At 71.1% G+C, this 102,670-nt stretch carries 90 protein-coding genes, 2 tRNA genes, 2 pseudogenes and 1 riboswitch; of the genes and pseudogenes, 57 read left to right on the forward strand and 37 right to left on the reverse strand.

Going from position 1 to position 102,670, the window contains the following annotated elements:
* Both ACWD35_RS33690 and ACWD35_RS33695 read right to left on the reverse strand, forming a co-directional pair.
* On the reverse strand, positions 1 to 472 hold a 472-nt coding region (locus tag ACWD35_RS33690), incomplete at its 3' end, for a hypothetical protein (protein ID WP_451355144.1).
* 246 nt (positions 473 to 718) lie between these two features.
* Positions 719 to 2,467, reverse strand: coding sequence for a dolichyl-phosphate-mannose--protein mannosyltransferase (locus tag ACWD35_RS33695; RefSeq protein ID WP_451355145.1), 1,749 nt, complete (start codon positions 2,465 to 2,467; stop codon positions 719 to 721).
* Between the two features lie 115 nt (positions 2,468 to 2,582).
* On the opposite strand from ACWD35_RS33695, the gene rsmI reads away from it, so the two are divergent.
* From rsmI to ACWD35_RS33760, 13 genes and pseudogenes are all read left to right on the forward strand, one after another.
* The gene (gene rsmI, locus ACWD35_RS33700; RefSeq protein WP_451355146.1) at positions 2,583 to 3,431 is read left to right on the forward strand and encodes a 16S rRNA (cytidine(1402)-2'-O)-methyltransferase; all 849 of its coding nucleotides are present in this window, start codon (positions 2,583 to 2,585) and stop codon (positions 3,429 to 3,431) included.
* A 234-nt stretch (positions 3,432 to 3,665) separates the two neighbouring features.
* Complete coding sequence (locus ACWD35_RS33705) at positions 3,666 to 4,073, forward strand: hypothetical protein (RefSeq protein ID WP_451355147.1); 408 nt, start codon at positions 3,666 to 3,668, stop codon at positions 4,071 to 4,073.
* A 47-nt stretch (positions 4,074 to 4,120) separates the two neighbouring features.
* Positions 4,121 to 5,017 (forward strand): TatD family hydrolase, encoded by an 897-nt coding sequence (locus ACWD35_RS33710; RefSeq protein ID WP_451355148.1) that lies wholly within the window; start codon positions 4,121 to 4,123, stop codon positions 5,015 to 5,017.
* 120 nt (positions 5,018 to 5,137) lie between these two features.
* Positions 5,138 to 6,466 (forward strand): ubiquitin-like domain-containing protein, encoded by a 1,329-nt coding sequence (locus ACWD35_RS33715; RefSeq protein ID WP_451355149.1) that lies wholly within the window; start codon positions 5,138 to 5,140, stop codon positions 6,464 to 6,466.
* 64 nt (positions 6,467 to 6,530) lie between these two features.
* The gene (rsmA, locus tag ACWD35_RS33720) at positions 6,531 to 7,436 is read left to right on the forward strand and encodes a 16S rRNA (adenine(1518)-N(6)/adenine(1519)-N(6))-dimethyltransferase RsmA (protein WP_451355150.1); all 906 of its coding nucleotides are present in this window, start codon (positions 6,531 to 6,533) and stop codon (positions 7,434 to 7,436) included.
* Positions 7,433 to 8,362, forward strand: coding sequence for a 4-(cytidine 5'-diphospho)-2-C-methyl-D-erythritol kinase (locus tag ACWD35_RS33725; protein WP_451355151.1), 930 nt, complete (start codon positions 7,433 to 7,435; stop codon positions 8,360 to 8,362). Before rsmA ends, ACWD35_RS33725 begins: the two co-directional genes overlap by 4 nt.
* A gap of 52 nt (positions 8,363 to 8,414) precedes the next feature.
* Positions 8,415 to 9,728 carry a hypothetical protein gene (locus ACWD35_RS33730; RefSeq protein ID WP_451355152.1) on the forward strand — a complete coding sequence of 438 codons (1,314 nt, stop codon included), beginning with the start codon at positions 8,415 to 8,417 and terminating at the stop codon, positions 9,726 to 9,728.
* Positions 9,725 to 9,967 (forward strand): annotated as a pseudogene (locus tag ACWD35_RS33735) (4-(cytidine 5'-diphospho)-2-C-methyl-D-erythritol kinase); the annotation flags it as partial. The gene ACWD35_RS33730 and the pseudogene ACWD35_RS33735, both read left to right, overlap by 4 nt.
* Positions 9,968 to 10,076: 109 nt before the next feature.
* The gene (locus ACWD35_RS33740; protein ID WP_451355153.1) at positions 10,077 to 11,333 is read left to right on the forward strand and encodes a hypothetical protein; all 1,257 of its coding nucleotides are present in this window, start codon (positions 10,077 to 10,079) and stop codon (positions 11,331 to 11,333) included.
* A gap of 48 nt (positions 11,334 to 11,381) precedes the next feature.
* On the forward strand, positions 11,382 to 13,190 hold the full coding sequence (locus ACWD35_RS33745; protein WP_451355154.1) for an ABC-F family ATP-binding cassette domain-containing protein: 1,809 nt from the start codon (positions 11,382 to 11,384) through the stop codon (positions 13,188 to 13,190).
* A 245-nt stretch (positions 13,191 to 13,435) separates the two neighbouring features.
* Positions 13,436 to 15,202, forward strand: a complete 1,767-nt coding sequence (locus tag ACWD35_RS33750; RefSeq protein WP_451355155.1) for an outer membrane protein assembly factor BamB family protein — start codon at positions 13,436 to 13,438, stop codon at positions 15,200 to 15,202.
* A gap of 86 nt (positions 15,203 to 15,288) precedes the next feature.
* Complete coding sequence (locus tag ACWD35_RS33755; protein WP_451355156.1) at positions 15,289 to 17,088, forward strand: outer membrane protein assembly factor BamB family protein; 1,800 nt, start codon at positions 15,289 to 15,291, stop codon at positions 17,086 to 17,088.
* 164 nt (positions 17,089 to 17,252) lie between these two features.
* Positions 17,253 to 17,933, forward strand: a complete 681-nt coding sequence (locus ACWD35_RS33760) for a helix-turn-helix transcriptional regulator (RefSeq protein WP_451355157.1) — start codon at positions 17,253 to 17,255, stop codon at positions 17,931 to 17,933.
* Positions 17,934 to 17,960: 27 nt separating this feature from the next.
* Here ACWD35_RS33760 and ACWD35_RS33765 read toward each other — a convergent pair whose 3' ends face one another.
* Both ACWD35_RS33765 and ACWD35_RS33770 read right to left on the reverse strand, forming a co-directional pair.
* On the reverse strand, positions 17,961 to 18,278 hold the full coding sequence (locus ACWD35_RS33765; protein ID WP_451355158.1) for a hypothetical protein: 318 nt from the start codon (positions 18,276 to 18,278) through the stop codon (positions 17,961 to 17,963).
* Between the two features lie 21 nt (positions 18,279 to 18,299).
* Positions 18,300 to 19,991, reverse strand: a complete 1,692-nt coding sequence (locus ACWD35_RS33770; protein WP_451355159.1) for a sodium:solute symporter family protein — start codon at positions 19,989 to 19,991, stop codon at positions 18,300 to 18,302.
* Between the two features lie 110 nt (positions 19,992 to 20,101).
* Here ACWD35_RS33770 and galT point away from each other — a divergent pair, with 110 nt between their 5' ends.
* The 3 genes from galT to galK are packed head-to-tail and all read left to right on the forward strand — an operon-like array spanning position 20,102 to position 23,291.
* Positions 20,102 to 21,163 carry a galactose-1-phosphate uridylyltransferase gene (gene galT / locus ACWD35_RS33775; protein WP_451355160.1) on the forward strand — a complete coding sequence of 354 codons (1,062 nt, stop codon included), beginning with the start codon at positions 20,102 to 20,104 and terminating at the stop codon, positions 21,161 to 21,163.
* Entirely contained in the window at positions 21,160 to 22,137 is a 978-nt protein-coding gene (galE, locus tag ACWD35_RS33780; RefSeq protein WP_451355161.1) for a UDP-glucose 4-epimerase GalE, read from the forward strand. The genes galT and galE overlap by 4 nt, the downstream gene beginning before the upstream one ends.
* A complete protein-coding gene (gene galK / locus ACWD35_RS33785; protein ID WP_451355162.1) occupies positions 22,137 to 23,291 on the forward strand; it encodes a galactokinase in 1,155 nt (384 codons plus the stop codon). The genes galE and galK overlap by 1 nt, the downstream gene beginning before the upstream one ends.
* A gap of 194 nt (positions 23,292 to 23,485) precedes the next feature.
* On the opposite strand, the gene ACWD35_RS33790 is transcribed toward galK, so the two are convergent.
* The 3 genes from ACWD35_RS33790 to ACWD35_RS33800 all read right to left on the reverse strand — a co-directional run bounded on the left by ACWD35_RS33790 (position 23,486) and on the right by ACWD35_RS33800 (position 25,175).
* Positions 23,486 to 23,899 (reverse strand): DUF6640 family protein, encoded by a 414-nt coding sequence (locus ACWD35_RS33790; protein ID WP_451355163.1) that lies wholly within the window; start codon positions 23,897 to 23,899, stop codon positions 23,486 to 23,488.
* Positions 23,900 to 23,961: 62 nt separating this feature from the next.
* Positions 23,962 to 24,600, reverse strand: coding sequence for an FMN-dependent NADH-azoreductase (locus tag ACWD35_RS33795; protein ID WP_451355164.1), 639 nt, complete (start codon positions 24,598 to 24,600; stop codon positions 23,962 to 23,964).
* 86 nt (positions 24,601 to 24,686) lie between these two features.
* The gene (locus ACWD35_RS33800; RefSeq protein ID WP_451355165.1) at positions 24,687 to 25,175 is read right to left on the reverse strand and encodes a luciferase domain-containing protein; all 489 of its coding nucleotides are present in this window, start codon (positions 25,173 to 25,175) and stop codon (positions 24,687 to 24,689) included.
* Between the two features lie 141 nt (positions 25,176 to 25,316).
* Here ACWD35_RS33800 and ACWD35_RS33805 point away from each other — a divergent pair, with 141 nt between their 5' ends.
* Positions 25,317 to 25,700 (forward strand): winged helix-turn-helix transcriptional regulator, encoded by a 384-nt coding sequence (locus ACWD35_RS33805; protein ID WP_451355166.1) that lies wholly within the window; start codon positions 25,317 to 25,319, stop codon positions 25,698 to 25,700.
* Between the two features lie 256 nt (positions 25,701 to 25,956).
* Here ACWD35_RS33805 and ACWD35_RS33810 read toward each other — a convergent pair whose 3' ends face one another.
* On the reverse strand, positions 25,957 to 26,319 hold the full coding sequence (locus tag ACWD35_RS33810; RefSeq protein WP_451355167.1) for a VOC family protein: 363 nt from the start codon (positions 26,317 to 26,319) through the stop codon (positions 25,957 to 25,959).
* A 436-nt stretch (positions 26,320 to 26,755) separates the two neighbouring features.
* Between ACWD35_RS33810 and ACWD35_RS33815 the strand changes: the two genes are divergently transcribed.
* Together ACWD35_RS33815 and ACWD35_RS33820 are read left to right on the forward strand one after the other, a co-directional pair.
* The gene (locus ACWD35_RS33815) at positions 26,756 to 26,929 is read left to right on the forward strand and encodes a hypothetical protein (protein WP_451355168.1); all 174 of its coding nucleotides are present in this window, start codon (positions 26,756 to 26,758) and stop codon (positions 26,927 to 26,929) included.
* A gap of 5 nt (positions 26,930 to 26,934) precedes the next feature.
* Positions 26,935 to 28,107 carry a hypothetical protein gene (locus ACWD35_RS33820; RefSeq protein WP_451355169.1) on the forward strand — a complete coding sequence of 391 codons (1,173 nt, stop codon included), beginning with the start codon at positions 26,935 to 26,937 and terminating at the stop codon, positions 28,105 to 28,107.
* On the opposite strand, the gene ACWD35_RS33825 is transcribed toward ACWD35_RS33820, so the two are convergent.
* Positions 28,074 to 28,595: an NUDIX hydrolase gene (locus tag ACWD35_RS33825; protein WP_451355170.1), complete on the reverse strand. Its 522-nt coding sequence runs from the start codon at positions 28,593 to 28,595 to the stop codon at positions 28,074 to 28,076. The two genes, ACWD35_RS33820 and ACWD35_RS33825, sit on opposite strands and share 34 nt — an antisense overlap.
* A 217-nt stretch (positions 28,596 to 28,812) precedes the next feature.
* On the opposite strand from ACWD35_RS33825, the gene amcB reads away from it, so the two are divergent.
* The 4 genes from amcB (at position 28,813) to ACWD35_RS33845 (ending at position 31,718) form a co-directional block, all read left to right on the forward strand.
* Positions 28,813 to 29,973, forward strand: coding sequence for a cyclophane-forming radical SAM peptide maturase AmcB (gene amcB, locus ACWD35_RS33830; protein ID WP_451355171.1), 1,161 nt, complete (start codon positions 28,813 to 28,815; stop codon positions 29,971 to 29,973).
* Positions 29,970 to 30,158, forward strand: a complete 189-nt coding sequence (amcA, locus tag ACWD35_RS33835; RefSeq protein ID WP_451355172.1) for a multiple cyclophane-containing RiPP AmcA — start codon at positions 29,970 to 29,972, stop codon at positions 30,156 to 30,158. The genes amcB and amcA overlap by 4 nt, the downstream gene beginning before the upstream one ends.
* A 74-nt stretch (positions 30,159 to 30,232) precedes the next feature.
* The gene (locus ACWD35_RS33840) at positions 30,233 to 30,916 is read left to right on the forward strand and encodes a pentapeptide repeat-containing protein (protein ID WP_451355173.1); all 684 of its coding nucleotides are present in this window, start codon (positions 30,233 to 30,235) and stop codon (positions 30,914 to 30,916) included.
* Between the two features lie 28 nt (positions 30,917 to 30,944).
* A complete protein-coding gene (locus ACWD35_RS33845) occupies positions 30,945 to 31,718 on the forward strand; it encodes a hypothetical protein (RefSeq protein WP_451355174.1) in 774 nt (257 codons plus the stop codon).
* Between the two features lie 140 nt (positions 31,719 to 31,858).
* On the opposite strand, the gene ACWD35_RS33850 is transcribed toward ACWD35_RS33845, so the two are convergent.
* The 3 genes from ACWD35_RS33850 to ACWD35_RS33860 all read right to left on the reverse strand — a co-directional run bounded on the left by ACWD35_RS33850 (position 31,859) and on the right by ACWD35_RS33860 (position 33,273).
* Positions 31,859 to 32,083: a DUF397 domain-containing protein gene (locus tag ACWD35_RS33850; protein ID WP_451355175.1), complete on the reverse strand. Its 225-nt coding sequence runs from the start codon at positions 32,081 to 32,083 to the stop codon at positions 31,859 to 31,861.
* Positions 32,084 to 32,188: 105 nt separating this feature from the next.
* On the reverse strand, positions 32,189 to 32,416 hold the full coding sequence (locus ACWD35_RS33855; protein ID WP_451355176.1) for a DUF397 domain-containing protein: 228 nt from the start codon (positions 32,414 to 32,416) through the stop codon (positions 32,189 to 32,191).
* On the reverse strand, positions 32,413 to 33,273 hold the full coding sequence (locus tag ACWD35_RS33860; protein ID WP_451355177.1) for a helix-turn-helix domain-containing protein: 861 nt from the start codon (positions 33,271 to 33,273) through the stop codon (positions 32,413 to 32,415). Before ACWD35_RS33860 ends, ACWD35_RS33855 begins: the two co-directional genes overlap by 4 nt.
* 144 nt (positions 33,274 to 33,417) lie before the next feature.
* On the opposite strand from ACWD35_RS33860, the gene ACWD35_RS33865 reads away from it, so the two are divergent.
* Both ACWD35_RS33865 and ACWD35_RS33870 read left to right on the forward strand, forming a co-directional pair.
* On the forward strand, positions 33,418 to 33,846 hold the full coding sequence (locus tag ACWD35_RS33865; RefSeq protein WP_451355178.1) for a hypothetical protein: 429 nt from the start codon (positions 33,418 to 33,420) through the stop codon (positions 33,844 to 33,846).
* Positions 33,843 to 34,661, forward strand: coding sequence for an ATP-binding protein (locus ACWD35_RS33870; RefSeq protein WP_451355179.1), 819 nt, complete (start codon positions 33,843 to 33,845; stop codon positions 34,659 to 34,661). The genes ACWD35_RS33865 and ACWD35_RS33870 overlap by 4 nt, the downstream gene beginning before the upstream one ends.
* Positions 34,662 to 34,673: 12 nt before the next feature.
* On the opposite strand, the gene ACWD35_RS33875 is transcribed toward ACWD35_RS33870, so the two are convergent.
* On the reverse strand, positions 34,674 to 35,129 hold the full coding sequence (locus tag ACWD35_RS33875; protein ID WP_451355180.1) for a GNAT family N-acetyltransferase: 456 nt from the start codon (positions 35,127 to 35,129) through the stop codon (positions 34,674 to 34,676).
* A gap of 282 nt (positions 35,130 to 35,411) precedes the next feature.
* Here ACWD35_RS33875 and ACWD35_RS33880 point away from each other — a divergent pair, with 282 nt between their 5' ends.
* Positions 35,412 to 36,179, forward strand: a complete 768-nt coding sequence (locus ACWD35_RS33880) for a LuxR C-terminal-related transcriptional regulator (protein ID WP_451355181.1) — start codon at positions 35,412 to 35,414, stop codon at positions 36,177 to 36,179.
* On the opposite strand, the gene tamR is transcribed toward ACWD35_RS33880, so the two are convergent.
* Positions 36,138 to 36,635 (reverse strand): MarR family transcriptional regulator TamR, encoded by a 498-nt coding sequence (gene tamR / locus ACWD35_RS33885; protein WP_362680698.1) that lies wholly within the window; start codon positions 36,633 to 36,635, stop codon positions 36,138 to 36,140. The genes ACWD35_RS33880 and tamR overlap by 42 nt on opposite strands.
* Before the next feature lie 89 nt (positions 36,636 to 36,724).
* On the opposite strand from tamR, the gene ACWD35_RS33890 reads away from it, so the two are divergent.
* Entirely contained in the window at positions 36,725 to 37,537 is an 813-nt protein-coding gene (locus ACWD35_RS33890; RefSeq protein ID WP_451355182.1) for a trans-aconitate 2-methyltransferase, read from the forward strand.
* A 2-nt stretch (positions 37,538 to 37,539) separates the two neighbouring features.
* Complete coding sequence (locus tag ACWD35_RS33895; RefSeq protein ID WP_451355183.1) at positions 37,540 to 37,911, forward strand: glyoxalase; 372 nt, start codon at positions 37,540 to 37,542, stop codon at positions 37,909 to 37,911.
* Between the two features lie 21 nt (positions 37,912 to 37,932).
* On the opposite strand, the gene ACWD35_RS33900 is transcribed toward ACWD35_RS33895, so the two are convergent.
* Both ACWD35_RS33900 and ACWD35_RS33905 read right to left on the reverse strand, forming a co-directional pair.
* A complete protein-coding gene (locus tag ACWD35_RS33900) occupies positions 37,933 to 38,610 on the reverse strand; it encodes a TetR/AcrR family transcriptional regulator (protein ID WP_451355184.1) in 678 nt (225 codons plus the stop codon).
* The gene (locus ACWD35_RS33905; RefSeq protein ID WP_451355185.1) at positions 38,607 to 39,614 is read right to left on the reverse strand and encodes an acyl-CoA desaturase; all 1,008 of its coding nucleotides are present in this window, start codon (positions 39,612 to 39,614) and stop codon (positions 38,607 to 38,609) included. Before ACWD35_RS33905 ends, ACWD35_RS33900 begins: the two co-directional genes overlap by 4 nt.
* A 315-nt stretch (positions 39,615 to 39,929) precedes the next feature.
* On the opposite strand from ACWD35_RS33905, the gene ppc reads away from it, so the two are divergent.
* A complete protein-coding gene (ppc, locus tag ACWD35_RS33910; protein WP_451355186.1) occupies positions 39,930 to 42,674 on the forward strand; it encodes a phosphoenolpyruvate carboxylase in 2,745 nt (914 codons plus the stop codon).
* A 71-nt stretch (positions 42,675 to 42,745) separates the two neighbouring features.
* Here ppc and ACWD35_RS33915 read toward each other — a convergent pair whose 3' ends face one another.
* The 7 genes from ACWD35_RS33915 to ACWD35_RS33945 all read right to left on the reverse strand — a co-directional run bounded on the left by ACWD35_RS33915 (position 42,746) and on the right by ACWD35_RS33945 (position 48,485).
* Positions 42,746 to 43,252 carry a hypothetical protein gene (locus ACWD35_RS33915; RefSeq protein WP_451355187.1) on the reverse strand — a complete coding sequence of 169 codons (507 nt, stop codon included), beginning with the start codon at positions 43,250 to 43,252 and terminating at the stop codon, positions 42,746 to 42,748.
* A gap of 80 nt (positions 43,253 to 43,332) precedes the next feature.
* Positions 43,333 to 43,935, reverse strand: coding sequence for an aminoacyl-tRNA hydrolase (pth, locus tag ACWD35_RS33920; RefSeq protein WP_451355188.1), 603 nt, complete (start codon positions 43,933 to 43,935; stop codon positions 43,333 to 43,335).
* A gap of 90 nt (positions 43,936 to 44,025) precedes the next feature.
* The gene (locus ACWD35_RS33925) at positions 44,026 to 44,619 is read right to left on the reverse strand and encodes a 50S ribosomal protein L25/general stress protein Ctc (RefSeq protein ID WP_451355189.1); all 594 of its coding nucleotides are present in this window, start codon (positions 44,617 to 44,619) and stop codon (positions 44,026 to 44,028) included.
* A 209-nt stretch (positions 44,620 to 44,828) separates the two neighbouring features.
* Positions 44,829 to 45,809 (reverse strand): ribose-phosphate diphosphokinase, encoded by a 981-nt coding sequence (locus tag ACWD35_RS33930; RefSeq protein WP_451355190.1) that lies wholly within the window; start codon positions 45,807 to 45,809, stop codon positions 44,829 to 44,831.
* 153 nt (positions 45,810 to 45,962) lie between these two features.
* Complete coding sequence (glmU, locus tag ACWD35_RS33935) at positions 45,963 to 47,411, reverse strand: bifunctional UDP-N-acetylglucosamine diphosphorylase/glucosamine-1-phosphate N-acetyltransferase GlmU (protein WP_451355191.1); 1,449 nt, start codon at positions 47,409 to 47,411, stop codon at positions 45,963 to 45,965.
* Positions 47,412 to 47,535: 124 nt separating this feature from the next.
* Positions 47,536 to 47,606, reverse strand: a tRNA-Gln gene (locus ACWD35_RS33940).
* A gap of 6 nt (positions 47,607 to 47,612) precedes the next feature.
* On the reverse strand, positions 47,613 to 48,485 hold the full coding sequence (locus tag ACWD35_RS33945) for a terminase gpP N-terminus-related DNA-binding protein (RefSeq protein WP_451355192.1): 873 nt from the start codon (positions 48,483 to 48,485) through the stop codon (positions 47,613 to 47,615).
* A gap of 166 nt (positions 48,486 to 48,651) precedes the next feature.
* Between ACWD35_RS33945 and ACWD35_RS33950 the strand changes: the two genes are divergently transcribed.
* Entirely contained in the window at positions 48,652 to 49,962 is a 1,311-nt protein-coding gene (locus tag ACWD35_RS33950; protein ID WP_451355193.1) for a sensor histidine kinase, read from the forward strand.
* Positions 49,963 to 49,977: 15 nt separating this feature from the next.
* Here ACWD35_RS33950 and ACWD35_RS33955 read toward each other — a convergent pair whose 3' ends face one another.
* The gene (locus ACWD35_RS33955; RefSeq protein ID WP_451355194.1) at positions 49,978 to 50,475 is read right to left on the reverse strand and encodes an SUKH-3 domain-containing protein; all 498 of its coding nucleotides are present in this window, start codon (positions 50,473 to 50,475) and stop codon (positions 49,978 to 49,980) included.
* A gap of 55 nt (positions 50,476 to 50,530) precedes the next feature.
* Positions 50,531 to 51,046 (reverse strand): YwqJ-related putative deaminase, encoded by a 516-nt coding sequence (locus ACWD35_RS33960; RefSeq protein WP_451355195.1) that lies wholly within the window; start codon positions 51,044 to 51,046, stop codon positions 50,531 to 50,533.
* 262 nt (positions 51,047 to 51,308) lie between these two features.
* On the opposite strand from ACWD35_RS33960, the gene ACWD35_RS33965 reads away from it, so the two are divergent.
* The 3 genes from ACWD35_RS33965 (at position 51,309) to ACWD35_RS33975 (ending at position 56,493) form a co-directional block, all read left to right on the forward strand.
* Positions 51,309 to 52,289 (forward strand): SMI1/KNR4 family protein, encoded by a 981-nt coding sequence (locus ACWD35_RS33965; protein ID WP_451355196.1) that lies wholly within the window; start codon positions 51,309 to 51,311, stop codon positions 52,287 to 52,289.
* 10 nt (positions 52,290 to 52,299) lie between these two features.
* Positions 52,300 to 55,293, forward strand: a complete 2,994-nt coding sequence (locus ACWD35_RS33970; protein ID WP_451355197.1) for an SUKH-4 family immunity protein — start codon at positions 52,300 to 52,302, stop codon at positions 55,291 to 55,293.
* A gap of 345 nt (positions 55,294 to 55,638) precedes the next feature.
* The gene (locus ACWD35_RS33975) at positions 55,639 to 56,493 is read left to right on the forward strand and encodes a cellulose-binding protein (protein ID WP_451355229.1); all 855 of its coding nucleotides are present in this window, start codon (positions 55,639 to 55,641) and stop codon (positions 56,491 to 56,493) included.
* A gap of 47 nt (positions 56,494 to 56,540) precedes the next feature.
* Here ACWD35_RS33975 and ACWD35_RS33980 read toward each other — a convergent pair whose 3' ends face one another.
* From ACWD35_RS33980 to ACWD35_RS33990, 3 genes are all read right to left on the reverse strand, one after another.
* Positions 56,541 to 58,151 (reverse strand): sodium/solute symporter, encoded by a 1,611-nt coding sequence (locus ACWD35_RS33980; RefSeq protein ID WP_451355198.1) that lies wholly within the window; start codon positions 58,149 to 58,151, stop codon positions 56,541 to 56,543.
* A complete protein-coding gene (locus tag ACWD35_RS33985; protein ID WP_451355199.1) occupies positions 58,148 to 58,549 on the reverse strand; it encodes a DUF485 domain-containing protein in 402 nt (133 codons plus the stop codon). Before ACWD35_RS33985 ends, ACWD35_RS33980 begins: the two co-directional genes overlap by 4 nt.
* A 225-nt stretch (positions 58,550 to 58,774) precedes the next feature.
* The gene (locus tag ACWD35_RS33990; protein WP_451355200.1) at positions 58,775 to 60,271 is read right to left on the reverse strand and encodes an MFS transporter; all 1,497 of its coding nucleotides are present in this window, start codon (positions 60,269 to 60,271) and stop codon (positions 58,775 to 58,777) included.
* 430 nt (positions 60,272 to 60,701) lie between these two features.
* Between ACWD35_RS33990 and ACWD35_RS33995 the strand changes: the two genes are divergently transcribed.
* The 5 genes from ACWD35_RS33995 to ACWD35_RS34015 all read left to right on the forward strand — a co-directional run bounded on the left by ACWD35_RS33995 (position 60,702) and on the right by ACWD35_RS34015 (position 69,514).
* Positions 60,702 to 61,490: an ABC transporter ATP-binding protein gene (locus ACWD35_RS33995; RefSeq protein ID WP_451355201.1), complete on the forward strand. Its 789-nt coding sequence runs from the start codon at positions 60,702 to 60,704 to the stop codon at positions 61,488 to 61,490.
* Positions 61,487 to 64,069, forward strand: a complete 2,583-nt coding sequence (locus tag ACWD35_RS34000) for an ABC transporter permease (RefSeq protein WP_451355202.1) — start codon at positions 61,487 to 61,489, stop codon at positions 64,067 to 64,069. The genes ACWD35_RS33995 and ACWD35_RS34000 overlap by 4 nt, the downstream gene beginning before the upstream one ends.
* 240 nt (positions 64,070 to 64,309) lie before the next feature.
* Positions 64,310 to 67,861, forward strand: a complete 3,552-nt coding sequence (gene mfd, locus ACWD35_RS34005) for a transcription-repair coupling factor (RefSeq protein ID WP_451355203.1) — start codon at positions 64,310 to 64,312, stop codon at positions 67,859 to 67,861.
* A 137-nt stretch (positions 67,862 to 67,998) separates the two neighbouring features.
* Entirely contained in the window at positions 67,999 to 68,721 is a 723-nt protein-coding gene (locus tag ACWD35_RS34010) for an HNH endonuclease family protein (protein ID WP_451355204.1), read from the forward strand.
* A 49-nt stretch (positions 68,722 to 68,770) separates the two neighbouring features.
* On the forward strand, positions 68,771 to 69,514 hold the full coding sequence (locus tag ACWD35_RS34015; protein WP_451355205.1) for an N-acetyltransferase: 744 nt from the start codon (positions 68,771 to 68,773) through the stop codon (positions 69,512 to 69,514).
* 96 nt (positions 69,515 to 69,610) lie between these two features.
* On the opposite strand, the gene ACWD35_RS34020 is transcribed toward ACWD35_RS34015, so the two are convergent.
* Positions 69,611 to 70,303, reverse strand: a complete 693-nt coding sequence (locus ACWD35_RS34020) for a hypothetical protein (RefSeq protein WP_451355206.1) — start codon at positions 70,301 to 70,303, stop codon at positions 69,611 to 69,613.
* A 190-nt stretch (positions 70,304 to 70,493) separates the two neighbouring features.
* Here ACWD35_RS34020 and ACWD35_RS34025 point away from each other — a divergent pair, with 190 nt between their 5' ends.
* From ACWD35_RS34025 to ACWD35_RS34095, 15 genes and pseudogenes are all read left to right on the forward strand, one after another.
* On the forward strand, positions 70,494 to 72,713 hold the full coding sequence (locus ACWD35_RS34025) for an N-6 DNA methylase (RefSeq protein WP_451355207.1): 2,220 nt from the start codon (positions 70,494 to 70,496) through the stop codon (positions 72,711 to 72,713).
* A gap of 107 nt (positions 72,714 to 72,820) precedes the next feature.
* Positions 72,821 to 73,435, forward strand: a complete 615-nt coding sequence (locus tag ACWD35_RS34030; RefSeq protein WP_451355208.1) for a hypothetical protein — start codon at positions 72,821 to 72,823, stop codon at positions 73,433 to 73,435.
* A 38-nt stretch (positions 73,436 to 73,473) separates the two neighbouring features.
* Positions 73,474 to 74,967 (forward strand): protein kinase domain-containing protein, encoded by a 1,494-nt coding sequence (locus ACWD35_RS34035; RefSeq protein ID WP_451355230.1) that lies wholly within the window; start codon positions 73,474 to 73,476, stop codon positions 74,965 to 74,967.
* A 155-nt stretch (positions 74,968 to 75,122) separates the two neighbouring features.
* The gene (locus tag ACWD35_RS34040; protein WP_451355209.1) at positions 75,123 to 75,773 is read left to right on the forward strand and encodes a SurA N-terminal domain-containing protein; all 651 of its coding nucleotides are present in this window, start codon (positions 75,123 to 75,125) and stop codon (positions 75,771 to 75,773) included.
* Positions 75,774 to 75,894: 121 nt separating this feature from the next.
* A complete protein-coding gene (locus ACWD35_RS34045; protein ID WP_451355210.1) occupies positions 75,895 to 76,869 on the forward strand; it encodes a nucleoside triphosphate pyrophosphohydrolase in 975 nt (324 codons plus the stop codon).
* Between the two features lie 156 nt (positions 76,870 to 77,025).
* On the forward strand, positions 77,026 to 79,152 hold the full coding sequence (locus ACWD35_RS34050) for a tetratricopeptide repeat protein (RefSeq protein WP_451355211.1): 2,127 nt from the start codon (positions 77,026 to 77,028) through the stop codon (positions 79,150 to 79,152).
* Complete coding sequence (locus tag ACWD35_RS34055) at positions 79,149 to 80,432, forward strand: cytochrome P450 family protein (RefSeq protein ID WP_451355212.1); 1,284 nt, start codon at positions 79,149 to 79,151, stop codon at positions 80,430 to 80,432. Before ACWD35_RS34050 ends, ACWD35_RS34055 begins: the two co-directional genes overlap by 4 nt.
* Before the next feature lie 184 nt (positions 80,433 to 80,616).
* Positions 80,617 to 81,708: a transglycosylase family protein gene (locus ACWD35_RS34060; RefSeq protein ID WP_451355213.1), complete on the forward strand. Its 1,092-nt coding sequence runs from the start codon at positions 80,617 to 80,619 to the stop codon at positions 81,706 to 81,708.
* Positions 81,709 to 81,891: 183 nt separating this feature from the next.
* A riboswitch (cyclic di-AMP (ydaO/yuaA leader) is annotated at positions 81,892 to 82,060 on the forward strand.
* A 4-nt stretch (positions 82,061 to 82,064) separates the two neighbouring features.
* Positions 82,065 to 82,745 carry a transglycosylase family protein gene (locus ACWD35_RS34065; protein ID WP_451355214.1) on the forward strand — a complete coding sequence of 227 codons (681 nt, stop codon included), beginning with the start codon at positions 82,065 to 82,067 and terminating at the stop codon, positions 82,743 to 82,745.
* A gap of 296 nt (positions 82,746 to 83,041) precedes the next feature.
* A complete protein-coding gene (eno, locus tag ACWD35_RS34070; RefSeq protein WP_451355215.1) occupies positions 83,042 to 84,349 on the forward strand; it encodes a phosphopyruvate hydratase in 1,308 nt (435 codons plus the stop codon).
* Positions 84,350 to 84,454: 105 nt separating this feature from the next.
* A complete protein-coding gene (locus ACWD35_RS34075; protein ID WP_451355216.1) occupies positions 84,455 to 84,931 on the forward strand; it encodes an FtsB family cell division protein in 477 nt (158 codons plus the stop codon).
* Positions 84,932 to 84,959: 28 nt separating this feature from the next.
* Positions 84,960 to 85,364 (forward strand): annotated as a pseudogene (locus tag ACWD35_RS34080) (DUF501 domain-containing protein); the annotation flags it as partial.
* A gap of 201 nt (positions 85,365 to 85,565) precedes the next feature.
* Positions 85,566 to 86,522, forward strand: a complete 957-nt coding sequence (locus ACWD35_RS34085) for a Ppx/GppA phosphatase family protein (RefSeq protein WP_451355231.1) — start codon at positions 85,566 to 85,568, stop codon at positions 86,520 to 86,522.
* Between the two features lie 490 nt (positions 86,523 to 87,012).
* Positions 87,013 to 88,395, forward strand: coding sequence for an NAD(P)/FAD-dependent oxidoreductase (locus tag ACWD35_RS34090; RefSeq protein WP_451355217.1), 1,383 nt, complete (start codon positions 87,013 to 87,015; stop codon positions 88,393 to 88,395).
* 202 nt (positions 88,396 to 88,597) lie between these two features.
* Positions 88,598 to 89,887: a class I SAM-dependent methyltransferase gene (locus tag ACWD35_RS34095; protein WP_451355218.1), complete on the forward strand. Its 1,290-nt coding sequence runs from the start codon at positions 88,598 to 88,600 to the stop codon at positions 89,885 to 89,887.
* 75 nt (positions 89,888 to 89,962) lie between these two features.
* Here ACWD35_RS34095 and ACWD35_RS34100 read toward each other — a convergent pair whose 3' ends face one another.
* Positions 89,963 to 92,491 (reverse strand): ABC transporter permease, encoded by a 2,529-nt coding sequence (locus ACWD35_RS34100; protein ID WP_451355219.1) that lies wholly within the window; start codon positions 92,489 to 92,491, stop codon positions 89,963 to 89,965.
* The gene (locus ACWD35_RS34105; RefSeq protein WP_451355220.1) at positions 92,491 to 93,261 is read right to left on the reverse strand and encodes an ABC transporter ATP-binding protein; all 771 of its coding nucleotides are present in this window, start codon (positions 93,259 to 93,261) and stop codon (positions 92,491 to 92,493) included. The genes ACWD35_RS34100 and ACWD35_RS34105 overlap by 1 nt, the downstream gene beginning before the upstream one ends.
* 459 nt (positions 93,262 to 93,720) lie before the next feature.
* Between ACWD35_RS34105 and ACWD35_RS34110 the strand changes: the two genes are divergently transcribed.
* Positions 93,721 to 93,804, forward strand: a tRNA-Leu gene (locus ACWD35_RS34110).
* Positions 93,805 to 94,051: 247 nt separating this feature from the next.
* Positions 94,052 to 94,912 (forward strand): Bax inhibitor-1/YccA family protein, encoded by an 861-nt coding sequence (locus ACWD35_RS34115; RefSeq protein WP_451355221.1) that lies wholly within the window; start codon positions 94,052 to 94,054, stop codon positions 94,910 to 94,912.
* An 80-nt stretch (positions 94,913 to 94,992) separates the two neighbouring features.
* On the opposite strand, the gene ACWD35_RS34120 is transcribed toward ACWD35_RS34115, so the two are convergent.
* The gene (locus ACWD35_RS34120) at positions 94,993 to 95,223 is read right to left on the reverse strand and encodes a DUF4287 domain-containing protein (protein ID WP_451355222.1); all 231 of its coding nucleotides are present in this window, start codon (positions 95,221 to 95,223) and stop codon (positions 94,993 to 94,995) included.
* Between the two features lie 97 nt (positions 95,224 to 95,320).
* Between ACWD35_RS34120 and ACWD35_RS34125 the strand changes: the two genes are divergently transcribed.
* Positions 95,321 to 95,632: a hypothetical protein gene (locus ACWD35_RS34125; RefSeq protein WP_451355223.1), complete on the forward strand. Its 312-nt coding sequence runs from the start codon at positions 95,321 to 95,323 to the stop codon at positions 95,630 to 95,632.
* A 60-nt stretch (positions 95,633 to 95,692) separates the two neighbouring features.
* Here the strand turns inward: ACWD35_RS34125 and ACWD35_RS34130 are convergent, their stop codons facing one another.
* The 3 genes from ACWD35_RS34130 to ACWD35_RS34140 all read right to left on the reverse strand — a co-directional run bounded on the left by ACWD35_RS34130 (position 95,693) and on the right by ACWD35_RS34140 (position 99,177).
* Positions 95,693 to 96,493, reverse strand: a complete 801-nt coding sequence (locus ACWD35_RS34130; protein ID WP_451355232.1) for a LapA family protein — start codon at positions 96,491 to 96,493, stop codon at positions 95,693 to 95,695.
* Between the two features lie 310 nt (positions 96,494 to 96,803).
* On the reverse strand, positions 96,804 to 98,024 hold the full coding sequence (locus tag ACWD35_RS34135; RefSeq protein WP_451355224.1) for an acetyl-CoA C-acetyltransferase: 1,221 nt from the start codon (positions 98,022 to 98,024) through the stop codon (positions 96,804 to 96,806).
* 133 nt (positions 98,025 to 98,157) lie between these two features.
* Positions 98,158 to 99,177, reverse strand: coding sequence for an SGNH/GDSL hydrolase family protein (locus ACWD35_RS34140; RefSeq protein ID WP_451355225.1), 1,020 nt, complete (start codon positions 99,175 to 99,177; stop codon positions 98,158 to 98,160).
* Positions 99,178 to 99,337: 160 nt separating this feature from the next.
* On the opposite strand from ACWD35_RS34140, the gene ACWD35_RS34145 reads away from it, so the two are divergent.
* Complete coding sequence (locus tag ACWD35_RS34145) at positions 99,338 to 100,729, forward strand: cystathionine beta-synthase (protein ID WP_451355226.1); 1,392 nt, start codon at positions 99,338 to 99,340, stop codon at positions 100,727 to 100,729.
* A gap of 452 nt (positions 100,730 to 101,181) precedes the next feature.
* Here ACWD35_RS34145 and ACWD35_RS34150 read toward each other — a convergent pair whose 3' ends face one another.
* A complete protein-coding gene (locus tag ACWD35_RS34150) occupies positions 101,182 to 101,622 on the reverse strand; it encodes a hypothetical protein (RefSeq protein ID WP_451355227.1) in 441 nt (146 codons plus the stop codon).
* A gap of 10 nt (positions 101,623 to 101,632) precedes the next feature.
* The coding region (locus tag ACWD35_RS34155; RefSeq protein WP_451355228.1) for a SulP family inorganic anion transporter at positions 101,633 to 102,670 on the reverse strand (1,038 nt) is incomplete at its 5' end.

Consider the following 102,670-nt stretch of genomic DNA (forward strand, 5'->3'; position numbering starts at 1 on the left):
CGACGTCGGCTTCGGGGTTGGAGACCATGAGTCGGCTGCCGCTGAGGCCCTTGTCGTGCAGGCCCCACAGTCCCATTTCGCCTGAGGCGTGGGGGTCGTGTGTGCCGGTGACGGGCTGGCAGTCGGCCCAGGGGCCGCCTTGGTGGTCGATGCGGACGCCGCCGATGTACATGCGCTGGCACAGCAGTGCTGTGCCCGGTGCCGTGGTTCCGTCGGGGAGTTTGGGCAGGGTGTAGCCCTTGGGCAGCGTCCGGTGGAACTCCAGCGCCACCGACCAACGGTGCCCGTCCACTCGGCCCTTACCGATCACCTGCGTGACCACCTGCGGCACCTGCCGGTGAACGGAAGCAGACCGCTTGGCGACGACGGAGGCGGGTGCGGACGCCGGGTGGACGGCCGAGCCCGACGCCGCCTCGCTCGCGGAGGCACCGAACGAGACCCCTCCGAGCGCGGCGACCGCGACGGTCGCCATGACTGCCTTCCTGGCAAAACTGAGAGCCACGGAGCATTTCTCCTTCAAAGCAGCCGCCCGACGCCACGCCGGGCGGTCCTCGACGGCCGGCGCGCTGGGCCCGCGTGCCGACCTGCAGCGACCACCAGGAGCGGTGGCCGCGGCTTGGACGTCCGCCCGTAGGTACTCCCAAACACTCACGGCGGGTTGCACGCCGCGCGACATCGCTTCGCGGCACCACCGGTCGCCGGCCGCCAGGCCGCCCAGCTAGACCCAGGTGTCCAGCCACATCCGCGACCGCCAGGAGTCGATCGGGATGGCCGTGCCCGTGTACAGGGGCCAGAAGTAGATGAAGTTCCAGGCGATCAGCAGCACCAGCACGCCCGCCGTCGACGCGCCGATCACCCGGCGGGTCTCACCGGAGCCCGCAGGGCCGATGATCGCGCCGATCATCATTGCCACCGCCAGGCACAGGAACGGTACGAAGACGACGGCGTAGAACAGGAAGATCGTCCGCTCCTGGTACATGAACCAGGGCAGATAGCCCGCCGCGATCCCGCAGGCGATGGCGCCCGCCCGCCAGTCGCGGCGGAACGCCCAGCGCCACAGCACGTACAGGATCGCGAGGCAGGCCGCCCACCACAGCAGTGGTGTGCCGATCGCCAGCACCTCCCGGGCGCACTTCTCCCCTGCGTTCGCCGGGCAGCCGTCCGTGCCGGGGGCGGGGGACTCGTAGAAGTACGACACCGGGCGGCCCAGCACGATCCAGCTCCACGGGTTGGACTGGTAGGTGTGCGGGGACGTGAGCCCGACGTGGAACTTGTACACCTCGTGCTCGTAGTGCCAGAGGCTGCGCAGCCAGTCCGGCAGGAAGGTCCAGTTGCCGCCCTTGCCGTCGGTGGCGGCCCAGTTGCGGTAGTAGCCGCCGGTGCCGTCGGCCGGGGAGAGGATCCAGCCGGTCCAGGAGAGCAGGTAGACGCCGATCGCCACCGGGACTGTCGCCAGGAAGGTGATGCCGGTGTCGTACTTGAGGACCGCCAGGTAGGGGTGCCGGGCGCCGGCCACCTTGCGGGCGCCCACGTCCCACAACACGGCCATCAGGCAGAACGCGGCCAGGATGTACAGGCCGTTCCACTTCGTGCCGATGGCGAGGCCCAGCATCAGCCCGGCCGCCCAGCGCCAGGGGCGCCAGCCGAAGCGGAAGGTGTTGCCCACGTGCGCGTCCGGGCGGACCCGGCCGTCGGGGGCGACCGGAAGCGCGGCGGCCAGTTTCTCCCGGGACCGGTCCCGGTCGATGACGAGACAGCCGAACGCCGCCAGCACGAAGAACATCAGCACGCCGTCGAGCAGCGAGGTCCGGCTCATCACGAAGTGCAGCCCGTCCACCGCCATCAGCGCGCCCGCCAGGCAGCCGAGGAAGGTGGAGCGGAACATGCGGCGCCCGATCCGGCACAGCAGCAGGACGGAGAGCGTCCCGAGCAGCGCCGTCATGAAGCGCCAGCCGAACGGGTTGAACCCGAACATCAGTTCGCCAAGCCCGATCATGTACTTGCCGACCGGGGGGTGCACCACATACGCCGCGTCCGAGGGGATCGCGAGGTGCCCGTGCGTCTGCAGGACCAGGTCGTTGGCGTTCTTGTCCCAGTTGACCTCGTAGCCCCGGTGGACCAGCGCCCAGGCGTCCTTGGCGTAGTACGTCTCGTCGAATATCACCGCACGCGGGCTGCCCAGGTTGTAGAACCGCATCAGGCCCGCCATCAGCGTCACCAGCAGCGGCCCGCCCCAGCCCGACCAGCGCGTGAACCGGCCGCCCAGGGCCGGCGGCACGCCCAGCGCCTGCCACAGCCGCCGGCTCGGCTCGGCGTACGGCGGCACGAGGCGCTCGCGTACGTCGCCCGCGGGCGCCCCCTCGGCCGGTGCGTAGCCGAATCGGCGCAGCCGCTGCTGCCACGACGGCCGCTGGTCGTGCGGCGACTGGTCCTGCCGGAGGTCCGTGGAGGACGCGGTACTGGTCACCGCGCCATCGTAGGGAACCCTTCTGTGTGAGTCCCGTGCATGGGTCGTACGGGCCGGATGCGTGGCGTTCCGGCGCCGTTGCGAGCCTTTCCGCCGGTCCTGGGAGGATGGGGGCGTGACTGGAACCCTTGTCCTGGCAGGTACCCCCATCGGCGACATCGCGGACGCGCCGCCCCGGCTGGCGGAGGAGCTGGCGGGCGCCGACGTCGTCGCCGCCGAGGACACCCGGCGGCTGCGCCGGCTCACCCAGGCGCTCGGCGTGACGCCCAAGGGCCGCGTGGTGTCGTACTTCGAGGGCAACGAGGCCGCCCGCACCCCCGAGCTGGTCGAGGAGCTGCTCGGCGGCGCCCGCGTGCTGCTGGTGACCGACGCCGGGATGCCGTCGGTCTCCGACCCCGGGTACCGGCTGGTCGCCGCCGCCGTCGAGAAGGACATCCGGGTCACGGCCGTGCCCGGCCCGTCCGCCGTGCTCACCGCGCTCGCCCTGTCCGGGCTGCCCGTCGACCGGTTCTGCTTCGAGGGCTTCCTGCCGCGCAAGGCGGGCGAGCGGCTCTCCCGGCTGCGCGAGGTCGCGGGCGAGCGGCGCACGCTCGTCTACTTCGAGGCCCCGCACCGCCTGGACGACACCCTCGCCGCCATGGCCGAAGTCTTCGGCGCGGACCGGCGGGCCGCCGTCTGCCGCGAGCTGACCAAGACGTACGAGGAGGTACGGCGGGGCCCGCTCGGCGAACTGGCGAGCTGGGCCGCCGAGGGGGTGCGCGGCGAGATCACCGTGGTGGTCGAGGGCGCCGCGGAGGCCGGCCCGGAGGAACTGGACGCCGAGGAACTGGTCCGCCGGGTTCGCGTCCGCGAGGAGGCGGGTGAGCGGCGCAAGGAGGCGATCGCGGCGGTGGCTGTGGAGGCCGGGCTGCCGAAGAGGGTGGTTTTCGACGCCGTGGTCGCGGCGAAGCGCTCCGCCGGGTGAGGCGGCACACACCCCCTCTGAGCAGGGCGCTTCTCGACTGAGCGCGCGCCCCATGGGAGGGCAAAAGGCTGTCGCCGAAAGCAAAGCCAGGTAGGGCCGACCGGGGCCGTTTCGGCAAGGAAGGCTCAAAACGGCTCCAACACTCGACAGGACAGCTGCGTTCGCGCCGGTGAAGGCGTCCACTGGTCGAAGGGGAGCACCCGTCCCTTCGTCCAGCGGACAAGAGGAGCTGGCATGAGCGAGATCGCAGGACAGACCGGCCTCCGCGGTACGGCCACAGCCGTCGTTCACGAGTCGTACGCATTCGCCTGCATGCGCTGCGGGCACGGCTGGGAGCAGTCGTACGAGATAGAGCACCACACGGACGCCGACGGCCAGGAGTTCGTGGTGTACGTGGCCGACGGCCGCATCGTGCCGTCCCCGCTGAGCCGGCCCACGTGCCACAACTGCGACCACCACGTCGTGCGGATCATGCGCGCGGGGCAGGTCTCGTCGGTGCGCGACGCCGCCCGGCGGCAGCACCACCCCGTGGCCGAGGCAGGCCCGGCGCAGGCGCCCGATCAGGCGCCCGAGCAGGCCAAGGGGCACCACCACTGGCACCTGTCCGATCTCCTGCATCCCTTCCACCGCAAGGCGAGCTGAGCGGAGCACCGGCGTTTGCCGGGGTGCCCCTTTCGTAGGATCGGAGCATGCCTTCGAACGCCGGTCGCACCTCCAAGGACGACAAGAACGCGGCCCCGCCGCTCCCGGCACCCCTCGCGGTGCCCGTCGCCGACTCCCACACGCACCTCGACATGCAGTCCGGCACGGTCGAGGAGGGCCTCGCCAAGGCCGCGTCGGTGGGCGTGACGACGGTCGTCCAGGTCGGCTGCGACATCAAGGGCTCGCGGTGGGCGGCGGAGACCGCCGCCGCGTACGAGAACGTCCACGCGACGGTCGCCCTGCACCCCAACGAGGCCCCGCGCATCGTCCACGGCGACCCCGACGGCTGGTCCCGGCAGGGCGCCCGTGTGCCCGGCGGTGACGCCGCGCTGGACGAGGCCCTCGCCGAGATCGACCGGCTGGCCGCCCTGCCCCAGGTCAAGGGCGTCGGCGAGACCGGCCTCGACCACTTCCGCACCGGGCCCGAGGGCAAGGCGGCCCAGGAGCGGTCCTTCCGCGCGCACATCGAGATCGCCAAGCGGCACGACAAGGCCCTCGTCATCCACGACCGCGACGCCCACGCCGACGTCCTGCGCGTCCTGAAGGAGGAGGGCGCCCCCGCGCGCACCGTCTTCCACTGCTACTCCGGCGACGCCGAGATGGCCGAGATCTGCGCCCGCGAGGGCTACTTCATGTCCTTCGCCGGCAACGTCACCTTCAAGAACGCCCAGAACCTGCGCGACGCCCTCGCCGTCGCCCCGCTGGAGCTCGTCCTGGTGGAGACCGACGCGCCGTTCCTGACCCCGGCGCCCTACCGCGGACGGCCCAACGCGCCGTACCTCATCCCGGTCACGGTGCGCGCGATGGCCGCCGTGCGCGGCATCGACGAGGACGCGCTGGCGACGGCCCTGGGCGCCAACACCGCCCGCGCCTTCGGTTACTGAACACTGGCCGAACGTTCCGCGGACAACAGTGCGTAGTCGCGTCGCTTTGGAGAGTGACGGCGGCTCGGCTAGGTTCTGGGGGCCTATCCGGACCCCTCTGGCCTTCTGGAGCGTGTCGGCGTGAGCAAGTCGCAGTACGAGGCGTACGACGAGGCGTACGGCGAGGCGTACGACGAGGTGTACGGCCCCTACGGCCATGACGTCCCCGTACACCTGGCGGAGACGCTGCCCTCCGGCGTGTACCGGGACACCTACCGGCCCGCCTACGAGGCCGAGCCGGTGCTGCCGTTGCCGCGGCAGGCGGGAGCGGGCGGGCGGGCCACGCGCCGGCGCAGGGCGCGCTACGGCGAGCGCCCGGAGTCCGCCGTGCGCCGTCTGCTGCCGCAGGCCCTGGTCGTGGCCTTCCTGGCCGGCGGCACCACCGCGTTCGTCGCCAAGGACAAGGCGGTCGAGCTGAGCGTCGACGGCAGCACGCGCACGCTGCACACCTTCGCCGACGACGTCAGGGGACTGCTCGCCGAGGAGGGCGTGCACGTCGGGCCGCACGACGTGGTCGCACCCGTCCCCGGCAAGGCGCTCGCCAGCGGCGACGAGGTCGGCGTGCGCTACGGGCGCCCCCTGCGGCTCACGCTGGACGGCGAGCGGAGTGAGGTGTGGACGACGGCGCGCACGGTGGAAGGGGCGCTCGAAGAGCTGGGGGTGCGCGCGGAGGGTGCTTACCTGTCTGCCTTGGGCTCCCAGAGCATCGGACGCGCCGGGCTCGCGCTCGACGTGCGCACCGAGCGGGCCGTCACGATCATGGCGGACGGCCGCACCCGCACCATCCGCACCAACGCGGCCACCGTCGGGGAGGCGGTCGAGGACGCCGGGATCACCCTCCGCGGCCAGGACGCCACCTCCGTGCCGCCGGACAGCTTCCCGCGCGACGGGCAGACGGTGACCGTGCTGCGGGTGACCGGCGGCAGGGAGGTCCGCGAGGAGCAGATCCCGTTCGAGGTCGAGCGGACCGCGGACCCGTCCCTCTTCAAGGGCGCCGAGGTCGTCGCACAGTCCGGGCAGCCCGGTCTGCGCCGGGTCACGTATCTGCTGCGCACCGTCAACGGGGTGAAGCAGAAGCCGCGCCGGGAGCAGTCCGAGGTGGTGCGCTGGCCGCGCACGCAGCTGGTCAGGGTGGGTACCAAGCCGTTGCCGCCGTCCGTGCAGAGCGCCGACCACCTCAACTGGCAGGGCCTCGCCGCGTGCGAGTCCGGCGGCCGTCCCCACGCCGTCGACCCCTCGGGGACGTACGGCGGGCTCTACCAGTTCGACATCCAGACCTGGCACAGCCTCGGCGGCACCGGCCGCCCCCAGGACGCATCGGCGGAGGAACAGACGTTCCGGGCGAAGAAGCTGTACACCCGCCGGGGGGCCAGCCCTTGGCCGCACTGCGGGGCGAGGCTGCACGGGTAGCCGCGCAGCCGCAGCGCCGGGGCACCTGGCAATCCCGCCGACCACACCCCCGTACCCTTGTCCCGTGAGCAGCCCCACCCCCGACGCCCTCCTCGGCCCCGCCGACATCCGTGAGCTTGCGGCAGCGCTCGGTGTCCGGCCCACCAAGCAGCGCGGTCAGAACTTCGTGATCGACGCCAACACGGTCCGCCGTATCGTCCGCACCGCCGAGGTCCGCCCCGACGACGTGGTCGTCGAGGTCGGCCCGGGGCTCGGCTCCCTCACGCTCGCGCTGCTGGAGGTCGCCGACCGGGTCACCGCCGTCGAGATCGACGACGTCCTGGCCGGCGCGCTGCCCGCGACCATCGCCGCCCGCATGCCGGAGCGCGCCGACCGCTTCGCCCTCGTCCACTGCGACGCGATGCACGTCACCGAACTCCCCGGCCCCGAGCCGACGGCCCTGGTGGCGAACCTGCCGTACAACGTCGCCGTCCCCGTGCTGCTGCACATGCTCGACACGTTCCCGAGCATCGAGCGGACGCTGGTGATGGTGCAGTCCGAGGTCGCCGACCGGCTCGCCGCCACGCCCGGGAACAAGGTGTACGGCGTGCCGTCCGTGAAGGCCAACTGGTACGCCGAGGTGAAGCGGGCCGGGGCCATCGGGCGCAACGTCTTCTGGCCCGCGCCGAACGTCGACAGCGGGCTCGTCTCCCTGGTCCGGCGGACCGAGCCGATCAAGACGACGGCCTCCAAGGCGGAGGTCTTCGCCGTCATCGACGCCGCCTTCGCACAGCGCCGCAAGACCCTGCGGGCCGCCCTCGCCGGCTGGGCCGGTTCCGCCGCTGCCGCCGAGGCGGCGCTGGTCGCGGCCGGTGTCTCCCCGCAGGCGCGCGGCGAGGCGCTGACGGTCGAGGAGTTCGCGCGCATCGCCGAGGCCGCGTCATCGCGGGGAGCGACCCCCGCACCCCCGGAAGAGGAGTCCGGCAAGTGAGCGTCATCGTGCGCGTCCCGGCCAAGGTCAACGTCCAGCTCGCCGTCGGCGCCGCCCGCCCCGACGGCTTCCACGACCTGGCCAACGTCTTCCTCGCCGTCGGCCTGTACGACGAGGTCACCGTCACCCCGGCCGACGAGCTGCGCGTCACCTGCGAGGGCCCGGACGCCGCGCAGGTCCCCCTGGACCGCACCAACCTCGCCGCCCGCGCCGCCCTCGCGCTCGCCGGGCGCCGGGGCATCGAAGCGGCCGTGCACATCCACATCGCCAAGGACATCCCGGTCGCCGGCGGCATGGCCGGCGGCAGCGCGGACGGCGCCGGGGCGCTGCTCGCCTGCAACACCCTGTGGGGCGCCGGTGCCTCCCGCGCCGAACTCCTCGCCATCTGCGCCGAACTGGGCAGCGACGTGCCGTTCAGCCTGGTCGGGGGCGCGGCCCTCGGGGTCGGGCGCGGCGAGCGGCTGACCGCCCTGGAGGTCGGCGGCACCTTCCACTGGGTGTTCGCGATGGCCGAGCGCGGGCTGTCCACCCCGGCAGTCTTCCGCGAGTTCGACCGGCTCGCCGAGGGCCGCGAGATCCCCGAGCCCGTCGCCTCCCCGGACCTGCTGGAGGCGCTCGCCAAGGGCGACCCGGACGCGCTCGCCGCCGCCGTCTCCAACGACCTGGAGCCCGCCGCGCTCTCCCTGTTCCCGGAGCTGGCCGACACCCTGGCCACGGGCCGCGCCGCCGGCGCCCTCACCGCGCTCGTCTCCGGCTCCGGCCCCACCACAGCCTTCCTGGCCCGCGACCCCGAGTCGGCCGCCTCGATCGCCGAGGCCCTGCGCGCTTCCGGCACCTGCCGCACGGTACGCACGGCAGAGGCTCCCGCGCCGGGCGCCACGGTGCTGACCACAGCGCGCGAAACGGGCGTGAGCGCCGGCGTGTGACGACAGCGGGACGACAGCAGGGGGGGCTGTGAGCTGTGAAGGGGGGAACAGCATGACCGCAGACGCACTCGTCGCCGCCGTACGCCGGGGTGACGCGGACGCTGTACGGGACCTGCTCCGGGGCGGGGCCGACCCGGACACGCTCGTGCCCGGCGAGGACGTCCCCGTCCTGTGTCTCGCCGTGGCCGCATACGACCACAAGGTCGCCGAGGCCCTGACGGAGGCGGGAGCCGACGCCCTGCGCCCCCTGCCCGACGGCACCACCCCGCTGCTGCGGGCGATCGACGCCGGCGACCCGGACACCGTCGACGAGGTCCTGCCGCCCGCCGAACGCATGGCCGAGGACGCACGCCGCGAGGCGCTGGCGCGGGCGCGGCACTGGGCCGACACCGGTGTGGAGGCCGAGCTGCGCCGCAGGTCGGGGGCGCGGGGGCCGGTGCGGCGCGAAGTCGTCGAGAGCCGCTGGGGGGCCAGCCACAGCGTGCAGCTCGCCCTCGGCGGGCTGACGGCGCGCGACGCCCACCTCGGCATCCTGTGTGAGCTGGAGCGGTGGCACGGGGTGCGGGTGCCGTTCGAGGAGCTGCTCGAGCGGGCGCTCGCACGGCAGGACCCTGATCATGTGGTGTGGTTCGCCGCCGCCCACGTCCTCGGCGGGCGCCGGGAGAACGACGAGACCTGGCAGGCCGCCGTGACACTGAGCCGGCACCCCGAGGCGCTGCACCGGCTCTTCGCCGCCGACGTGCTGCTCTTCCTCGGCATCGGCTCCGGACTGGACGGACGCACGCCCTTCGACGCACTCGGCACCGGGGTCTTCCTCCCCTGGGCCCGCACGGAGCGCGACCCGCGCGTGCTGGCCGCCGTACTGAACGGGCTCGCCCACCAGGACGACGCCCCGGAGATCGAGGACGTGGGCCTGTCGCACCGCGCGCATCCGGATCCCCGGGTGCGCGCCCTGGTGCCGGACACCCTGGAACGGGGCGAGGGCGGACTGCTCGAACGGCCCGCCGGCCTCGCCGCCGTGCTCGGCCTCGCCCGCGACCCCGACCTGGCGGTCCGCCGGTCGGCGTGCATGTGGCTCGCGGAGTACCCGGGACGCGACCAGGAGATCAGGGACGCGCTGGCCGCCCTCGTCGACGAGGACGATCCGGCGACCCGCGTGTACGCCATGTACGGGCTGGCCAACAAGGACGACCCGCGCTGCGTGGAGGCGAGCCGCCGCATAGAGGCCGCCGACGGGGAGCCCTGGGGGGACGACTGGATGCTGGACGCCGCCCGGCGCTACGAGGACCGCAGGGCGAAGGCCGCCGGGGCTGCGTCATCGCGGGGAGCGACCCCCGCACCCCCGGAGGAGGAGTCCGGCAAGTGAGCGTCATCGTGCGCGTCCCGGCCAAGGTCAACGTCCAGCTCGCCGTCGGCGCCGCCCGCCCCGACGGCTTCCACGACCTGGCCAACGTCTTCCTCGCCGTCGGCCTGTACGACGAGGTCACCGTCACCCCGGCCGACGAGCTGCGCGTCACCTGTGAGGGCCCGGACGCCGGGCAGGTCCCCCTGGACCGCACCAACCTCGCCGCCCGCGCCGCCCTCGCGCTCGCCGGGTGCCACGGCGGCCGAGCACCCCGCCGCGCAGTAATTCGGCTGCCCCGGCCGGCGGGGTCCTTCTAGGCTCGCTCAGCCGGTTCCACGGGGAACGGCCGACGGCCGAAGGGGCGGACGCATGAGTACGGGGGACGGGGGACGGCTCGTCGCAGCCGTACGGAGCGGGGACGCCGAGCAGGTCCGGGAGCTGCTGGACGCAGGGGCCGATCCGGACACACTCGACGAGAGCACGGGTGTCCCGGTGCTGTGCCGGGCGATCGCCGCGTACGACCAGCCGGTCGCCGGGGCCCTGGTGGAGGCCGGGGCCGACGCGCTGCGCGGGCTGCCCGACGGCACCACCCCGTTGCTGCGGGCGGTGGAGAGCGGCTCGCTGTGGCTGATGTGGGCCGTGTTCCCCGAGGTGGTACGCCGTCCCGGCCCGGCCCGCGAGGAACTGCTGGACCGTGCCCGCCACTGGGCGCGGACCGACCCGGAGACCGAACTGCGGCGCCGGACCGGCCTGCCGGGGCCGGTCGAGCGCACCAGGCTGGACGACGAGGCCGGCTGCTGGTACGAGAAGCTCACGCTCGGCGGGCAGACGCTGTGCGACGGGCATCCGGCGATCCTCACGAGTCTGGAGGCGAAGCTCCGGCTGCGCACGCCCTTCGACGAGCTCCTCGCGCGCGCCCGGGCGTACCCGGACCGGGATCACCAGGCGTGGTCGGAGACGGTGCTGGCGCTGGCCAAGCGGCTGGACGACGAGACCTGGGCCGCGGCCGAGGACCTGAGCCGCGACCCCGACCCGCTGAACCGTCTCTTCGCCGCCGATGTGCTGCTGTCCTTGATCATCGGAGACCCGGTGGGAGGACGCCAGCCGTTCCCGGACCGGGCGAAGGAACTGGTCCCCTGGGCCGAACGGGAGCGGGACGTGGAGGTGCTCGAGGTCCTGCTCAACGCGCTGACGTGGACCGAGGACCCGCAGATCGAGGCGGTCGGCCTGCGGTACGCCGCGCATCCGGATCCCCGCATCCGTTCCCGGGTGCCGGAGCTGCTGGCCCCCGACGCGGGCGGGTACCGCCAGGAGAGCCTGGACGCCGTGCTCGGCCTGGCGCGCGACCCGGACGCGGACGTACGCGCCAGTACGTGCCACCTCCTCATGCACTACCGGGGCCCTGGGCCAAAGATCGCGGATGCGCTGCTGGAACTCGCGCGGGACGAGCGCCAGCGCACCAGGATCTACGCCGTCGCCGCCCTGGCCCACCGCGACGACCCGCGCTGCGTGGAGGCCAAGGCACACATCGGCCCCATCGAGGCGGACCTCGCCGAGGAGCATCTGCCGGTGCTCGCGGTCTGGTACTACCAGCGCCGCCAGGAGGAGCAGAGAAGCGAGGGCTGACCTCCGACTACCCTGGAAGGTCGATCCATCCCCCGGGGCAGGAGTGAAATGGCCGTCAACCTGGTCAATGTCGAGAACGTCAGCAAGGTGTACGGCACCCGTGCCCTGCTGGACGGCGTCTCGCTCGGCGTCTCCGAGGGTGACCGGATCGGAGTCGTCGGCCGCAACGGTGACGGCAAGACCACCCTCATCCGGATGCTCGCCAAGCTGGAGGAGGCCGACACCGGACGGGTCACCCACTCCGGCGGGCTGCGCCTCGGGGTGCTCACCCAGCACGACTCCCTGGACCCCGCCGCCACCGTCCGCCATGAGGTCATCGGCGACATGGCCGACCACGAGTGGGCCGGCAACGCCAAGGTCCGCGACGTGCTGACCGGGCTGTTCGGCGGGCTGGACCTGCCGGGCTTCCCCAAGGGGCTCGACACCGTCATCGGACCGCTGTCCGGTGGCGAGCGGCGCCGGATCGCGCTCGCCAAGCTGCTCATCGAGGAGCAGGACCTGCTCGTCCTCGACGAGCCCACCAACCACCTCGACGTCGAGGGCATCGCCTGGCTCGCCCAGCACCTGCAGAACCGGCGGTCCGCGCTCGTGTGCGTGACCCACGACCGCTGGTTCCTCGACCAGGTCTGCACCCGCATGTGGGACGTGCAGCGCGGTGACGTGTACGAGTACGAGGGCGGCTACTCCGACTACGTCTTCGCGCGCGCGGAGCGCGAGCGGATCGCCGCCACCGAAGAGGTCAAGCGGCAGAACCTCATCCGCAAGGAGCTGGCCTGGCTGCGCCGCGGCGCCCCCGCGCGTACGTCCAAGCCGCGCTTCCGCGTCGAGGCCGCCAACGAGCTGATCGCCGACGTGCCGCCGCCCCGGGACAGCAGTGAGCTGATGAAGTTCGCCTCCTCCCGGCTCGGCAAGACCGTCTTCGACCTCGAGAACGTCAGCGTGAACGCCGGGCCCAAGGAGCTGCTCAAGCACGTCACCTGGCAGCTCGGCCCCGGCGACCGCATCGGTCTCGTCGGTGTCAACGGTGCCGGTAAGACGTCGCTGCTGCGGGCCATGGCCGACGCGGCCCGCACCGAGGGCGAGGCGCAGCCCGCGGGCGGTCGTATCGCCGTCGGCAAGACCGTCAAGCTCGCCTACCTCTCCCAGGAAGTCGCCGAACTCAATCCCAACTGGCGGGTGCTGGAGGCCGTGCAGCAGGTGCGCGAGCGCGTCGACCTCGGCAAGGGCCGGGAGCTGACGGCGGGACAGCTGTGCGAGACGTTCGGCTTCAGCAAGGAGAAGCAGTGGACGCCGGTCGGGGACCTGTCCGGTGGTGAGCGTCGCCGGCTCCAGCTGCTGCGCCTCCTCATGGACGAGCCCAACGTCCTCTTCCTGGACGAGCCGACCAACGACCTCGACATCGAGACCCTCACCCAGCTGGAGGACGTCCTCGACGGCTGGCCCGGCTCGATGATCGTCATCTCCCACGACCGGTTCTTCGTCGAGCGCACCACCGACCGTGTCTTCGCCCTCCTCGGCGACAGCACCCTGCGCATGCTGCCGCGCGGCATCGACGAGTACCTGGAGCGGCGCCAGCGCATGGAGGAGGCGGTCGCCGCGCAGGCCGCCGCCGCGGCTCCCAAGCCGGCCACCGCGGAGAAGAGCGCCGCCGACCAGCGCGCCGCCAAGAAGGAACTCCAGAAGATCGAGCGCCAGTTGGACAAGGTCTCCGAGAAGGAGTCCAAGCTGCACGCCCAGATCGCCGAGAACGCCACCGACTTCGCGAAGGTGGCCGAACTGGACGCCCAGCTGCGGGATCTGGCCGGGGAGCGCGAGGAACTGGAGCTGCGCTGGCTGGAGCTGGCCGAGGACGCGTAAGAGGCAGAGGCCTTGCGCGCAGTAGTCGCAACAGGCTTGCGCGCGCCCCGTGAAGGGGGCGTGAAGGCGCGTAACGACGGCATCACGGGCCGGTCCTCCCTTGGGAACAGGGGCGGATCCGGCCCGTTTGCTGTCGGAGCCGGTGATAGAAATGGCCGTCTGAGAACTGTCTGAGAACGACTTCTGTATCTGTCACGAACCTCAGGGCGTGGCTGAAAAACGGGGAACGAGGGGGAAGAGCGCTGATGACTCAGCCGCCCAACCAGCCGCCGCAGGGCGGTTTCGGACCGCCACCGGACCAGCCGCCGCAGGGCGGCGGATTCGGGGCTCCGACCCCGCCGGCGCAGGGCGGTTTCGGCGCACCCCAAGGCGCCCCGGGAACGCCCCCGCAGCCCCAGCCCGGCTACGGCTACCCCCAGCAGCCCGGCCCGTACGGCGCCGCTCCCACCCCACCGGGCACCCCCGGCCCCTACGGCCAACCGCAGCAGCCGGGCCCGTACGCGGCCCAGCCCCAGCCCGGCTACGGCTACCCGCAGCAGCCGCAGTACCCGGGCGCGCCCGGCACTCCGCGGGGCGGCAAGCAGGGGCTCAAGGGCAAGCCGGTGGTGATCATCGCCGCCGCCGTGGCCGCGCTGCTCGTCGTCGGCGGCACCGTCTTCGCGGTCACGGGCGGCGGTGACGGCGGCGGCAAGAAGAAGCCGGTCGCCGAGAAGAGCGGCGACGACAAGCCCTCCGCGTCCCAGCCGGTCAACCCGGGCGACGGCAGCGGCGACGGTGGTTCGGACCCGGACAACCTCAACGAGGGCCGCAAGCCCGGCGAGGCCAAGGTCCTCTGGTACAAGGGCGCCCCCGACGCACCCGGTTCCGGCGCCCACGCGCCCAGGATGTGGATCACCGACAAGACCGTGGTGAAGGCGGCGTACAAGCAGGTCTTCGGGTTCGGCATAGCCAACGGCACTCCCGCCTGGAGCCCGATCACCTTCCCGCAGAAGATCTGCGCGGCCACCCCGCAGCCGTCGCCGGACGGCAAGGTCGTCGTGGCGTACATGAGCGGCGTCAGCGACAACGCCAAGTGCAACCAGCTCCAGCAGATCGACCTCGCCACGGGCGAGAAGGGCTGGAGCGGCGAGGTCGCCGACGGCGGGCTGTTCGACAGCGCGCTCGTCATCGAACTGACCATCAGTGGCAAGACGCTGATGGTGGCCCGCGAGGAGTCGGGCACGGCGTACGACGTCGACACCGGCAAGAAGCTGTTCGACAAGAAGAAGTACGGCAACGCCTGCTACCCGGCCGCGTACGCGGGTGACGCCAACCGGCTGATCCAGGTGGCCTCCTGCGGCGTCAGCACCGGCACCGAGCACGACGAGATCTCCGAACTCGACCCGGCCACCGGCAAGGTCGAGTGGACGCAGCCGTTCAAGAAGGGCTGGACGATCGCGCGCACCTACTCCGTCAGCCCGCTCGTGGTCTATGCGACCAACGAGGACGAGAAGGCCTGGAACATCTCCACCTTCACCAAGGCCGGCAAGTTCCGTTCGGAGGTGAAGGTCGACGAGAAGTTCGGGCCCAACTGCGGCCCGGGGATCCTCCAGCGCGACCTGCAGGGCTGCCAGGGCGCCGCGGTCGACGACGACACGCTCTACCTGCCCACGGACTCGGACAGCGGCGCCAACGAGATCGTCGCGATCAGCCTGTCCACCGGCAAGGCGAAGTGGCGGGTCAAGTCCCCGGCGGACGAGCCGATGACCGCGGTCAAGGTCGAGGACGGCAAGCTCATCGCCTATGTGCAGCCGTCGTACGACGCGGGCGGCCAGGTGCTGTCGATCCCGACCGGCGGCTCCTCGCACACGCCGGCCAAGCTGCTGCAGAACCCCTCGGGCACCGCCCAGATCGAGGACAGCTTCTACCTCGGCCGGGTCGACTGGGTCGGCGGGCGCTTCTTCATCTCCTCCACCGAGCTGAACGGCAACGACGATTCGAAGGAGAAGCTGATGATGGCCTTCGGCAACTGAGCCCGGCCGGTCCCGCTCTCCGTCTCCTCGTCCTCAGATTCCGCGCCGTCCTTCGGCCCTTAGAGCTTCACCGAGGTACCCCCGTCATGACTCAGCCGCCTCCGCCGCCGCCGAACCAGCCCCCCCAGCAGGGCGGTTTCGGCCCGCCGCAGGACCAGCCCCCGCAGCCCCAGCCCGGCTACGGCTACCCGCAGGCACCGCAGCCCCCGCAGGCCCCGCCCGCCCAGGCCCCCCAGCCTCCGCAGGCGCCGCAGCCCGGCTACGGCTACCCCGGCGTCCAGCAGAACCCGTACGCCCCGCAGCCCCCGGCCTACGGCCAGCCGCCCACCGTGCCGATGCAGCCGCAGGCCGGGTACGGCCAGCCCGCGCAGCCGGGCTACGGCTACCCGGGCCAGCCGCCCACCATGCCGATGCAGCCCCAGCCGGGGCAGTCCGGCGGCGGGCGGAACAACAGCACGCTGATGATCGTGGTCGCGGCGGTCGCCGCCATCGCGCTGATCGTCGTCGGCGGCATCTGGTACGCCTCCTCCTCCGGGGACGACGGCAAGAAGCACGACACCGCCGGCTCCAGCGGCGGCACCGGCGGCAAGGACGACAAGGGCGACTCCGGCGGCACGGGTGGCGGCAAGGAGAAGGTTCCGGCGAACACCGCCGCGAACGTCCTCTTCGAGGTCCCGATGCCCAAGACGAACGACACCGTCGTCACCTCGGGTTCGTGGCTGACCGACAAGGTGTACGCCAAGACCGGCGTCGCCGAGATCGACGGCTACGACCCCGCCAACGGCTCCAAGCAGTGGACGCTCAAGCTGCCCGGCCCGGTGTGCCAGGCCACCGGCCACGTCACCGACGACGACAGGACGGCGATCGTCTTCCAGCCGAAGATGCCCCCGAAGGACTCCTCCGCCGGGTGCAGCAAGATCGGTGCGGTCGACCTCGACACCGGCAAGCTGCTGTGGTCGAAGTCGATCAACAGCGGTGAAGATCCGATCGACTTCGACAATGTGACGGTCGCTCAGCACACCGTCGCGGTCGGCAGCAGCTACGGCGGTGCCGCCTTCGACATCGCCTCCGGCAAGCTGCTCTGGCAGCCCAAGTCGGACGACACCTGCAACGACGCCGGCTACGGCGGCGGTACGAAGCTGGTGGCGGTGCGCAAGTGCGGCGAGTACGACAACCGGCAGCTGCACATCCAGAACATCGACCCGCAGACCGGGAAGGTGATCGCCGAGTACAAGATGGCCCAGGGCATCGAGTACGCCTCCGTCATCTCCACCGACCCGCTGGTCGTGGCGGCCGACGTCGGCGACAGCGCGGGCGACGGCAGCGGCATCTCGGACTACTTCTCCATCGACGCCAAGACCGGCAAGCTGCTCGCCCGCATCTCCGCGCCCGGCGACACCTACGGCGGTCGCTGCGACGGCATCACCCGGGTCGAGGACTGCAAGCAGGTCGTCGCGGGCAACGGCAGGCTGTACGTGCCGACCGAGGAGCACGACGGCACCGGCGACTACAGCCAGACCAACGAGATCATCGCCTTCGACCTGAACACCGGCAAGCAGACCGGCCAGCGCGCCGAGGCCGGCGACGGCTACCTGCTCTCGCCGCTGCGCATGGACGGCCCCAACCTGATCGCCTACAAGCGCCCGCCGTACGACAAGGGCGGCCAGATCGTCAGCATCGACGGCGGCTCCTTCAAGGCGACCAAGCTGCTGGAGAACCCGGCCAAGGAAAGCGCGCGCGACGCCGAGACCAGCATGCTGCCGGACTACTCGGAGATCCTCTACGCGCAGGGCCGGCTGTACATGTCGCAGGTGTTCGCGGAGAAGGCGGACTCCTCGCTGCACAAGAAGGAGTACCTCGTGGCGGCGTTCGGCACGAACGGCTGACGCGGGCGCCCGCACGCCCTGCCGCGCGCCAATGCGCTGGTTACCGAGAAGTGCCCCGGATTTCATCGATCCGGGGCACTTCTCCTGCATAGGGGCAGCGCGACGTCGAACAAGCGTGTAGCTTCCGGGGGCATGAATGGCGGGGGTTGCTGGGGGGTTGCTCTATGGGAGTGCGGCTCATGGTCGTCGACGACCACCGCTTGCTCGCGGAGGCGCTGGCGTCGGCACTGAAGCTGCGCGGGCACCGGGTGCTCGCGGCGGCGGCACCGGCCGCGGGCGCGGCCGAGCTGGTCATCGCGCGGGCGCCGGAGGTGTGCCTGCTGGGTACGGCGACACCGGCCGAGCCGGGGGTCTTCGACCCGGTGGTGCGGATCAAACGGGAGCGCCCGCAGGTGGCGGTGCTGGTGCTGGGCCCGGTGCCGTCCCCGCGGGGCATCGCGGCGGCCTTCGCCGCGGGCGCGTCGGGGTACGTACGGCACGACGAGCGCATCGAGGGCGTCGAGCGGGCCATCATCAAGGCCAGGACAGGGGAGGCGGCGGTGGCCCCGCAGCTCCTCCAGGGCGCGTTCGGCGAACTGCTGAACCCCGCCGCCCAGCCGGACGACGAGGGCCAGCGCCTGCTCCAGATGCTGACCCCGCGTGAGGTGGAGGTCCTGGTCCGGGTCGCCGAGGGCGAGGACACCCGCCTGATCGCGGCCGGCATGGGCATCGCCCCCAGCACCGCCCGCACCCACGTCCAGCGGGTCCTGATGAAACTGGGCGTGGGCTCCCGCCTGGAGGCGGCGGCGCTGGCGGCCCGGACGGGCCTGCTGGACAGAGCGGGCCCGCTGACCGGCGGTAGCTAGGCCCGACAGGGCCGAGGGGGGATTCGCTCACCCGCGTTCGTCGGGTGCCGCCGGCGGCTTCTGCGTGGGCCGGAGCCACAGCCACGTCAGGAAGAACACGCCCAGGATCAGCATGCCGATGCCGGTCCACAGGTTGATGTTGACTCCCTGGGCCTTGTCGATCTCGGCCCGGGAGTCGGTGATGCCGGTGACCGTGACGATGACGCCGTACAGCACGAACAGGCCGCCGATGATGCGGCGCAGGTCGAAGATGCGGGCCGCCGTCGCGGACTTCCGCTCCAGCTCGGTGACCTCCCGCTGGACTTCCTCTTCGGAGGACGCGGAGAAGTCGAACTGCTCGGTCATGGTCTCTCCATTCTCCCGCGGTCAGAACGAGAACGGGATGTAGCAGGCGGCGGCCAGGATCACCGCGCCCCAGCCCAGTAGGACCGGCCGGCGGTACCAGGCCTCGTCGCCGGGAGCGGGCGGCTCGCTCATGCCCGGGGAGCGGGTGCCGTAGACCAGGCCCTGGAGCTGCTCGGCCGGCTTCGGCGCCGTGAACAGGGACACCACGACCATCACGACCGCGCCGGCGACGAAGCCCGCGATCGCGGAGACGAAGTTGGCGCCCTGGTCGGAGGGGATCGAGATGATGCCCCTCTTGTAGAGCACGAAGTAGTTGACCATCGCGCTCACGGTGCCGGCGAGCAGGCCCCAGAAGCCGGACTTCGCGGACGCCCGCTTCCAGAACATGCCGACGACGAACACCACGAACATCGGCACGTTGAAGAAGGAGAACAGCGTCTGGAGGTAGCTCATGATGTTCGAGAACGAGGACGCCAGGAACGCGGTGCCGACCGAGGCGCAGACGCCGACGACGGTGATCAGGCGGCCGAAGCGGACGTAGTACGCGTCCTCGCGGTGCAGCACGACGTACTTGGCCCAGATGTCGTTGGTGAACACCGTGTTGAAGGACGAGACGTTCGCCGCCATGCCGGCCATGAACGCGGCGAGCAGACCCGTCACCGCGATGCCGAGCACGCCGTTGGGCAGCAGCTCCTGCATCAGATAGGGGATGGCGTCGTTGTACTGGTAGCCCGAGGCGGGAGTGCCGAACTCCGGGACGAGCGCGGCGGCGACCAGGCCGGGGATCATCACCAGGAAGACGATGAAGATCTTCGGGTAGGCGGCGATCAGCGGGGTGCGCTGCCCGGCGGAGAGGTTCTTCGCGGACAGGGCGCGCTGCACCTCGGCGAAGTTGGTGGTCCAGTAGCCGAAGGACAGCACGAAGCCGAGGCCGAGGACGATGGTCAGCCAGTTGGCGCCCAGCGGGTTGACGCTGCCGATGCCGGTGCCGCCCCAGGCGGTGGTGAAGTTGTGGCCGTGGGTGGCGGTGAGCCTGTCGGTCAGCCCGCCCCAGCCGCCGGCCTTCTTCAGGCCGAGGACGGTGATCGGGATGAGGGCGGCCAGGATCACGAAGAACTGGAGCACCTCGTTGTAGATCGCCGAGGAGAGACCGCCGAGGGTGATGTACGCGAGCACGAAGGCGCCGGCGACCACGATGGCGACCCACTGCGGCCAGCCGAGCAGCGCCTCGACGACGATCGCGAGGGCGTAGAGGTTCACGCCGGCGATCAGGATGGCGGCGAACGCGAACAGGATCGAACTGAGCAGGTGGGCCCACCTGTCGAAGCGCAGCAGCAGGAACTCGGGGACCGAGCGGACCTTGCTGCCGTAGTAGAAGGGCATCATCACCAGGCCCAGGAAGACCATCGCGGGGATGGCGCCGATCCAGTACCAGTGCACGGTGTAGGCGCCGTACTGGGCGCTGTTGGCCGCCATGCCCAGGATCTCGGTGGCCGCCAGGTTCGCCGAGATGAAGGCGAGGCCGGTGATCCACGCGGGCAGCGAGCGCCCGGAGAGGAAGAAGTCGAGGCTGGTCTTCACCGAGCGGCGGGCCGCGAAGCCGATGCCGAGGACGACGACGAAGTAGATCCCGAGGATCGTGTAGTCCAGCCCGTTGGTGGGGAGCCGTAGCCCCGCTGCCAGGTCCATGTGTGGGTATGTGGGGGTTTGCATGGGCACTCGCTTGTTCTTCGTTTGATTGTGGTCGTCCGAGGTGTTGTCGAGTTGTGAGCTGTTATGTTTGATTGTGTTGAGTGATCGGTGGGGGATGTAGAGGAGTCCGCGTGAAGAAGACCTCGACCCGGCTGGCCGACGGTCGTGAGCTGATCTACTACGACCTGCGGGACGACGCCGTGCGGGACGCGGTCGACCGCCGCCCGCTGGAGCGGACCCACACCATGTCCGAGGTCCGCCACGACGTGCTGCTCGGCGACGCGGTCGCCGTCGCCTCGCACCGCCAGGGCCGCACCTACCACCCGCCGGCCGACGAATGCCCGCTGTGCCCGAGCCGGGGCGAGCGGCTCAGCGAGATCCCGGACTCCTCGTACGACGTCGTCGTCTTCGAGAACCGTTTCCCCTCCCTCGCGGGCGACTCCGGCCGCTGCGAGGTCGTCTGCTTCACCTCCGACCACGACGCGTCCTTCGCCGACCTCACCGAGGAGCAGGCGCGCCTGGTGCTGGAGGCGTGGACGGACCGTACGTCGGAGCTGTCGCATCTGCCCTCCGTCGAGCAGGTGTTCTGTTTCGAGAACCGCGGTGCCGAGATCGGCGTGACCCTCGGCCATCCGCACGGGCAGATCTACGGATACCCCTTCACCACACCCCGCACCGCCCTGATGCTCCGCTCGCTCGCCGCCCACAAGGAGGCGACCGGCGGGGAGAACCTGTTCGACGCGGTTCTGGAGCGGGAACTCGCCGGTGAACGGGTCGTCCTTGAGGGTGAACACTGGGCGGCCTTCGTGCCGCACGCGGCGCACTGGCCGTACGAGGTCCACCTGCACCCCAAGCGCCGGGTGCCCGACCTGCTCGCGCTCGACGAGGCGGCCCGCACAGAGTTCCCCCAGGTGTATCTGGAACTCTTGAGGCGCTTCGACCGGATCTTCGGCACCGGTGAGCCTCCGACGCCCTACATCGCGGCCTGGCACCAGGCCCCGTTCGGCGATCTGGAGGAGTTCGACGGCGTCTCGCGCGACGATTTCGCGCTTCACCTCGAGCTTTTCACCATCCGCCGCACTTCCGGCAAGCTGAAGTTCCTCGCGGGTTCCGAGTCCGGCATGAACGTGTTCATCAACGATGTGCCGCCGGAGCGCGCGGCCGAGCGACTGCGAGAGGTAGCGAGTTCATGAAGTACCTGGTGACGGGCGGGGCGGGGTACGTCGGCAGCGTGGTGGCCCAGCATCTGCTGGAGGCCGGCCACGAGGTCACGGTCCTCGACAACCTCTCCACCGGCTTCCGCGAGAGCGTGCCCGCGGGCGCGGCCTTCGTCGAGGGCGACATCCGCGACGCCGCCAAGTGGCTCGACTCCTCCTATGCCGGCGTGCTGCACTTCGCCGCCTCCTCGCAGGTCGGCGAGTCGGTGGTGAAGCCGGAGAAGTACTGGGACAACAACGTCGGCGGCAGCATGGCCCTGCTCGGCGCGATGCGCGAGGCGGGCGTGCGCCGGCTGGTCTTCTCCTCCACGGCCGCCACCTACGGCGAGCCGGAGCAGGTCCCGATCGTGGAGACCGCCCCGACCAAGCCCACCAACCCCTACGGCGCCTCCAAGCTCGCCGTCGACCACATGATCACCAGCGAGGCGCACGCCCACGGCCTGGCGGCGGTGTCCCTGCGCTACTTCAACGTGGCGGGGGCGTACGGCACGTCTTCCAATGTCATGGTCGGCGAGCGCCACGACCCCGAGTCGCACCTCATCCCGCTGGTCCTCCAGGTCGCCCAGGGCCGCCGCGACGCGATCTCGATCTTCGGCGACGACTACGCCACCCCCGACGGCACCTGCATCCGCGACTACATCCACGTCGCGGACCTGGCGGAGGCGCACCTGCTGGCGGTTCAGGCCGCGCAGCCGGGCGAGCACCTGATCTGCAACCTCGGCAACGGCAACGGCTTCTCGGTCCGCGAGGTCATCGAGACCGCCCGCTTGGTCACCGGGCACCCGATCCCCGAGGTGGTCGCCCCGCGCCGGGGCGGCGACCCGGCGGTGCTGGTGGCCGCCGCGGACAACGCCCGCGAGAAGCTGGGCTGGAACCCGTCCCGCGCGGACCTCGCCGGGATCGTCGCGGACGCCTGGGAGTTCGCACAGAGCATCGCAAGGGGGCAGTAGTGGAGGAACAGCAGGTCCGGGCGCGGTTCGCCGAGCTGTACGGAGCCGAGCCGGAGGGGGTGTGGGCGGCGCCGGGCCGGGTCAACCTGATTGGCGAACACACCGACTACAACGACGGCTTCGTCATGCCCTTCGCCCTCCCGCACCAGGCGACGGCGGCCGTCTCGCGCCGGGAGGACGGCGTACTGCGCCTGCACTCGGCGGAGGCCGAGGGCGGGATCGTGGAGCTGCGCCCGGACGCCCTGGCCCCGCAGAGCGACGCCGGCTGGACGGCGTACCCGGCGGGCGTGGTCTGGGCGCTGCGCGAGGCGGGCCACGCGGTGACGGGCGCGGACATCCACCTGTCCTCCACCGTCCCGACGGGCGCGGGCCTGTCCTCCTCGGCCGCCCTGGAGGTCGTGATCGCGCTCGCGCTGAACGACCTCCACGGCCTCGGCCTCCAGCGCTGGCAGCTGGCCCGCCTGTGCCAGCGCGCGGAGAACGTCTACGTGGGCGCGCCGACCGGGATCATGGACCAGACGGCCTCGGCCTGCTGCGAACAGGGCCACGCCCTGTTCCTCGACACCCGCGACCTGTCCCAGCGGCAGATCCCCTTCGACCTGGCCGCCGAGGGCTTGCGCCTGCTGGTCGTCGACACCCAGGTCAAGCACGCCCACAGCGGCGGCGAGTACGGCAAGCGCCGGGCGGGCTGTGAGAAGGGCGCGGCGCTGCTCGGCGTGGACGCCCTGCGCGACATCCCCTACGGCGACCTGGACGCGGCCCTGGCCCGCCTGGGCGACGAGGAGGAGGTACGCCGCCTGGTCCGGCACGTGGTCACCGAGGACGAGCGGGTCGAACGCACGGTTGCCCTGCTCCGCTCCGGCGAGACCCGCGCCATCGGCCCCGTCCTCACCGAGGGCCACGCCTCCCTGCGCGACGACTTCCGCATCTCCTGCCCGGAGCTGGACCTGGTCGTCGACACGGCCCTCGCGGGCGGCGCCCTGGGCGCCCGCATGACCGGCGGCGGCTTCGGCGGCTCGGCGATCGTCCTCGCGGAGGCGACAGACGTCGACACGCTCACCAAGGCGGTGGAGGAGGCCTTCGACGCGGCGGGCTTCACGGCACCGCGTGTGTTCGAGGCGGTGCCTTCGGCGGGGGCGCGGCGGGTCGGCTGACCTTGCGCAGGCCGTCAGCCCCGTACAGCTGTGCGGGGCTGACGGCCTTTCAAGGAGCGGGGGCCAGGTGAAGGACGAGTAGATCGCGGCCCACTTCGACGGCCGCGGAGGGGCCGCGCGGCTATGTCTACCTCGGCACCGCCACCGCGGCAGCCCTCGTGATCTGGCTTCGGACATGACCGCCCGGACAAGTCCTAAGCGATGTGGTGCTCCAGACGTCGGTGCTCAAGGAAGTACGCGAGTGCGTTGAGGGCCAGCATGGTTGTGGCGAGGGCGGGCTGGATGGGCGGAACCCAGTCGCCGTCGACGAGGGCGGTGCCGGGGTAGAGGATCGCCGACAGCTGGGTGATCCAGTACAGCGACTCGGCCACGACGATGACCTGGACAAGGGAGCGCGTCCAGGCGCCCCGGTGCGCCCACAGCAGGTACAGGCCGATCAGGCCGAGTGCGGCGCCCATGCTCATGGTCTGGGCGTTGTGGAACTTGGCGTGCGGCGGCCAGTTGGGGTTGTAGATGTGGGTCTTGTTCCAGTCCGCGATGTAGGCGCCGGTCATGGTGACCAGTGAGGTGAGGGTCAGCAGGACCTTCCCAGTGGTGATCTTGGGCATGGGGTTTCTCCTCGGGGGTGAGTGGTGTGCGCGGCGGGCGTGGTGGCGGGTCCCGGAACGGGTCAGGCGGCGATCTGACCGCGGAACTTCTCGGCCTGCCGGCGGGCCCGCTGGTGCGCGTCGGTCAGGGACGCCTCGTGGAGCGGGATCAGGTGGGTCAGCGCCGGGACGACTGGCGCCATGGTCAACTCGGGCGTGAGCGAGGTGACTTCGAGGCCGAGCATGTCGTGCAGGATCGTCTCCAGCGCGGGCACGACGAAGTCCTTGCCGTGGTTGGGGGTGCCGGGGCCGTAACCGCCGCCGCGTGCCGAGACCACCAGGGCCGGACGGCCGGACGCCGCGGGACCGTCGGGGAAGCCGAAGGTGCGGCCCTTGACTATGACCTGGTCAAGCCATGCCTTGAACGCCGAAGGCATCGTGAGGTTGTACATCGGCACGGTGAACAGGTAGGCGCTCGCGCCGAGGAACTCCTCGATGAGTTCGTCCTGGACAGCGGCGGCCGCGGCTTGTTCCGGAGTGTGCAGGGCGGGGTCGGTGCCCCAGGCCGCTATGCCCGCCGCGCCCAGGTGGGGTACGGGCGAGGCCGCCAGGTCCCGGTGGATGACCGGCGCGTCCCAGGTATTCCGGAAGGAGCCGGCGACCTGGGACGACACCGAATCGGCGCCGAGCGAGGAGGAGTCGATGTGGAGCAGGTAGGACATGGAGGAGCCCTTGCTGGTCGGTGTGGAGAACGAGAAATGGGCAGGGCGGAGCCGCAGGCGGGGCTGGTGCGGTGTGGGGAGAGCGGTCAGGCCGCGGCGGGCCCGGCGGTTGGTGCGTGGCCGGTGGCGTACCGGTAGGAAGCGGCGATGACCTTCTTGGCCACCTCCAGTTCGGCCTCGTCGCGCGGGGCGTAGAACATGACGACGTTGGCGCCACGGCTGTAGAGCGGGTGCTTCTCGCCCCATCCGGAGGCCAGGAACGCGGCGTGGTCGGCTGGGTCCAGGGCCAGGTGCAGGCTGCCGTCGGCGTGCAGGTGTACGAACTCCGCGTTTCCGCGCGGCAGGAACAGCCGGGCACCGCGGGCGGGGGCGGCATCGCTGAGGAACACCGCCCAGGTGCTGGGGACGGAGATCTCGCTGCGGCCTGAGACGGTGCCGGGGAGCGCGGTGGCCATCCATCGCCGCAGTGCCTCCTTGATCTGCGGCGGGCTGGGCTGGGTGAGCTGCAGGTGGGGGACCTCGGGCCCGGTCTCGGGTCGGTCACCCGCACGCTCGGGCAGCGCGGGGAACGTCATGGTGGTGCCTCTTTCGGTAGTGCGCTCGGCTCGCTCGCTGACACCACCAAGCTAGTATCCTCGGGATAGTGGTTTCCTCCAGGAAAGTACCCCCGGCCGCTGAGTACAGGGAGTGCGGGCGCGAGCGGAAGGAAAGGTGCCGTGACCGAGCCGACGCAGCAGGTGTGCCCGATCAACCCGGTGGTGGAGCTGGTGTTCAGCCGCTGGACCACCCCGATCCTGTGGGCCCTCGAACACCACGGACGCTCGCGCTTCAACGAACTGCAGCGGCTCCTGCCGGCGATCACGCCGAAAGTGCTCACCCAGCGCCTGCGCCAGCTGGAACGGGACGGCCTGATCACCCGCACCTACCATGCCGAGATCCCGCCGAGGGTCGAGTACGCCATCAGTGAGCTGGGCCGCACCCTCGTCCCCGTCTTCGACGCCATCGCCAGCTGGTCCGACGCCCACCTGCCCCAGGTCACCACTGCCCGCCGGGCCTACGACACGGCACGCGCGGAGGAAGAAGCCTGGGCGGAGGGCTGAGGAGGAGTAGTTGTCCTTACGCCAGCCACCGCGAGCCCACCAGTGGTTCTGCAGGACGTTGCGGGCGGTCTGCTCGGGGGTTCCGGAGGCCCAGGGCTGTGGGAAGTACACGGCGCCGGGTGGGACAACGCCGTCGGCCGCCACCTGCGCCAGCTCGTCGAGCTGGTCGTCGTCGGGGACGCGCAGGACCAGGTCGGGGGTGGTGAGCTTGAGCTGGGTGAGCGGCCAGTGGCGCATGGGTGCCCTCCGCGAGGTTTCAGAATCCGTCGATGCCGATCACGTTGCCGAACGGGTCGGTGAGCTGTGCGATCTTGCGGCCGGTGCCGTCGCCGACGTCGAGAGGGCCGCGGTGGTGGGCGCACCCGGCGTCCAGGAGGCGCTGTCGTACGGTGTCGACGTCGTCGACGCACCAGTACGGCACGGGGCTGCCGCCGCGCCGGTTGCGCTTCTCGTCCAGGGGGTGGAAGCCGAACTCGACGCCTGCGACGTCGAGCCAGGCGTAGACGGCGTCGCCGTCGATGTCCAGGTGCACCTCGGTCTCAAGGACGCTGCCCCACCAGCGGGCGGACTTCTCCGGGTCTTCGGTGAAGATCATGATGGCGCGGATGCCGTTGAACACTGGTGCCTCCGTCGGTCACTGGTCGACGCCGTGAAGGGAAGTTAGACCGGTCGAGTTGGCGAACGCGGTCAGCGCACGCACGAGGCCGGCGTCACTCCATTGGGCGCCGAGATCGTTGGTGTGACGACGGTATGCCTGGCGGACCCGGCGCGGGGCCACTCCAGGTTGAGCCTGGACGGAAGAGCTGTCAGGTGCCAGACCCCTTCGGCGTGGTGATCGACTTGGACGGCCCGTAGCAGCCTGGCCGTGAACACGCTTTGGTGGAAGCCGAGTTGGGTACGGTCCGGCCGGGCTATCCGTTTCGGGACGCGGAGGCGACAGCATGAAGAGGGCTCGGGCCGGGCTTGCAGCGTTCGAGGGCAGAGTGGGCGAAGCGGCCCGGACCCTGCTGCACAACCAGGGATACGACGGTGGGTGGGGCCTCACCCTCACCTCGGTGTCGTCGATCGTCAACACCAGTGAAGTCCTTCCGATCCTGCGGGCCGCAGGCATCGCGGGACAGCCGGTGCGCCTGGCGCTCGACTTCCTGGCAGCGCCATTCCGGAGCACTGTCGGCCCCGCCACAAGGGCGGCCGGGGTGAGCACACCCGGTTCATCGCCTTCGGCCTGACCGGGTTGCTGTCCCACCCGCGCTTCTTCCACCACGAGGGTGTCGCGGGGGCCGCGGCCTGGTGCGTCAACTGGCTCGAGGACCACCACGTCGACCACGGCTGGTCCGAGGTGCTCGGGCTCGACGACACCTCGCTGCACCAGACCGCCCTCGCCGTGCACGGGCTCGCCCAGCTCAGGGACACCCTGCACGAACTCGGCCCGGGCCTCGTCCTTCCTGGCGGGGTGGACACCACAAGCCTGCTGGAGCGAGTCGAGCCGCTGATCGACCACGGTGTCCGCGGCCTGCTCTATCACCGTCGGCCCAGCGGCGCCTGGGGGTGGCGCACCTACGTGGATACCGACCCGAGCCCGAGCAAGACCGCGCTGTGCCTGCTGGCGCTCTCCACGGTCGCCTGCGGGACCGGCCCCGGTGGCGATCCCGCGTACCGGGACGTGCCCCGGGATACCGGAGGCGTCCACGGCCCGGTGCAGAGGAAGCGGCTGTCCGAGGTGGTCGTCGAGGCCGGGCAGTGGCTGCTCCGCAACCACCACCGCTGGGAGACCTTCGTCGAGGACGACAAGGACGTGCAGGGCACCGCGTGGGAGCACATGGCGTACGCGCTGTGCACGCAGGCGTCCATTCGGGCCGGGGCCAACCCGCGCGATTCCCGGCTGACCAAGGCATGGCGGCTGATGAACGAGCTGTGGGACCCCGGGGCCGGGATGTGGAACGAGCCCGGGGCCTCGGGTAAACGCGCCACCATCCGCGCGGCGTACTACACCGTCTCGGCCTACCAGGAGGCACTCGATCGGCTCGCCTGGATCGGCCTCGGCGAGGAAGCCGGGGCCGGCGATGGCGCCATCGCGGTGGAGATCCGCATCACGGGCGCCGAGCTTGCCGACGGGCACTCGGTCCTGCTGACCACGCCAGACAGCGACGGCCCGGTGGTGTGTGCGCTGTCGGAGCGGCTGTTCGACCTGGCGAAGGTCGTGCACGACGGCCCCGATGTGGGCTTGTCGACCGAGGAAATCGCCCAGGCCCTGTTCGTCGCGCCGTCGTCGGTGCCCAAGTACGTCCAGCGCCTGAACCAGGCGGTGTCCGCCGCCCTCGGCGGCGCCCCGGCGCGGCTGCTGCATGCCTTGACCGTGAACGGGGCCAGCGGTTACGCCTGGGCGCGCTCGGAGGCGACCGGATAGTTCAGCAGAGCGAAGCGCGCCAGGGAGCGGACCTGTTCGAAGGTCGGCAGCTTCTCCAAGTCCTCCAGGCCGAACCACCCGGCCCCGTGCACTTCCTCTAGCTGCGCCTCCACGGGCTGCTCGCTGGTGCCCTCCTGGCGGCGCACGTAGTAGAACTGGACCAGAGCCGGGGTAGCGAACCCTTCCCGTTCGATGTCCACGTAGAACGGCACCGGCTCCGGGGTGGCATTGTCGTCGGCCGGGTGGATGGCTGGCTGGCTGGAGATCGCCTCCACCAGCAGGCCAGTCTCTTCCTTGAACTCCCTCTCGGCCGTGCCGGCGAACGATTCGCCGGGCTCGATGTGGCCGCCGGGCGGGACCCACTTGTCGAAGCGGTTGTGGTGCACGAGCAGGACCTTGCCGCGCTCGACGAGGTAACCCGAGCAGATGTACACCAGGCCGATGTCGCGGGCGGACTGGCCGTCGTGGATCAGAATCAAGCGAGGCACGCTCGCCACGATAGCCCACCACCTCTCTCACGAACTCGCCAGCTGGGCATCGGACTTGACCCATATGTCATCGGGCGCCGGATGACACGTCATCGGCGATGACATCGCAATGTCATCGCGTGCACGTCATGACTGGCCCGAGGGTGGACGCGTGCCTGCCCCTGCCGGATCGGCCGCGGTGGGCGATGCCCCTGTCTTGATGAGGGAGAGGACCGCGATGCGCACCCGCACCTCCGGCTGGCATGCCCGCTACGACCAGTGGTTCACGTCCCCGCAGACCGTGGTTGTCCAGCCCACGCGCTTCTGCAATCTCGACTGCCGCTACTGCTACCTGCCGTTTCGGAAGCTCAAGGACCAGATGCCTCTGGAGGTCGCCGATGCCCTGGCGACGTCGGTCGCCCAGCTCACGGATGGCGGCGGCTCGCCGATCGGGATCGTCTGGCACGGCGGGGAGCCCCTGGCCGTCGGCCCGCAGAAGTTCACCACGCTGCTCGCCCCGTTCGAGGCTCTGCGCCGGGCGGGCCGTGTCCACCACTACGTGCAGACCAACGCGACGCTGATCACCGACACCTGGTGCGAGCTGCTGACCGCGTACGACATACGGGTGGGCGTGAGCATCGACGGCCCCGCCGCAATGAACACCGACCGTGTCGACCCGCGAGGCAAGCCCGCCTTCGACCGGATCCTGCGCGGCATCCAGCGCCTGCGCGCGCACGGCATCTCGTTCTCCGTGATCTCGGTCGTCGGCACCGAGTCCATATCCAGGCCCGAGGAGCTGCTGGAGTTCCTGGCGGAGCTGGGCTGCCACTCTGCGGGTTTCAACATCGAGGAGGTCGAGGGCGTCAACACCGACCGGCAGGCGCCCGCACCGGAGCAGGCCGAGGAATTCTGGAGCCGCACTCTCACCTGGTCCGGAGCCCGCGGCGACCGCGTGAAGGTCCGGGAGCTGGAACGCCTCGCCGAGTACCTGCACCTGATCCGCACCGGGCAGCGCGACGAATGGAACGAGCGGCGCCACGACCCGATCCCCACCGTCTCTGTCACGGGCGACGTGGTGCTGCTCTCCCCGGAGCTTGCCGACACCACCGACCCCGCCTACGACGATTTCCGCGCCGGAAACGTCCTCGACCAGCCCCTGGCCGAAATCCTCAACCGCGCACACCGGCTCCGCTATGTCCGCGACTTCCTCACCGGCCTGGAGAACTGCCGGGCCGGGTGCGCGTTCTTCGACTTCTGCCGCGGAGCCCAGGCCGCCAACCGCTACTTCGAGAACGGCAGCCTGCAGTCCACCGAGACCAACTACTGCCGGGTTTCCCGGCAGGCCCTGGTCACGGCCCTGTCCACCCTCGCAACAACGGAGAAGGGACGAGCAGCATGACACTCCTGGACCAATTGGCCACATCCGACGCGCCCGTCGTGGTGGACTTGATCTCCACCCACGGCGCCCCGGCCCCCGTGATCACGGAGGCGGCGTGGGACAACAAGCCCACGTGGGACAACTGGAAGAAGAGCCCCGCGCCTTTCGACAACCGCCCCACCTGGGACAACTGGAAGAAGAAGTGACCCACGCCGGCGGCGCTCCCGCCACGGGCGCGCCGCCGGCCCCGCACAGGCCCACCTCGTCGGAAGGCATCTCGATGGGAACCCGCACGATCCGCCGCACGAGCGTCACCCTGCCCTCGCTGGACGAGCCCGGCCTGTACCTGTCCAGCGTGACCTCGCTCGAAGGCGGTCGCGGCCAGGTCGCGGAGTTCCACTACGGCGACGCGGACCTGCGCGCCTTGGATCTGGCTGACACGCACCTGATCGACGGACGCGTCACCGGACTGAGGACCCAGCGCACCCGGCTGGATAAGCTCCGCGTTGATTCGGTGGAGTTCACCGGATGCGACCTGTCCTCCCTGCACTGGTCGGACAGCAAGGTCACCCGCGCCGTCTTCCGCGACTGCAAGCTGATGGGCGCCATGCTGGAGGACGTCACCCTCGACGACGTCCTGTTCGAGAACTGCAAGCTCGACTACAGCACCCTCATCCGCGTCCGCGCCACCGGACCGGTGATCTTCTCCCAGTGCTCCCTGCGCGAGGCCACGTTCGACGGAGACGACCTGAGCGCGGCGGCGTTCGACGAGTGCGATCTGCGGCTGGCCGAATTCGACGGCGGCAAATACCGCGGCCTGGACCTGCGCGGCAACGACCTCTCCCAGCTCCGCGGCCTTGCCTCACTCAGGCAAGTGATCATCGACCGCGCACAGACGCTGCAACTGGCCGAGGCCCTCGCCGCCGAGTTGGACGTCACCTACGGCGAGGACCTGCCCGAGTAGAGGCCTCCATGACGAAAAGGGGACACCCATGGGCATACGGCTGGCGTTCACCGCACTCGATGAACTGATCGGCCGCTGCGAGATCACTACGGTCCGGCTGACCAACAGGGAGGCGGGGTACGACGACGGTGCCGTTGTCCCCCACGGCCCCTGGCAGCCGCTCACCACCGAGGACACCGAGCACCTTCAGGCTGACGACAGCACGCCGGAAAGCATCCGCATCGAGCTGGTGCGCCGACCGCTGCCGTCTTTCGCCGCGGACGACCAGGCGGGCCGCCTTGCCGCCGCCGCGCACCTGGACCCGCTGCCCGGCCGTTGGCCGTCCCAGCTCCTGGGTTGCACCGCCAGCCCAGGCGGCTCGCTCACCACCACCACGGACTCCACCACCGGACGCCGCATCGGTCTGCACGTCGACAACTTCGACCGGCTGCCGTGCGCACAGCGCCACGAGGGGCGCCGACGCCTCTGCCTCAACCTCGGGCCCGGCCCGCGCTACCTGCTGCTCGCCGACCGCGACGTCCAGCAGATCTGCCGGGACCTTGGCGCGGACGTGCAGCACCACTACCCGCATACCGACGACGTGCGCCGGTATGTGGCCGCTGGCCATCTGCTGAGCTGTCTGCGCATCCGCTTCGAACCGGGCGAGGGTTACATCGCGCCGACCGAACTCCTGCCACACGATGGCTCCACCGCCGGCGTCGGGCACCCGTCGGTCGCGGCCTTCTGGTTGGGGCGCCACCATCCCGGCGCCCGCGACTGGGAGGGTCCTCGACCGCCCGGCGATCCGGCAGATCGTCCGTGATTGTTCGGTACGGCATCCGCAGGTGAGTGGCGTGCGTGAGTCGGCCGCGACTGCGGGAGTCCATGGGGTGAGTGCGCCACCCTGAGGAACCTTCGGAATCCCGTACGGCGACCTGGTCGTCGTTCCTGCTCAGGCCGCGGTTACGGCAGCAGAAGGTTGCGTTGCCCCTGCTGGATGCCTCCGGTGAAGGCGCGGTAGTCATCCTCGGATATGACGAGCACCTTGGCCTCGGGGCCACCGACATCATTGGAGTCGCGCAGTGCGACAACACCGTCAACGAAAGCGATCTCCAGGCAGTTGTCGCCACCGTTGCTCAGGTCGCTCTTGCCCCATACGGCAGCGGAGAGGTCGACCTTCTTGTTCATGTGTAACGGTCCTTGACGAGATCGTGGATACAGGTCTGGTGGGAAGTGCAGCAGGTGGAACGGGCCGTCACATGCCGGCCGGAAGGCTCCGACGCCGGACCGGTATCACCGCGTTTCGCGTATGGTCACGCGCGCTTTCAAGTCATTGACGAAGGCGGCAAAGGCACTGGTCGGCACGGTCACTATGCCCTGAAGCGGGGCCTTCGAGTCGCGTAGCGAGGTGACCAAGCCGCAGGGGCCCACCTCGACGCAGTCGCTTCCGGCTCCACCACTGTACGAGGACTTGAACCACCGGACGTCGTCGCTGTCGGCTTCCCGAGCCAATCCCATCATCGCTCCCTGCGTACCGCGGTGAACTCTTTGGCGATCTCCGCGAGCAGGCTGCTCGTGTCCGAGGGACTGAGCGCCTGTGAACGCAGATACTCGAAGACCACCCTATGCCGCTCCAACTCGGCTGACTTCTCCAGGTACAGAGCACCGCTGAGATTGCTGAGATGGACCACGTCGAGCGATGGCTCGGGGCCGCGGATGATGATGAAGCTGGTGCTTTCGGCGGCGTGTGCCCCGGCGCTGAAGGGCAGGATCTGCACGGTGATGTGTGGCGTGCCGGAGGCTTTGCGCAGGTGTTCCAGCTGTTCGGCCATGACCTCGGGCGATCCGACGCGGCGCCGGACGACGGCTTCGTCCAGGATGGCCCAGATATGAGGCGGGGTCTCCCTCTTGAGTACCTCCTGCCGCTTCATCCGGACGTCCACCATCCGCTCGATCAACTTGGCCTCGGCGCGGATTTCGGCTGCCTGGATCACGGCAGTCGCGTATTCGCGGGTCTGCAGCAACCCAGGTACGTAGGTGTTGGCCCAGTGGCACTCTTCGACTGCTTCGTCCTCAAGCGTCAGCAGCGGTGTGATCCAGCCGGGGATCGCGTCGTGGTAACTCTTCCACCACCCTTGAAGTTTGGCGTTCTTGGCCAATGAAACGAGTGTGGCGCGTTCCTCGTCAGTGGTGCCGTATGCGCGACACAGGGCATCCACCACCAGCCACTTCACCGGTCCGTGATTGGACTCGTAGCGGTTCACCGTTGCCCGGGACACCCCGGCAGCTTCGCCGGCCAGCTCAAGAGTGAGGCCTTTCAGAACCCTCAGCCGCTTGAGTTCGGCGCCGAGTTGGCGACGCCTGGTGGTTGGCCCCACGGCTGTCCTTTCTCTTTTGCGCCTGCGTCATCGTCGAGGCGCTCTGGTCGGGTTGGCAACAACGCTCACACACGTCTGTGCGGAAAGGTGTCACCCACACGGGGGAATTCTGAGAGATGCTCGTCGTGAGATTCTCATGGAGAGATGCTCGGTGTCACACTCCAAGTGGTGCAGAGCGAGGCGAAGCTCGCCGCTCCTGCTGGTCTGCCGCGCATGTTCAGCCACTTCAAGGGAGTCCTCATGCCACGACTGATCAAGCAACTTGCTTATTACGCAAGGGTGTTGCTCATTGCGCGGGCGGGGCGCCACCGCGCTGAGCCTCCACCGCTGCCGCGTTCGGCACGGCCGTTACGGCCCGCTCCGCGCCGTACCCCCGTCGCTCCAAGTGTCCGCCCCTGGTACGAGCCCATCGACGGCACCTCCACCCCCCTCGTCCGCCCCTACCTCACCGCGTACGAGCGCGAGGAGAAGGCCCGGATCCAGCGGCTGCGCCGGGACATCCTCTGGTGTGCCACGTACGGCGTCGACCTCGACACCCGCGACATCCACGCATGCCTGGGAGCGGCCTCATGAACGACATGAACGGTGAGGCGGACCGCGTACGGCTTCTGCCCTGGACCGGTGCACATGGCCAGCCCTCCCTCCTCCTCACGGACGGCGACGGCACCGCCTCCAAGCTCGCCGACCGGATTGAGAACGTGCAGCTCGGCCTCGCGGACCGGCTGCTGGGCCGTACTCGACAGGCACTCTCGGAGTGCAGCCCTGACGCGGGTGATATCGCTGGGCTGGCAGCCCAGTTGGTCGATGCACTCGCCGATACGTTGCTCATCGCGAAGTCCCGAGGCGCCCGCCTCGGTGGAACGGGGCGAACTCTCGCGGGTGACGTCCCCGCGGTGCCATTGCCCGTCGAGGTCGTCAACGGCGTAGTGGCCGACGGCCTTGCCGCGCCCCGGGCGTACGGCGTGCACTCCTTTCCCGGCGACGACCTCGCCTCCGCGCCCGCGGCCCGGCGCCATGTGCGTGACACGGCCCGATCGTGGGGCCTGCCTCCCGGAGTCACGGACGACCTGGAGACGATCGCCGGAGAGCTGGTCGCGAACGCCCTGGAGCACAGCGACAGCCTCACCATCACGGTCACCTGCGCCCTCACGGCCCGGTCGGTCACGATCAGCGTGACCGACGAGGGCAACGGGAGCGCGCCGGTGCCTCACGTCATGCCAGCCAGACTGTCAGGACCGGACCAGGAAGAGGGTCGTGGACTGCTGATCGCCGAAGCCCTGGCCACCCGGTGGGGAACCCGGTGGACCGGAGACAGCCTGACGGTCTGGGTCGAGGTCCTCATCGACGACGGCGCCCAGAAGGATAAGGGGCTCGCTCCGGAGCCGTAGGGGCGCGCGTGTTCAGGCCAGGCGCTTCGTCAGCGTGTACTCCGTGATCCCCGGCGGATAGTCGGGGATCACGCACACCACGTCGTAGCCCTGCTTCTTGTAGAACTCGGGGGCCTGGAACTCCCAGGTCTCCAGGCGGGCGCCCGTGCAGGCGCGGTCGGCGGCGGCGATGCGCTCGGCCTCCGCGAGGAGCCGCGAGCCCAGCCCCGTGCCGCGGTGGCGGGCGTCGACCCACAGGTAGGTGACGTGCAGCCAGGTCGTCCAGGTGTGGCCGACCAGGCCGCCGGCCAGGTCTCCCGACGCGTCCAGGGCCCAGACGTGGAGGGGGACTTCGCGTTCGCCCGGGCCGCCGCGCAGGGCGGCCAGGACCGGTGAGGCCGCCGTGTTGGTGTCCCGCAGCCGCGAGCGCAGCAGTTCTCGTCGTTCCTTGTCGACTTCCGCCTCAATACGAAACATGTGCCACACCATAAACGCGCCCGACCGCCAGTTCTGCAAATGTCCTTCCGCTCTGTGCTCCCATCCGTACTCTGAGGTACTACACCGGTGGGGGCCGGTGCTGATCAGGGGGCGAGACAGGCGGGTACGTCGCCCGCGGTGGGGGTAGCAGTCTCCGCAACGGCGGCGGCCGTGCGGTGGGTGCCCTTGTCCGTGGGTGTCGTGCTCGCGCGGGTCGTCGTTCTCCGGAGCCTTCCGGACATTTCCGGACCTGGATATCCCCTGCTCCGTGCGGAGTCTGGGGAAGGGGGTTTCGTGGTTCGTATCCGAGTCCTGGTCGTCGACGACCACCGCATCTTCGCCGAGTCGCTCGCCGCCGCCCTGGCCGCCGAGCCCGACGTCGACGTCTTCGCCGCCGGCAGCGGCCCGGCCGCGCTGCGCTGCCTGGAGCGGGCGGCGGGGGAGGGCCGCCGCTACGACGTCCTGCTCGTCGACGCCGACCTGGGCGGCAGCCTGCCCGGGGCCCGCCCGGCCGTGCCCGTGCATGAGGGCGACGAGGAGGGGCTGGTCGACGGGATCTCGCTGGTCGCGGGGGTCCGGGTGGCGCAGCCCGGGGTGCGGCTCGTGGTCCTCGCCGAGAAGGACGACCCCCGGCGCGCGGCGCTCGCGCTCCAGGCCGGTGCCTCCGGCTGGGTCGCCAAGGACTGCTCGCTGTCCCGGCTGCTGGCGGTGATCCGGGGCGTGCTGCGGGACGAGACCCATCTGCCGCCCGCCCTGCTCACCGGGGTCCTGAAGGAGCTGACGGCCGCGCGCAAGCACCGCACCGAGAGCGAGCTGCTGGTGGAGTCCCTCACCCCGCGCGAGCGGGAGGTGCTGCGCTGCATGGTCGCGGGGCTGGGCCGCAAGGCCGTCGCCGAACGGCTGTTCCTCTCCCCGCACACCGTCCGCACCCACATGCAGAACGTCCTCGGCAAGCTGGGTGTCCACTCGACGCTGGCCGCCGTGGCGCTGGCCCGGCGGGCCGGGGTGGGGCCGGCTGAGCTAGCCGGGGATGTTGTCGAACGGGGCGGTCAACTGGCGTAGCAGGCCCGCGAGTTCGGCCCGCTGGGTGCGGGACAGCTCGGCGAGGATCGCCCGCTCCTGCTCCAGCAGGCCGGCCAGCGCCTGGTCCGCGCGGTCCCGGCCCGTGTCGGTCAGCCGGACCAGCACACCCCGCCGGTCGCTCGGGTCGGGCAGCCGCTCCACCAGGCCCTTCTTCGCCAGCCGGTCGATCCGGTTGGTCATCGTGCCCGAGGTGACGAGGGTCTGCGTCAGCAGCTGCCCAGGGGAGAGCTGGTACGGCGTGCCCGCGCGCCGGAGCGCGGTCAGGACGTCGAACTCCCAGGGTTCCAGCTGGTGCTCGGAGAACGCGAGCCGGCGTGCGCGGTCCAGGTGCCGGGCCAGCCTGCTCACCCGGCTGAGCACTTCCAGCGGCTCCACGTCGAGGTCCGGACGCTCCCGGCGCCACGCTGCCACCAGCCGATCGACCTCGTCCTCCATGACGATCAGTGTAGTGGTTCTGTCGACATTAAGTCTCTTGATTTCAAGTTTCTTGACATCGAGATAAATTGGGGAGGACAGTAGCTGCCATGACCAAGCCGACCTGGGATCCCGACCAGTACCTCCGTCACGCCGGCCACCGCGCCCGCCCTTTCACGGACCTGCTCGCCCGTATCCCCGCGCTGCCGGAAGACCGCCCCCGCATCGCCGACCTGGGCTGCGGCCCCGGCAATGTCACCGTCATGCTCGCCGACCGCTGGCCCACCGCGCACATCACCGGGTACGACAACTCGGCCGAGATGCTCGACAAGGCACACGTGGACTTCGAGGGGCCGACGGCCGCCGGTGGCCGCCTCGACTTCGCCGCCGCCGACGTACGCACCTGGCGGCCCGAGGAGCCGTACGACCTGATCGCCAGCAACGCGACCTTGCAGTGGGTGTCCGGCCACGTGGACCGCTTCGCCGACTGGATCGCCGCCCTGAAGCCCGGCGGCACCTTCGCCTTCCAGGTCCCCGACAACATCGACGCCCCGCTGCACGCCCTGATGCGCGAACTGGCCGCCACCCCCCGCTGGAAGAGCCGCCTCGGCGGCATCCTGCGCCGCGAGGACTCCGTCCACGAGCCCGGCGTCTACCTGGACCGCCTCGCCCGCCTCGGCTGCGCCGTGGACGTGTGGCAGACGACGTACTTCCACGTCCTGCCCGGCGAGGACCCGGTCCTGGACTGGGTGAAGGGCACGGGCCTGCGCCCCGCCCTGACCGCGCTCGCCGACGACCCCGAGGCCCGCGACGCGTTCCTCACCGAATACCGGGACCTGCTGCGCGAGGCCTACCCGAGCGCCCCGTACGGCACGGTCCTGCCCTTCCGCCGGCTCTTCGCCGTGGCCGTGAAGGAGGCCTGACCATGCTCGTCACGCTCGACCACGTGCAGTTGGCGGCCCCGCCGGGCTCGGAGGACAGCCTGCGGGCCTACTACGTGAACGTCCTCGGCATGACCGAGATCCCGAAGCCCCCGGCACTGGCGGCCCGCGGCGGCTGCTGGTTCGAGGCGGGCTTCGTCCAGCTCCACCTGGGCATCGAGCCCGCCTTCCGTCCGGCGAAGAAGGCCCACCCGGGCCTGCGCGTGCAGGACATCGAGACGTTCGCGACCCGCATCGCCGCGAGCGGGGCCCCGGTGACCTGGGACGACAACCTCCCGGGCCACCGGCGCTTCTACTCGCAGGACCCGGTGGGGAACCGGCTGGAGTTCCTGGAGCCGGTGGCTACGGCTTCCTGAAAGCGTCCAGCCTGATCCCGGCTAGCTCTTCCGGTGCCCTATCAGCCGCGGCTTCGGCTCCAGGCCGTCCAGGCCGTGCCAGGCCAGGTTCACCAGGTGGGCCGCCACCTCCGCCTTCTTCGGGCGGCGGACGTCCAGCCACCACTGGCCGGTCAGGGCGACCATGCCGACCAGGGCCTGGGCGTACAGGGGAGCCAGCTTCGGGTCGAAGCCGCGGGACTTGAACTCGCGGCCCAGGATGTCCTCCACCTGGGTGGCGATGTCGGAGATCAGGGAGGCGAAGGAGCCCGTCGACTGGGGGATCGGGGAGTCGCGGACCAGGATGCGGAAGCCGTCCGTGCACTCCTCGATGTAGTCCAGGAGGGCGAAGGCGGCCTGTTCGCACAGTTCGCGGGGGTGGCCGGCCGTGAGCGAGCTGGTCACCATGTCCAGCAGGCGGCGCATCTCGCGGTCCACCACCACCGCGTACAGCCCCTCCTTGCCGCCGAAGTGCTCGTACACCACCGGCTTGGAGACCCCGGCCTTCGCCGCGATCTCCTCCACCGACGTGCCCTCGAAGCCCTTCGCCGCGAAGAGGGTACGACCGATCTCCAGCAACTGCTGGCGCCGCTCGGCACCGGTCATTCGGGTCCGGCGGGTCCGCCGCTGCTTGTCATTGCCTGGATTGCTGCTGGAATCGGTCGCCACGGCTTCAATCATGCCGCCTTGGCCGTCTCCGTCCGGCGCCCGGAGCCGCCCTCACCGGTGTTACGGCGCGAATCGATACGCGAGCGTGACGGCCAGCGCACGTCGTACGCCCAGCCGAGCTGCTCGAACCAGCGGATGAACCGCGCCGAGGAGTCCAGCTGGCCGCGCATCACACCGTGCCGCGCCGAGGTCGGGTCGGCATGGTGCAGGTTGTGCCAGGACTCGCCACAGGACAGGACCGCCAGCCACCACACGTTGCCCGAGCGGTCCCGCGACTTGAACGGCCGCTTGCCCACCGCGTGGCAGATCGAGTTGATCGACCACGTCACATGGTGCAGCAGCGCCACCCGCACGAGTGAACCCCAGAAGAACGCGGTGAACGCGCCCCACCAGGACATCGTCACCAGCCCGCCGATCAGCGGAGGCAGCGCGAGCGACACGACGGTCCACATCACGAACTGGCGGGAGACCGCCCGGATCGCCGGGTCCTTGACCAGGTCCGGCGCGTACTTGTCCTGCGGGGTCTGCTCCTCGTCGAACATCCAGCCGATGTGCGCCCACCACAGGCCCTTCATCAGCGCCGGAATCGTCTCGCCGTAACGCCACGGAGAGTGCGGGTCGCCCTCCGCGTCGGAGAACTTGTGGTGCCTGCGGTGATCGGCCACCCAGCGCACCAGCGGGCCCTCGACCGCCATCGAACCCATGATCGCGAGCGCGATTCTCAGGGGCCGCTTGGCCTTGAACGAGCCATGGGTGAAGTAGCGGTGGAAACCGATCGTGATGCCGTGGCACCCGAGGTAGTAGAAGAACACCAGCAGGCCCAGGTCGAGCCAGCTCACCCCCCAGCCCCAGGCCAGCGGCACGGCCGCCACCAGCGCCAGGAACGGCACGACGATGAACAGCAGCAGCGCCAGCTGCTCGACCGAGCGCTTCTTCTCGCCGCCCAGCGTGGCGGAGCCGAGGGAGCCGTCGGTGGCCTTCGGAACGTCGTCGATCACATCGGAACTGGAGGTCATGCGCGTCCCCTGGGGGGTCGAGGGCAAAGGCTGGCGGGGTGCCGGGGCTGCCGGGACCGGACGGGAGTAAAGCAGTACTTCCTTACGGTTCCGTAACCTACGGCGTCGTAAGTATGGCAGCGTGTCCTCCGGCGGCAAGAGCCCAACGGCCTGCGCGTCCGCAGGGACACCTATCCTTGGAATCGGTCGGACAGCGCGGTCCGCTCTGTTTCCTTCCCGGACGCTCCGGCCGGTATGCGGCGCCTCCGCGCCGCACAGCCGACGGCTTCCGGGTTCCCTCCCAGACGAGCTTCAACACTGCAAGGAGCCGCACCTGTGAGCAGTGCCGACGACCAGACCACCACGACCAGCAGCGAGCTGCGCGCCGACATCCGGCGACTGGGTGACCTCCTCGGCGAGACCCTCGTCCGGCAGGAGGGCCCCGAGCTCCTTGAGCTGGTCGAGAAGGTCCGCCGCCTCACCCGGGAGGACGGTGAGGCCGCCGCCGAGCTGCTGCGCGGCACCGAACTGCAGACCGCCGCCCAGCTGGTCCGCGCCTTCTCCACCTACTTCCACCTGGCCAACGTCACCGAGCAGGTGCACCGCGGCCGGGAGCTGCGCGCCAGGCGCGCCGCCGAGGGCGGCCTGCTCGCCCGCACCGCCGACCGCCTGAAGGACGCCGACCCCGAGCACCTGAAGCAGAGTGTCGAGCACCTCAACGTTCGCCCGGTGTTCACGGCACACCCCACCGAGGCCGCGCGCCGGTCGGTCCTCAACAAGCTCCGGCGCATCGCCGAGCTGCTGGACACCCCCGTCCTCGACTCCGACCGCCGCCGCCACGACGTCCGCCTCGCCGAGAACATCGACCTGGTGTGGCAGACCGACGAGCTGCGCGTGGTGCGCCCCGAGCCCGCCGACGAGGCCCGCAACGCCATCTACTACCTGGACGAACTGCACGCCGACGCCGTCGGCGACGTCCTGGAGGACCTCACCGCGGAACTGGAGCGCGTCGGCGTCAAGCTCCCCGAGGCCACCCGCCCCCTCACCTTCGGCACCTGGATCGGCGGCGACCGCGACGGCAACCCCAACGTCACCCCCCAGGTCACCTGGGACGTCCTCATCCTCCAGCACGAGCACGGCATCAACGACGCCCTGGAGACGATCGACGGGCTGCGCGGACTGCTCTCCAATTCCATCCGCTACTCCGGCGCCACCGAGGAACTCCTCACCTCGCTGAAGACCGACCTCGAACGGCTGCCCGAGATCAGCCCCCGCTACAAGCGCCTCAACGCCGAGGAGCCCTACCGGCTCAAGGCCACCTGCATCCGGCAGAAGCTGGAGAACACCAAGCAGCGCCTCGCCAAGGGCACCCCCCACGAGGACGGCCGCGACTACCTCGGCACCAGCGAGCTGCTGGCCGACCTGCGGATCATCCAGGCCTCCCTGCGCGAGCACCGCGGCGGCCTCGTCGCCGACGGCCGCATCAACCGCACCATCCGCACCCTGGCCGCCTTCGGCCTCCAGCTCGCCACCATGGACGTACGCGAGCACGCCGACGCCCACCACCACGCCCTCGGCCAGCTCTTCGACCGGCTCGGCGAGGAGTCCTGGTGCTACGCCGACATGCCCCGCGAGTACCGCGCCAAGCTCCTCGCCAAGGAGCTGCGCTCCAGGAGGCCGCTGGCCCCGACCCCGGCACCCGTGGACGCGGCCGGCGCGAAGACCCTCGGCGTCTTCCAGACGGTCAAGAAGGCGCTGGAGGTGTTCGGCCCCGAGGTCATCGAGTCGTACATCATCTCCATGTGCCAGGGCGCCGACGACGTCTTCGCCGCCGCCGTCCTCGCCCGCGAGGCCGGCCTCGTCGACCTGCACGCCGGCTGGGCCAAGATCGGCATCGTCCCGCTGCTGGAGACCACCGACGAACTCAAGGCCGCCGACACCATCCTGGAGGACATGCTCTCCGACCCCTCCTACCGGCGCCTGGTCGCGCTGCGCGGAGACGTCCAGGAGGTCATGCTCGGCTACTCCGACTCCTCCAAGTTCGGCGGCATCACCACCAGCCAGTGGGAGATCCACCGCGCCCAGCGCCGGCTGCGTGACGTCGCCCACCGCTACGGCGTCCGCCTGCGCCTGTTCCACGGCCGCGGCGGCACCGTCGGCCGCGGCGGCGGCCCCTCCCACGACGCCATCCTCGCCCAGCCCTGGGGCACCCTGGAGGGCGAGATCAAGGTCACCGAGCAGGGCGAGGTCATCTCCGACAAGTACCTCATCCCGTCCCTGGCCCGGGAGAACCTCGAACTGACGGTCGCGGCAACCCTGCAGGCCTCCGCCCTGCACACCGCGCCCCGCCAGTCCGACGAGGCCCTCGCCCGCTGGGACGCCGCCATGGACGTCGTCTCCGACGCCGCCCACGACGCGTACCGCAAGCTGGTCGAGGACCCCGACCTGCCCGCCTACTTCTTCGCCTCCACCCCCGTGGACCAGCTCGCCGACCTCCACCTCGGCTCCCGGCCCTCCCGCCGCCCCGACTCCGGCGCCGGCCTGGACGGCCTGCGCGCCATCCCGTGGGTGTTCGGCTGGACCCAGTCCCGGCAGATCGTCCCCGGCTGGTACGGCGTCGGCTCCGGCCTCAAGGCCCTGCGCGAGGCGGGCCTGCGGCAAGAAGGGGACACCGTCCTGGCCGAGATGCACGGACAGTGGCACTTCTTCCGCAACTTCATCTCCAACGTCGAGATGACGCTGGCCAAGACGGACCTCAGGATCGCCCAGCACTACGTCGACACCCTCGTCCCCGACGAGCTCAAGCACGTCTTCGACACCATCAAGGCCGAACACGAGCTGACCGTCCGCGAAGTGCTGCGGGTGACGGGCGAGACCGAACTCCTCGACGCCCAGCCGGCGCTCCGCCAGACCTTCACCGTCCGCGACGCCTACCTGGACCCGATCTCCTACCTTCAGGTCACCCTGCTCAAGCGCCAGCGCGACGAGGCGGCCACGGGCACCGAGCCCGACCCGCTGCTCTCCCGCGCCCTGCTCCTCACGGTCAACGGCGTGGCGGCGGGCCTGCGCAACACCGGCTGACGGCCACACACGAAGAAGGGTGCCCCCGGGGTCCGTACGACCCCGGGGGCACCCTCACGTTCTGATCGCCGTCACTGGAGCGCCAGGTACGCCGCCGTCAGCAGCGCCGCCCCCGAACCGCCCAGCACCCACGCCACCCGCGTCAGCCGCATCCCGCCCGCGACCACCACGGCGGCCAGCAGCAGCGCCCCGCCGAGCGGTATCCAGGCGTACAGGATCCCCGCGGGACCGGACCGCACCGCGTCCCCGGTACCGGGCTTCAGGACGACGTCGTACGTCTGCCCCTTGCGCACCGCGACGGACTTCGCGATCCGCACGTCCGTCCGGACGCTCGCGCCCGCGGACGCCGGCGTGAACGGGCCCGTACACGTGCCGCCGTCGCACCGGGTGACCTTGATCGTGCCGCGCTCACGCCCCTTCGTCAGCATCACGTGCTGTGCGGTTCCCCAGGAGCTCCACACCCCGCCGATCAGGATCAGTGCGGCGACCGCACCCATCGAGGCGATCCGCCCGAACCGCAACGCGGTTCCGGAGACCTGGCGGACGGTGGTGGCTGTGGCAGGCATGGCCGGGATCATTGGCCATATGCCTACGGCCGGTCAACTCCGGTGGGAGCCATGAAGGGACAAGTCGGGAGTTGTACGCCAGGGGTTCCGCGTCAGGAGTTGTACGCGCTCTGCGCCCGCTCCAGCCCCTCGGTCACCAGGCACTCCACCGAGTCCGCCGCCCGGTCCACGAAGTAGTCCAGCTCCTTGCGCTCCGCCGAGGCGAAGTCCTTCAGCACGAAGTCCGCGACCTGCATCCGCCCCGGCGGCCGGCCGATCCCGAACCGCACCCGGTGGTAGTCCGCGCCCATCGCCTTCGTCATCGACTTGAGGCCGTTGTGCCCGTTGTCGCCGCCGCCCAGCTTCAGGCGCAGCGTGCCGTAGTCGATGTCCAGCTCGTCGTGGACCGCGACGATGTTCGCCACCGGCACCTTGTAGAAGTCGCGCAGCGCGTTCACCGGGCCGCCCGACAGGTTCATGTACGACATCGGCTTGGCGAGGATCACCCGGCGGTTCGCCGGCCCGACCGGACCGATCCGCCCCTCCAGCACCTGCGCCTGGGCCTTGCCCGCCCGCTTGAACTTCCCCCCGATCCGCTCCGCGAGCAGGTCCACCACCATGAAGCCGACGTTGTGCCGGTTCATGGCGTACTCCGGCCCGGGATTACCGAGCCCGACGATGAGCCAGGGGGCGTTGGCGGGGGTGGTCACGTCCATGTCTCCTTGATACGCCCTCAGGCGTCCTTGATATGCGCCAGCCGCTGCCCCCGAAGGGAACAGCGGCTGACCGAACGATGACTACGAGGCTCAGGCCTCGGCGGTCTCGCCCTCGGCGGCCTCGCCCGCGACGGCTTCCTCGGCCTGCGCCTGCAGGACCTGGAGAACGACCGCGTCCTCGTCGACGGCCAGCGTGACACCGGCCGGCAGGGTGATGTCCTTGGCGAGGACGGAGGCACCGGCCTCCAGGCCCTCGACGGAGACGGTGAGCGCCTCGGGGATGTGGGTCGCCTCGGCCTCGACCGGCAGCGCGTTCAGGACGTGCTCCAGCAGGTTGCCACCCGCGGCCAGCTCACCCTCGGCGTGGACCGGAATCTCGACCGTGACCTTCTCGCCGCGCTTGACCAGCAGCAGGTCGACGTGCTCCAGGAAGCCCTTCACCGCGTCGCGCTGCACGGCCTTCGGGATCGCCAGCTCGTTGGTCTTGCCGTCGATGTCCAGGGAGATCAGGACGTTCGGCGTACGCAGCGCCATCAGCAGGTCGTGGCCCGGCAGGGTCAGGTGCAGCGGGTCCGAGCCGTGGCCGTACAGAACAACGGGAACCTTGTTCTCACGGCGGATGCGGCGGGCGGCACCCTTGCCGAACTCGTTGCGGGTCTCGGCGGCGAGCTTCACCTCGGACATGATGATCACTCCTCGTAGATCTTGGAACGGACGTGGTCACCCGGCCACGAACGGCCTGCTACGAAGAGCGCGTCGATAACGGACCGCCGTACCTCGTCGGAACAACGAGTACGGCCTCCCTCGCCGAGCAACTTCAGCAGTCTACTCGGAGGGGGAGGCCGCACTCAAAAGGATCTACGGCCGGCCCGCGCGCGGGAGCCGCAGAAACCTCACTGCTCGTCGAAGAGGCTGGTCACCGAGCCGTCCTCGAACACCTCACGCACCGCGCTCGCGATCATCGGAGCGATCGACAGCACCGTGATCTTGTCCAGATCCCGGCCCAGCTCCGACGGCGTCGGCAGCGTGTTCGTGAACACGAACTCGCTCACCCGGGAGTTCTTCAGCCGGTCCGCGGCCGGACCGGAGAGCACGCCGTGCGTGGCGGTCACGATGACGTCCTCGGCGCCGTGCGCGAACAGCGCGTCCGCAGCGGCGCAGATCGTGCCACCCGTGTCGATCATGTCGTCGACCAGCACACACACGCGACCCTTGACCTCACCCACGACCTCGTGGACGGTCACCTGGTTCGCCACGTCCTTGTCCCGGCGCTTGTGCACGATCGCCAGCGGCGCACCGAGCCGGTCACACCAACGGTCCGCCACCCGCACCCGGCCCGCGTCCGGCGACACGACCGTCAGCTTGTCGCGGTCGACCTTGTCACCCACGTAGTCCGCGAGGAGCGGAAGCGCGAACAGGTGGTCGACGGGACCGTCGAAGAAGCCCTGGATCTGGTCCGTGTGCAGGTCGACAGTGAGAATTCGGTCCGCACCCGCCGTCTTCATCAGGTCTGCGATCAGACGCGCCGAAATCGGTTCACGGCCACGGTGCTTCTTGTCCTGCCGCGCGTAACCGTAGAACGGCACGATGACCGTGATGGAGCGCGCCGACGCACGCTTCAGCGCGTCGATCATGATCAGCTGCTCCATGATCCACTGGTTGATCGGAGCCGTGTGGCTCTGGATCACGAAGCAGTCCGCACCACGCGCCGACTCCTGGTAGCGGACGTAGATCTCACCGTTGGCGAAGTCGAAGGCCTTCGTCGGGACGACCCCGACACCCAGCTGGTGGGCGACCTCCTCGGCAAGCTCGGGGTGGGCGCGGCCGGAGAAGAACATCAACTTCTTCTCGCCGGTCGTCTTGATCCCGGTCACAGCACTGTCTCCTCAGAGGTGTGTCAGCCAGCCGGCCGCTCGGCGACCTCTCGGCTGGGCGTGAAAGGCCGAATCAGCTGGTAGGGGTGCGGGGTGCACGCGTGCGGATGTGCACTTATCACGGTACGCCGTGTTTGGCGCACCTGTTTCCGGTCAGTCCTCGGCCTCGCCCTGCCGGGACGCCACCTCGGCCGCCTTCGCAGCCGCGCTCCCAGGACGCTTACGGGCCACCCAACCCTCGATATTCCGCTGCTGACCACGGGCCACGGCCAGCGAACCGGGCGGCACGTCCTTCGTGATCACGGACCCGGCGGCGGTGTAGGCACCGTCCCCGACCGTGACAGGAGCCACAAACATGTTGTCCGACCCCGTACGGCAGTGCGACCCCACGGTCGTGTGGTGCTTGTCCTGACCGTCGTAGTTCACGAACACGCTCGCGGCCCCGATGTTCGTGTACTCACCGATCGTCGCGTCACCGACGTACGACAGATGCGGAACCTTCGTGCCCTCGCCGATCGAGGCGTTCTTCGTCTCGACGTACGTACCGACCTTCGAGTTCAGGCCGAGCCGCGTACCCGGACGCAGATACGCGTACGGCCCCACGCTCGCCCGCGGCCCGACCAGCGCCCCGTCGGACACGGTGTTGTCCACCCGCGCCCCGGCACCGACCACGGTGTCCTTCAGCCGGCAGTTCGGCCCGACCTCCGCGCCCTCACCGAGGTGCGTCGAGCCCGTCAGCTGCGTGCCCGGGTGCACGATCGCGTCCTGCTCGAACGTCACGGTCACGTCCACCCAGGTGGTGGCCGGGTCGACGACGGTCACACCGCCGAGCATCGCGCGCGTCAGCAGCCGGTCGTTGAGGATCCGCCGGGCCTCGGCGAGCTGCACGCGGTTGTTGATCCCGGCGATCTCCCGGTGGTCACCGGCGACCGAGGCGCCGACCCGGTGCCCGGCCTCGCGCAGGATCCCGAGCACGTCCGTCAGGTACTCCTCGCCCTGGCTGTTGTCCGTCCGCACCTTCTTCAGGGCGTCCGCGAGCAGCTGCCCGTCGAAGGCGAAGACACCGCTGTTGATCTCCCGGATCGCCCGCTGGGCGTCCGTGGCGTCCTTGTGCTCCACGATCGCGGTGACGGCACCCGTCATGTCGTCGCGCACGATCCGGCCGTACCCGGTCGCGTCCGGGACCTCGGCGGTCAGCACGGTCACGGCGTTGCCGTCGGCCTGGTGGGTGGCGGCGAGCTGCGTCAGGGTGTCGCCGGTGAGCAGCGGGGTGTCCCCGCACACGACCACGACGGTCCCGGTGACGGCTCCGCCCAGCTCTTCCAGACCCATCCGCACGGCGTGCCCGGTCCCGTTCTGCTGCGCCTGCACGGCGGTGCGCACGGCGGGGTCGACCTCGCCCAGGTGCGCGGTGACCTGCTCGCGGGCGTGACCGACCACGACGACCAGGTTCTCGGGGTCCAACTCACGCGCGGCGGCGAGCACATGGCCCACCAGGGAACGGCCGCAGATCTGGTGCAGGACCTTCGGTGTGGCCGACTTCATACGGGTGCCCTCACCCGCTGCGAGAACGACGACGGCTGCCGGGCGAATGGCGCTCACGGGGTTGCCCTTCGGCTCTGGATGGGTGGGGGTGACAGCCGCAGGATACCGGGGCGTTTCGTGAAGGACATGAGAGCGGGCCCTGACGGTGCTGTCACCGGTCAGGACCCGAACTAAGGATGTGCTCCCGGGAGAGGATTCGAACCCCTATAAGTGGTACCAAAAACCACCGTCTTGCCCTTAGACGACCCGGGATTACCGCTATGTCCGATTTCGTAGATCGGATGCGGTGGCAGCCCCTACTATGCCGTACCAAGCACCTTCGATGCGACGGTACAAATCGGCTCCTTGTCGCACCTTGATGCCGAGGCACCCTCGATACATCTCTCCCGTGTTCTTGCGCACGGTCGTTGGGTTGTGCTTCTTCAGAACCGTCTTGCCCAGGTCTGACTTGTCGACGCCGATAAGGTCGGCCCAGTAGTGCTCGGCGGCCACGACGTCAGCGGAGTCGTGGATCATGACGCGGCAGTACAGTCGATCGCGCCCCACTTCGAGAAGATCCAGCCAGGTGAGGAAGACAGCGATCACTCCGGGATCGCTGTTGACGAACTCCACGCCCTCCCGGCGGGCGTGCGGCTTGTCCTTGGTGCCCTCGGCCCAGTAAAGAGCGACGCCCGTGAGGAAGAGTTCCCGATCCGACAAGGCGCCGACGGCTGCCGCTGCCGCCTGCTTTGTTGCCTCGCGCTCTTGGTCGCGAGAGGCGTACAACCGCGCGAGCCCGGCATTCATCCGCTCTCGTTGCTCCTCTGGCGTGCACTTCGGGGTCGGATGTGGAAGATCCCGCACCCACAGTGAGACTGAACTCTTCGAGCAGCCCAGCTCCGCTTGGATCTGGTTGTAAGTCCACCCCTGGAGCCGCAGCTCCCGTGCCCTCTCCCGCAGGTCGTCCTTGGCCCTCGGTCGCTTCGTCCACTCCGGCGGCGGTTCCCCCTTCACCAGCTGGTTGAGGATGTCGTTGTCGAAGATCTTCAGCTCGTCCCGGATCTGCCGAAGGCTGAGCCCCGCCCGCCGCAACGCGACCGCTCGCTCCCGTAACCCCTCGAAGTCCGTGCACTTGCCTTGTGGATGTGCCATGGGCATACCGTCCAGCCGGAATGGCTGCTTCCGGTATCGAACGGGCGTGGTTCAGCAGTTCGAGTGATAGTGGTGGTTTTCGCTGCTGTTCGATTACGGAGTGTGGTGTAGGCCAATAGCCAAAAGTCACCGGAAAAGCGCACCCCACCGCCCGTAGGCTGGACGCATGACCACGACGGGGGAAGACCACGCCAGGGCCAGGACGGGGCCGTGGTGGTGGGCGAGGTGGCGCAGTGCGGTGCTCGACGGGGGCCTCGCGCTGGTGTCGGCCGTGGAGTGCGGCGCCGAGGGGATTCCGTTCGCCCGGGATGCGGGTATCCCGGTGTCGGCGGGCATCGTGTTCGGGGTGCTCAGCGGTTCGGCCCTGCTGCTGCGGCGCAAGTGGCCGATCGCCGTCGTGCTGGTCGCCATCGCGATCACGCCGGCCCAGATGGGCTTCCTGATGGGCATCGTCGGCCTGTACACGCTGGCCGCGGCGGAGCTGCCGCGGCGGATCATCGGCTCGCTTGCGGGGATGTCGCTGCTGGCCACGCTGATCGTGACGTTCGTGCGGGTGCGGCAGGACATGGCGCGGGGGGATCTCACCCTCGGTAACTGGTTCGTGCCGTTCGCCTCGATCACGACGGCGATCGGCCTGACCGCGCCTCCGGTGCTGCTGGGCCTGTACGTGGGCGCTCGGCGGCGCCTGATGGAGAGCCTGCGGGAGCGTGCCGACAGTCTGGAGCGGGAGCTTCAGCTGCTCGCGGAGCGGGCGGAGGAGCGCGCCGAGTGGGCGCGTGGCGAGGAGCGGACGCGCATCGCGCGGGAGATGCACGACGTGGTCGCGCACCGGGTGAGCCTGATGGTGGTGCACGCCGCCGCGTTGCAGGCGGTCGCGCGCAAGGATCCGGAGAAGGCCGTGAAGAACGCGGCGCTCGTGGGGGAGATGGGCCGGCAGGCGCTCACCGAGCTGCGGGAGATGCTCGGGGTGCTGCGGGCGGGGGACGACGTGGAGCGGTCGTCGTCTTCGGTGCCGTTGGCGGCGGTGGGGGCGGCTGCCGCGGAGGCGGCGTCCCGGGCGGTCGACGAGGACGGTGCCGTGGACGGGCCGTGTCTGGAGGAGCTGGAGGAGCTGGTCGGGCAGTCGGCCGCGGCCGGGATGGTCGTGGACCTGTCGGTCGAGGGGGAGGTGCGGTCGTATGCGGCGCAGATCGAGCAGACGGCGTACCGGGTGGTGCAGGAGGCGTTGACGAACGTCCACAAGCACGCGTCGGGTGCGAAGACGCGTGTGCGGCTGGCGCACCGGGTGTCGGAGCTCGCGATGCAGGTGGAGAACGGGCCGCCTCCGGAGCCGGCGTCGGCGTCGGCGGGGCTGCCGTCGGGCGGCAACGGCCTGGTGGGGATGCGGGAGCGGGTTCTCGGGCTGGGCGGTGTGTTCGTGTCGGGGCCGACGGATGCCGGGGGGTTCCGGGTGTCGGCGGTGATTCCGGCGGCGTAGGGCTGTGTTTTGTCGTCAGCCTGCCGTCAGGCGTGCCGGGGCTATGCCCCCGACGAGGGTGGCCAGGGCCTGGCCGATGTCGGGGCCGACGTACCAGTCGCCGGTGTGGTCGAGGGCGTAGACCCGGCCCTCGGTGTCGATGGCGAGCAGGGCGCCGGTGTCGGTCTCCTGGCCGAGGGGGCACAGTTCGGTGCCGAGGGCGCGGCCGAGGTCGCCGAGGGTGCGGGCGAGGTGGAGGCCGTGCAGGGGGTCGAGGTCCAGGGGTGCGGGGGCGACCTGGCGGCCGGGGCCGGTGGGGGTGACGCGGAGGCCGCCGAACTCGGCCCAGGCCTCGACGGCGGCGGGGAAGACGGTGTGGGTGTGCCCGGCGGGTGAGGTGTGGGCGCGCAGTGCGTCGGCCCAGACCTCGGCCTGTTTTATGTCCCAGCGTCCGGGTTGCCAGCCGGCGGCGCGCAGGGCGCCGTCGACGAGTACGGGGAAGCGGGAGGGGGAGCTGGCGCGGTCGGGGTGCATCTGCCCTTCGTTCGGTCGTGTCGTGCGTGCGTTCTGAAACGCCGTGCCGGACGGTTCAGTCGTCGGTCGCGGTGGGGTCGACGATGCGGACACCGAAGTGGGCGCTGAGGGCCGTGCAGGCGCGGCAGGGGGTGGCGAAGCCGCCGTGCAGGGGGTCGCCTTCCTCGCGTATGTGGCGGGCGGTGAGCTTGGCCTGCTTGAGGGCTCTGCGGGCTTCGCCGTTGGTCATGGGTTTGCGTGCGGCGCGTTTGCTGCGGGCGTTGTCGGCGGCGGTGACGTGCCGGGATATGAGGATCGTCTCGGCGCAGCGGCCGGTGAAGCGGTCGCGCTGGGCGCTGGTGAGGGTGTCGAGGAAGTCCTGTACGAGGGGGTGCAGGGGCGGCGGCTGGTCGCCGCGGGCGGCGGTGCCGGTGAGGGTGGAGCCGCGTACGGAGAGGGCCGCGGCGACGGTGGGCAGGATGCCGTCGCGGCGGTGCAGGAGGGTCGGGGCGGGGGGTGCGCCGGTGCCGCTCCAGCCGATGCGAGGGTCGCCGGCCCGCACGTTCGTACCTCCCGTTTGCATCGCATTCATGATCGTTTTTACCTCCCCGGCATCCCCCCGAATGACACAGGGTGCCAAATACCGTGGCTGGTGCGGAAGCTGGGGCGGCGCGACACGCCAGGGTTCGAGCGGGTCGTCACGGTGGGGTGACGGCTGGTCACGGAAGCGGAGGGGTGGTGTTCATGTGGGGACGGTGGGCCGGTGACCGGGCTGCGCGTACCGCATAGGCTGTCGCCATCCGCGAACGACACCGCCGTTCAGGCCTAAGAGAACGCCGCAGGGGGCTACCGCCATGACGACAGGTCGGCTCGGGCAGCAAGCCGCGCCGCCGAACGCGGCCTACGCCGGGCAGGTTGTGCACTTCCCGGATCCGGTCCGGGCGGCACGTCACCCGAGAGGGGTACGTGTGGACGAGCGCGGTTACCCGGATTTCTCGCCCTACGCGCGCGTGGCGGTGGAGATCGCCGAGCCGCCGGAGGGCTTCGGCGTGGACGAGTTGCGGCTGACGGACTTTGTGTCAGCGAATGCCGCACTGGCGGCGACGCGGCACGAGTTGTGGGACACGGTCCCGGACGTGGCGACGCCGCACGGCTGGACGTGGCATCACGTGGCGGGCACGCGGCGGCTGGAGCTGATCCCGGTCGAGGTGAAGGCGTTGCTGCGGCACCACGGTGGTGTGGCGACCTCGCGGGTGGACCACGGCAAGCGGGGCACGCGGCCGTTGCAGGAGACGCGTCCGGCGCACTTCGGGCTGCCGAAGTCGGGTGTGGCGGTGACGGAGTCGCAGATCCAGGGTGTGGAGGAGGAGCTGGGGTACCGCATGCCGGGCGCCTACCGCTCCTTCCTGAAGGCCGCGGGCGGTTGCGCGCCGGTGGGCGCGGCGCTCGACGCCGGGCTGGGGCTGCTGCTGGACCAGCCGTTCTTCACCGTGCGCGACGAGGCGGCGGTCAACGACCTGGTGTACGTGAACAAGTGCCTGCGCGACCATCTGACGAAGGACTACCTCGGTGTCGCCTTCGTCCAGGGCGGTCTGCTCGCGGTGAAGGTGAAGGGCGAGCGGGTCGGTTCGGTGTGGTTCTGCGCGTACGACGATGCGCGGGACGTGGATCCGTCGTGGCCGCCGGCCGAGCGCGTGGAGCGTCTGCTGATGCCCTGCGGTGACGACTTCGACACGTTCCTCGCCCGACTGGCCGGTAATCCGCCGGAGTTGGAGACGGTGGCGAACCTGATGGTGGACGGCGGTTTCGCACGCGTCGTTCCGGTGGGGGAGTGAGCTTCGGGCCATGGTGACCTACGCGCAGGCGCAGGAGCGCGCCGAGGAGTGGATCAACGGTGACGTCCCGGCGTACCAGCACCGTGAGGTGCGGGTGCGGGAGTTCGAGCTGGGCTTCGTCGTGTGGGGCGAGGACCGTGCGGAGGGCCCGCGTTCGGACGCGGGCGGGCAGCGGCTCGTCCTCGCCCGGGACACCGGGGAGGCCACGCTGTGGCCGGCCCTGCCGGTGGGTGAGGTGATCCGCCGGTACGAGGAGGAGTACGGCCGCGCCGACGAGCCGCAGGACGCGGTTCCGGCCCCGCCCGCCGCCCGTGTCGATCTGAACCAGACGTCGTTCCTGCTGACTCCTCCGGAGTGGTTGCAGGAGGCGGCGGACAAGATGGGCATCCCGGACCGCCGCTCGGGCGACGGAGGGCGCGGGGCCGGTGCCGGGGCTGCGGCGAGCGCGGCGGGTGCGGGTGCGCGTGCTGCCGCTGCTGGTGCCGGGCCGGCGGAGACGCAGGCCGGGGTGCCGGCGGGGCCGCCCGCGCCGGGTGCTGCCGCCGGGTCCGGGAGCGGGGCGTCGTGGCCCGCGGCCGGGGCGGGCGCGCCGGTTCCGGCGGACACGCCTCCCGGGGCCACGCCCTGGTCCGGTACGGACACGAACGCGGACGCCGGTGAGGACCGTTCGGTGCCGTTGCCCGCGACGGTGTTCGCGCCGCCGCTGAGCGACGTGGACGAGCCCGCGCCGCGTCCGCCGGCCGCCGCGCCGGACGCGAAGACGGCGCTGATGTCGGGGGGCAGCCAGCTGCCGCCGACCGCGGTCGCGCCCGCGCTCGACGCCTCGAACGCGCCGGGAGCGCACGGCTTCCCGCCGCCCGGCGGTACGCCCGCGCCGCCTGCCGGTCCTGGTGTGCCGGGTGCCCCGCAGGGCAGCACACCTCCGCCTCCGCCTCCGGGTGCCTCGTCGTACGGCTACCCGGGTGCGCCCGGCGGCCTTGGCACGCCCGCGCCGCCTGCCGGTCCTGGTGTGCCGGGTGCTCCGCAGGGCAGCATGCCTCCGCCTCCGGGTGCCTCGTCGTACGGCTACCCGGGTGCGCCCGGCGGCCTTGGCACGCCCGCGCCGCCTGCCGGTCCTGGTGTGCCGGCCGCTCCGCAGGGCAGCATGCCTCCGCCGCCGCCTTCGGGTGCCTCGTCGTACGGCAATCCGCCGGCGCCGGGTGGTGCCCCGCACGTGCCGCAGCCGCCGGCCGGTCCGGGTGCCTCGGCGCGGCGGCTCGCGCCGAACGCCGGGGAGATCGCGGACGCCGCGACGAGCAAGGCCGCGCCGCCGCCGAAGAAGGCGCGCGGTGGCGCGGGCGCGCTGCCTCATCCGCCGGGCGCTCCCGGTGCGCCGGGCCCCCGCCCGGGGAGCCCGGCGACGCCTCCCCCGCCGGGTGCGCCCGCGGGCGGGTACGTGCCGACGCAGCTGCTGTCGGCGCTCGAGCCCGAGGGGCCGGGCGGTCCCGGTGCGCCCGCGGGTCCGGCCGGCGCGGACGCGCCGCAGCCTCCGGGTGCCCCCAACCCGTTCGCCGCGCCGGGTGCCCCGGGCGGCACGCCTCCGGGCGGTGTGCACCATGCGGCCACGATGCTGGCCGACCCGAGCCTGATGGGCGGCATGCCGCCCGCTCCCGGCGCGCCGCAGCCTCCGGGCGCTCCGGGCATGCCGAATCCGCCCGGCGCTCCGGCGGCTCCGGGCGCCCCGGGCATGCCTCCGGCCCCCGGCGCGCCCCAGCCGCCCGGCGCCCCGGGCGCCCCCGGCATGCCTCCCGCCCCCGGCGGGCGCGGGGCCGTGCACCACGCGGAGACCGTGCTGGCCGCGCCTCCCGTGGCCGGGCCGGGCGCACCTCCGCCGCCGCCCGCACCCGGCATGCCCGGCGCCCCGGGCGCCCCCGGTATGCCGCCGGTGCCGGGCGCTCCGCAGCCGATGCCGCCGGGTGCGATGCCGCCGCCGGGCGTGCCCGTGCCGGGGCAGCCGCAGGCGTACGGGTATCCGCAGCAGCCCGCCGGGCAGCCGACCGTCGGCCCCGGCTACCAGGCCGTGCTGCGCTACCGCGCCCACGACGGCTCCGAGCAGCAGCTGATCCGGCGTTCGGCGCCGGGCACGCCGCACCCGGAGTGGCAGATCTTCCACGAGCTGCGGGCGATGAACGTGCCGCCGGACCAGGTGCTGGAGCTGCACACGGAGCTGGAGTCGTGCCAGCTGCCGGGTGCGTACTGCGCGCGGATGATCCGGGAGCAGTGGCCGCAGGCGCGGATCACGAGCATCGCGCCGTACGGCACGGACCACGCGAGCCGGCAGCGGGGCATGCAGCAACTGCTCGCGCACCAGGGCGAGTTGCACCAGGTCGCGGACGGTCCCGCGCGCCTCGCGCCGGTGCGGGCGCCGCTGCCGCCGGTGCAGGCCGCGCCGCCGGCCCCGCCGGAGGCCGTCGCGCAGGAGCTGGCGGGGGCGTTCGGGCCGGGCGTGTTCCGGTTCGAGCAGCAGGCGGTGTCGCGTCAGGGTGTGCCGCCGATCGTGGCGCACACGCTGGTCGTGGCCGGACTCCCCATGGACCTGGGCCCGTTCTTCTGGGCGCAGGCGCAGCCGGGCCGCCCGGTGCCGACGCTGGCGGAGCTGGCCGCCGAGCGCGGGGTGCAGCCGGCCGCGGACGCGGGGTCGTACCTCGTCATGGGCAGCGACTTCGGCAAGGCCATCTGTGTGCAGTACGGCACCGCGAACATCGTGGCCGTGCCCGTGGAGGCGGGGCCCGGAGGGGCGCCCGTGCCGCCGCAGTTCGTGAACACCGGGCTGCCGGAGTTCGCCCGCTGCCTGGCGCTGCTGGGCCGGATGTGGCGGCTGCGGTTCGGGCTGAACCAGGAGCAGGCGGGCCGCTGGACCGTCGACTTCCAGGCCCAGCTGGCCGCCCTGGACCCGGCGGCGCTCGGCTCGCCGGAGACGTGGTGGTCGGTGCTGCTGGAGCAGATGTGGGACGGGCTCCTGTAGCCGTCCTCGAGCCCGTCTTGCCCTTCACGCGCGAGTGAAGGGCAAGACGGGCGGGCGGACTTCGAGCCGCACCGGGGCGATGAAGGGCGGCGGCTGTTCCTGGCCGGGAGCCCGCCTGTCGAACTGGAGTGCGTGTCGGCCGAACGGGTCGGCGCGGCCGTCCAGCCCTGCGCATCACGACGTGCGGAAGTTCGACGGTATTTGGCCCGTGACGTGACTTCGGAGTGTCGCGTTATGGGTACTTAAGCCCGATCCATCAAGATGTGCGCGAAATCAGCCTGTCGTGCATGTCCGCGGAGAGGGGTTCCCAGGGTGAGCAGCGCACCGGTGACGCCGTACGGCTTCATGACCGTCCGAGGGCGCGGCTACCGCCCCGATCAGGTCGACGCGTACACGGAGGCGCTGTCCCGGGACCGGGACGCCTCCTGGGAGCGCGCCGCACGGCTGACCGTGCTGGCCAAGGACATGGAGGCACAGGCCGCGCGGCTGCGCGAGACCGTCGCGCAGCTTGCGCCGCAGACGTACGAGTCGCTCGGGGAGCGCGCACGGCGCGTGTTCCAGCTCGCGCTCGAAGAGGCCGCGGACGTACGAGAGGGCGCGCGGCGCGAGACGCACCAGCAGCTCGCGCAGGCCGAGGCGCGCGCCGAGGGCGTACGCGACGCGGCGCAGGAAGCGGCGGACGCGCTCCTCGCGGAGGCCGAGGAACGCGCCCGCCAGCGGCTCCTCGCGGCGCGCGCCGAGGCCGACGACCTCCGCATCGGCGCCCGGCGCGAGGTGAAGGAGCGGCGCGGGGAGGCGCTCGCTGCGTTGCGCGAGGTACGGCAGCGCACCACCGGCATGCTCGCCGAGCAGGAGCGGGAGCAGGCCGAGCGCTGGGCCGCGGCCGAGCACGAGGAGGCCGAACACGTGGCCGCGCTGGACGCCGGCCACGCCGAGCGGCTGAGCCGGGCCGAGGCCGCGCTCTCCGCGGCGAAGCAGGCGTTCGGGGAGGCCGAGGAGTCCGCGCGCCGCTGCCAGGAGGAGGCACGCGCGCGTGCCGCCGAGATCGTCGCGGACGCGCGCGTGCGCGAGGAGCGCATCGCCCGCGAGACGGAACAGGTCCTGCGCGAGCACGGCGAGACCTGGGACGACGTACAGGCGCAGATGGACCACGTACGCAACAGCCTGACCTCGCTGACCGGCCGGGCGGCCCAGGAGTAGCGACCGCCCCCCGGCGGGCACCGCGGCTCCCCCGGGAGGCGGCTGCGTCAACTCCCCCTGCGCACCGCCCCCGCCAGGATCCAGCCCTCCACCGCCTCGTACTGGTGCCGTTGTTCCCCCGCCTCGCGGCGGCCCGAGGCGACCGTGCCGAGCCAGCCGAAGAAGAAGCCGGCCGGTATGGAGACGATGCCGGTCGTGGTGAACGGGAACCAGTTGAAGTCGGCGTGCGGGAAGGCCGATATGGGCGAGCCGGAGACGAGATTGGTGCCCGGCATGAGCAGCAGCACGGCCAGCGAGCCCCCGAGCAGCGTGGCCATCAGCCCGCTGCGCGTGTAGCGGCGCCAGAAGAGGCCGTAGACCAGGGCGGGCGCGAGCGCGGAGGCGCCCAGGCAGAAGGAGAGGGTGATCAGCGGCTGCAGGCTGTGGTGCTGCACCAGGGTGGCCAGCAGGACCGTGGGGATGCCGATGGCGAGCGCCGAGAGGCGGGCGAGGGCCATCTCCCGGCGGGCGGGCATCTCCTGCGCGCGGGCCGCGAACACGTCGTGGGCCAGCGAGTTGGCGCAGGCGAGGATCATCCCGGCCACCGAGGCGAGCAGGGTCAGGAAGATCGCGGTCGTGACCATGGTGAAGAGGAAGGTCTCCGCCGTGGACACGTCGCTGCCGAACGCCGCCCGCGTGCCCAGCAGATACGCGGTGTTGCCCTGCGGGTCGGCCACGGCGATCGCCGGAGTGCCGACCAGGGCCGTGGCGCCGAACCCCACCACCGTGATGACCAGAACGAACAGGGCGACGATCGACACCGCCCAGGACATCGAGCGGCGCACCTGGCGGGCGCTGGACGCGGTGTACATGCGCATGGTGACGTGCGGCAGACAGGCACCGCCGAGCACGATGGTCAGCTCCGAGGTGACCATGTCGAGGCGGGGGTAGGCGCCGCCGCTGAACTCCAGCCCGGAGCGCAGGAAGGCCGGCCCGGCACCGCTCTGATGGGCCGCCGCGGTGAACAGGGCGCCGGGGTCCCAGTCGAAGCGGCGCAGGATCAGTACGGCGACCACGGCGCCCGACCCGAGCAGGATCACGATCTTCAGGATCTGGATGAGGGCCGTGCCCTTCATGCCGCCGATCGCCGCGTAGCTGATCATCAGGGCGCCGAGTCCCACGACACAGCCGGTCTTCACCGACGCGTCGGAGAAGCCCAGGATGAACGCCATCAGCTGTCCGGTACCGGCCAATTGGACCAGCATCAGCGGCACCAGCGCGGCGAGGGTCACCGCGCAGGCCGCGATCCGTACGCCCCGGCCCGGCATCCGGCGGGCCAGCGCGTCGCCCATGGTGAAACGGCCCGCGTTGCGCAGGGGTTCGGCCAGCAGGAACATCAGCAGCATCAGCGACAGCGCCGTACTGAGGGCGAGGACGACACCGTCGTAGCCGCACAGGGCGATGACCCCGCTGGTGCCGAGGACGGTGGCCGCGGAGATGTAGTCACCGGCGATGGCGAGGCCGTTGCGCAGCGGGGACAGGGAGCCGTAGCCGGTGTAGAACTCGTCGAGGTCGTCGCGGTCCGGGCCGGTCATCACGCACAGCAGCAGGGTGAGGGCGGCGACGGCGGAGAACGCGACCAGGGACATGGCCTGCGCGGAGTTGCTGAAGCCGGTCATCGGTCCGCCCTTCGCCGCGCGTCCAGTTCGGCCTCCCTGCGGATGCGGTCCGCGAGCGGATCGAGGTGCCGGCGCGCGGTGTACTCGTACAGGGCGATCGCGAGCCAGGTGACCGGGAGTTGGACGAGGGCGAGCAGCAGGCCGGCGGGGATGCCGTCGGCGACCGTGCTCGTCATGACGTGCGGGGCGCACGCGGACAGGATCAGGAACAGCGTGAAGTAGCCGAGCGCGGTGAGCGTGGCGGTGCGCCGCTGCCAGCGGTAGGCGGTGCGCAGGACGCGCAGGTCGCTGTGGTGTCCGAGGGGTGCGCGCGGCGGCCGTGGGCGGGGCGGTTCGGGGGGTGGGGGCTGCCAGGGGTAGGTGAGGTGGGGTGGGGAGTGCGGCGGGTCGTAGGACATCCCGGGGCTCCTTGCGTGGCTCGGGTCCGTGGCGGCGGACCGCAGGGAGAGGGGGAGCGGGGTCACGCACGTTACTCGCGAGTTGCGGGTGGCGCGGAGTTTTCCACAGACTGGCCAGTCGGTATGCGCTTGCTACTCGAATACCGAGCCGAGCTGTTCGAATACCGGTCCGACCTGGGGTGTTACCCGCGTTAACCCAGAGGGCCCCGGATGCCACCACGCCCCTCACTCCTGCCGTACCGGAAACCGTCGCGGTGCCACCAGCAGCAGCACTACGAACGCCAGGGCCGCCGCGCACGCCGCGCCGAAGTACACCGCGTGCACCGCGTCCGCGATCGCCCGCCGGGTCGCCTCCGGGGCCGTACCGGTGTCCAGTCCGCGCGTGACGGAGTCCAGGTCGCTCGCCCCGCCCAGCCGGGCGGCCAGCACCGCGTTGGCGACGGCGCCGAAGAGCGACGCGCCGACCGTCTGCCCGGTCTGCCGGCAGAACAGCACCGACGCGGTCGTCGTGCCCCGCTCCGACCAGCCCACCGACGACTGCACCCCGATGATCAGCGGCAGCTGGAACAGCCCCAGCGCCCCGCCCAGCAGCAGCATCAGCAGCATCGGCTGCCACCACGCCCCGGGATACGGCAGGAACGGGAACGCGAACAGGATCAGCGTGCCCAGACCGATGCCGATCAGCGCGGTGTCGCGGAAGCCGATCCGCCGGTACACGTGCTGGCTGAGCGCCGCCGAGCTCGACCAGGTCAACGTCCAGACGCACAGCACCAGTCCGGCCGCCGCGGGCGCGAGTCCGAGCACCGACTGCGCGTACGTGGGCAGGAACACCGACGGCGCCACCATCAGCAGGCCCAGCGCGCCGAACGCCAGGTTGACGGCCGCGATCGTGCGCCGCCGCCACACCCACCCGGGCATGATCGGCTGCTCCGCCCGCCGCTCCACCCACACCACCACACCGGCCAGCGCGAGGCCCGCGGCGAACAGGGCGAGCGACGGCGCCGACAGCCACGGCCAGGCGACCCCGCCCTGCACCAGCGCGGTCAGCAGCACCCCGCCGCACGCGAACACCGCGAGCGCGCCCGCCCAGTCCACGCGCGCGCGGGCGGCCCTCTCCCGCTCCGGCTCGTGCAGATGACGGACGATCAGCCACAGCGCCGCCGCCCCGATCGGCAGGTTGACCAGGAAGATCCAGCGCCAGCCGGTGTACGCCACCAGCACCCCGCCGAGCCCGGGGCCGGCCACCGCCGACACCGCCCACACCGTGGACAGCCTGGCCTGGATCTTCGGGCGTTCCGCCAGCGGATACAGGTCGGCGGCCAGGGTCTGCACGGTGCCCTGCAACGCCCCGCCGCCCAGGCCCTGCACGATCCGGAACGCGATCAGCGCCGCCATGTTCCAGGCGGAGGCGCTCAGCAGCGAGCCGAGCAGGAACACGGACGCGCCCACCACCAGGACCGGCTTGCGGCCGAAGGTGTCGGACAGCTTGCCGTAGACGGGGAGGGTGACGGTGACGGCGAGGAGATAGCCGGAGAACAGCCAGGAGAAGTACGAGAACCCGCCGAGGTCGCCGACGATCTGCGGTACGGCGGTGGAGACGATGGTGGCGTCGAGCGCGGCCAGCGCCATCGCGAGCATCAGCGCGGCGACGACCGCGCCCCGCCGCCGGGTGTCCTGCCGTCGAGCGGCGCCGTCGCGTATCGCGGGTGTCGTACTCCCCACCGGACCCCTCCCTGTGTTTCATGCACCTAACTTCGCTACGACAGCTTCCCCTGCCCCCGGCCCTGAGGCAACGCGCTTGAGCCTGACGCGGCGTGAGGGTGGAGGCTTGCTGCGTCCCGGGGTGGAGCCCGACCCCGAGACGATCTCCACCCGGCGGTGGAGATCCCCTAGGGGTATCTCCCCAGCAAGGTGCGGGCAGGGTTCGTCCCGCCGGAGGACGAGAAGGGCCGGGCGCGTTCCTTAATCTGGCTTTACGCCGCTGGGGGGCGGCTGACCGAACCGGCGGGGGTGGGGTTTTCCCCCCTGTAAGACGGGGCTTCGCACCAGCGCGCGACTGCCCCTCCTCCCGCGAGACTCATCGACGTACCGCTGCACGACACCGACGCACTGCTTCACGACACCGCTCGCTGACCGACATAGGAGACTTACCGTGACATCGGCTGTGACCATTCCCAGGCACGGGGGCACTGGAGGGCCTACGGCCGTTGCCGCGCGGGCCCGGCAGGTCGTCAAGGCGTACGGGTCCGGTGAGACCCGCGTCGTCGCCCTGGACCACGTCGACGTGGACATCGCCCGCGGCCAGTTCACCGCGATCATGGGCCCCTCGGGGTCCGGCAAGTCCACGCTGATGCACTGCCTCGCCGGGCTCGACACGGTGAGCAGCGGTCAGATCTACCTGGACGAGACCGAGATCACCGGCCTGAAGGACAAGAAGCTCACCCAGCTGCGCCGGGACCGGATCGGGTTCATCTTCCAGGCGTTCAACCTGCTGCCGACGCTGAACGCGCTCGAGAACATCACGCTGCCCATGGACATAGCAGGCCGCAAGCCGGACAAGGCGTGGCTGGACCGGGTCGTGGAGACCGTCGGTCTCGCCGGGCGGCTCAAGCACCGGCCCACCCAGCTCTCCGGCGGCCAGCAGCAGCGCGTCGCCGTGGCCCGCGCGCTCGCCGCCCGCCCGGAGATCATCTTCGGGGACGAGCCGACCGGAAACCTCGACTCCCGCGCGGGAGCGGAGGTCCTGGGCTTCCTGCGCCGTTCGGTCGACGAACTCGGCCAGACCATCGTGATGGTCACCCACGACCCCGTCGCGGCCTCCTACGCGGACCGCGTGCTGTACCTCGCCGACGGCCGCATCGTGGACGAGATGCACAACCCGACGGCCGATCAGGTCCTCGACCGCATGAAGGACTTCGACGCCCGGGGGCGTACGTCATGACCGTCCTCAAAACCTCGATGCGCAACTTCTTCGCGCACAAGGGCCGTATGGCGCTGTCAGCGGTCGCGGTGCTGCTGTCGGTCGCGTTCGTCTGCGGCACGCTGGTGTTCACCGACACGATGAACACCACCTTCGACAAGCTGTTCCAGGCCACGGCCTCGGACGTGACGGTCACCGCGAAGAGCGCCTCCGACACCGGTGAGACGACCTCCTCCACCGGCAAGCCGCCCGTCATACCGGCCTCCGTGGTCGGCGAGGTCCGCAAGGCCCGGGGCGTGCAGAAGGCCGAGGGGACGGTCTTCTCCACCTCGGTGACCGTCATCGACGGTCACAAGGACAAGCTCTCGCCCAAGAGCGGCGGGCCGACCATCGTCGGCAGCTGGAACAGCAACGACGCCCGCACCATGAAGATCACCTCCGGCGCCGCGCCCAAGGGCCCGGACCAGGTGATGGTCGACAAGGACACCGCCGACAAGCACCACCTGAAGCTGGGCGACGACATCGGCATGATCTCGGTCGTCGGCACGCACCACGCGCGCGTGTCCGGCGTCGCCTCCTTCGCCGTCACCAACCCCGGCGCGGCCATCTTCTACCTGGACACGAAGACCGCCCAGCAGACCCTGGTCGGCAGGACCGGCGTGTTCACCAACGTCAACGTCACCGCCGCCAAGGGCGTCACCAACGCGGCGCTGAAGCAGAACGTGATCGCCGAACTCGGCCACGGCTACAAGGTGAAGACCGCCAAGGAGGTAGCCGACGCCAACCAGAAGAGCGTCGCGAGCATGCTGAACGTCATGAAGTACGCGATGCTCGGCTTCGCCGGAATCGCCTTCCTCGTCGGCATCTTCCTGATCATCAACACCTTCTCGATGCTGGTCGCCCAGCGCACCCGCGAGATCGGCCTGATGCGCGCCATCGGCTCCTCCCGCAAGCAGATCAACCGGTCCGTGCTGGTCGAGGCGCTGCTGCTGGGCGTGATCGGGTCCGCGCTCGGCGTCGGCGCGGGCGTCGGCATCGCCGTCGGCCTGATGAAGCTCATGGGCAACATGGGCATGCACCTGTCCACCGACGACCTGACCGTCGCCTGGACCACCCCGGTGGCGGGCCTGCTCCTCGGCGTGATCGTCACCGTCCTCGCCGCCTACCTGCCCGCGCGGCGCGCCGGCAAGGTCTCCCCGATGGCCGCCCTGCGCGAGTCGGGCGCCCCCATCGACGCCAAGGCCGGTGTCGTACGGGCCGTGATCGGCCTGCTCCTCACCGGCGCCGGCACCGCGAGCCTGTTCGTCGCCGCGAACGCCGACAAGGCCAAGGCCGGTTCGGGCTGGCTGGGCCTCGGCGTGGTCCTCACGCTGATCGGCTTCGTCGTCATCGGCCCGCTGCTCGCGGGCGGCCTGGTCCGCGTCCTCGGCGCGATCATGCTGCGGATGTTCGGCCCGGTCGGCCGGATGGCCGAGCGCAACGCGCTGCGCAACCCGCGCCGCACGGGCGCCACCGGCGCCGCCCTGATGATCGGCCTCGCCCTGGTGGCCTGCCTGTCGGTGGTCGGCTCCTCGATGGTGGCCTCCGCCACCGACCAGCTCGACAAGACCGTCGGCACGGACTTCATCATCAATGCCGACAACGACAAGACGATCGTCCCGCAGGCCGTCGAGATCATCAAGGACACCCCGGGCCTCGCCCGGGTCACCGAGTACAGGATCCTCGACGCCTCCCTGACCACCCCGGACGGCCGCACCTCCAAGGACGAGCACATCAAGGCGGCCGACCCCACCTACGCGCAGGACGTGCGCACCAAGACGGTCTCCGGCACCCTCGCCGACGCCTACAAGCCCGACTCGATGTCCGTGCCCGAGGGCTTCGCCAAGGATCACGGCATCAAGATCGGCTCCACCGTCACGGTCGGCTTCAAGGGCGGTACGGCGGCCAGGCTGACGGTCCGCGCGATCACCAGCGACGAGGCCGTCATCGACAAGGGCGCGATGTACTCCGCCATCGCCACGGCCGCGAAGCACGTGCCCGCCGACCGGATGCCGCTGGACCGGATGGTCTTCGCGACCGCCAAGCACGGTCAGCAGGCCGCCGCCTACAAGGCGCTCAAGGCCGCCCTGCACGACGACCACCCCGAGCTGACCGTGCGCGACCAGACCGACTACAAGAAGGCGCTCAAGGACCAGATCGGCCAGCTGCTGAACATGATCTACGGCCTGCTCGCCCTCGCGATCATCGTCGCGGTCCTGGGTGTCGTGAACACCCTGGCCCTGTCGGTGGTCGAGCGGACCCGCGAGATCGGCCTCATGCGCGCCATCGGCCTCTCCCGCCGCCAGCTGCGCCGCATGATCCGCCTGGAGTCCGTGGTCATCGCCCTCTTCGGAGCCCTGCTCGGCCTGGGCCTCGGCATGGGCTGGGGCGCGACGGCCCAGAAGCTCCTCGCGCTGGAGGGCCTGAAGGTCCTGGAGATCCCCTGGCCGACGATCACCGGCGTCTTCATCGGCTCGGCCTTCGTGGGCCTGTTCGCCGCCCTGATCCCGGCGTTCCGGGCGGGCCGGATGAACGTCCTGAACGCGATCGCCACGGACTAGCCGCACAGGCCAGGCCGAGGTCACGACCACCGCATACGGGGGTTGCGGGGGAAGAGCCCGGTGCCGGGAAGTCTTGGAGGACTTCCCGGCACCGGGCTTCTTGCCGCCGGGACGGCGTTGTCGGCGCAGTTGTCCACAGCCTCCGACGCCCACGAGCCAGGCGTCGTACGCTGGACACCCCCGGCCACTCCACGCGTCGGGCTCTTTGCGTTGCCCACCCCCCTGGACGGAAAAAGCCCCATGAGCCTGCACGGTCTGCTCGACGCCGTCGTCAAGGACGCCGCCCTCACGGAAGCCATCAAGGCCGCGGCGGACGGCAACCGCATGCACGTCGACCTCGTCGGCCCCGCGGCGGCCCGCCCCTTCGCTGTCGCCGCCCTGGCCCGCGAGACCGGCCGCCCGGTGCTCGCGGTCACGGCGACGGGCCGGGAGGCGGAGGACCTGGCCGCGGCCCTGCGCTCCCTGCTGCCGGCCGAGGGCGTCGTGGAGTACCCCTCCTGGGAGACACTCCCGCACGAGCGGCTCAGCCCGCGCAGCGACACCGTCGGACGGCGGCTCGCTGTCCTGCGCCGCCTGGCCCACCCCAGCGCCGACGACCCCGAGACGGGCCCGGTCTCCGTGGTCGTGGCGCCCGTACGCTCCGTGCTCCAGCCGCAGGTCAAGGGCCTCGGCGACCTGGAGCCGGTGTCCCTGAAGACGGGCCAGACCGCCGACCTGAACACCATCGTCGAAGCCCTGGCCGCCGCCGCGTACGCGCGCGTGGAACTGGTGGAGAAGCGCGGCGAGTTCGCCGTACGCGGCGGCATCCTGGACGTGTTCCCGCCCACCGAGGAACACCCCCTGCGCATCGAGTTCTGGGGTGACGACGTCGAGGAGATCCGCTACTTCAAGGTCGCCGACCAGCGCTCCCTCGAAGTCGCCGAGCACGGCCTGTGGGCGCCGCCCTGCCGCGAGCTGCTGCTCACCGACGACGTCCGCGCCCGCGCGCGTGCCCTCGCCGAAGAGCACCCGGAGCTGGGCGAGCTGCTCGGCAAGATCGCCGAGGGCATCGCGGTGGAGGGCATGGAGTCCCTCGCCCCGGTCCTGGTGGACGACATGGAGCTGCTGCTCGACGTGCTGCCCAAGGGCGCCATGGCCGTCGTCTGCGACTCGGAGCGGGTCCGCACGCGCGCCGCCGACCTCGTCGCGACCTCGCAGGAGTTCCTCCAGGCCTCCTGGGCGGCCACCGCGGGCGGCGGCGAGGCGCCCATCGACGTCGGCGCGGCCTCCCTGTGGTCCATCGCCGACGTCCGCGACCGCGCGCGCGAGCTGGACATGATGTGGTGGTCGGTGTCCCCGTTCGCGGCCGACGAAGAACTGGACGCAGACACCCTCAAACTCGGCATGCACGCCACCGAGACCTACCGCGGCGACACCGCGCGGGCCCTCGCCGACACCAAGGGCTGGCTCGCCGACGGCTGGCGCACGGTCTTCGTCACCGAGGGCCACGGCCCGGCCGCCCGCACCGTCGAGGTGCTCGGCGGCGAGGGCATCGCGGCCCGCCTGACTGTGCTTGATGCAAAGACGGGCGACCTCGGCGAGCTGAGCCCGTCCGTCGTGCACGTCTCCTGCGGTTCCATCGACTACGGCTTCGTGGACCCGGCGCTGAAGCTGGCCGTCCTCACCGAGACCGACCTGTCCGGCCAGAAGGCCGCCGGCAAGGACGGCGCCCGGATGCCGGCCCGCCGCCGCAAGACCATCGACCCGCTCTCCCTGGAGCCGGGCGACTACATCGTCCACGAGCAGCACGGCGTCGGCCGCTACATCGAGATGGTGCAGCGCACGGTGCAGGGCGCCACGCGCGAGTACCTGGTCGTCGAGTACGCCCCCGCCAAGCGCGGCCAGCCCGGCGACCGCCTGTACATCCCGACCGACCAGCTGGAGCAGATCACCAAGTACGTCGGCGGCGAGGCCCCCACCCTGCACCGTCTGGGCGGCGCCGACTGGACGAAGACCAAGGCCCGCGCGAAGAAGGCGGTCAAGGAGATCGCCGCCGACCTGATCAAGCTGTACAGCGCGCGCATGGCCGCCCCCGGGCACGCCTTCGGTGGCGACACCCCGTGGCAGCGGGAGCTGGAGGACGCCTTCCCCTACGCGGAGACCCCGGACCAGCTGACCACGATCTCCGAGGTCAAGGAGGACATGGAGAAGTCGGTCCCGATGGACCGGCTGATCTGCGGCGACGTCGGCTACGGCAAGACCGAGATCGCCGTACGGGCCGCCTTCAAGGCCGTACAGGACGGCAAGCAGGTCGCCGTCCTCGTCCCGACGACCCTGCTGGTGCAGCAGCACTTCGGCACGTTCTCCGACCGGTACGCGCAGTTCCCGGTGAGCGTGAAGGCCCTGTCCCGCTTCCAGACCGACACCGAGGCGAAGGCCACTCTGGAGGGCCTGAAGGAGGGCGCGGTGGACGTCGTCATCGGCACCCACCGCCTGTTCTCCTCCGAGACCAAGTTCAAGGACCTGGGCCTGGTCATCGTCGACGAGGAGCAGCGCTTCGGCGTCGAGCACAAGGAGCAGCTGAAGAAGCTCCGCGCCAACGTCGACGTCCTGACCATGTCCGCCACCCCGATCCCGCGCACCCTGGAGATGGCGGTCACCGGCATCCGCGAGATGTCCACGATCACCACGCCGCCGGAGGAGCGGCACCCGGTGCTCACCTTCGTCGGGCCGTACGAGGAGAAGCAGATCGGCGCCGCCATCCGCCGCGAACTGTTGCGCGAGGGCCAGGTCTTCTACATCCACAACCGGGTCGAGTCCATCGACCGGGCCGCCGCGCGGCTGCGCGAGATCGTCCCCGAGGCGCGCATCGCCACCGCGCACGGCCAGATGTCGGAGTCGGCCCTGGAGCAGGTCGTGGTCGACTTCTGGGAGAAGAAGTTCGACGTGCTCGTCTCGACCACGATCGTCGAGTCCGGCATCGACATCTCCAACGCCAACACGCTCATCGTGGAACGCGGCGACACCTTCGGCCTGTCCCAGCTGCACCAGCTGCGCGGCCGGGTCGGACGAGGAAGGGAGCGCGGCTACGCGTACTTCCTCTACCCGCCGGAGAAGCCGCTGACGGAGACCGCCCACGAGCGCCTCGCGACGATCGCCCAGCACACGGAGATGGGCGCGGGCATGTACGTGGCGATGAAGGACCTGGAGATCCGCGGCGCGGGCAACCTGCTGGGCGGCGAGCAGTCCGGGCACATCGCGGGCGTCGGCTTCGACCTGTACGTCCGCATGGTCGGCGAGGCCGTCGCCGACTACCGGCGCCAGCTGGAGACCGGCGGGGTCGAGGAGGAGCCGCCGCTGGAGGTCAAGATCGAGCTTCCGGTCGACGCGCACGTCCCGCACGACTACGCGCCCGGCGAGCGCCTGCGCCTCCAGGCCTACCGCGCCATCGCCTCCGCCAACTCGGAGGAGGACATCAAGGCCGTCCGCGAGGAACTCACCGACCGCTACGGCAAGCTGCCCGAACCGGTGGAGAACCTGCTGCTGGTGGCCGGGCTGCGGATGCTCGCGCGCGCGTGCGGCGTCGGCGAGATCGTCCTGCAGGGGGCCAACATCCGCTTCGCGCCGGTGGAGTTGCGCGAGTCGCAGGAGCTGCGGGTCAAGCGGCTCTACCCGGGCACGGTCATCAAGCCCGCCGTGCACCAGGTACTGGTCCCGCGCCCGAAGACCGCGAAGGTGGGCGGCAAGCCGCTCGTCGGCCGCGAACTGCTCGGCTGGGTCGGCGAGTTCCTGGCGTCGATCCTGGGTTCCTGAGCCGGCCTCACGTCTTGTGGGGGCGCGTGCCTTGCGCCCCCGTTACCGTAGAGGAAGGTTGGACTCCGCCTGCGCGTGAGGCGTACGCCGTAGGACGTGGTGCGTGCGGGCGGACAGGTGAACTAGGGGGGCGTACCGTGGCGCGGCTGAGGGGTGGGGCGGTCACCGCCGTGGCCATGCTGGTCGGTGTGGCGGGCATGGCCGGCTGTACGGCGGATCACAGCAAGGGGTCCTCCGGGCCCGAGCGGGGAAGCGGGGGCGCCGCCTTGACCGCCGCCGACGCACTGCCCGTCAAGGGGCGCGCACCGAAGACCGGTTACTCCCGGGCCCGGTTCGGCAGCGCGTGGGCCGACACCGACTCCAACTCGTGCGACACCCGCGACGACATACTCAAACGCGACCTGAAGGACGTGAAGTTCACCGGCGGCACCTGCAAGGTGACGTACGGCCTGCTGGAACCCGACCCGTACTCCGGGAAGGACGTCACCTACCGGCGCGGCCGGAGCCTGGTCGACATCGACCACGTCGTCGCCCTCTCGGACGCCTGGCAGAAGGGTGCCAAGTACTGGGACCCCAGCAAGCGCATAGCGCTGGCCAACGACCCGCTCAACCTGCTGGCGGTCGACGCGAGCACCAACCGCGGCAAGGGTGACGGCGACACGGCGACCTGGGTCCCGCCCGACAAGGCCTACCGCTGCACCTATGTCGCCGCGCAGGTGGCGGTCAAGAAGAAGTACGGCCTGTGGGTCACCGCCGCCGAGAAGGCCGCGATGAAGAAGGTGCTCGCCACCTGCCCGCACCAGGCCCTGCCCACGGGCGGTAACCCGACGAAGGCCCCGGAGCGGTTCCGGGCCCGGTGACCAGCTAATTCCCTTTCCCCGCCCGCCCCGGCCGCCTACCGTGACCCGCATGGACGTCAAGGTAAGCAGCCTCGCCGAGCGGCCCGACCGGCTGCCGGCGATGCTCGGCATGGCCGACACATGGCCGGAGTTCGTGACCAACGACCCCGTGGGCACCGCCCACTACGGCCGCATCCCCACCGAACTGCCGGAGTACGCGCTGTTCGCCGAGGACGAGCGGGGCGAGGTCGTGGCGCACGCCTACAGCGTGCCGTTCGCCCTCGCGGCCGAGGGCCGGGGTGGCCTGCCCGCGCGGGGCTGGGACCAGATCCTGCTCTGGGCCTTCGCCGACCTGCGCCGCGGCACGCGCCCCGACACCGTCAGCGCGGTCTCGGTCGTCATCGCCCCGCATGCCCAGGGGCACGGCCTGTCCGCGGTCATGCTCTCGGCGATGCGGGACAACGCCCGCGCCCGCGGCTTCCGCGAGGTCGTGGCCCCGGTACGCCCGAACGCCAAGCATCGCGAGCCGCACACCCCGATCGCCGAGTACGCGCACCGGGTGCGCCCCGACGGGCTGCCGGAGGACCCGTGGCTGCGGGTCCACGCCCGCGCCGGCGCCACCATCGACTCCGTCGCCCCGGCCTCCATGACCGTGGGCGCCTCGCTGGAGGAGTGGCGCCGCTGGACCGGACTGCCCTTCGACACCGCGGGCGACGTCGAGGTGCCCGGCGCACTGGTCCCGGTCCGCTGCGAACCGGAGCGCGGATACGCCGTCTACGTCGAGCCCAACGTGTGGATGCGGCACTCGCTCTGACCCTGCGCAGGGCCCAGCCCCCTCGGCGGGCGGCTGGGCGGGGCGCGCCCGGATCGGGGCCGGGCGCGTACCGCCCCAGCGTGGTGACCGTGCCGGTCAGGCCTTCTTCCAGTCGCCGCAGCTGGTTGTCTTGAAGTAGGCGTCCGTCGGGCGGATGGTGACGACGGCCGTGCCGGTCACGTTGTTGTTGGCGATGATCGAGTCCAGGCCGTGCTCGGCGTCCTTGGTGCGCTCCCAGTAGCAGGAGTCGTCCTTGTTCCCGGTCGACTTGTAGGTGCCCGGCGCGATGTCCGTGCCGACCTTGAACATGCCCCCCTTGCCGCTCATGGCGGAGGCGGGCGTCCCCTTCGCCTTCGGGTCGACGGCCTCCCAGTCCTTGCAGCCGCTGGACTTGAACAGCTTGTCGGTGGCCTTGACGGTGACGTAACTCGTGCCGGTGACATTGTCGTTGGCCAGCAGCGAGTCCGTGTCGCCCGAGGCGTCCTTGGCGCGCTCCCAGTAGCACATGTCGTCGGTGTTGCCGGTCGAGCGGTAGGTGCCCGGCTTCACGTCGGAGCCGACCTGGTACTCGCCGTCCCCGTCGAAGGCGGCCTTCTTCTTCTCGGCCGCCTTCGCGCCGCCGGAGTCCTTCTTCCCGCCGGGCTTGTGCCCGGCGGAGGCCGAAGAGCCCTTGCCGCTGCTGTTGGAACCGCTGTCCTTGTCACCGCCGCCGCCCGCGTTCGCGGACACGACACCTATGACGACGACCCCCACGACGGCGCCCAGCGCGACCTTGCCCTTCATCCCCATGACGGGTCCCCTCCCGTGTGCGGCGGCCTCCCCCTCTGGTGGGCCGCTCGTTCGCTGGGTCAATAAGAGCAGAGCCTGTGAACCGAGTCAACACGGTTCACAAGATGAGTTGTGTACACGCTCGTGAATGCACGGCTCTTGTGTACGCCGGTATGCTCGGTGCACACATGGGACGAGGGGAGCGGGGCTGGTGCAGGACAACGCGACAGAGATGACCGCGGCCGGTATCGCCCGGCTCGCCGGGGTGGGCCGCGCCGCCGTCAGCAACTGGCGTCGCCGCCACGCCGACTTCCCCAAACCGGTCGGGGGCACCGAGACCAGCCCGTCCTTCGCCCTCGGCGAGGTCGAGGCCTGGCTGCGCAGGCAGGGCAAGCTCGCCGAGGTCCCGCTGCGCGAACGCGTCTGGCAGCAGCTCGCCGGGCACCCCGAGGGCCCGGTCACCGCCCTGGTGCGCGCGGGCTGCGTGCTGCTGCTGATCCACGAGCGCCCCACCGTCTGGCTGGACGCCGCCACCGGCTCCGACGAACGCCTGGCCGCGATCCTGCCGGGCGCGCTGGAACAGGTGCTGACCCCGCGCTTCGGTGCGACGCGCAGCCGCCGTGTTCACAACGGAGGCTCCCGGGGCGAGGCGGCGGCTGTGAACACCGCGGGCTCTGTGAACACCGGGACGCCCGCTCACACCGGGGCGCCCGCCCCGACCGCCCCCGCTGTGAACACCCCGCCCACCGTGAACACCGGGACGCCTCCGGCGCCCGTGAACGCCGCGCCGGCCGTGGACAGCGCCCCCGCGCTGCACATCCCCACCGGCCCCGAACTCCTCCCCTCCGTCCCGCTCCTGCGCGGCGTGGCCGAGCTGGTCGCCGAGACGGGGGCGCGGCAGGCCTTCGAGTTCCTGCTGGGCCGGCATCTGGACGCCAACCCCCGCCAGTACACGCTCACCCCGGCCGAACTCGCCGGGCTCATGGCCGACCTGGCCGGCCCCGCCCGTACCGTCCTGGACCCTGCCTGCGGCACCGGCGCCCTGCTGCGCGCCGTCGAGACCCGGCCCGACCAGGAGCTGTACGCCCAGGACAGTGCCCACGACCTCGCCGCGCTCACCACGTTGCGGCTCGCCCTGCACGCGCGCGCGGGCGTGCGCGGCGCCGCTGGCGACACCCTGCGCGCCGACGCCTACCCGGAGCTGCGCGCCGACGCCGTCCTGTGCCACCCGCCGTTCAACGAGCGCAACTGGGGCCACGACGAACTCGCCTACGACCCCCGCTGGGAGTACGGCTTCCCCGCGCGCACCGAGTCCGAACTGGCCTGGGTGCAGCACGCGCTGGCCCGGCTCGCCGACGGCGGCACCGCCGTCCTGCTCATGCCCCCGGCCGCCGCCTCCCGCCGTTCCGGGCGCCGGATCCGGGCCGACCTGCTGCGCCGGGGCGCGCTGCGGGCCGTGGTCGCGCTGCCGGTCGGGGCGGCGCCGCCGTACAACATCCCACTCCACGTGTGGGTGCTGCGCCGCCCCGACCGGACACCGGCCGCGCCCGAGGTGCTGCTCGTGGACACCGGGCGGTTCGCCGGCGAGGGGCGCGGCGGACCCGACTGGGCGGCGGTGCGGGATGCCGTCCTGGACGCCTGGGGTGCCTTCGAGCGGGCCGGGCGGCTGGAGGAGCGCCCGGGGCTGGCCCGCTCCCTGCCCGTCATCGAACTCCTCGACGACGACGTGGACCTCGCCCCCGCCCGGCATCTGCCGCCCGCCGCCGTGGCCGACGGCGCGGAGCAGCTCACCGCGGTGCGCGAACGCCTCGGCGTCACCCTGCGCCTGACCACGGAACTCACGCCGCCCCCCGCCACGCCCGCGCCGGCCGCGCGCTGGCCGCTCACCACCATCGGCGAACTCGCGCGCGGGGGCGCCCTGGTGATGCGCACCGGCGGAAACGGCGGCCACGCGCGCGTGCCCGTGCTCACCGACCACGACGTCCTCGCCGGCACGGCACCCTCCGGGACGCTCCCCGAGAGCGACGAGGAGGCGGTGCTGACCGAGCCGGGCGACGTCGTCGTACCGGTGCTCGGCGGCGGCTCGGTCGCGCGCGTGATCGACGACGCGACCGGAGGCGCCGCCCTGGGGCGCAACCTCGTGCTCCTGCGCCCCGATCGCGCGGCGCTCGACCCCTGGTTCCTCGCCGGCTTCCTGCGCGGTACCGCCAACAACCGCCAGGCCAGCAGCTACGCCTCCACCGCCACCCGCCTCGACGTGCGCCGCCTCCAGCTGCCCCGGCTACCGCTGGACGAACAGCGGCGCTACGGCGCGCGCTTCCGCGCCCTCGACGAGTTCGAGCGGGCACTGCGCCACGCGAGCCGCCTCGGGGAGCAGTTGGTGCGCGGGATGTACGACGGGCTGACGGACGGGACGGTGGCGCCGGAATGACCGAAGCGATCAGTGCGACAACGGTTCGGTAGACCCGTAACCCCTTGTCGGTGTCGGCCTATAGGCTCGAACTCCGAAGTGGACCAACCCCCGGCCCAGGAGCAGTCATGTACGGCCACGGCGCGGCGCCGCCCACCCGCGGCGCGGGAAACGTCATCACCCTGCGCGTGCTGATGGCTGCCTGCGGCATGTTCTCGTGCGGCATCCTCGCGTGCGTGCCGCTGTTCCGGGTCGCGTTCCTGCGCGCGCGGTGGTTCGACTGGCTGGTGGCCTGGGCGAGCCTGGCGCTGGGCATGGCCTGCTTCGCGGTGGTCGGCTCGGTGCCGGAGAACGACAGGAGGGGCGACTTCGCGCTGGCCACGGTCCTGCTCCTCGGTGTCGCCGCGACCGTCCACTTCCTGGTCGTGGACGTCCGGCACCACTCCGACGCACAGCGCGCGCAGTCCGGTTACGCGCCGCCGCACGCCCAGACCGTCCCGACGTCGTACGGCTACCCGCAGCCCGCGTCGCCGTACGCGAGCGCGCCGGTCACACCGCACACCCCGCACACCCCGCCGCCCATGACGCACACCCCGATACCCGGCCCCCCGCAGGCCACCCCGCTCACCCCGCCCCAGCCCCACCCGCAGCCCCAGCGCCCGGCGCCCGCGCGGATCGACCAGGTGCGCGCCGAACTGGACGAGCTGAGCGACTACCTGCGCAACCACGAGGGCGGAAGGTGAGCGTGGCGGCGGGACGTGTCGTCGCCGGCCGTTACGAACTGTCCACGCTCATCGGCCAGGGCGGCATGGGCCAGGTGTGGACGGCGTACGACCAGCGGCTCGACCGGCGCGTGGCGGTGAAGCTGCTGCGCCCCGACAAGGTGGCCGGGCAGGAGGCGGACGAGCTGCGCCGCCGGTTCGTGCGCGAGTGCCGGGTGACCGCGCAGGTCGACCACCCCGGGCTCGTCACCGTGCACGACGCGGGCAGCGAGGGCGAGGAACTGTTCCTCGTCATGCAGTACGTCGACGGCGCCGACCTCTCCGACCACCTCGCCGAGCACGACCCGTACCCCTGGCAGTGGGCGGTCGCGGTCGCCGCGCAACTGTGCGCCGTGCTGAGCGCCGTGCACGCCGTGCCGATCGTCCACCGCGACCTCAAGCCGCGCAACGTGATGGTGAAGCAGGACGGCACGGTCACCGTGCTCGACCTGGGCGTGGCGTCGGTCCTGGACACCGACACCACCCGCCTCACGCACACCGGTTCACCCATAGGCTCGCCCGCCTACATGGCGCCCGAGCAGGCGATGGGCGGTGCAGTCGGCCCGTACACCGACCTGTACGCGCTCGGTGTGCTGATACACGAACTGCTCAGCGGTGACGTGCCGTTCACCGGTTCCACGGCGCTCGGAGTGCTGCACCGGCACCTGTACGAGCCCCCGCTTCCGGTGCGCCGGATCCGCCCCGAGGTCCCCGAGGCGCTCGAAGCCCTCGTCCTCAGGCTGCTCGCCAAGGACCCGCAGCACCGCCCGGCCTCCGCGCAGGAGGTGTACGAGCACCTGGCCCTGCTGCTGCCCGCGCGCGGGATGCCGACGGGGGAGCCTTTGGACCCCACGCGCCCCTTCCTGCGCCCGCACGCCCCCTGGCCGGACCGCGCGCGGACGCCCGCGCCCCAGCCCGCCCCCGTCGCGCCCGCGCCGCCGGTGGCCGAGAAGCCCGATGTGGCCGCCGCCGTGGACGAGGTCAAGCGCCTCCTGGGGGAGGGCCGGATCACCCAGGCCGTGGACATCCTCGGCGCGATCCTGCCCGCCGCGGCCGAACAGCACGGCGAGCACTCCCCGGTCGTCCGCACCCTGCGCAAGCAGTACGCGGCCACGCTCCTGGACGACGGCCAGTACCGGCGCGCCCTGCCCGAACTGCGCCGCCTCGCCGACGAACGCGCCGCCGAGGCGGGCCAGGCCGACCCGCAGTCCCTGCGCTACCGCTACGAGGCCGCCCAGTGCCTGGAGCAGCTCGGCCAGCCGGCCGCGGCGCTCGCCGAGTACCGCGCGCTGCTGCCGTACTACGAGAACCAGTACGTCTCCGGCGACCCGCAGCTCGCGCACGACGTGCGCCGCCGCATCGGCCACCTGCTGCTCGCCCTCGGCGACCGCCCGGCCGCCCACGACACGCTAGCGCGGCTGCTGATGGACGTGGAGCGCGTGCACGGCCCGGGGCATCCGCTGGCGGCGGACATCCACCGCACCCTCCAGTGGTTGGGGCAGATGCACGGCTAGGAGTACACCTGGCTCCTGCCGTCGGGAGGGGCGCGACGGTGCCCGAAGCGGCTGTGAATCGTTGGTCGAATGGGTTGGCCGCAGCCTGCCCACTGCCTACCATCGATCACCGCAAGACTTTGTGCACCGTCGCACAAACTCCTCGGGAGGTTTCCTTGCACCGCCGTCGTCGCACCGCGCTCGTCCTCTCCGCCGCGATCGCCGCCGCGGCACCCCTCCTCACCGCCTGCGGAAACGATGTGCACCCGGGTGCGGCGGCCGTCGTCGGCGGACAGCGGATCACCGTCGCCCAGCTGCAGAGCCGGGTCGACGAGGTCCGCAAGGCACAGCGGGCCGCGGTCTCGGACGAGGCCCAGTACCAGCAGGTCCTCGCCTCCACCAGCAGCCTCACCCGCGACACCCTGCACAACATGGTCCTGGACCGGGTGCTGCACCGGGCCGCACAGGACGCGGGCGTCACGGTCACCCGCAAGGAGGTCCAGCAGATGCGCGCCGGCCTGGAGCAGCAGACGGGCGGCGCCAAGGGGCTGGAGACGGCCTGGCTGCAGAAGTACGGCATCGCGCCCAAGCGCCTCGACGACAACCTCCGCCTCCAGCTGGAGGCGCAGAAGCTCGCCGCCGGCCTCGGCACCGACACCAGCCAGCCCGCCTTCTGGAAAGCCCTGTCCAAGGCGTCCCAGGAACTCCACGTCGACCTCAATCCGCGCTACGGCTCGTGGGACGTGCAGCGGAGCAGCCGGGTGGATGCGAAGACGCCCTGGGTACGGGAGGTCACGGCGGACGGCGGGCAGCCGCTGTCGGCGTAGGCGCCGGGCCGCCGGAACGGAACGGCGGACGGGGCGGGCTGCCAGTCATACGATCACGAGAATTCGCGGGCCCTGTGGACAACCGAGCCGCTCCCTCCGCACCGTGCGTTACGTTCGGATCGTGAACGCAATCAGCCCCGAAGCCCCTGGCCGTATCGTCCTGCTCACCACGAGCCACCGAGTCGCGCCCGGCCTGCTGTCCTGGCCCGCCTGGCAGGCGCTGCGTGCCGCGGACGCCGTGCTGTGCGCGGACGGCGCCCATCCGCAGCTGCCGTATCTGCGCGAGGCCGGGATAGCGGTGGCGGAGGCGTCCCCCACCGCGCAGGAGCTGGTCGACGCCTGCGCCGGCGGGCGGACCGCGGTGGTCGTGGCCACCGGCGAGGGCGAACCGGCCCTCACCGACGGCCTGGCCCGCCTCGCCGGCTCCGGCCGCGTCCGGATGCCGGAGCTGGAGCTGCTGCCCGCTTCCTACGACCTGCCCGGCGCCCGCCTCCTCGACCTCGTCCAGGTCATGGACCGCATCCGCGCCGAATGCCCCTGGTCGTCCCGGCAGACCCACCAGGGCCTGGCGAAGTACGGCATCGAGGAGGCGTACGAACTGGTCGAGGCCATCGAGGCCGGCGACCGCGACGAACTGCGGGAGGAACTGGGCGACGTCCTGCTCCAGGTCGTCTTCCACTCCCGCATCGCCGAGGAGGACCCGGACGCGCCGTTCTCCGTCGACGACGTGGCCGGCGGCATCGTCGCCAAGCTGATCCACCGCCACCCGCACGTCTTCGGCGACGAGAAGGCGGAGACGCCGGAGGACGTCAAGGAGCACTGGCTGCGCACCAAGGCCGAGGAGAAGCGCCGCTCCTCGGTGACGGAGGGCGTCCCCCTCGGCCAGCCCGGCCTCGCCCTCGCCGCCAAGCTCGTCTCCCGCGCCCGCACGGCGGGCCTGGACGTGCCCCTGCCGAGCGGCGCGGGCATCGGCTACGAGCTGCTGGAGCTGGCGGCCCGCGCCGAGGCGGACGGCATCGACCCGGAGGCCGCACTGCGGGCGGCGGCCCGCGCATACCGGGACGCCATACGGGCTGCTGAGGGGCTGCCTGCTTGATACCGTTGCTCCAACGGGCGGGCGCGATGCGTGGGGGCGGTTGTGACAGCGGAGTTGGTGCAGCTGAGGAAAGCGCTTCTGCGCGCGATCGACAGCTCGCCGACCACGGCACAGAGGGTCGCTCAGGTGATGAAGCGGGCAGGTGTCCGCGACGTCATGGACATCTGGATACGGCGTACGGGATCACGGGAGACGCGGACCGAGCGGCAGCTCGGCTCCCTGTCGACGGTGCGCGACAACCATCCCGAGAAGTTCTCCAAACTCGTGGCCATCGCGGCCGGTTACCCTGCCCCCGTACCCCAGCCGGCTCGCACCGCCTCGGCCCCCACGCCCCGGGGAGACACCGGAACCCAAGTCGCGGGTGATCACATCGACATGCGGAACGGCAACTTCTACGGCCGCGTCGTCGGGGAGGAGCGCAACTACTACAACACCCTTCCCGCCCCCGTGGAGTGGCGGCCGGTCGGTGAGGTGGGGGCGGGGGAGTTCGGTGTGCATCCGACCGGGCCGGTGGCGGGGCTCCCCGACGTGCCGCCGTACGTGCCGCGCGACCGCGACGATGACCTGCGCGCCCAACTCGACCGCCCCGGGCTGGTGTTGATCGTGGGTGAGCCGTACGCGGGCAAGTCGTACACCGCGTGGCACGGCGTGCGCCTACTGGAGGACCGCCGCCTGTACGCCCCCTACCCGGGCGAGGACCTGCGCCCGCTGGAGGCCGCACTGCGGAAGGACCCCGGCAAGCACGTCGTCTGGCTGGACGAGCTGACCGAGCACCTCGGTCCGGGCCTGCTTGATCTGCGACTGCTGAGGCGGCTCAACCAGCTCGGTGCCGTCGTGCTCGGCACGATCAGCCCCACCGAGTACTACCTGCGCCGCGCCAGGTCCGCTCCCGACGACCAGGTCGTCACCGCGGCCCGCCCGGTTCTGCTGGAGCGCGAGTGGAGCGACGCCGAGCTGGAGCGGCTGTCGGCACTCGACGACCCGCGCGCGTACCCGGCGTACATGTGGAGCGGCAAGGAGGGAGTGGCCCCGTACTTCGCGGTCGGGCAGCTCCTGTTCGACGAGTGGCAGCGGGAGGGTACGCGGTCGGAGCACCCGCGCGGGCAGTCGCTGGTCCGGGCGGCGGTCGATCTCGCTCGCTGCGGGGTCACCGGGGCGGTGCCGGCCGAACTGCTCAGGAAGGTCCAGGAGCAGTACGGCGCGGCCGGGGAGACGGGCGAGGGGGAGCCGTTCGAGGACGCGCTCGCCTGGGCGACCGCGCGGATGTTCCGGGTCTCAGGACTGCTCGTGGCCGGCGAGGAGGACGGCACCTGGCGGGCATACGGGGCGCTGGTCGCGGAGGCACTGCGGGCGGGGAACCTGGAGCCGGTACCGGACGAGGTGTGGTGGACGCTGCTGGACGCGGCGATCGAGGGCGCGCCGCTGGACAAGGACGCGATTCTCGGCGCGGCCCGCGCGGCGCTGCGCTCGCGCGTCGAGGCGGGGGACGCGGAGGTGATGTTCCACCTCGCGTATTACCTCGACGGCCAAGAGTCCGTTTCCCTGCTGTGCCGCGCGGCCGACGCGGGCCACACGGACGCGGCGGCGGAGGCGGCGCTGATCTTTCTGTCCGACGAGGACAAGGAGAAGGCGCTTCCCTACCTGGAGATCGCCGCCGAGGGCGGCAGCTCCTGGGCCGCGCTGCACCTCGGCCGGATCCACCGCGACCGCGCCGAGCGCTGGCTGCTGACGGCCGCGGAGGCGGGGAAGGGGGCGGCGGCGCACGAGCTGGCGGATCTGTTGCTCACGAGCGATGTCAACCTGGCGAGAGAGTGGTATCTGGAGTCGGATCGCCTTGGCTACGTCGAAGGGGCCAGGAGCCAGGGCATGTTCCAGTTGATCGAGGGCCAGCGCGAGGCGGCGGAGATCTGGCTGACACGCGCTGCGGACGCGGGTGACGAGCAGGCGGCCGAGTTGCTTGAGGTTGTCTTCCACAAGCCGAGCCCCTTGGACGACGACTACTTCGACGGAGACGCGAACCCCCTCATCTACCCGCTGGACGCCACTCATCAGGGCGTCCTTCTGGAGATGCGGGGACGTCTCGACGAGGCCCGCAAGAAATACGAGAAGGGCTACACGGTGGCCGACGCTTATGGCGCCTACCGTCTCGCTGCCCTCCTCGCGAAGGAAGGCAAGCCGGACGAGGCCAGGCAGTGGTACCGCAAATCCGCCGACATGGGTCACCCCGGTGCCCTGAAGGCCCTCGGCGAGACGTCGGACAAGCCGGATACCGTCAAGGAGTGACCAACCAGCTCAACCCCCAGCCCGCCCCCGGCGCCCCCGCCCCCGACCTCTTCACCTGGGAGTTCGCCGCCGACCCCTACCCGGCCTACGCCTGGCTGCGGGAGCACGCCCCCGTGCACCGGACCCGGTTGCCCAGTGGGGTGGAGGCCTGGCTGGTCACCCGGTACGCCGATGCCAAGCAGGCGCTCGCCGACCAGCGGCTGAGCAAGAACCCGGCGCATCACGACGAGCCCGCGCACGCCAAGGGCAAGACCGGCATCCCCGGTGAGCGCAAGGCCGAGCTGATGACGCACCTGCTGAACATCGACCCGCCGGACCACACCCGGCTGCGCCGGCTGGTCAGCAAGGCGTTCACGCCCCGCCGGGTCGCGGAGTTCGCGCCCCGCGTGCAGGAGCTGACCGACCAGCTCATCGACGGGTTCGCGGCGAAGGGCTCCGCCGACCTCATCCACGAGTTCGCCTTCCCGCTCCCCATCTACGCCATCTGCGACCTGCTCGGCGTCCCGCGCGAGGACCAGGACGACTTCCGGGACTGGGCGGGCATGATGATCCGGCACGGCGGAGGGCCCCGGGGCGGTGTGGCCCGGTCGGTGAAGAAGATGCGGGGCTATCTCGCCGAGCTGATCCACCGCAAGCGGGCGGCGCTGCCCGCCGAGCCCGCGCCCGGCGAGGACCTGATCTCGGGCCTGATCCGCGCCTCCGACCACGGCGAGCACCTCACCGAGAACGAGGCCGCCGCCATGGCCTTCATCCTGCTCTTCGCCGGTTTCGAGACGACGGTCAACCTCATCGGGAACGGCACATACGCCCTGCTCACCCACCCCGAACAGCGGCAGCGGCTCCAGCGGTCCCTCGCCGCCGGGGAACGGGAGCTGCTGGAGACCGGCGTGGAGGAACTGCTCCGCTACGACGGCCCGGTGGAGCTGGCCACCTGGCGGTTCGCCACCCGGCCGCTCACCATCGGCGGGCAGGACATCGCCGCCGGCGACCCGGTGCTCGTCGTGCTCGCCGCCGCCGACCGGGATCCGGAGCGGTTCACCGCCCCGGACCGGCTGGACCTGTCCCGCCGGGACAACCAGCACCTCGGCTACGGCCACGGCATCCACTACTGTCTCGGCGCGCCGCTCGCCCGCCTGGAGGGCCAGTTCGCGCTCGCCACCCTCCTCACCCGCCTCCCCGACCTGCGGCTCGCGGCGGATCCGGCCGAGCTGCGCTGGCGCGGCGGACTCATCATGCGCGGACTGCGCACTTTGCCGGTGGAGTTCACGCCCGTCCAGTGAGGGGCTTGCCCCGTGAACTCAGCCCAACCAGCCGAAGATGACAGGCGTTCGCTTCTGTGATCTTCACGTGATCTGCGCGGCATTAACTTGTGACAAGTGATCGTATGCCTATACGTTCACCCAGCAGCGTGGCGCCCAGCAGCACCCGCCGCGCGGGTCCTGCTGTCGCACGAAAGGCTTCCGCATGCTCACCGGGAACGGTCGTCACCGTCGCCCCCGTCAGGCCCCGGCTCTCCTCGTCGCGGCCGGAGTAACCGGCTCCGCCATCGCCCTCCCGCTCCTGGGCGCGGCGAGCGCCAACGCGGCCGACGGCACCACGTGGGACAAGGTGGCCGAGTGTGAGAGCGGCGGCTCCTGGAGCGCCGACACCGGCAACGGCTACTACGGCGGCCTGCAGATTTCCCAGGACGACTGGGACAAGTACGGCGGCACGAAGTACGCCTCCAGCGCCGACCAGGCCAGCCGTTCGCAGCAGATCGCCGTGGCAGAGCGGATCCTCGCCGACCGGGGCACCACCCCCTGGGCCACCTGCGCCCTGCTCAACGGCCTGACCGCGCACTCCGGCTCCGTGGACGTCGACACGGGCGTCGGAAACCCGGGTTCGGACTCGGACTCCGGCTCGCACGGCTCCGGTGACTCCTCCGAGTCCAGGCATTCGTCGGAGGGCCAGCAGGGCCAGCAGGGTCAGCAGGGCCAGGATTCGTCCGACTCCGCCGACACTTCCGACTCGCCCGGTCTGTCGGATTCGCCGCCTTCGTCACCCTCTTTGCCTTCGTCGTCCCCGTCGAGGTCGTCCGACTCCTCGGACGCCACCGCCAAGCCGTCCCCGGGCGCGAGCCATGGTGCGGGCAAGGGGGGCAAAACCCCCAAGTCCGACAAGTCCACGTCGTCCGACACTCAAAACGGACAGGGGGATGGCGGCGCCACCACGGACCCCGCAACGGACGACTCGGACAATTCCTGGCAGAACGGTGGCTCTTGGAGCCTCGTCGACACCGGCTCGCTCAGCAGTGGTGGACGTCACCGTGGCGTCAGTGCGGACGAAAGCGTGACAAACGGTCAGAACGCCACCCGGTCCGGCCGTCACGCGTCCCCCGATGCGAGCACCTACGAGGTCCGTGAGGGAGACAGTCTCTGCTCCATCGCCGACTCCCTTGACGTCGACGGCGGATGGCGCGCGCTCTACGGCCACAACAAGAAGGTCATCGGCGCCGACCCGAACCACATCGCCGCCGGTCAGACCCTGGAAATCGGTGCGGAAACGGGCCAGAAGTAGCGGGAGTTGACGCCCCACTAAGCGCCTGAATGTCCGGTTTGGTGAAAGTGTGGGATGAGTCTCAGAAGCCCTGATCGTCTTTGAAATTCCGCGGATCGCGTGGCTACGGTCAAGGCCGCTCGTCACCACGAGCCCCGGCAGTCGCAACGCCGAATCCTGCCAGCGGTTGCCCGGGAACAGTCGTCGCATCATGCGCCGTAGGCAGGAGCGGGGGACCCAAGGTAAGTGCCAAAACCGGCAGTTGACGTCGGTTGCGGCTTGGGGTGAAGCCGCGTCCCGAAAGGGCCGCGGCCGGGCAACTCAACCGGCCCGAACCCGACAGCTCACCTCGCAGGCGTCGGTGAGGGGATCGATCCATGCTGTTCACCGGCAAGGGCAAGCACCGCCGCCCGTTCAAGGCCACCCGCGCCATCGCGCTCGCCGGAGTCGCCGGCGCCGCTGTCGCCGCCCCGCTCATGGCGGCCGGCAACGCCTCCGCCGCCACCGCCGCCGAGTGGGACAAGGTCGCCCAGTGCGAGTCCGGCGGCAACTGGTCCATCAACACCGGTAACGGCTTCTACGGCGGCCTGCAGTTCTCGGCCTCCACCTGGGCCGCGTACGGCGGCACCGCCTACGCCCCGCAGGCCAACCAGGCCACCAAGGCGCAGCAGATCACCGTCGCCGAGAAGGTCCTCGCCGCCCAGGGCAAGGGTGCCTGGCCGGTCTGCGGCACGGGCCTGTCGAACACGCCGTACAACGGCACCGCGGCGGCCCCGAAGGCCACCACCACCCGCTCCACCGACCAGGCCGCCTCCCGCTCCGCCGAGCGCACGGCCCCGGCCAAGAGCACGGGCAAGAGCGCGACCGTCACCACCCCGACCGGCAAGAAGGTCAAGAAGGGCGACGGCGAGTACAAGGTCGTCAAGGGCGACTCCCTCAGCACCATCGCCGAGAAGCACGGCGTCAAGGGCGGCTGGAAGAAGCTGTTCGACCTGAACAAGGACATCGTCCAGGACGCCGACCTGATCTACCCGGGTCAGCAGCTGCACCTGAAGTAAGGCGCGGCCCCCAGTCCCCCCGCCCCGGTGCGTGTTCCCCCGTACGCGCCGGGGCGGGGCTTTTGTGTCCCCGCTGTCCGCCGCTCTCCTCCCCGCTTTCCGCCGCACTTTCCCCACTCTTCACCCGGGGCTCACCCGGGAACCCCTTTGTTCCGGGCGTGAACAATGGGTACCGTTTGCCTGTCCACGGGGCGGTCGGTCGGTGGCCGACGCCCCATGGACGGTTAGGCTCTAGGCGCAAGGCACAGCCGCAAGGCACACGCCCCGCACTTCCAGCGTCACATCCCAAGAAGGAGATGCTCGTGCCGTCCATCGACGTCGTCGTAGCCCGGGAAATCCTGGACTCCCGAGGCAACCCCACGGTCGAGGTCGAGGTCGGCCTCGACGACGGCAGCACGGGTCGTGCCGCCGTCCCGTCCGGCGCCTCCACCGGTGCCTTCGAGGCCATCGAGCTGCGCGACGGTGACCCCAACCGCTACCTGGGCAAGGGTGTCGAGAAGGCCGTCCTCGCCGTCATCGAGCAGATCGGCCCGGAGCTGGTCGGCTACGACGCCACCGAGCAGCGCCTGATCGACCAGGCCATGTTCGACCTGGACGCCACCGACAACAAGGGCTCCCTCGGCGCCAACGCCATCCTCGGCGTCTCCCTGGCCGTGGCCCACGCCGCCTCCGAGGCCAGCGACCTCCCGCTCTTCCGCTACCTGGGCGGCCCGAACGCGCACCTGCTGCCGGTGCCGATGATGAACATCCTGAACGGCGGCTCGCACGCCGACTCCAACGTGGACATCCAGGAGTTCATGATCGCCCCGATCGGCGCGGAGTCCTTCTCCGAGGCCCTGCGCTGGGGTGCCGAGGTCTACCACACGCTGAAGAAGGTCCTGAAGGGCAAGGGCCTGTCCACCGGCCTCGGCGACGAGGGCGGCTTCGCCCCGAACCTGCCCTCCAACCGTGAGGCCCTCGACCTCATCCTCGAGGCCATCAAGCAGGCCGGTTACATCCCCGGCGAGCAGATCGCGCTCGCGCTCGACGTCGCCGCGTCCGAGTTCTACAAGGACGGCAAGTACCTCTTCGAGGGCAAGGAGCGCTCCGCCGCCGAGATGACGGAGTACTACGAGGAGCTCGTCGCGGACTACCCGCTCGTCTCCATCGAGGACCCGCTGTTCGAGGACGACTGGGCCGGCTGGAAGGTCATCACCGACAAGCTCGGCGACAAGGTCCAGCTGGTCGGCGACGACCTGTTCGTCACCAACCCCGAGCGCCTCGCCCGCGGCATCGAGGAGGGCACCGCCAACGCCCTGCTGGTGAAGGTGAACCAGATCGGTTCGCTGACCGAGACCCTGGACGCCGTCGAGCTGGCCCAGCGCAGCGGCTACAAGTGCATGATGTCCCACCGCTCCGGCGAGACCGAGGACGTCACCATCGCCGACCTGGCCGTCGCCACCAACTGCGGCCAGATCAAGACCGGCGCCCCGGCCCGCTCCGACCGCGTCGCCAAGTACAACCAGCTGCTGCGCATCGAGGAGATCCTCGACGACGCCGCGGTGTACGCCGGCCGCAGCGCCTTCCCGCGCTTCAGGGGCAGCGTGGAGATCTCCAAGGGCTGACCCAACCCGGGGTAAGCCTTAGCCAGTCGTACGTACGTCCCCGCACTCGGTCCCGTACCGTGTCCGGGGACGTACGTGCGTGTGAAAGGGGAGGCGGAGAGCCAGATGGCAGTGAAGGACCGGGACCGTTTCTCCACCGCGACCAGGCTGCGCCTGCTCGGCGAGCAGACGGCGGCCCGGGTCTACCGCTCCCAGACCAAGCGGCAGGCCCGCCGCTCCCGGCTCACCGGCCGCGCGGCCCTGCTCGCCCTGGTGCTGTGCTCGCTCATCGTCGCCCTGGCCTACCCGATGCGGCAGTACGTCTCCCAGCGCGCCGAGATCTCCGACCTCCAGCGGCAGCGGGAACAGGCCCGCCGGCGCGTCGAGCAGCTGCGCGACCTCAAGGCGCGCTGGCAGGACGACTCCTACGCCGAGCAGCAGATCCGGCGCCGGCTGCACTATGTGATGCCCGGGGAGACCGGATACGTGGTCGTCGCCCCGGGCGCGGCCAAGCAGTCCCGCGCCCGACTCGGGGCCTCCCGCCGGCCCTGGTACGCGAACGTCTGGGACGGCGTCGACAAGTCCGACGCCTCCGACCAGTGAACCGACAGAAAGACAGCCGAAGACAGTCATGGAAACGCCTCCGCCGCCCACTCCGCGTACCGAGCCGACCGACGCGGACGTCGAGGCCTTCAAGCAGCAGCTCGGGCGACCGCCGCGCGGGCTGAGGGCGATCGCGCACCGGTGCCCCTGCGGCCAGCCGGACGTCGTGGAGACGGCACCCCGGCTGCCCGACGGCACGCCCTTCCCGACGACGTACTACCTGACCTGCCCGCGCGCCGCCTCCGCGATCGGCACGCTGGAGGCGAACGGCGTCATGAAGGAGATGACCGAGCGCCTGCAGACCGACCCCGAACTGGCGGCGGCCTACCGCGCGGCGCACGAGGACTACATCCGGCGCCGCGACGCGATCGAGGTCCTGGAGGGCTTCCCGAGCGCGGGCGGCATGCCGGACCGGGTGAAGTGCCTGCACGTGCTGGTCGGCCACTCGCTGGCCGCCGGGCCGGGCGTCAACCCGCTCGGCGACGAGGCGCTCGCGATGCTGCCGGAGTGGTGGGCGAAGGGGCCGTGCGTGCAGCCGCTCGTGGCGCCCGATCCGGCGGACGAGCACCCGGGCGAGGAGGGCGCGGTCCTCGACCCCACCGAGGTCCGCAGCGCTTTCTTTGCCGAGCGCCCGCTGGTCCCCGAGGGCTTCTCCCGGGTCGCGGCCGTCGACTGCGGCACGAACTCCATCCGGTTGCTCGTCGCGGACGTGAACCCGGCCACCGGTGAACTGCTGGAGCTGGACCGGCGCATGACGATCGTGCGGCTCGGCCAGGACGTGGACCGCACCGGGCGGCTGGCGCCCGAGGCGCTGGAGCGGACCTTCGCCGCGTGCCGGGAGTACGCGGACGTCATCCGCGAACTGGGCGCCCCCAAGGTGCGTTTCGTGGCCACCTCCGCCTCCCGGGACGCGGAGAACCGGGACGACTTCGTGCGCGGAGTCGTGGACATCCTCGGCGTCGAGCCCGAGGTCATCTCCGGCGACCAGGAGGCCGAGTTCTCCTTCACGGGTGCGACGAAGGAACTCGCCGGCCGCGAGGACCTGACCCGGCCCTACCTCGTCGTGGACATCGGCGGCGGCTCCACCGAGTTCGTCGTCGGCGACGACCATGTGCGGGCCGCGCGCTCCGTGGACGTCGGCTGCGTGCGCATGACCGAACGGCACCTGGCGCAGGGCGGCAAGGTGAGCGACCCGCCGACCGCGGAGGAGATCGCCGCCATGCGGGCCGACATCGAGGCCGCCCTGGACCTGGCCGAGGAGTCGGTCCCGCTGCGCCGGGCGCACACCCTGGTGGGCCTGGCCGGCTCGGTCACCACGGTGTCCGCGATCGCCCAGGACCTGCCCGAGTACGACTCCGCGCGCGTCCACCACTCCCGGATCTCCCGTGAGCGCGTCCGCGAGATCACCGAGTGGCTGCTGCGCTCCACGCACGCCGAGCGGGCGACCGTCCCGTCCATGCACCCGGGCCGCGTCGACGTCATCGGCGCCGGCGCCCTCGTGCTGCTCGCGATCATGGAGCGGACCGGGGCCGAGGAGGTCGTCGTGAGCGAGCACGACATCCTCGACGGCATCGCGTGGTCGGTGGCCTAGCCCGCACGCGGTCGGTGACCCAGGCAGCATGCGCCCGGTGGCGTGACTCTCTTTTATTACTGGCCAGTAGCAGTCGGCTGAGCAGGTCGGATAACGTCTGAGCGGGGCTGAGGGGCCCTCAGGGGCCCCTCGGTGACGGCCGGTCGGAAAACTTCGTGAAGTTCTTCACAAGGATTTAGGCCAAGTGGCACCACGAAAACGGGCCGATAGGCCCTTCCGGGGGCTCCGGAGCTGTTTGAACATGTTCAGACGATGGCCGGAAAAGTGGCGCGAACGGGTCTGATCCAGGGGTGTTGCGAGGTGCTCACAGCCACCCCGAAAGCCCAGAGAGGCAGCTCACGCGGCCTTGACAACGGGGCAGACCGCCCAGGGGTTCCGGCCCGCCGGCATGACCTGCGTCACGCGGGCCGCGGATATTAACACAGGCCCTGTCGGACCTTGTGAAGGGGCGCACGAGCACCCCTCCCTGACCGGGTGGATACTCGATGGCATGAGCACCACGGAGCGTCCCAGGATCCTCGTAGTAGGCGGTGGGTACGTAGGCCTGTACGCAGCTCGGCGCATCCTGAAGAAGATGCGCTACGGAGAGGCGACCGTCACGGTCGTCGACCCCCGGTCGTACATGACCTACCAGCCCTTCCTCCCCGAAGCCGCCGCCGGCAGCATCTCCCCTCGCCACGTCGTCGTCCCGCTGCGACGCGTGCTCCCGAAGGCGGAGGTCCTCACCGGCCGGGTCACCACCATCGACCAGGACCGCAAGGTCGCCACGATCGCCCCGCTGGTGGGCGAGGCGTACGAGCTGCCCTTCGACTACCTCGTCATCGCGCTGGGCGCGGTCTCCCGTACCTTCCCGATCCCCGGCCTTGCCGAGCAGGGCATCGGCATGAAGGGCATCGAGGAGTCCATCGGCCTGCGCAACCACGTCCTGGAGCAGCTGGACAAGGCCGACTCCACGACTGACGAGGAGCTCCGCCGCAAGGCACTGACCTTCGTCTTCATCGGCGGCGGCTTCGCGGGCGCGGAGACCATCGGTGAGGTCGAGGACATGGCCCGGGACGCGGCCAAGTACTACAAGAGCGTGTCCCGCGAGGACATGCGCTTCATCCTCGTCGACGCCGCCGACAAGATCCTTCCCGAGGTCGGCCCCAAGCTCGGCCAGTACGGCAAGGAGCACCTGGAGAGCCGGGGCGTGGAGATCTACCTCTCCACCTCCATGGACTCCTGCGTCGACGGCCACGTCGTGCTGAAGAACGGCCTGGAGGTCGACTCCAACACGATCGTGTGGACCGCCGGCGTCAAGCCGAACCCGGCGCTCGCCCGCTTCGGTCTCCCGCTCGGCCCGCGCGGCCACGTGGACACCGCGGCCACCCTCCAGGTGCAGGGTACGGACTACATCTGGGCCGCCGGCGACAACGCCCAGGTCCCGGACGTCGTCGGCCGCAAGGCGGGCAACGAGAACGCCTGGTGCCCGCCGAACGCCCAGCACGCGCTGCGCCAGGCCAAGGTCCTCGGCGACAACGTGATCTCCGGTATGCGGGGCTTCCCGCAGAAGGAGTACGAGCACGCCAACAAGGGTGCGGTGGCCGGTCTCGGCCTGCACAAGGGCGTCGCGATGATCGTCTTCGGCAAGATGAAGATCAAGCTCAAGGGCCGCCTCGCCTGGTACATGCACCGTGGCTACCACGGCATGGCGATGCCGACCTGGAACCGCAAGATCCGCATCTTCGCGGACTGGACGCTCGGCATGTTCCTCAAGCGCGAGGTCGTGTCGCTGGGCGCCATGGAGAACCCGCGCGACGAGTTCTACGAGGCCGCCAAGCCGGCGCCGGTCGCCGCCGCGCCCAAGACCGAGGAGAAGGCCAAGGCCTCCTGACCTCAGGCCTCCTGACCTCCGGTCACTGATCCACCCGAAGGACCTCCCGCTATCCGTGGTGCGGGGGGTCCTTCGGCGTTCCACGGGTTGTCGCGGCGAAGAAAAATGACCAGCTGTAACTCCTTCGCGGGACTGCGCCACGTAGCCGTCGGTGTTTACGTGGTAACCGGCATCCGGGATCGTCGTCTTGGAGGTGGGCACCATGACCGACGCCGCGTCGCGGCTGAGGAGGCTTTCCGAGCAGCTGCTGGGAGTTCCGCTCCCGGTGCGCCTGCGGGCGTGGGACGGGTCGCAGGCCGGGCCGCCGGAGGCACCGGCGCTCGTCCTGCGCAACCGCCGCGCGCTGCGCCGCATGATGTTCAAACCGGGCGAGCTGGGCCTCGCCCGTGCCTGGGTCTCCGGCGACCTGGAGATCGAGGGGGATCTGTACAGCGCGCTCGACGCCATGGCCGGGCTGGTGTGGGAGCGCGGGGAGGGCGCCCGCGGCCTCACGCAGGCGCTGCGCGACCCCGGCGTACGGGCCGCCGTACGCGAGCTGCTGAAGCTCACCGGGCCGCCCGTCCCGCCGGCCCCGCCCCGCGAGGAGGTCCGCCGGCGCCGTCATCTGCACACCCGGCACAGTGACAAGCGGGCCATCAGCCACCACTACGACGTCGGCAACGACTTCTACGCGCTGGTCCTCGGCCCGTCGATGGTCTACTCGTGCGCGTACTGGGAGGACGGCGGGACCCTGGAGTCGGCCCAGCGCGACAAGCTCGAACTGATCTGCCACAAGCTCGGCCTGACCCCCGGTCAGCGGCTGCTGGACGTCGGCTGCGGCTGGGGCTCGATGGCCATCCACGCGGCCCGTGAGCACGGCGTGAGCGTCGTCGGCATCACCCTCTCCCAGGAGCAGGCGGCGTACGCCCGCAAGCGCGTCGCCGACGAGGGCCTGACCGACCGGGTGGAGATCAGGGTCCAGGACTACCGGGACGTCACGGACGGCCCCTACGACGCCATCTCCTCCATCGGCATGGCCGAACACGTCGGCGCCGAACGCTACCTGGACTACGCGAGCGAGCTGTACGGCCTGCTCAAGCCCGGCGGACGGCTGCTCAACCACCAGATCGCCCGCCGCCCGCAGCGGGACGAGTCCTCGTACCGCGTGGACGAGTTCATCGACGCCTACGTCTTCCCCGACGGCGAACTCGCCCCCCTCGGCACCACCGTCACCCAGCTGGAGCGGGCCGGGTTCGAGGTCCGGGACGTGGAGTCGATCCGCGAGCACTACGCCCGCACCCTGCGCCGGTGGGTCACCAACCTGGAGGCCGACTGGGACCGCGCGGTCCGCCTCACCAGCCCCGGCCGGGCCCGCGTCTGGCGCCTCTACATGGCGGCCTGCGCGCTCGCCTTCGAGCGCAACCGGATCGGCGTCAACCAGGTGCTGGCCGTCCGGACCCCCGAGGCGGGCGCCTCCGGCCTGCCGCCGCGCCCGCGCACCTGGCACGGGTGACACCTGTAGGTACGGCGAAGGCCCCGCTCGGCGCGTTGCGAGCGGGGCCCTCGGCTGTCGTACGGCTGCCCGGCGCTACTCGGCCTTGATCGCCGCCAGCATGTTCAGGCGGGACGCGCGGCGGGCCGGCCACAGGGCGGCCAGGACGCCGACCCCGCCCGCCAGCAGCAGGAAGACCGCGATGCGGGCCCAGGGCAGGACCAGTTCGTACGTCGACATCTTCGTGCCCAGCAGCTCACCGGCCGCCCAGCCGAAGAACACGCCGAGCCCGATGCCCAGCACACCGCCGAACAGGGAGATCACCAGGGACTCCAGACGGACCATCCGCTTCACCGAGGAGCGGTCCAGGCCGATCGCGCGGAGCATGCCGATCTCCTGCGAGCGCTCGAACACCGACATGGCCAGGGTGTTGATGACACCCAGGACCGCGACGATCACCGCCATGCCGAGCAGGCCGTAGACCATGTTCAGCATCATCGTGAACATCTGCGCGATGGAGTCGGAGATGTCCTGCTTGTCCTGGACCTTGATCGCCGGGTTGGAGCCGAGGGTCTTCTCCAGGCTGTCCTTGGCCGCGCTCGACGCGCCGGCCGCCGTCTTGACCATGACCTGCATGTCGGCCGGGTCCTTCAGGTGCGGGGTGAGGACCTTGTTGTCGAGCATGATCCCGTTGATCATGTCGTTGCCCTCGTAGACCCCGGCGACCGTCAGCGTGCGCGCCGCGCCGTCCTCGAAGTGCGCGGTGAAGTGCGAACCGGCCTTCCAGCCGTGCTCCTTGGCCTTGTCCTTGTCGACGACGACCCGCGTGCCGCCCACCGTGAAGGAGCCGTCGGCCACCTTCAGGTCCGTCAGCTCGCCGATCGTGGAGCCGTTGACGCCGGTCAGGAACTCCGTCCCGCCGTCGACGCGGGAGATGCCGTTGCGCAGCGGGCTGCTGGCGGTGATGCCCTTCGCGCCCGCGAGCTTGTCGGCCACGTCGGGGGAGAGCGCGGAGCGGTTGGCCATCGACACGACGTAGTCCGCGCGGATCGCCGAACTCGCCATCTTGTCGATCGACTTCTGCAGGCTGCCCGCCATCACCGTCATGCCCGTGATCAGGGTCAGGCCGATCATCAGCGCCGACGCGGTCGCCGCCGTACGGCGCGGATTGCGCACCGAGTTCTGGCGGGCCAGCTTGCCCGAGACGCCGAACACGTGCAGCAGCGGAGCCGCCGCCGCGATCAGCGGACGGGACAGCAGCGGGGTCAGGATGAACACGCCGATGATCAGCAGGACCGCGCCGAGGCCCATCGGACCCTGGGCGGAGTCCGTGCTCATCGTCGTCGCCGCGAGGACCACCGCGACACCGGCCGCCGAGAACAGCGCGCCGATCGTGTTGCGCAGCACCAGCGACTTGGTGGTGGCCTTGGCGTGCACGCTGCTCATCGCCGCCACCGGCGGGATCTTCGCGGCCCGGCGGCTCGGCAGCCACGCGGCCAGCACGGTGATGACGATGCCGACCGCGAGGGCGGCCACCACGGTGCCCGGCGTGATCACCAGCGGCCCGTCGGGCACGGTCGCGCCGAAGGAGCCGAGCAGCGCGCGCAGCCCCGCGCCGATGCCGATGCCGGCGACGAGACCGGCCACGCCGGCGACCGTACCGACGACGAACGCCTCGATCAGCACCGAACGCGTCACCTGCCGGCGGGAGGCGCCGACCGCCCGCAGCAGGGCCAGCTCCTTGGTGCGCTGGGCGACCAGCATGGTGAAGGTGTTGGCGATGATGAACGTGCCGACGAACAGGGCGATGCCCGCGAACACCAGCAGAGCCTGCCGCAGTCCGCTCATCCCGTCGGCGATGGCCTGCGCCTGGTCGTCGGCGAGCTGCTTGCCGGTGGTGGTCTCCACGAGGCGGGACGGCAGCGCCCGGTCGAGCCCGGCCTTGAGCGCGCTCTGGCTCGTGCCGGCCGCGGCCCGCACGTCGATCTCGTCGTAGGTGCCCTTCTTGCCTATCAGCTGCTGCGCGGTCGGCGTGTCGAACAGGGCCAGGGAGCCGCCCGCGGCGACGTTGCCGTCGTCGGTGGTGAAGATGCCGCTGACGACCGGGGTCAGCACCGGGCCGTCGACGGAGAGCCGCACGGTGTCGCCGACCTTGTATCCGGTGCGCTCGGCGGTCTTGGAGTCGATCAGCACCTCGCCCCTGCCGTGCGGGGCGTGCCCGGCGGTCAGCGGGTATCGGGCGTCCTTGGTGCCCCAGTAGTTGCCGCCCTGGGACTGCCAGCCGCCGCCGACCAGCTTGCCGTGCTTGTCGGCGATCGCGGTGAAGCCGCTGACGACACCGGTGGCGGAGGCGGCGCCCGGGACCTTTGCGGCCTTGTCGAGCAGCGCCTGGGTCAGCTCGGGTGTCGTGCCGACCCGGTTGCCCTTGGAGTCCTGGTGCTTGGGCTGGACGGCGACGTCGACCTGGTCGAAGCCCTTGGCGGAGCTGTTCTGGTAGGCGTCGGAGATGGTGTTGGTGAAGACCAGGGTCCCGGAGACGAAGGCCACGCCGAGCATGACGGCGAGCACGGTCATCAGGAGCCGGGCCTTGTGCGCGAGGACGTTGCGCAGGGCCGTGCGGAACATCAGCTGGTACGGCCCTTCGCGTCGAACTGCTTCATGAGGTCGAGGACGGAGTCCGCCGTGGGGCCGTAGATCTCGTCGACGATCCGCCCGTCCGCGAGGAAGACCACGCGGTCCGCGTAGGCGGCGGCCACCGGGTCGTGGGTCACCATGACCACCGTCTGGCCCAGTTCCCGCACGGAGTTGCGCAGGAAGCCCAGCACCTCGGCGCCGGAGCGCGAGTCGAGGTTTCCGGTGGGCTCGTCACCGAAGATGATCTCGGGCTTGGAGGCGAGCGCGCGGGCGACGGCGACACGCTGCTGCTGGCCGCCGGACAGCTGGGAGGGCCGGTGGCCGAGTCGGCCGGACAGCCCGACCATCTGAATGACCTGATCCAGCCAAGCCTTGTCGGCCTTCCGGCCCGCAATGTCCATCGGAAGGGTGATGTTCTCCAGGGCGGTCAGCGTCGGCAGCAGGTTGAACGCCTGGAAGATGAAGCCGATCTTGTCCCGGCGCAGCTTGGTCAGCTGCTTGTCCTTCAGGGACCCCAGCTCGGTGTCGCCGATCCGCACGGACCCGGAGGAGAAGGTGTCGAGGCCGGCCACGCAGTGCATCAGCGTGGACTTGCCGGAGCCGGACGGGCCCATGATCGCGGTGAACTCGGCCTGCCGGAACTCGACGGAGACCTGGTCCAGGGCGACCACCCGGGTCTCACCCTGCCCATAGATCTTCGACAGCTCCGTGGCGCGTGCGGCCACGGTCGTGGTCCGGCCGGCGGTGGGTGTGGTGGTCACGGGACGGTGCTCCTGTCGGGACGACGTGCGTTCGTGGGGACTCATCCATCGTCCCCGCGCAGAGCGTCCGTGGAGTCAGTCGCTGTTCCGGTTCCGGGGGGCGACTCGGGTCGGACGGGGCGGGCCCGTGTCATACCTGGGGAGGACGGCCGACCCCGAGGACGTAAGGCCTCGAGGCCGGCTGGAGCCGGCCTGGAGCCGGCCTGGAGCAGTGCTCGTCAGCTGACGGAGCATGTGGCGCAAAACAGGTGGCACACCCTCGTTCAGGTGGTGAAATCCCGTCATTCCGCGCGCACGCGATTCCATGTCGCAGCAGGCTAAGTGGCAAGTAAGCGTGGCTAGTTCCGTGGTCTGATGCACCCTCAGGCGTCAATAAAATAAGACAACAGCGCTCCGTGCGGCCGTTGTTCGGGAGGAGCCTCCCGATAGTCTCGAACCCCGAAGCGGAGCCCGTGCCCAGCCCGGATGGTGGAATGTAGACACGGCGAGCTTAAACCTCGCTGCCCCTTCGCGGGCGTGCCGGTTCGAGTCCGGCTCCGGGCACTTCCTCCTTCCCCTTCTTCCCCTTCACTCCCTCCGACTCCTCCACGGCGGCGCCGTCCGCACCGTGCCGCCCACCGGGACGTACACCGGTTTCCCCCGGGGGCTGCCGTAGCCGGGAATCGGCCGTCCGCGTAGCGTGTTGCGCAACACGGCGAGGGAAAGATCCTCCTCAGGTATTACGGATGATCCTTTGCCAATCCATTACTCTTGAGGCCGAAGCCACGCAGGGTGGCCGTGGAGGAGTGAAATGAGGAGCAGCAACCCGGTCTTCTCGCGACGGGGGTTCAGCCGCGACAACGGCTACGCCGGCTTCAACGCCGCACCGCAGGCCGGGTACGCACAGGGCAACCCGTACGCGCAGAACCCCTACGCCCAGAACCCGTACGCCCAGCAGGGCGCGCCGTACGGCACCATGCCGCAGGCCCCGGCCACCACCGACCGGATGACGATGGACGACGTCATCGTCCGCTCGGCCCTCACGCTCGGCACGGTCGCCGTCGGCGCCGTCCTCGCCTGGGCGCTGTTGCCGGTCTCGGCCACCAGCTACGGCCTGGCCATCGGGGCCGCGCTCATCGCGATGGTCCTGGCGATGGTCCAGAGCTTCAAGCGCACCCCGAGGCCCGCGCTGATCCTCGGATACGCCGCCTTCGAGGGCGTCTTCCTCGGTGTCGTCAGCGAGATGTACAACAGCCGCTGGAACGGCGCCCCCTTCCAGGCGGTGCTCGGCACCATGGCCGTCTCGGCCGCGACGCTGCTGGTCTACAAGGCCGGCTGGGTCCGCGTCACCGCACGCTACGCCCGCATCGGCATGTCCATCGCCATCGCCTTCGTGGTGGTCATGGCGATCAACCTGCTGCTGGTGGCGTTCGGCGTCGCCGAGGACGGCGGACTGCGCAGCTTCGGCCCGCTCGGTGCGCTCGTCGGCATCGTCGCCGTCGTGCTCGGCGCGTTCTTCCTGACCCTCGACTTCAAGCAGATCGAGGACGGCATCGCCTACGGCGCCCCTCGCAACGAGTCCTGGCTCGCCGCGTTCGGCCTCACCATGACCCTGGTGTGGATCTACGTGGAGATGCTCCGGCTGGTGGCGATCTTCACCAACAACGACTAGCCGGTTTCGGCCTGAGCGAGCCTCAGGCCGGGTGAGCTGTGAGAGGGGCCCCGGGTTCGACCCGGGGCCCTTCAGGCTTCTCAGCGCAGCTTTCGCGCCGCCCTCCTCAGGTCGTACTCGTGGACGATCGCCTTGGCATGGCCGTACGCGAGGTCGTACTCGTGCCGGAGCCAGCTGACCTTCTCCTCGAAGCGGAAGAGTGCGGGGCCTTCTTCGACGGTGCGCAGCCAGTCGGAGACTTCACGACCGGTGCAATGGGGGATGCGGGCGAGCAGGTTGCGGTGGGTCTCTTCCGAGAAGACTTGGGACATCGGCGCCTCCGGACGCGATCGATGAAGCCGGTCCTTCACGTCACCGTGCCTGAGCGTTGGCGTGTTGGCAACAGTGCGGCACGTTACGCTCGGGCGCGTGGTTGATACGACGCCCCTCACCCAAGCCGTGGATCACTTCGCCGACCGCCTGCGGGCGGCGCCGCAGAGTCGGCTCCAGCGGGGCGCCGCCGCGGAGGCTCTGGCGCTGGCCCGGGAGTTGGCGAGCTGGGTGCAGCGCGTGGAGGAGCCGGGTACGGAGCCCCGGGAGATGCCGGACGCGGGGATGTTCGCGGCGGCCGACCAAATTCTCGTCGCCGCGCATGACTTGGCTCTGGTCCTGAAGAGCGAGGACGAGGTCGAGCAGGCCGTGCGCGTGGTCGAGGAGGCCCGGAAGCGGGCGGGGGTCTGACCCCCAGGGCCCTCGGATCTCAGGGCCCTCGGATCTCAGGGCCCTCGGATCTCAGGGCCCTCAGAGGGACGCGATGACCCGGTCCGCCAGGACGTAGACCATGTCCTCGCCGTCCTTGCCGCAGGCGAAGGTCAGGGTGTACGAACCGGAGATGCCCGAACCGCCCAGGAGGTACGGGGACTCACCGGACCGCAGGGACGCCGCCAGGTGTTCCGCCGTCTCGCGGTGGCCCGGCGTCATGCACAGGGTGGTGCCGTCGGCGAAGACGTAGACGTCGAGGGTGCCGAGCGGGCCGGGGCGGACGTCGGAGAGTTCGGTGCGCTCGGCGGCCAGCTGCTCCAGCGTGGTCGCCGTGCGCTCGTGGTCGTTCACGACCGGCGACTGCACCGGGACGAAGTCGGGGTGCGAGGGGTGGCGGCGGCGGGCCGCGGCCAGCTCCGGGGACTCCCCGGCGACCTCGTCGGCGTCGGCGGTCGGCTCGGACACCGGCTCCAGCGGCTCCAGGCCCGCGAAGTCGGCCTGCCGGGGCAGGAACAGGTCGGAGTCGTGCAGGCCGAGCAGGGAGGGCGCGTCGGAGGCGTCGCGGGCCTCTTGGGCCGCCCAGAAGGCGCGGGCCTCGGCCAGCTCCCGCTCGCGCTCCTCGGCGAGCGCCTCGGCCACGGCCGCCCGTATCTGGTCGGTGTCGGCGTGGCTGCGGGCGTTCGGCAGCAGGGCGCGCGTCGCGGCGGCGTCGCTCTCGGCGTTCGCGTCGAGCTGCCGCTGCAGCTGCGCGAGCTGACGACGCAGCTTCAGCACGGTGCGCAGGACGGCGACGCCCACGGCGCCGGTGGCGGCCGTGGTGAGCAGCAGGGCGATCGGCATGGCGCTCACTGACACACTCCCTGGTTCAAAGTCGACCCCCGACTTCCTACATCAGCTTGAAGGGCGGACTAACCGCCTGTCAGTGCGTAACGTCACGAAACGGACAGGACTTTCGCTGCGAGGCTCCCCAGGGAACGGCGTTGATCTGCGTTGACCTGCGCAGATGTCCACGGCGAGGGAGATAGGTCACATCCTGGGGGAGATTGGATCACAAAAGGGCCCGGAACCTTGGGGTTTCCCAGGTTCCGGACCCTTGACCGACGTACGGTGGTCGGTTCGCTACGGAACGTCGATCAGCCGAGGCGTGTGATCAGCTGAGGCGCTCGATGACCATCGCCATGCCCTGGCCGCCGCCGACGCACATCGTCTCCAGACCGAACTGCTTGTCGTGGAACTGCAGGGAGTTGATGAGCGTGCCGGTGATGCGGGCGCCGGTCATGCCGAAGGGGTGGCCGACGGCGATGGCGCCGCCGTTCACGTTCAGCTTGTCGAGGTCGATGCCGAGGTCCCGGTAGGAGGGGATCACCTGGGCGGCGAAGGCCTCGTTGATCTCGACCAGGTCGATGTCGTCGATGGTCAGACCGGCACGGCGCAGCGCCTGCTGGGACGCCTCGACCGGGCCGAGGCCCATGATCTCCGGGGACAGGCCGGAGACGCCGGTGGAGACGATGCGGGCGAGCGGGGTGAGACCCAGCTCGCGGGCCTTGGTGTCGCTCATGATGACGACCGCGGCGGCGCCGTCGTTGAGCGGGCAGCAGTTGCCGGCGGTGACGAGCCCGTCCGGGCGGAAGACCGGCTTGAGGCCGGATACGCCCTCCAGCGTGACGCCGGCGCGCGGGCCGTCGTCCTTGCTGACGACCGTGCCGTCGGGGAGGGTCACCGGGGTGATCTCGCGCTCCCAGAAGCCGTTCTTGATGGCCTGCTCGGCGAGGTTCTGCGAGCGGACGCCGAACTCGTCCATGTCCTGGCGGGTGACGCCCTTCCAGCGGGCGAGGTTCTCGGCGGTCTGGCCCATCGCCATGTAGGCGTCCGGGACGAGGCCGTCCTCGCGCGGGTCGTGCCAGGTGGTGCCCTCCTGCTCGGCGACGGCCGCGGTGCGGGCCTCGGCCTCGGCGAAGAAGGGGTTGTGCGTGTCCGGGAGGCTGTCGGAGTTGCCCTTGACGAACCGGGAGACCATCTCGACACCGGCCGAGATGAAGACGTCGCCCTCGCCGGCCTTGATGGCGTGCAGGGCCATGCGGGAGGTCTGCAGCGAGGAGGAGCAGTACCGGGTGATCGTGCAGCCCGGCAGGTGGTCCATGCCCATCTGTACGGCGACGATGCGGCCGAGGTTGTTGCCCTGCTCGCCGCCGGGCAGGCCGCAGCCGAGCATCAGGTCGTCGATGTCGCGCGGGTCCAGCTCCGGGACCTTGGCGAGGGCCGCCTGGATGATCGTGGCGGTGAGGTCGTCCGGGCGCAGGTCCTTGAGGGAGCCCTTGAAAGCGCGGCCGATCGGGGAACGGGCGGTCGAGACGATGACGGCTTCGGGCATCACGGCTCCAGTGGCTGACAGAGGGTTGGGCAGGGCCGCTTGGGAAGTTACCCGTACGTATGGGCCAGGTCACCGGTGTTGTGGTGTGACACTGGCCGCAATTTACTAAGCGCTTGCTTGGAGCTCGGCAGAGTCACAGCGTCGGGGCTGCTGGTTCGGCTTCCGGTACGCGGCGGCGGCGCCTGCGCTTGAGCAACGCCCACGGTCCCCTCGGCCCCGTCGGCATCGCCGCCGTGACCTCCGTGCCCGCCTCCGACGCGGCCTCCGCGGCGGCACGGGCAACCGGCAGGAAGCCCTCGCGCCGCGAGACGTCCGGCCGTTCCTCCTCCGCCGGCCACAGGCCCAGCGTCGCGCACACCGTCGGCAGCACGGCCATCGCCGCCGTGGCATAGCCCTCCGCGGAGGGGTGGTAGTTGTCCGGCCCGAACAGCTCGCGCGGATTCGCCTCGAACTCCGGGCCCAGCAGGTCGCCCAGCGACACCGTCCGCCCGCCCTGCTCCACCACCCCGATCGTCTGCGCCGCCGCCAGCTGCCGCGAGGCCCGCCGCGCCAGCCACCGCAAGGGCTGCTGCACCGGCTCGATGGTGCCGAGATCAGGGCAGGTGCCCACCACCACCTCGGCACCGGCCGTCCGCAGCCGCCGTACCGCCGCCGACAGGTGCCGTACCGAACGGGTCGGCGGCATCCGGTGCGTCACGTCGTTCGCGCCGATCATGATCACGCACACGTCAGGGACGGGAAAGGGCGACGACAGAACCAGGGCCACCTGGCGGTCCAGGTCATCGGACTGCGCCCCGGGAAGGGCGACGTTGCGCAGCACCACCGGGCGTTCCGCCACCGCCGCCAGCCCCGACGCCAGCAGCGCCCCCGGTGTCTGCCCCGAGCGGTGCACGCCCTGCCCCGCAGCCGTGGAGTCGCCGAGCAGGGTCAGCCGGAGGGGAGGTTCGCCGGGGACGTCGTACGCCTGGCCGTACACGCCGTCGGCCGCCGGCACCCGCCCGCCGCTGCCGTTGCCCACATGGCGCCGCGCCATCCGTACCTCCGCCAGCAGCAGCCCCATGGCCGCCGCACCGACGAGCCCGACGCCTCCGCCGCCGTACGCCGCTCCGGCCGCGATGCGCCGGGCCACTCTCGCCCTCGACATGTTCGTCATGCGTCGCCGCCACCTCCTCGTAGCCGTACACCCACTCCTTGCCCCGTACAAGGCGTGCGCCAATCTCCACTGGGAGTGAACGCCCTCCGTACGTCACCCGGGGGCCGTACGCTGGCTTAACCACTACGACCACTCTTTTTGCAAGCAACCGGAGACAACGGTGCATTTCCACGACTCGATGATCAGCCTCGTCGGCAACACCCCGCTGGTGCGGCTCAACAACGTGACCGAGGGCATCCAGGCCACCGTCCTGGCCAAGGTGGAGTACTTCAACCCTGGCGGCTCCGTGAAGGACCGCATCGCCCTGCGCATGATCGAGGCGGCCGAGCAGAGCGGCGAGCTGAAGCCCGGCGGCACCATCGTCGAGCCGACCAGCGGCAACACCGGCGTGGGCCTGGCGATCGTGGCCCAGCAGAAGGGCTACAAGTGCATCTTCGTGTGCCCCGACAAGGTGAGCACCGACAAGATCAACGTGCTGCGCGCGTACGGCGCCGAGGTCGTCGTCTGCCCGACGGCCGTCGACCCTGAGCACCCGGACTCGTACTACAACGTCTCCGACCGCCTGGTCCGCGAGACCCCCGGCGCCTGGAAGCCCGACCAGTACTCCAACCCCAACAACCCGCTCTCGCACTATCACTCGACCGGCCCTGAGCTGTGGGAGCAGACCGAGGGGAAGATCACCCACTTCGTGGCGGGCGTCGGCACCGGCGGCACCATCTCCGGCACCGGCCGCTACCTGAAGGACGCCAGCGACGGCAAGGTCAAGGTCATCGGCGCCGACCCCGAGGGCTCCGTGTACTCCGGCGGCTCCGGGCGCCCGTACCTGGTCGAGGGCGTCGGTGAGGACTTCTGGCCGACCGCCTACGACCGCACCGTCGCGGACGAGATCGTCGCCGTGTCCGACAAGGACTCCTTCCAGATGACCCGCCGCCTCGCCAAGGAGGAGGGGCTGCTCGTCGGCGGTTCCTGCGGCATGGCCGTCGTCGCGGCGCTGCGCGTCGCCGAGAAGCTCGGCCCGGACGATGTCGTGGTGGTGCTGCTCCCGGACAGCGGGCGCGGCTACCTCAGCAAGATCTTCAACGACGAGTGGATGGCCGACTACGGCTTCCTGGAGGACGAGGGCCCCAGCGCCCGCGTCGCCGACGTCCTCGCGGACAAGGTGCACGGCGCCATTCCGTCCCTGGTGCACATGCACCCCGACGAGACCGTCGGCCAGGCCATCGAGGTGCTGCGCGAGTACGGCGTCTCGCAGATGCCGGTCGTCAAGCCCGGCGCCGGTCACCCCGACGTGATGGCCGCCGAGGTCGTCGGCTCGGTCGTCGAGCGGGAGCTGCTGGACGCCCTGTTCTCCAAGCGCGCCTCCCTGGAGGACCCGCTGGAGAAGCACATGTGCCCGCCGCTGCCCCAGGTCGGCTCCGGCGAGCCCGTCGGCGACCTGATGTCGGTGCTCGGCACGGCCGACGCGGCGATCGTCCTGGTCGAGGGCAAGCCGACCGGTGTGGTCAGCCGGCAGGATCTGCTGGCCTTCCTCGCCAAGGGCGGGAACAAGTAGCAAACGTCCGGTGAACTGCACGTGGCGGCGGCGAACTTGCGGTGACGGCGGCCGATCGAGCCGTTTCGCAAGTGGTACGAGCGTGTCACGTGCGCGCAGCACTCGCTTAACACGGGTCCGGCAGATTGGAGGCGTCGGCAGGGCGATGGGAACTCCCGGGCATCGAGCACCGGGACGGCTCCCCGCCCAGGCCGGCGCCGAACGGCGTCACGGACCTCCGGAGCGGCTCCCGGACCTCCATGGACGCCTCGGACGCGCTGCCCGGCCCTGACCCGGCCCGCGTCCCGCGCGGGGACCGCCGTCGTCCCGCCCCCCGGAAACGGGGGTGCGGCGGTCCCCGCGGTTTTTTGCGCCTAAACCGGCGCCGCTTTCGCGGAGGTGGTTGCTCGCCGTTGGGGTTGCTCAATTGGTGGTTGCGGTTTTTGTCGCTCTCAAATCGCCATCAGCAAGCCTCAGTCCTGTTCGGCGGACCGGTCTTGGCGAGCCCGGAAGATCTCCGGGTTGAGGCGCGCCGCCTGGGCCAGGTTGACGCCGACGATGCCGAGCCAGGCGGTCACCATCCCGGGCAGGCCCTCGACGGCGGCGATCGCGGACAGCGGGATGGCCAGCACCAGCGTGAGGAGCGCGAAGCCGTAGCGGTCGGCCCACGAGTCGGCCGGCCGGGGCCCCCGGCCCCCGCGCGCGGTCGCCATCTGCTGCTCGGCCAGGTGCCGCCGCACACGGCGGTCCACGCTCTCGCCGATGCGCTGCTCGACCTTCTCCAGGAACGAGTCGACCAGCGCGGAGTCGTACTCCGCGCCCAGCTCCCCGCGTGCCCGCAGGGTGGCGTCGAGTTCCTTCTTGAGGTCGGCTTCCTTCTCGAGTCCGACCCGCTGCGGGTCCAGTGCGCTCATGCGCTCCACCCTAGGAAGCCGGCGCGCCCGCCGCACTGGGGACAACCCCCCTGTCCGTGCTGGGGCTGACAGCCGCCAGGACCCCGCAGGACTCCAGGACCCGCCGGTGGTCCACGCCCACCCCGCTGATGCGGACCTCGACGCCCCGCCCGCGCAGCTCGCCCACCGCCTCCTTCAGCGCCAGCGCGCCCGTCGCGTCCACCGCCGTCAGCCCCGACAGCCTGAGGTCGACCGCCGAGACCCCGTCGTGCAGGCCGGCGAGGCCGCACCGGAAGCGGTGGGCGGCGGCGAACAGCAGCGGGCCGTCGAACCGGTACGTCACCGTGCCCGCCTCGCCCGGGAGTTCGTCGGCGGCGGCCGGGGTCAGCCGGGTCGCGCGCATCGCCGCGCGCAGCGCCAGCAGCACCGAGACGCCGAGCCCGATCAGCACGGCCCGCACCAGGTCCAGCGCGAGGGTGGCCGTGGCGGTCAGGGCCAGCACCAGGGCGTCGCCGCGGGTGGCCTTCGCCATCGCCCGGACCGCGTCCCGCTCCACCATCCGTACGGCCGTCGCCAGCAGCACCCCGGCCAGCGCGGCCAGCGGGATCCGGCCCACCAGCGGGGCGGCGACCGCCACGATCCCGGCGAGGATCACCGCGTGCGCGAGCGCCGCCAGCCGGGAGGCGGCGCCGGTACGGACGTTGACCGCGGTCCGCGCGATCGCGCCGGTCGCCGGGACCCCGCCGAACAGCGGGGCCGCGAGGTTGGCGATGCCCTGCCCGAACAACTCCTTGGACGGTTCGTGCCGTTCGCCCGGCCGCATGCCGTCGGCGACCGACGCCGACAGCAGCGACTCCAGCGCGGCGAGCGCGGCCACGGCCGCCGCCGGGGCGAGCAGGGAGGGGACGCGGGAGAGGTCCAGGAAGGAGAGGGAGGGCGCGGGGAGGCCGGACGGGAGCGTGCCGATACGGGCCACGGGCAGCCGGAGCGTCGCCGCGACCGCGGTCGCGGCGACGGCTTGCGCCGGGGGGGACCGCACCGCCCGCCCCCCCCCGGGCCCCCCCCGCCC

Source organism: Streptomyces sp. NPDC002671, assembly GCF_053592475.1.

Coding starts and splice junctions, on each gene's coding strand:
- ACWD35_RS34115 (WP_451355221.1), top strand. CDS start 94,052: ATGAGGAGCAGCAACCCGGTCTTCTCGCGACGGGGGTTCAGCCGCGAC.
- ACWD35_RS33790 (WP_451355163.1), bottom strand. CDS start 23,899: ATGCCCAAGATCACCACTGGGAAGGTCCTGCTGACCCTCACCTCACTG.
- ACWD35_RS34075 (WP_451355216.1), top strand. CDS start 84,455: ATGGCAGTGAAGGACCGGGACCGTTTCTCCACCGCGACCAGGCTGCGC.
- ACWD35_RS34030 (WP_451355208.1), top strand. CDS start 72,821: ATGTACGGCCACGGCGCGGCGCCGCCCACCCGCGGCGCGGGAAACGTC.
- ACWD35_RS33870 (WP_451355179.1), top strand. CDS start 33,843: ATGAACGACATGAACGGTGAGGCGGACCGCGTACGGCTTCTGCCCTGG.
- ACWD35_RS33970 (WP_451355197.1), top strand. CDS start 52,300: ATGGTGACCTACGCGCAGGCGCAGGAGCGCGCCGAGGAGTGGATCAAC.
- ACWD35_RS33985 (WP_451355199.1), bottom strand. CDS start 58,549: ATGTCCTACGACCCGCCGCACTCCCCACCCCACCTCACCTACCCCTGG.
- ACWD35_RS34000 (WP_451355202.1), top strand. CDS start 61,487: ATGACCGTCCTCAAAACCTCGATGCGCAACTTCTTCGCGCACAAGGGC.
- ACWD35_RS33925 (WP_451355189.1), bottom strand. CDS start 44,619: ATGTCCGAGGTGAAGCTCGCCGCCGAGACCCGCAACGAGTTCGGCAAG.
- ACWD35_RS34140 (WP_451355225.1), bottom strand. CDS start 99,177: ATGACGAACATGTCGAGGGCGAGAGTGGCCCGGCGCATCGCGGCCGGA.
- ACWD35_RS34015 (WP_451355205.1), top strand. CDS start 68,771: ATGGACGTCAAGGTAAGCAGCCTCGCCGAGCGGCCCGACCGGCTGCCG.
- ACWD35_RS34135 (WP_451355224.1), bottom strand. CDS start 98,024: ATGCCCGAAGCCGTCATCGTCTCGACCGCCCGTTCCCCGATCGGCCGC.
- ACWD35_RS33980 (WP_451355198.1), bottom strand. CDS start 58,151: ATGACCGGCTTCAGCAACTCCGCGCAGGCCATGTCCCTGGTCGCGTTC.
- ACWD35_RS34095 (WP_451355218.1), top strand. CDS start 88,598: ATGACCGACGCCGCGTCGCGGCTGAGGAGGCTTTCCGAGCAGCTGCTG.
- ACWD35_RS33945 (WP_451355192.1), bottom strand. CDS start 48,485: ATGGCACATCCACAAGGCAAGTGCACGGACTTCGAGGGGTTACGGGAG.
- ACWD35_RS33875 (WP_451355180.1), bottom strand. CDS start 35,129: ATGGTGTGGCACATGTTTCGTATTGAGGCGGAAGTCGACAAGGAACGA.
- ACWD35_RS34120 (WP_451355222.1), bottom strand. CDS start 95,223: ATGTCCCAAGTCTTCTCGGAAGAGACCCACCGCAACCTGCTCGCCCGC.
- amcB (WP_451355171.1), top strand. CDS start 28,813: ATGCGCACCCGCACCTCCGGCTGGCATGCCCGCTACGACCAGTGGTTC.
- ACWD35_RS34100 (WP_451355219.1), bottom strand. CDS start 92,491: ATGTTCCGCACGGCCCTGCGCAACGTCCTCGCGCACAAGGCCCGGCTC.
- ACWD35_RS33960 (WP_451355195.1), bottom strand. CDS start 51,046: ATGAATGCGATGCAAACGGGAGGTACGAACGTGCGGGCCGGCGACCCT.
- ACWD35_RS33975 (WP_451355229.1), top strand. CDS start 55,639: ATGACCGTCCGAGGGCGCGGCTACCGCCCCGATCAGGTCGACGCGTAC.
- ACWD35_RS34130 (WP_451355232.1), bottom strand. CDS start 96,493: ATGCCGATCGCCCTGCTGCTCACCACGGCCGCCACCGGCGCCGTGGGC.
- ACWD35_RS33795 (WP_451355164.1), bottom strand. CDS start 24,600: ATGTCCTACCTGCTCCACATCGACTCCTCCTCGCTCGGCGCCGATTCG.
- ACWD35_RS33865 (WP_451355178.1), top strand. CDS start 33,418: ATGCTCGGTGTCACACTCCAAGTGGTGCAGAGCGAGGCGAAGCTCGCC.
- ACWD35_RS33845 (WP_451355174.1), top strand. CDS start 30,945: ATGGGCATACGGCTGGCGTTCACCGCACTCGATGAACTGATCGGCCGC.
- amcA (WP_451355172.1), top strand. CDS start 29,970: ATGACACTCCTGGACCAATTGGCCACATCCGACGCGCCCGTCGTGGTG.
- ACWD35_RS33905 (WP_451355185.1), bottom strand. CDS start 39,614: ATGACCTCCAGTTCCGATGTGATCGACGACGTTCCGAAGGCCACCGAC.
- ACWD35_RS33750 (WP_451355155.1), top strand. CDS start 13,436: ATGACTCAGCCGCCCAACCAGCCGCCGCAGGGCGGTTTCGGACCGCCA.
- ACWD35_RS34090 (WP_451355217.1), top strand. CDS start 87,013: ATGAGCACCACGGAGCGTCCCAGGATCCTCGTAGTAGGCGGTGGGTAC.
- galE (WP_451355161.1), top strand. CDS start 21,160: ATGAAGTACCTGGTGACGGGCGGGGCGGGGTACGTCGGCAGCGTGGTG.
- ACWD35_RS33895 (WP_451355183.1), top strand. CDS start 37,540: ATGCTCGTCACGCTCGACCACGTGCAGTTGGCGGCCCCGCCGGGCTCG.
- ACWD35_RS33755 (WP_451355156.1), top strand. CDS start 15,289: ATGACTCAGCCGCCTCCGCCGCCGCCGAACCAGCCCCCCCAGCAGGGC.
- ACWD35_RS33730 (WP_451355152.1), top strand. CDS start 8,415: ATGACCGCAGACGCACTCGTCGCCGCCGTACGCCGGGGTGACGCGGAC.
- ACWD35_RS33765 (WP_451355158.1), bottom strand. CDS start 18,278: ATGACCGAGCAGTTCGACTTCTCCGCGTCCTCCGAAGAGGAAGTCCAG.
- pth (WP_451355188.1), bottom strand. CDS start 43,935: ATGGACGTGACCACCCCCGCCAACGCCCCCTGGCTCATCGTCGGGCTC.
- tamR (WP_362680698.1), bottom strand. CDS start 36,635: ATGGAGGACGAGGTCGATCGGCTGGTGGCAGCGTGGCGCCGGGAGCGT.
- ACWD35_RS34065 (WP_451355214.1), top strand. CDS start 82,065: ATGCTGTTCACCGGCAAGGGCAAGCACCGCCGCCCGTTCAAGGCCACC.
- ACWD35_RS33710 (WP_451355148.1), top strand. CDS start 4,121: ATGCCTTCGAACGCCGGTCGCACCTCCAAGGACGACAAGAACGCGGCC.
- ACWD35_RS34020 (WP_451355206.1), bottom strand. CDS start 70,303: ATGGGGATGAAGGGCAAGGTCGCGCTGGGCGCCGTCGTGGGGGTCGTC.
- ACWD35_RS33840 (WP_451355173.1), top strand. CDS start 30,233: ATGGGAACCCGCACGATCCGCCGCACGAGCGTCACCCTGCCCTCGCTG.
- ACWD35_RS34150 (WP_451355227.1), bottom strand. CDS start 101,622: ATGAGCGCACTGGACCCGCAGCGGGTCGGACTCGAGAAGGAAGCCGAC.
- ACWD35_RS33965 (WP_451355196.1), top strand. CDS start 51,309: ATGACGACAGGTCGGCTCGGGCAGCAAGCCGCGCCGCCGAACGCGGCC.
- ACWD35_RS33850 (WP_451355175.1), bottom strand. CDS start 32,083: ATGAACAAGAAGGTCGACCTCTCCGCTGCCGTATGGGGCAAGAGCGAC.
- ACWD35_RS33800 (WP_451355165.1), bottom strand. CDS start 25,175: ATGACGTTCCCCGCGCTGCCCGAGCGTGCGGGTGACCGACCCGAGACC.
- ACWD35_RS33770 (WP_451355159.1), bottom strand. CDS start 19,991: ATGCAAACCCCCACATACCCACACATGGACCTGGCAGCGGGGCTACGG.
- ACWD35_RS34060 (WP_451355213.1), top strand. CDS start 80,617: ATGCTCACCGGGAACGGTCGTCACCGTCGCCCCCGTCAGGCCCCGGCT.
- mfd (WP_451355203.1), top strand. CDS start 64,310: ATGAGCCTGCACGGTCTGCTCGACGCCGTCGTCAAGGACGCCGCCCTC.
- ACWD35_RS33705 (WP_451355147.1), top strand. CDS start 3,666: ATGAGCGAGATCGCAGGACAGACCGGCCTCCGCGGTACGGCCACAGCC.
- ACWD35_RS33855 (WP_451355176.1), bottom strand. CDS start 32,416: ATGATGGGATTGGCTCGGGAAGCCGACAGCGACGACGTCCGGTGGTTC.
- ACWD35_RS33745 (WP_451355154.1), top strand. CDS start 11,382: ATGGCCGTCAACCTGGTCAATGTCGAGAACGTCAGCAAGGTGTACGGC.
- ACWD35_RS33900 (WP_451355184.1), bottom strand. CDS start 38,610: ATGATTGAAGCCGTGGCGACCGATTCCAGCAGCAATCCAGGCAATGAC.
- ACWD35_RS33955 (WP_451355194.1), bottom strand. CDS start 50,475: ATGCACCCCGACCGCGCCAGCTCCCCCTCCCGCTTCCCCGTACTCGTC.
- ACWD35_RS34050 (WP_451355211.1), top strand. CDS start 77,026: ATGGACATCTGGATACGGCGTACGGGATCACGGGAGACGCGGACCGAG.
- ACWD35_RS33740 (WP_451355153.1), top strand. CDS start 10,077: ATGAGTACGGGGGACGGGGGACGGCTCGTCGCAGCCGTACGGAGCGGG.
- eno (WP_451355215.1), top strand. CDS start 83,042: ATGCTCGTGCCGTCCATCGACGTCGTCGTAGCCCGGGAAATCCTGGAC.
- ACWD35_RS33760 (WP_451355157.1), top strand. CDS start 17,253: ATGGGAGTGCGGCTCATGGTCGTCGACGACCACCGCTTGCTCGCGGAG.
- ACWD35_RS33890 (WP_451355182.1), top strand. CDS start 36,725: ATGACCAAGCCGACCTGGGATCCCGACCAGTACCTCCGTCACGCCGGC.
- ACWD35_RS33915 (WP_451355187.1), bottom strand. CDS start 43,252: ATGATCCCGGCCATGCCTGCCACAGCCACCACCGTCCGCCAGGTCTCC.
- ACWD35_RS33950 (WP_451355193.1), top strand. CDS start 48,652: ATGACCACGACGGGGGAAGACCACGCCAGGGCCAGGACGGGGCCGTGG.